This window comes from Paenibacillus sp. Y859 (assembly GCF_056786405.1).
In genome coordinates, this window is the sequence record NZ_JBXCIZ010000003.1 from 288358 (window position 1) to 403700 (window position 115343).

At 40.8% G+C, this 115343-nt stretch carries 112 protein-coding genes, 2 tRNA genes, 1 pseudogene, 2 riboswitches and 1 other annotated feature (2 of these 118 only partly in view); of the genes and pseudogenes, 79 read left to right on the forward strand and 36 right to left on the reverse strand.

Annotated elements, in window-relative coordinates; genetic code table 11:
* Positions 1–520 carry the 5' portion of a hypothetical protein gene (locus AC1TO8_RS10350; protein ID WP_482055524.1) on the reverse strand. It extends 410 nt beyond the left edge of the window, so only the first 520 of its 930 coding nucleotides appear in the window; it begins with the start codon at positions 518–520; the stop codon falls past the left edge of the window.
* 276 nt (positions 521–796) lie between these two features.
* Here AC1TO8_RS10350 and AC1TO8_RS10355 point away from each other — a divergent pair, with 276 nt between their 5' ends.
* Positions 797–2698, forward strand: coding sequence for an ATP-binding protein (locus AC1TO8_RS10355; protein WP_482055525.1), 1902 nt, complete (start codon positions 797–799; stop codon positions 2696–2698).
* A gap of 98 nt (positions 2699–2796) precedes the next feature.
* Here AC1TO8_RS10355 and queF read toward each other — a convergent pair whose 3' ends face one another.
* From queF to AC1TO8_RS10385, 6 genes are all read right to left on the reverse strand, one after another.
* Positions 2797–3294 (reverse strand): preQ(1) synthase, encoded by a 498-nt coding sequence (queF, locus tag AC1TO8_RS10360; RefSeq protein WP_482055526.1) that lies wholly within the window; start codon positions 3292–3294, stop codon positions 2797–2799.
* A 26-nt stretch (positions 3295–3320) separates the two neighbouring features.
* Positions 3321–4067 carry a 7-carboxy-7-deazaguanine synthase QueE gene (queE, locus tag AC1TO8_RS10365; protein WP_482055527.1) on the reverse strand — a complete coding sequence of 249 codons (747 nt, stop codon included), beginning with the start codon at positions 4065–4067 and terminating at the stop codon, positions 3321–3323.
* Complete coding sequence (gene queD / locus AC1TO8_RS10370) at positions 4064–4573, reverse strand: 6-carboxytetrahydropterin synthase QueD (RefSeq protein WP_482055528.1); 510 nt, start codon at positions 4571–4573, stop codon at positions 4064–4066. The genes queE and queD overlap by 4 nt, the downstream gene beginning before the upstream one ends.
* On the reverse strand, positions 4570–5253 hold the full coding sequence (queC, locus tag AC1TO8_RS10375) for a 7-cyano-7-deazaguanine synthase QueC (RefSeq protein WP_482055529.1): 684 nt from the start codon (positions 5251–5253) through the stop codon (positions 4570–4572). Before queC ends, queD begins: the two co-directional genes overlap by 4 nt.
* 94 nt (positions 5254–5347) lie before the next feature.
* Positions 5348–5391: riboswitch (PreQ1 riboswitch) on the reverse strand.
* 129 nt (positions 5392–5520) lie between these two features.
* Positions 5521–6225, reverse strand: a complete 705-nt coding sequence (locus AC1TO8_RS10380; RefSeq protein ID WP_482055530.1) for an AIM24 family protein — start codon at positions 6223–6225, stop codon at positions 5521–5523.
* A gap of 36 nt (positions 6226–6261) precedes the next feature.
* Positions 6262–6690, reverse strand: a complete 429-nt coding sequence (locus tag AC1TO8_RS10385) for a hypothetical protein (protein WP_482055531.1) — start codon at positions 6688–6690, stop codon at positions 6262–6264.
* Between the two features lie 255 nt (positions 6691–6945).
* Here AC1TO8_RS10385 and AC1TO8_RS10390 point away from each other — a divergent pair, with 255 nt between their 5' ends.
* From AC1TO8_RS10390 to AC1TO8_RS10405, 4 genes are read left to right on the forward strand one after another with little or no spacing between them, the layout of a single operon-like run.
* Positions 6946–9018 carry a peptidoglycan D,D-transpeptidase FtsI family protein gene (locus AC1TO8_RS10390; protein WP_482055532.1) on the forward strand — a complete coding sequence of 691 codons (2073 nt, stop codon included), beginning with the start codon at positions 6946–6948 and terminating at the stop codon, positions 9016–9018.
* 57 nt (positions 9019–9075) lie between these two features.
* Positions 9076–9834, forward strand: a complete 759-nt coding sequence (locus AC1TO8_RS10395; protein ID WP_482055533.1) for a Cof-type HAD-IIB family hydrolase — start codon at positions 9076–9078, stop codon at positions 9832–9834.
* Complete coding sequence (locus AC1TO8_RS10400) at positions 9831–10316, forward strand: DUF456 domain-containing protein (protein WP_482055534.1); 486 nt, start codon at positions 9831–9833, stop codon at positions 10314–10316. Before AC1TO8_RS10395 ends, AC1TO8_RS10400 begins: the two co-directional genes overlap by 4 nt.
* Before the next feature lie 60 nt (positions 10317–10376).
* On the forward strand, positions 10377–12008 hold the full coding sequence (locus AC1TO8_RS10405) for a putative polysaccharide biosynthesis protein (protein ID WP_482055535.1): 1632 nt from the start codon (positions 10377–10379) through the stop codon (positions 12006–12008).
* A gap of 16 nt (positions 12009–12024) precedes the next feature.
* On the opposite strand, the gene AC1TO8_RS10410 is transcribed toward AC1TO8_RS10405, so the two are convergent.
* A complete protein-coding gene (locus AC1TO8_RS10410; protein WP_482055536.1) occupies positions 12025–13353 on the reverse strand; it encodes a DUF2515 family protein in 1329 nt (442 codons plus the stop codon).
* 116 nt (positions 13354–13469) lie between these two features.
* Here AC1TO8_RS10410 and AC1TO8_RS10415 point away from each other — a divergent pair, with 116 nt between their 5' ends.
* The 7 genes from AC1TO8_RS10415 to AC1TO8_RS10445 all read left to right on the forward strand — a co-directional run bounded on the left by AC1TO8_RS10415 (position 13470) and on the right by AC1TO8_RS10445 (position 19499).
* Complete coding sequence (locus AC1TO8_RS10415) at positions 13470–13808, forward strand: thioredoxin family protein (RefSeq protein ID WP_482055537.1); 339 nt, start codon at positions 13470–13472, stop codon at positions 13806–13808.
* A 146-nt stretch (positions 13809–13954) separates the two neighbouring features.
* The gene (locus AC1TO8_RS10420) at positions 13955–14872 is read left to right on the forward strand and encodes a COX15/CtaA family protein (protein WP_482055538.1); all 918 of its coding nucleotides are present in this window, start codon (positions 13955–13957) and stop codon (positions 14870–14872) included.
* Between the two features lie 67 nt (positions 14873–14939).
* The gene (locus AC1TO8_RS10425; RefSeq protein ID WP_482055539.1) at positions 14940–15662 is read left to right on the forward strand and encodes a Cthe_2314 family HEPN domain-containing protein; all 723 of its coding nucleotides are present in this window, start codon (positions 14940–14942) and stop codon (positions 15660–15662) included.
* A gap of 87 nt (positions 15663–15749) precedes the next feature.
* A riboswitch (SAM riboswitch) is annotated at positions 15750–15894 on the forward strand.
* A gap of 109 nt (positions 15895–16003) precedes the next feature.
* The gene (locus AC1TO8_RS10430) at positions 16004–17026 is read left to right on the forward strand and encodes a methionine ABC transporter ATP-binding protein (protein WP_482055540.1); all 1023 of its coding nucleotides are present in this window, start codon (positions 16004–16006) and stop codon (positions 17024–17026) included.
* A complete protein-coding gene (locus AC1TO8_RS10435; protein ID WP_482055541.1) occupies positions 17026–17694 on the forward strand; it encodes a methionine ABC transporter permease in 669 nt (222 codons plus the stop codon). The genes AC1TO8_RS10430 and AC1TO8_RS10435 overlap by 1 nt, the downstream gene beginning before the upstream one ends.
* Before the next feature lie 86 nt (positions 17695–17780).
* Positions 17781–18572, forward strand: coding sequence for a MetQ/NlpA family ABC transporter substrate-binding protein (locus AC1TO8_RS10440; RefSeq protein ID WP_482055542.1), 792 nt, complete (start codon positions 17781–17783; stop codon positions 18570–18572).
* Positions 18573–18734: 162 nt separating this feature from the next.
* A complete protein-coding gene (locus AC1TO8_RS10445) occupies positions 18735–19499 on the forward strand; it encodes an SDR family oxidoreductase (protein WP_482055543.1) in 765 nt (254 codons plus the stop codon).
* A gap of 91 nt (positions 19500–19590) precedes the next feature.
* Here the strand turns inward: AC1TO8_RS10445 and AC1TO8_RS10450 are convergent, their stop codons facing one another.
* A complete protein-coding gene (locus AC1TO8_RS10450) occupies positions 19591–19836 on the reverse strand; it encodes a NifU family protein (RefSeq protein WP_438347211.1) in 246 nt (81 codons plus the stop codon).
* An 81-nt stretch (positions 19837–19917) separates the two neighbouring features.
* Here AC1TO8_RS10450 and AC1TO8_RS10455 point away from each other — a divergent pair, with 81 nt between their 5' ends.
* Complete coding sequence (locus AC1TO8_RS10455; RefSeq protein ID WP_482055544.1) at positions 19918–20184, forward strand: YuzB family protein; 267 nt, start codon at positions 19918–19920, stop codon at positions 20182–20184.
* Here the strand turns inward: AC1TO8_RS10455 and AC1TO8_RS10460 are convergent.
* Complete coding sequence (locus AC1TO8_RS10460; protein WP_482055545.1) at positions 20181–21242, reverse strand: NAD(P)/FAD-dependent oxidoreductase; 1062 nt, start codon at positions 21240–21242, stop codon at positions 20181–20183. The two genes, AC1TO8_RS10455 and AC1TO8_RS10460, sit on opposite strands and share 4 nt — an antisense overlap.
* 43 nt (positions 21243–21285) lie before the next feature.
* Positions 21286–22356, reverse strand: a complete 1071-nt coding sequence (gene mqnE, locus AC1TO8_RS10465; RefSeq protein WP_482055673.1) for an aminofutalosine synthase MqnE — start codon at positions 22354–22356, stop codon at positions 21286–21288.
* Positions 22357–22588: 232 nt separating this feature from the next.
* On the opposite strand from mqnE, the gene AC1TO8_RS10470 reads away from it, so the two are divergent.
* On the forward strand, positions 22589–22951 hold the full coding sequence (locus tag AC1TO8_RS10470) for a HesB/IscA family protein (RefSeq protein WP_482055546.1): 363 nt from the start codon (positions 22589–22591) through the stop codon (positions 22949–22951).
* Between the two features lie 152 nt (positions 22952–23103).
* Here AC1TO8_RS10470 and AC1TO8_RS10475 read toward each other — a convergent pair whose 3' ends face one another.
* On the reverse strand, positions 23104–23313 hold the full coding sequence (locus AC1TO8_RS10475; protein ID WP_482055547.1) for a hypothetical protein: 210 nt from the start codon (positions 23311–23313) through the stop codon (positions 23104–23106).
* Positions 23314–23451: 138 nt separating this feature from the next.
* Here AC1TO8_RS10475 and AC1TO8_RS10480 point away from each other — a divergent pair, with 138 nt between their 5' ends.
* Positions 23452–24114: a YheC/YheD family protein gene (locus AC1TO8_RS10480; protein ID WP_482055674.1), complete on the forward strand. Its 663-nt coding sequence runs from the start codon at positions 23452–23454 to the stop codon at positions 24112–24114.
* A 274-nt stretch (positions 24115–24388) separates the two neighbouring features.
* Positions 24389–24511 carry a sporulation histidine kinase inhibitor Sda gene (gene sda, locus AC1TO8_RS10485; protein ID WP_482055675.1) on the forward strand — a complete coding sequence of 41 codons (123 nt, stop codon included), beginning with the start codon at positions 24389–24391 and terminating at the stop codon, positions 24509–24511.
* Between the two features lie 156 nt (positions 24512–24667).
* Here sda and AC1TO8_RS10490 read toward each other — a convergent pair whose 3' ends face one another.
* Positions 24668–25669, reverse strand: a complete 1002-nt coding sequence (locus tag AC1TO8_RS10490; RefSeq protein WP_482055548.1) for an NAD(P)/FAD-dependent oxidoreductase — start codon at positions 25667–25669, stop codon at positions 24668–24670.
* A gap of 329 nt (positions 25670–25998) precedes the next feature.
* On the opposite strand from AC1TO8_RS10490, the gene AC1TO8_RS10495 reads away from it, so the two are divergent.
* Positions 25999–27192 (forward strand): NAD(P)/FAD-dependent oxidoreductase, encoded by a 1194-nt coding sequence (locus AC1TO8_RS10495; RefSeq protein ID WP_482055549.1) that lies wholly within the window; start codon positions 25999–26001, stop codon positions 27190–27192.
* A gap of 1 nt (position 27193) precedes the next feature.
* The gene (locus tag AC1TO8_RS10500) at positions 27194–27439 is read left to right on the forward strand and encodes a hypothetical protein (RefSeq protein ID WP_482055550.1); all 246 of its coding nucleotides are present in this window, start codon (positions 27194–27196) and stop codon (positions 27437–27439) included.
* A gap of 71 nt (positions 27440–27510) precedes the next feature.
* Here the strand turns inward: AC1TO8_RS10500 and hemQ are convergent, their stop codons facing one another.
* On the reverse strand, positions 27511–28260 hold the full coding sequence (gene hemQ / locus AC1TO8_RS10505; RefSeq protein ID WP_482055551.1) for a hydrogen peroxide-dependent heme synthase: 750 nt from the start codon (positions 28258–28260) through the stop codon (positions 27511–27513).
* A 208-nt stretch (positions 28261–28468) separates the two neighbouring features.
* Between hemQ and AC1TO8_RS10510 the strand changes: the two genes are divergently transcribed.
* The 3 genes from AC1TO8_RS10510 (at position 28469) to dnaI (ending at position 31424) form a co-directional block, all read left to right on the forward strand.
* Positions 28469–28762, forward strand: coding sequence for a YuiB family protein (locus AC1TO8_RS10510; RefSeq protein WP_482055552.1), 294 nt, complete (start codon positions 28469–28471; stop codon positions 28760–28762).
* Positions 28763–28918: 156 nt separating this feature from the next.
* Positions 28919–30427 (forward strand): DnaD domain protein, encoded by a 1509-nt coding sequence (locus AC1TO8_RS10515; protein WP_482055553.1) that lies wholly within the window; start codon positions 28919–28921, stop codon positions 30425–30427.
* Positions 30428–30470: 43 nt separating this feature from the next.
* Positions 30471–31424 (forward strand): primosomal protein DnaI, encoded by a 954-nt coding sequence (gene dnaI / locus AC1TO8_RS10520; RefSeq protein WP_482055554.1) that lies wholly within the window; start codon positions 30471–30473, stop codon positions 31422–31424.
* Between the two features lie 230 nt (positions 31425–31654).
* On the opposite strand, the gene AC1TO8_RS10525 is transcribed toward dnaI, so the two are convergent.
* Positions 31655–31813 carry a YqzM family protein gene (locus tag AC1TO8_RS10525; RefSeq protein ID WP_482055555.1) on the reverse strand — a complete coding sequence of 53 codons (159 nt, stop codon included), beginning with the start codon at positions 31811–31813 and terminating at the stop codon, positions 31655–31657.
* Positions 31814–32045: 232 nt separating this feature from the next.
* On the opposite strand from AC1TO8_RS10525, the gene trxA reads away from it, so the two are divergent.
* Positions 32046–32363 carry a thioredoxin gene (gene trxA, locus AC1TO8_RS10530; protein ID WP_482055556.1) on the forward strand — a complete coding sequence of 106 codons (318 nt, stop codon included), beginning with the start codon at positions 32046–32048 and terminating at the stop codon, positions 32361–32363.
* A 94-nt stretch (positions 32364–32457) separates the two neighbouring features.
* Positions 32458–34347, forward strand: coding sequence for an excinuclease ABC subunit UvrC (gene uvrC, locus AC1TO8_RS10535; protein WP_482055557.1), 1890 nt, complete (start codon positions 32458–32460; stop codon positions 34345–34347).
* On the opposite strand, the gene AC1TO8_RS10540 is transcribed toward uvrC, so the two are convergent.
* Positions 34319–35959, reverse strand: coding sequence for a CPBP family intramembrane glutamic endopeptidase (locus AC1TO8_RS10540; protein ID WP_482055558.1), 1641 nt, complete (start codon positions 35957–35959; stop codon positions 34319–34321). The genes uvrC and AC1TO8_RS10540 overlap by 29 nt on opposite strands.
* Positions 35960–36307: 348 nt before the next feature.
* Between AC1TO8_RS10540 and AC1TO8_RS10545 the strand changes: the two genes are divergently transcribed.
* Both AC1TO8_RS10545 and AC1TO8_RS10550 read left to right on the forward strand, forming a co-directional pair.
* Positions 36308–37648: a TrkH family potassium uptake protein gene (locus tag AC1TO8_RS10545; protein ID WP_482055559.1), complete on the forward strand. Its 1341-nt coding sequence runs from the start codon at positions 36308–36310 to the stop codon at positions 37646–37648.
* A 40-nt stretch (positions 37649–37688) separates the two neighbouring features.
* Positions 37689–38357: a potassium channel family protein gene (locus tag AC1TO8_RS10550; RefSeq protein WP_482055560.1), complete on the forward strand. Its 669-nt coding sequence runs from the start codon at positions 37689–37691 to the stop codon at positions 38355–38357.
* 230 nt (positions 38358–38587) lie between these two features.
* On the opposite strand, the gene AC1TO8_RS10555 is transcribed toward AC1TO8_RS10550, so the two are convergent.
* Positions 38588–39493 (reverse strand): LysR family transcriptional regulator, encoded by a 906-nt coding sequence (locus AC1TO8_RS10555; protein WP_482055561.1) that lies wholly within the window; start codon positions 39491–39493, stop codon positions 38588–38590.
* A 299-nt stretch (positions 39494–39792) separates the two neighbouring features.
* Between AC1TO8_RS10555 and AC1TO8_RS10560 the strand changes: the two genes are divergently transcribed.
* The 7 genes from AC1TO8_RS10560 (at position 39793) to AC1TO8_RS10590 (ending at position 46290) form a co-directional block, all read left to right on the forward strand.
* The gene (locus AC1TO8_RS10560; protein WP_482055562.1) at positions 39793–40461 is read left to right on the forward strand and encodes a succinate dehydrogenase cytochrome b558 subunit; all 669 of its coding nucleotides are present in this window, start codon (positions 39793–39795) and stop codon (positions 40459–40461) included.
* Between the two features lie 13 nt (positions 40462–40474).
* A complete protein-coding gene (gene sdhA / locus AC1TO8_RS10565) occupies positions 40475–42220 on the forward strand; it encodes a succinate dehydrogenase flavoprotein subunit (protein ID WP_482055563.1) in 1746 nt (581 codons plus the stop codon).
* Between the two features lie 78 nt (positions 42221–42298).
* The gene (sdhB, locus tag AC1TO8_RS10570; RefSeq protein WP_482055564.1) at positions 42299–43063 is read left to right on the forward strand and encodes a succinate dehydrogenase iron-sulfur subunit; all 765 of its coding nucleotides are present in this window, start codon (positions 42299–42301) and stop codon (positions 43061–43063) included.
* Between the two features lie 72 nt (positions 43064–43135).
* On the forward strand, positions 43136–43972 hold the full coding sequence (locus tag AC1TO8_RS10575) for an AAC(3) family N-acetyltransferase (protein WP_482055565.1): 837 nt from the start codon (positions 43136–43138) through the stop codon (positions 43970–43972).
* A 25-nt stretch (positions 43973–43997) separates the two neighbouring features.
* Positions 43998–44780, forward strand: coding sequence for a DUF3891 family protein (locus tag AC1TO8_RS10580; protein WP_482055566.1), 783 nt, complete (start codon positions 43998–44000; stop codon positions 44778–44780).
* Between the two features lie 31 nt (positions 44781–44811).
* A complete protein-coding gene (locus AC1TO8_RS10585; RefSeq protein WP_482055567.1) occupies positions 44812–45690 on the forward strand; it encodes a metallophosphoesterase in 879 nt (292 codons plus the stop codon).
* Positions 45691–45696: 6 nt separating this feature from the next.
* Positions 45697–46290, forward strand: a complete 594-nt coding sequence (locus tag AC1TO8_RS10590; RefSeq protein WP_482055568.1) for a GNAT family N-acetyltransferase — start codon at positions 45697–45699, stop codon at positions 46288–46290.
* A gap of 112 nt (positions 46291–46402) precedes the next feature.
* Here AC1TO8_RS10590 and AC1TO8_RS10595 read toward each other — a convergent pair whose 3' ends face one another.
* Both AC1TO8_RS10595 and AC1TO8_RS10600 read right to left on the reverse strand, forming a co-directional pair.
* The gene (locus AC1TO8_RS10595) at positions 46403–47215 is read right to left on the reverse strand and encodes a histidinol-phosphatase (RefSeq protein ID WP_482055569.1); all 813 of its coding nucleotides are present in this window, start codon (positions 47213–47215) and stop codon (positions 46403–46405) included.
* A 31-nt stretch (positions 47216–47246) separates the two neighbouring features.
* The gene (locus AC1TO8_RS10600) at positions 47247–48149 is read right to left on the reverse strand and encodes a LysR family transcriptional regulator (RefSeq protein WP_482055570.1); all 903 of its coding nucleotides are present in this window, start codon (positions 48147–48149) and stop codon (positions 47247–47249) included.
* 342 nt (positions 48150–48491) lie between these two features.
* On the opposite strand from AC1TO8_RS10600, the gene AC1TO8_RS10605 reads away from it, so the two are divergent.
* From AC1TO8_RS10605 to AC1TO8_RS10625, 5 genes are all read left to right on the forward strand, one after another.
* Complete coding sequence (locus AC1TO8_RS10605; protein WP_482055571.1) at positions 48492–48950, forward strand: chemotaxis protein CheX; 459 nt, start codon at positions 48492–48494, stop codon at positions 48948–48950.
* 40 nt (positions 48951–48990) lie between these two features.
* Positions 48991–49764: an SDR family NAD(P)-dependent oxidoreductase gene (locus AC1TO8_RS10610; RefSeq protein WP_482055572.1), complete on the forward strand. Its 774-nt coding sequence runs from the start codon at positions 48991–48993 to the stop codon at positions 49762–49764.
* Positions 49765–49910: 146 nt separating this feature from the next.
* A complete protein-coding gene (locus AC1TO8_RS10615; RefSeq protein ID WP_482055573.1) occupies positions 49911–51398 on the forward strand; it encodes a DEAD/DEAH box helicase in 1488 nt (495 codons plus the stop codon).
* A gap of 103 nt (positions 51399–51501) precedes the next feature.
* Positions 51502–52248 (forward strand): ABC transporter ATP-binding protein, encoded by a 747-nt coding sequence (locus AC1TO8_RS10620; RefSeq protein ID WP_482055574.1) that lies wholly within the window; start codon positions 51502–51504, stop codon positions 52246–52248.
* Positions 52249–52250: 2 nt separating this feature from the next.
* On the forward strand, positions 52251–53468 hold the full coding sequence (locus tag AC1TO8_RS10625) for an ABC transporter permease (protein ID WP_482055676.1): 1218 nt from the start codon (positions 52251–52253) through the stop codon (positions 53466–53468).
* Between the two features lie 64 nt (positions 53469–53532).
* Here the strand turns inward: AC1TO8_RS10625 and AC1TO8_RS10630 are convergent, their stop codons facing one another.
* From AC1TO8_RS10630 to AC1TO8_RS10640, 3 genes are all read right to left on the reverse strand, one after another.
* Positions 53533–53649, reverse strand: a complete 117-nt coding sequence (locus AC1TO8_RS10630; protein WP_482055575.1) for a YjcZ family sporulation protein — start codon at positions 53647–53649, stop codon at positions 53533–53535.
* Positions 53650–53777: 128 nt separating this feature from the next.
* On the reverse strand, positions 53778–55085 hold the full coding sequence (locus tag AC1TO8_RS10635) for an aminotransferase class I/II-fold pyridoxal phosphate-dependent enzyme (RefSeq protein ID WP_482055677.1): 1308 nt from the start codon (positions 55083–55085) through the stop codon (positions 53778–53780).
* Between the two features lie 100 nt (positions 55086–55185).
* Positions 55186–55800 (reverse strand): pyridoxamine 5'-phosphate oxidase family protein, encoded by a 615-nt coding sequence (locus AC1TO8_RS10640; protein WP_482055576.1) that lies wholly within the window; start codon positions 55798–55800, stop codon positions 55186–55188.
* 149 nt (positions 55801–55949) lie between these two features.
* On the opposite strand from AC1TO8_RS10640, the gene pdxR reads away from it, so the two are divergent.
* The 3 genes from pdxR to AC1TO8_RS10655 all read left to right on the forward strand — a co-directional run bounded on the left by pdxR (position 55950) and on the right by AC1TO8_RS10655 (position 59128).
* Positions 55950–57398 carry a MocR-like pyridoxine biosynthesis transcription factor PdxR gene (pdxR, locus tag AC1TO8_RS10645; RefSeq protein WP_482055577.1) on the forward strand — a complete coding sequence of 483 codons (1449 nt, stop codon included), beginning with the start codon at positions 55950–55952 and terminating at the stop codon, positions 57396–57398.
* 64 nt (positions 57399–57462) lie between these two features.
* Positions 57463–58248 (forward strand): helix-turn-helix domain-containing protein, encoded by a 786-nt coding sequence (locus tag AC1TO8_RS10650; RefSeq protein WP_482055578.1) that lies wholly within the window; start codon positions 57463–57465, stop codon positions 58246–58248.
* 25 nt (positions 58249–58273) lie between these two features.
* Positions 58274–59128: an SDR family oxidoreductase gene (locus AC1TO8_RS10655; RefSeq protein WP_482055579.1), complete on the forward strand. Its 855-nt coding sequence runs from the start codon at positions 58274–58276 to the stop codon at positions 59126–59128.
* Here the strand turns inward: AC1TO8_RS10655 and asd are convergent.
* On the reverse strand, positions 59125–59931 hold the full coding sequence (gene asd / locus AC1TO8_RS10660) for an archaetidylserine decarboxylase (protein WP_482055580.1): 807 nt from the start codon (positions 59929–59931) through the stop codon (positions 59125–59127). The genes AC1TO8_RS10655 and asd overlap by 4 nt on opposite strands.
* Before the next feature lie 440 nt (positions 59932–60371).
* Here asd and AC1TO8_RS10665 point away from each other — a divergent pair, with 440 nt between their 5' ends.
* The 4 genes from AC1TO8_RS10665 to AC1TO8_RS10680 all read left to right on the forward strand — a co-directional run bounded on the left by AC1TO8_RS10665 (position 60372) and on the right by AC1TO8_RS10680 (position 64247).
* Positions 60372–62981, forward strand: a complete 2610-nt coding sequence (locus AC1TO8_RS10665; RefSeq protein ID WP_482055581.1) for a WIAG-tail domain — start codon at positions 60372–60374, stop codon at positions 62979–62981.
* 304 nt (positions 62982–63285) lie between these two features.
* Positions 63286–63573 (forward strand): nucleoside-diphosphate sugar epimerase, encoded by a 288-nt coding sequence (locus AC1TO8_RS10670; RefSeq protein ID WP_482055582.1) that lies wholly within the window; start codon positions 63286–63288, stop codon positions 63571–63573.
* Between the two features lie 27 nt (positions 63574–63600).
* On the forward strand, positions 63601–63945 hold the full coding sequence (locus AC1TO8_RS10675) for an alpha-helical endospore appendage domain-containing protein (RefSeq protein WP_482055583.1): 345 nt from the start codon (positions 63601–63603) through the stop codon (positions 63943–63945).
* Positions 63942–64247: a hypothetical protein gene (locus AC1TO8_RS10680; RefSeq protein ID WP_482055584.1), complete on the forward strand. Its 306-nt coding sequence runs from the start codon at positions 63942–63944 to the stop codon at positions 64245–64247. The genes AC1TO8_RS10675 and AC1TO8_RS10680 overlap by 4 nt, the downstream gene beginning before the upstream one ends.
* A gap of 97 nt (positions 64248–64344) precedes the next feature.
* On the opposite strand, the gene AC1TO8_RS10685 is transcribed toward AC1TO8_RS10680, so the two are convergent.
* The 9 genes and pseudogenes from AC1TO8_RS10685 to AC1TO8_RS10725 all read right to left on the reverse strand — a co-directional run bounded on the left by AC1TO8_RS10685 (position 64345) and on the right by AC1TO8_RS10725 (position 71651).
* Positions 64345–65538, reverse strand: coding sequence for a YheC/YheD family endospore coat-associated protein (locus AC1TO8_RS10685; RefSeq protein WP_482055585.1), 1194 nt, complete (start codon positions 65536–65538; stop codon positions 64345–64347).
* Positions 65539–65617: 79 nt separating this feature from the next.
* Entirely contained in the window at positions 65618–66571 is a 954-nt protein-coding gene (locus AC1TO8_RS10690) for an NAD-dependent epimerase/dehydratase family protein (protein ID WP_482055586.1), read from the reverse strand.
* Positions 66568–67896, reverse strand: a complete 1329-nt coding sequence (locus AC1TO8_RS10695) for a UDP-glucose dehydrogenase family protein (protein ID WP_482055587.1) — start codon at positions 67894–67896, stop codon at positions 66568–66570. The genes AC1TO8_RS10690 and AC1TO8_RS10695 overlap by 4 nt, the downstream gene beginning before the upstream one ends.
* Before the next feature lie 17 nt (positions 67897–67913).
* On the reverse strand, positions 67914–68684 hold the full coding sequence (locus AC1TO8_RS10700; protein WP_482055588.1) for a GT-D fold domain-containing protein: 771 nt from the start codon (positions 68682–68684) through the stop codon (positions 67914–67916).
* A 20-nt stretch (positions 68685–68704) separates the two neighbouring features.
* The gene (locus AC1TO8_RS10705; protein ID WP_482055589.1) at positions 68705–69550 is read right to left on the reverse strand and encodes a glycosyltransferase family 2 protein; all 846 of its coding nucleotides are present in this window, start codon (positions 69548–69550) and stop codon (positions 68705–68707) included.
* Between the two features lie 4 nt (positions 69551–69554).
* Complete coding sequence (locus AC1TO8_RS10710; protein WP_482055590.1) at positions 69555–70628, reverse strand: glycosyltransferase; 1074 nt, start codon at positions 70626–70628, stop codon at positions 69555–69557.
* Positions 70621–70857 carry a hypothetical protein gene (locus AC1TO8_RS10715; RefSeq protein WP_482055681.1) on the reverse strand — a complete coding sequence of 79 codons (237 nt, stop codon included), beginning with the start codon at positions 70855–70857 and terminating at the stop codon, positions 70621–70623. The genes AC1TO8_RS10710 and AC1TO8_RS10715 overlap by 8 nt, the downstream gene beginning before the upstream one ends.
* 96 nt (positions 70858–70953) lie before the next feature.
* Positions 70954–71019 (reverse strand): annotated as a pseudogene (locus AC1TO8_RS10720) (hypothetical protein); the annotation flags it as partial.
* A complete protein-coding gene (locus tag AC1TO8_RS10725) occupies positions 70989–71651 on the reverse strand; it encodes a hypothetical protein (RefSeq protein WP_482055591.1) in 663 nt (220 codons plus the stop codon). The gene AC1TO8_RS10725 and the pseudogene AC1TO8_RS10720, both read right to left, overlap by 31 nt.
* A gap of 174 nt (positions 71652–71825) precedes the next feature.
* Here AC1TO8_RS10725 and AC1TO8_RS10730 point away from each other — a divergent pair, with 174 nt between their 5' ends.
* Together AC1TO8_RS10730 and AC1TO8_RS10735 are read left to right on the forward strand one after the other, a co-directional pair.
* Positions 71826–73634, forward strand: a complete 1809-nt coding sequence (locus AC1TO8_RS10730) for a glycosyltransferase (RefSeq protein WP_482055592.1) — start codon at positions 71826–71828, stop codon at positions 73632–73634.
* Between the two features lie 32 nt (positions 73635–73666).
* Entirely contained in the window at positions 73667–74746 is a 1080-nt protein-coding gene (locus AC1TO8_RS10735; protein ID WP_482055593.1) for a glycosyltransferase, read from the forward strand.
* A 119-nt stretch (positions 74747–74865) separates the two neighbouring features.
* Here the strand turns inward: AC1TO8_RS10735 and AC1TO8_RS10740 are convergent, their stop codons facing one another.
* Positions 74866–75939 (reverse strand): glucose-1-phosphate thymidylyltransferase, encoded by a 1074-nt coding sequence (locus AC1TO8_RS10740; RefSeq protein WP_482055594.1) that lies wholly within the window; start codon positions 75937–75939, stop codon positions 74866–74868.
* Between the two features lie 253 nt (positions 75940–76192).
* Between AC1TO8_RS10740 and AC1TO8_RS10745 the strand changes: the two genes are divergently transcribed.
* The 5 genes from AC1TO8_RS10745 to AC1TO8_RS10765 all read left to right on the forward strand — a co-directional run bounded on the left by AC1TO8_RS10745 (position 76193) and on the right by AC1TO8_RS10765 (position 80340).
* The gene (locus AC1TO8_RS10745) at positions 76193–77092 is read left to right on the forward strand and encodes a YhcN/YlaJ family sporulation lipoprotein (RefSeq protein WP_482055595.1); all 900 of its coding nucleotides are present in this window, start codon (positions 76193–76195) and stop codon (positions 77090–77092) included.
* A 200-nt stretch (positions 77093–77292) separates the two neighbouring features.
* Positions 77293–77517 (forward strand): helix-turn-helix domain-containing protein, encoded by a 225-nt coding sequence (locus AC1TO8_RS10750; protein WP_438347154.1) that lies wholly within the window; start codon positions 77293–77295, stop codon positions 77515–77517.
* 342 nt (positions 77518–77859) lie between these two features.
* Positions 77860–78840 (forward strand): ABC transporter substrate-binding protein, encoded by a 981-nt coding sequence (locus AC1TO8_RS10755; protein WP_482055596.1) that lies wholly within the window; start codon positions 77860–77862, stop codon positions 78838–78840.
* Positions 78821–79594, forward strand: a complete 774-nt coding sequence (locus tag AC1TO8_RS10760) for an ABC transporter ATP-binding protein (protein WP_482055597.1) — start codon at positions 78821–78823, stop codon at positions 79592–79594. The genes AC1TO8_RS10755 and AC1TO8_RS10760 overlap by 20 nt, the downstream gene beginning before the upstream one ends.
* The gene (locus AC1TO8_RS10765) at positions 79588–80340 is read left to right on the forward strand and encodes an ABC transporter permease (RefSeq protein WP_482055598.1); all 753 of its coding nucleotides are present in this window, start codon (positions 79588–79590) and stop codon (positions 80338–80340) included. Before AC1TO8_RS10760 ends, AC1TO8_RS10765 begins: the two co-directional genes overlap by 7 nt.
* A 253-nt stretch (positions 80341–80593) precedes the next feature.
* Here the strand turns inward: AC1TO8_RS10765 and AC1TO8_RS10770 are convergent, their stop codons facing one another.
* On the reverse strand, positions 80594–81403 hold the full coding sequence (locus AC1TO8_RS10770; protein WP_482055599.1) for a TerC family protein: 810 nt from the start codon (positions 81401–81403) through the stop codon (positions 80594–80596).
* A 443-nt stretch (positions 81404–81846) separates the two neighbouring features.
* On the opposite strand from AC1TO8_RS10770, the gene AC1TO8_RS10775 reads away from it, so the two are divergent.
* Positions 81847–82854, forward strand: coding sequence for an MBL fold metallo-hydrolase (locus tag AC1TO8_RS10775; protein WP_482055600.1), 1008 nt, complete (start codon positions 81847–81849; stop codon positions 82852–82854).
* 82 nt (positions 82855–82936) lie between these two features.
* Here AC1TO8_RS10775 and AC1TO8_RS10780 read toward each other — a convergent pair whose 3' ends face one another.
* Positions 82937–83515 (reverse strand): phosphatidylglycerophosphatase A family protein, encoded by a 579-nt coding sequence (locus tag AC1TO8_RS10780; protein WP_482055601.1) that lies wholly within the window; start codon positions 83513–83515, stop codon positions 82937–82939.
* A gap of 139 nt (positions 83516–83654) precedes the next feature.
* Here AC1TO8_RS10780 and AC1TO8_RS10785 point away from each other — a divergent pair, with 139 nt between their 5' ends.
* The 7 genes from AC1TO8_RS10785 to AC1TO8_RS10815 all read left to right on the forward strand — a co-directional run bounded on the left by AC1TO8_RS10785 (position 83655) and on the right by AC1TO8_RS10815 (position 87999).
* Positions 83655–84722 (forward strand): GerMN domain-containing protein, encoded by a 1068-nt coding sequence (locus AC1TO8_RS10785; RefSeq protein ID WP_482055602.1) that lies wholly within the window; start codon positions 83655–83657, stop codon positions 84720–84722.
* Between the two features lie 93 nt (positions 84723–84815).
* On the forward strand, positions 84816–85577 hold the full coding sequence (gene rph / locus AC1TO8_RS10790; protein WP_482055678.1) for a ribonuclease PH: 762 nt from the start codon (positions 84816–84818) through the stop codon (positions 85575–85577).
* A gap of 1 nt (position 85578) precedes the next feature.
* Positions 85579–86202, forward strand: a complete 624-nt coding sequence (locus AC1TO8_RS10795; RefSeq protein WP_482055603.1) for an XTP/dITP diphosphatase — start codon at positions 85579–85581, stop codon at positions 86200–86202.
* Positions 86203–86545: 343 nt separating this feature from the next.
* Positions 86546–86677 (forward strand): hypothetical protein, encoded by a 132-nt coding sequence (locus tag AC1TO8_RS10800; RefSeq protein ID WP_482055604.1) that lies wholly within the window; start codon positions 86546–86548, stop codon positions 86675–86677.
* An 85-nt stretch (positions 86678–86762) separates the two neighbouring features.
* A tRNA-Arg gene (locus tag AC1TO8_RS10805) sits at positions 86763–86836 on the forward strand.
* 465 nt (positions 86837–87301) lie between these two features.
* Positions 87302–87751 (forward strand): GreA/GreB family elongation factor, encoded by a 450-nt coding sequence (locus tag AC1TO8_RS10810; RefSeq protein ID WP_482055605.1) that lies wholly within the window; start codon positions 87302–87304, stop codon positions 87749–87751.
* Positions 87752–87810: 59 nt separating this feature from the next.
* Positions 87811–87999 (forward strand): sporulation protein Cse60, encoded by a 189-nt coding sequence (locus AC1TO8_RS10815; RefSeq protein WP_482055606.1) that lies wholly within the window; start codon positions 87811–87813, stop codon positions 87997–87999.
* Between the two features lie 156 nt (positions 88000–88155).
* Here the strand turns inward: AC1TO8_RS10815 and AC1TO8_RS10820 are convergent.
* Positions 88156–88229, reverse strand: a tRNA-Arg gene (locus AC1TO8_RS10820).
* Between the two features lie 234 nt (positions 88230–88463).
* Between AC1TO8_RS10820 and AC1TO8_RS10825 the strand changes: the two genes are divergently transcribed.
* The 20 genes from AC1TO8_RS10825 to AC1TO8_RS10920 form a co-directional block, all read left to right on the forward strand.
* Positions 88464–89333 carry a hypothetical protein gene (locus tag AC1TO8_RS10825; RefSeq protein ID WP_482055607.1) on the forward strand — a complete coding sequence of 290 codons (870 nt, stop codon included), beginning with the start codon at positions 88464–88466 and terminating at the stop codon, positions 89331–89333.
* A gap of 216 nt (positions 89334–89549) precedes the next feature.
* On the forward strand, positions 89550–90881 hold the full coding sequence (gene tig / locus AC1TO8_RS10830; RefSeq protein ID WP_482055608.1) for a trigger factor: 1332 nt from the start codon (positions 89550–89552) through the stop codon (positions 90879–90881).
* Positions 90882–91149: 268 nt separating this feature from the next.
* On the forward strand, positions 91150–91740 hold the full coding sequence (gene clpP, locus AC1TO8_RS10835) for an ATP-dependent Clp endopeptidase proteolytic subunit ClpP (protein ID WP_482055679.1): 591 nt from the start codon (positions 91150–91152) through the stop codon (positions 91738–91740).
* Between the two features lie 11 nt (positions 91741–91751).
* A complete protein-coding gene (gene clpX / locus AC1TO8_RS10840) occupies positions 91752–93014 on the forward strand; it encodes an ATP-dependent protease ATP-binding subunit ClpX (protein WP_482055609.1) in 1263 nt (420 codons plus the stop codon).
* 124 nt (positions 93015–93138) lie between these two features.
* Entirely contained in the window at positions 93139–94248 is a 1110-nt protein-coding gene (gene ispG, locus AC1TO8_RS10845) for a flavodoxin-dependent (E)-4-hydroxy-3-methylbut-2-enyl-diphosphate synthase (protein WP_482055610.1), read from the forward strand.
* 260 nt (positions 94249–94508) lie between these two features.
* Entirely contained in the window at positions 94509–96245 is a 1737-nt protein-coding gene (lonB, locus tag AC1TO8_RS10850) for an ATP-dependent protease LonB (protein WP_482055611.1), read from the forward strand.
* A gap of 89 nt (positions 96246–96334) precedes the next feature.
* Positions 96335–98671: an endopeptidase La gene (gene lon, locus AC1TO8_RS10855; RefSeq protein WP_482055612.1), complete on the forward strand. Its 2337-nt coding sequence runs from the start codon at positions 96335–96337 to the stop codon at positions 98669–98671.
* Positions 98672–98686: 15 nt separating this feature from the next.
* Positions 98687–99313, forward strand: a complete 627-nt coding sequence (gene yihA, locus AC1TO8_RS10860) for a ribosome biogenesis GTP-binding protein YihA/YsxC (protein ID WP_482055613.1) — start codon at positions 98687–98689, stop codon at positions 99311–99313.
* Positions 99314–99510: 197 nt separating this feature from the next.
* Positions 99511–100032: a hypothetical protein gene (locus AC1TO8_RS10865; RefSeq protein ID WP_482055614.1), complete on the forward strand. Its 522-nt coding sequence runs from the start codon at positions 99511–99513 to the stop codon at positions 100030–100032.
* Positions 100033–100216: 184 nt separating this feature from the next.
* The gene (gene hemA / locus AC1TO8_RS10870) at positions 100217–101611 is read left to right on the forward strand and encodes a glutamyl-tRNA reductase (protein WP_482055615.1); all 1395 of its coding nucleotides are present in this window, start codon (positions 100217–100219) and stop codon (positions 101609–101611) included.
* Between the two features lie 16 nt (positions 101612–101627).
* The gene (gene ccsA / locus AC1TO8_RS10875) at positions 101628–102455 is read left to right on the forward strand and encodes a cytochrome c biogenesis protein CcsA (RefSeq protein ID WP_482055616.1); all 828 of its coding nucleotides are present in this window, start codon (positions 101628–101630) and stop codon (positions 102453–102455) included.
* Positions 102452–103111 (forward strand): precorrin-2 dehydrogenase/sirohydrochlorin ferrochelatase family protein, encoded by a 660-nt coding sequence (locus tag AC1TO8_RS10880; protein WP_482055617.1) that lies wholly within the window; start codon positions 102452–102454, stop codon positions 103109–103111. Before ccsA ends, AC1TO8_RS10880 begins: the two co-directional genes overlap by 4 nt.
* Before the next feature lie 3 nt (positions 103112–103114).
* Complete coding sequence (gene hemC, locus AC1TO8_RS10885; protein WP_482055618.1) at positions 103115–104059, forward strand: hydroxymethylbilane synthase; 945 nt, start codon at positions 103115–103117, stop codon at positions 104057–104059.
* 4 nt (positions 104060–104063) lie between these two features.
* Complete coding sequence (gene cobA, locus AC1TO8_RS10890; protein ID WP_482055619.1) at positions 104064–105614, forward strand: uroporphyrinogen-III C-methyltransferase; 1551 nt, start codon at positions 104064–104066, stop codon at positions 105612–105614.
* 291 nt (positions 105615–105905) lie between these two features.
* Positions 105906–106907, forward strand: a complete 1002-nt coding sequence (hemB, locus tag AC1TO8_RS10895; RefSeq protein WP_482055620.1) for a porphobilinogen synthase — start codon at positions 105906–105908, stop codon at positions 106905–106907.
* Between the two features lie 19 nt (positions 106908–106926).
* The gene (gene hemL / locus AC1TO8_RS10900) at positions 106927–108228 is read left to right on the forward strand and encodes a glutamate-1-semialdehyde 2,1-aminomutase (RefSeq protein WP_482055621.1); all 1302 of its coding nucleotides are present in this window, start codon (positions 106927–106929) and stop codon (positions 108226–108228) included.
* Complete coding sequence (locus tag AC1TO8_RS10905; protein WP_482055622.1) at positions 108225–109136, forward strand: RluA family pseudouridine synthase; 912 nt, start codon at positions 108225–108227, stop codon at positions 109134–109136. The genes hemL and AC1TO8_RS10905 overlap by 4 nt, the downstream gene beginning before the upstream one ends.
* 321 nt (positions 109137–109457) lie before the next feature.
* Positions 109458–110642 (forward strand): LysM peptidoglycan-binding domain-containing protein, encoded by a 1185-nt coding sequence (locus AC1TO8_RS10910; protein WP_482055623.1) that lies wholly within the window; start codon positions 109458–109460, stop codon positions 110640–110642.
* 352 nt (positions 110643–110994) lie between these two features.
* Positions 110995–111271 (forward strand) — a binding site (T-box leader).
* Between the two features lie 222 nt (positions 111272–111493).
* Positions 111494–114160 carry a valine--tRNA ligase gene (locus tag AC1TO8_RS10915; RefSeq protein ID WP_482055624.1) on the forward strand — a complete coding sequence of 889 codons (2667 nt, stop codon included), beginning with the start codon at positions 111494–111496 and terminating at the stop codon, positions 114158–114160.
* Between the two features lie 40 nt (positions 114161–114200).
* A protein-coding gene (locus AC1TO8_RS10920; RefSeq protein ID WP_482055625.1) for a bifunctional folylpolyglutamate synthase/dihydrofolate synthase crosses the window boundary here: on the forward strand, positions 114201–115343 show its 5' portion. 234 nt of this gene lie beyond the right edge of the window; 1143 of the gene's 1377 nt are visible here — the first part of the coding sequence; the start codon lies at positions 114201–114203; its stop codon lies off the right edge, out of view.

The window sequence follows — 115343 nt, forward strand, 5'->3', positions numbered from 1 at the left end:
ATAAGGTACCTGTACTAGACAGCTTCAGGGGAGCGGCTTTACTGGCCATCATAGCTAAATTTGTGTGAAAGTAATCCTGTTGCTTCTCATTGGAGACACCGTCTGCCCATTCGATTATGTATTGGTGAAAGTATATCCAGAATGGGGAAGTGGAAGGAAAATAATTTCTGTAGATTTGTTGGAAATGCATAAGAAGTAAATTTGCGAGTGGTATTTGATCTCGATCTAAGTCGTCTTTACTATCCATGATATCATCTTGAATGAAGAAGTAGAGCATGGCAAATACATTGCCAACAGATAATGCGACATAATCCTCATTCTTAAGATGACTCAAATCCTTTAACCAAAAGGGCAATAGATAGCAAATATAGTTCTTTGCGCTATCCTCTCGTCGAGCATCAAATTTACTTAGATAAGTTAAGCCTTTGTGATTTAGTGGCGGTGGAAAATTCTCTACTACGCGTTGTGAAGCGACAAAGACATGGGCTATTTCATTTTCGAAGTCTGTATACCAATTCATAGAATCACCTGAATAATTAGAATTTTTGATGCCTTGCTTCAGATTCTACAGATGAATGTATTAGATTGGATAATAAAAGTGACACCTCCCTTTTCAATATTTTACTACAGTTATTTTAGTAATCCTATGTGAAAATCGTTTATATTGAGAAAATAAATTTTTATTTTCAATAATTTGGATTTTTTTAGAGGGAAGTAACGAAGTTTGTCGAATTTTGAATAATACTGAAAAATAAACGAAGAGAGAGTACTATTTATTTTATGTTGAGGTGTATTCATGAAGTGGGTTCTAAGAAGTGTGTTTGTTGTTATGTTTATGATGATTGTCGGTACATCTTTTAATACGATCTATGCATCTCCTCAAGAGGAGCCAAGGCATGATTCCACTACAATTACGAAATGGCAATATTATTGGGATCAGAGTTATAGGGAATCTATACAAAATATAAATACTGTTCATCCCTCAAATTCCTGGACTTGGCGTGACTCAAATCTGAGTATTTCAAATCGTGAGCATTTAAGTGATCATTTATGGATCAAATTTAGACTGCCGGCATTTGGAATAAAGACTCCAGCATTATTCATGAATAAGCTTTATGCGAATAAGGTCCATATATATTTAGATAATGAGATCCTTTATAAGGACGATAGAACCTATATGTATGATTTGAACACGATCCTTTTGCCGTTAAATCCTCAGGATGCAGGTAAAGAAATAGTTATGGTCTTACATGCACAGAATAATCGTATAGGTATGGTTGAGGAGATTATTGTCGGAGATTACCAGACACTACTCCAACGTTTCATCGTGACAAACTTGATGGATATCATTTTAGGAAGTTCTATTATTTTTATAGCGATAGTAATGCTTATTTGTACCATATTCTTAAGAAAGGCCCAAATAGCTGAATGGGTCCCACTAAATGTCGTGTTATTTTCGATAGGTATATTAATCATTACATATTCGCCTTTTTTATATAGCCATTACGGAGAATATGGTAACTTGTATATCGCCCTATTTGATATAGCTCTATTTACCTTTTTACCAGGTCTGACCTACATATTTGAATCCATGATTGGTAAGGGATATGGTGGATCTATTCGTAAATTGCGCAAATTCCAGGTGATCTACTCCCTGTTTTGTTTGGTTTTTATGTTGATCAACAGTCTTTATGATAATGAACTGTACGAAGCTTATTATGTGGTCTCCGTGCTGCTATTAGGTATTCTAATTATAATTCAAGGTATGATACTGATGATTCATGCCATATACTACGCCATTAAGGGGAATAAAGACGCTGGAATTATTTTTTTGGGATTTATTATATTCTCATTAGTAGTGATAGCGGAGTTTATATGGTTTTATATGCAAGAGAGAAATTATGAATTGTTTCTATGGAAATGGGGATTAATAGGGTTTCTGATCTCACTCATTGTAGTGCTTGGAAGGAAATTAGCGTTAAATCATCGTCGAGTTATTGAGTATTCTAAGGAACTCGAACGGTTTAATAATGAACTACAGCGCTCTGAGAAGATGGATATTATTAGTGAACTAGCAGCTTCTGTAGCGCATGAAGTAAGAAATCCACTGCAAGTCACAAGGGGGTTTCTTCAATTGTTGGAGGAGAAATCTAAGGATAAAGAGAGAGATTATTTAAAGCTTGCTATTGAGGAATTAGATAGAGCATCCAGCATTATTACAGACTTTTTAACATTTGCTAAGCCTGAAATTGAACAGGTTACTCTGCTAGATATTTTTGTTGAGTTTAAACATATAGAAAGCATACTTTTACCTTTGGCCAACTACCAAGGTGGGCGTATTCAGATTGATATTCCATCTGGATTGATGATTCGCGGAAATGTATCTAAATTCAAGCAAGCGTTCATTAATATGATTAAGAATAGTATTGAGGCTTTGGGTGAAGACGGAGTTGTTAGAATATGGGCATATCAAGATACAGGACAAGTTGTTATCCATATCTATGATAATGGAGAAGGAATGGAAGCTGATGAAATTAAGCGTTTGGGAGAACCTTACTACTCTAATAAGACTAGAGGAACTGGCCTTGGTCTAATGGTGACGTTCAGGATCATTGAAGCAATGGAGGGAAATATTATGTTTACAAGTGAAAAAGGGATCGGAACAGAGGTCGTCATTGGTTTCCCAGTGGGCTCATAAGGGGGATAACGCATAGCGTGGAAATTATGATATACGAAGGGGCTATCTCATAAGCCATTAAAGGTCACTTATGAGATAGCCCCTTTTTTTCTGGAGGATTATCTATTATCTATTTTCTCTGGATACATGTCGTGATTCATGAGACGATGTTGTGCCATTTCCTCATATTTCGTTCCTGGACGTCCGTAATTACAGTAGGGATCAATGGATATTCCACCGCGTGGCGTGAATTTCCCCCATACTTCAATATACTTGGGATCCATCAATGCAATAAGATCATTCATAATAATATTCATGCAGTCTTCATGGAAATCTCCATGATTACGGAAGCTGAATAGGTATAGCTTAAGAGATTTACTTTCTACCATTTTAATATGAGGGATATAACTAATATAGATTGTAGCGAAATCTGGTTGCCCGGTAATAGGACATAAGCTTGTAAATTCCGGACAGTTAAATTTAACGAAGTAATCTCGGTAAGGATGCTTGTTATCAAAGCTTTCGAGAATGGAGGGATCATACTCTGTAACATATTTCGTCCCTTGATTTCCGAGTAACGTAATGTCTTCCATTTCATTAGGTTGTCTTCCTGACATAATATATGATACCCCTTTATTGTTTATTAAACGCCGCGTTTGTTCCCCCATACTAACGTATGAAGCTGAGGCAATACCCGCACATCATTAAGAATGGAGGAATCCATTACTTTATCAATAAGCCATTCATATCGCTGTAATAGAGTAGTCGTGAGTTGAGCAGAGTCCATTGTGTGGACATCTTCGTTCCCCACTTGTAGATACATAGTAGCATCCGGATAGCGAAGATGAACCTTAACAGCATATTCCAGATCATCCTCGTTAAAAACAACCACTTTTAGACTATGGGAATAAGCTGAAGGTCGAGAATTCAAGTTATCTATAATAACATCTAATGCTTCCCATTCTGTACTCATGCCAGAACTTGGAGGCTTAGGGGACAATGTTACTTCATCAACGGTAGTGAGCCAATCTTGCCATTTGGAGCCTTGTGTTTCGACTGCAATTGTTATGTTCCGCTGGTGTAACAACTCAATTAATCTGCCAAGTTGCGGAAGTAAGGCGGGATTACCACCGGAGAGAGTCACATGTGAGAAGCGGTCTCCACCAACTTGGGTGAGTTCATCCCAGATCAGTTCAGGCGTAAGAAGCCTGATGTGTTCCTTTCCACTACCGTCCCAAGTAAAGCTTGAGTCACACCATGAGCAACGATAGTCACAGCCAGCCATACGAATGAACATCGTTTTTCTCCCGATGACCATCCCTTCGCCCTGGACGGTAGGTCCGAATATTTCAAGAACGGGAATGGGGCGATTTATCGTAGCGTTACTCACCCAATCATCCACTCCCGTCTTGCTTCGGCAAAGCTTGTAGGAGTTTCATAAAGTCGTACAAATTCTGTACGGATCTTTCTAGAGTGATTTATATCGTTCGGTTTATTGAAATGATCGGAGTTGTGCAAGGCATCTTCCATTTGCTCGAACAACCAGACGACCATATTCTCAGCGGTAGTATTCATTTTTGGTAAAGTTTCATTCAGATAACGATGGTCAAGAAAGGGCTCGATACGATCTTTCCAAATTTCTTTGATTTCTCCGAAATCAATCGTTAATCCTATATCATTAGGTATACCACTAATTCCATAGACGGCTTTGTACGTATGACCGTGTAGATTTTTACATTTCCCTTCATAGGCATGTAGGTGATGAGAGGCGTCGAAAGTGAATTCCTTACTGACGAGTACTCTTTTGCTGTGGTATCTGAGTTCATCACGTTGAATATCCCTTTCGAAGTGCTGAAGAGCATCTACGATGCGGAATTCCCCTGGTGTACGAGTCATCCTTCAGCACCACCCTTGAGTGATGCAGAATCGTTGCGTGCAACTAAATACTGATCAAGGCCTGCCTTTCGAAGCATGCATGCTGGACATTCTCCGCAGCCATCACCAATGATACCGTTATAACAAGTTAATGTACGATTCCGAATATAGTCGAATGCACCTAATTCATCAGACATTTGCCATGTTTCTGCTTTGTTCAACCACATGAGTGGAGTATGAACTACGAAATTATAATCCATAGATAGATTAAGAGTGACATTGAGAGATTTGATGAACACGTCTCTGCAGTCAGGATACCCACTGAAATCTGTTTCGCACACACCTGTAATTAAATGTCTTGCACCAATCTGCTTTGCAACGATCGCTGCGAAACTTAGAAATAGCAAGTTACGTCCATCCACGGTGGTGTTAGGAAGCTGGCCATCTTCGTGAGTGATATCAATATCGTGACGAGTTAGTGCGTTCGGAGCAAGTTGACTCAGCAGACTCATATCAAGTACGGTCTGTTTGACACCCAGATCAGCTGCAATGCTTGCTGCGCACTCAATCTCTAATTTATGACGTTGACCATAGTCGAAGGTAATGGTTTCTACCTCACTATAATTTTTCTTGGCCCAAAATAAGCATGTAGTACTGTCTTGGCCGCCGCTGAATACGACGACCGCTTTGTCGTTAATCATCACAAAAAACCTCGCAATCTTCTTTAAATTTCATAGAAGAATAGGAGATTCATGAACTGTATCCAACTCGAAAAAAGCCTCATTACATCGAATAAGGTAAATAGTTTTTTATAGAGGGAGTTCGCGAACCTCTTCCATACGGATTAGCATGGATTATCTTCAGTTATTCTAACTTATAGAGCGGTGAACTTAGAACGGCATCATTATAACATGGAAGCAGTAAATAATCACGTTATTAACTTATCCCAATGTTTATCTGACGATCTACTATTTAATGAAAATCCCTCCAAATGGGATGACTTCTCTAAGTACACGCTTGATGAAACCATCATTAGCCCACTCTTTTTCCAAGCGATGGTTTTGACGACCAGCCTGGAAAAGAACGGACCCTAGTCCAGTCATCTTCCAGTGATAGCTCATGTGCTGGCTGGCGAGTGTGTTTCCATATACGGTTAACTCAAGCTTGGCATTCTCAGGATAGGCGACCAGACTTCCAGCATCGATATAGACAGGTTCTGTAGGGTGTAGCTCAGTTTGGCACACAGGTCCTTGAGTAAGTAGGCCGAGGGTTCCTGTTCCAGAGAACTTCACTTTTATGACATCACGAGTGACGAGCATATTCTTGATTTGCAACAGCCGTGTCTGCATAGTAATGCCATCACTATAGAAGAACAGATTGCGAAAATCATAAAGGAGATCACTACCATTATGGATTTCCACTGATTTCATTGCAAAGCCAGGAGGTAGCGCTGCCACAAATTGAGAAGGACCGCTCATGTCTGATTGGATCAACTTCCCCTTGCGGTACATACGTTTCACATTCATGAAACGATCGCTGCGCCCGTTAGATGGTCCTCGATAGGAAACGATCTGTTCGGGATGAAGTATATGAATGAGATCTCCTTCTGCAAGAGAAAAGGTGACTGCTTGTCCAATGGGGGCATTACTGGGATTATCTATTCGTATATCCATGGGGTGAACCTCCTATGCAGAAGTTAAATAGACCTATCACTTATTTGAGCGCCTCATCACGAAGCGAGTCGTACGTGTAAGAATGAAATATCCTGCCGCTAGAGCTATTGCCCAAATAACGATATTTTTTATTTGAGAGTAGCGATTCTGACGTGCTATCTCTGAATCATTCAATAGTTGAACCGTCTCTGTGAGTTGTCGATTCTGTTCTATCAGTTGTGCTGTTTGTTGTTCATAGGCTTTAATATTTGCTCGGGCATCGTTTAGATCACTATAAGTCTGCTCATAGTTTTTCTTTAGCTCATTCATTTGGGCTGGAAGCCCGGAGAATATTTCTAATCCTTCATAAAAATCTGTGAAGTAATTCGCATATGTCTTTTGTGGTAGAAGAGTGATCGAAATACATAGGACAAGGATAATAACTGTAGTTATACTGAATTTACCAAGGAGAATTCGTAACTTCATATTAATCACCACCTGATGTAATGTATACGAACTATGAACTATAATAGCCAATGTTCGACAATAATCTACTTCATCTACATCTATATTAATATAAGTTAGAAGAAAATACATTATGTTTGATTCGGCATATATATAACCTGAGATGAAGAACGTGGTAAAGGTGAAGGTGGCTTTGATTTATGTTAGAATAAGAAAGACATTTTTCGTAAAATTGAACAACTTTTAAGTAGGCTAAAGTTAAAGGAGGGTGAGCCGGTGAGTGATTACGTGCCGGATCGGGTACAGGAAGAATCGCCCAAACATAAGAATAGTTTTAACTTGAGGATTAATTTGTTTTTCTTCAGCACATTTCTTATATTTTGCGTCATTATTATACGGCTAGCTATATTACAATTTGTGGAAGGACCTACGTTAAAAGGGGAAGAAACAAGTAGAGATGTGAAGAATGTGCCTATCGCCCCGGCACGCGGAAGTATTCGAGATGCCACGGGTATAAAGTTGGCGTATTCTAAACCGGTTCAATCTTTATATATTACTTTACAGAGTAATTATAGTGATAAACCAGATGGGGAGAAACGAGATAATTATCCGGAAATAGAGAAGCTGGCTGAGGGGATTGCAGCAGCATTCGCGGAGTTTAAAGATGCTGATGGTGGGAACTTAACGAAAGAAGACGTTCTAACAGCGATGGATTTGAATAATAAATTGTATTTCGGATTTATTCCTAGACGTATTAAGATGGGACTTAATGATAAAGAGATCGCTTATTTCATGGAACATAAGACGGAATTCCCAGGAATAAGCGTTATTGAGGAGAACGTTCGACAATATGATCTGGACACCGTCGCTGTTCAAACGATTGGCTACATCAAAGATTTCAAAAGATCTAAAACGTTAGACAAATATCAAAATATTAATGAAGAGATGAGAAACGGTACACAGACTGACCCGGGACTCATGTATGGAGAATCCGAGTTCGTTGGGTTTGATGGCTTAGAATTGATGTATCAAGATGAACTTCGAGGTAAGAACGGTTATCTGAAGATACCGGTTGATCCACGTAATATGCCTGAAGGTATCGACGAGATAGTACCTCCGGAAAAAGGACATGATGTATGGTCAACGATTAATAAGGAGATTCAAGTGAAGACTGAGCAAGCGATTATGGACCAATTAGATTGGTTACATAAGAATCCTGTATCTGGGAAACTTCATAAGGATGCGACCACTGGCTTCGCGGTAGCTATGGAAGTGAAGACGGGTAATGTCGTAGCTATGGCAAGTATGCCGGACTATGATACAAATGTGTGGAGTTCGGGTAACATTTCATCAGAAGATTGGTCTGGCAAGGTAGAATATATTTATCAGAATGGAACAATTCGTTCTTTTAATCCTGGTAAAAAAGGAACTCATCCTGAATCTGTTGTCCTTTTGGGCTCCACGATTAAACCTCTTTCTGTGTTAATTGGATTAAATGAAGGTTTCTTCTCAAGAAACTATACGTATTATGATAAAGGTGCAGCCTATTTCGGTAAAGTAGGGCATCAGGCAAGAGTTCAAAACTCAGGTGGAACTGTCTATGGTGCTATGGATCCAGCGAGAGCGATAGAGAAATCCTCGAATGCCTTTATGGTCGATATGGTGGGTAAACCTCTCACTAATAAGTATGGAGCGGACGCCATCGATGAATGGGATAGATACATGAAGGAGTTCGGACTTGGCGTTGTGACGGGCAGTGGTCTGCCTGGTGAATACAGAGGGTGGCGTGAGTATGTTGATGTGAAGGCGGCGGGAAGTACCCAGTCTGCTATGGCATATGCATCATTCGGTCAAGGTGGGAAGTATACAACGCTACAGCTTGCCCAATTTACAGCAACACTCGCTAATGAAGGTCAACGAATAAAGCCACAGCTCGTTAGTAAAATAACCGATAGTGATGGAAATATTGTTCAAGAATTCGGTCCTGAAGTATTAAATGTTGTTAATAATGGTGTTAATTTCGATAAATCATATTGGAATGTAGTTAAGAAAGGTATGAATAGTAGCGTGTCCGCTTTCAATAACTTTCCATACGACTTTGCTAGGAAGACGGGTACATCAACGCAGACAGTTGGTCCTAAGTCAGTGGATAACGGCGTATTTATCGCTTATGCGCCACGAGAAAATCCGGTATTAGCTGTCGCTGTGATGATTCCTGAGGGCGGATTTGGATCGAATAGTGCGGCTCCAATCGCACGGAAAATATTTGATGCGTATGATGAGGTTTATGGATTAGATGGAATACCTAAACCAAAGAAAGATATTACAGTTGATGATAATCCACAATAATGAACATCCTATAGCACAAGGTAGATGTTGGGATATTATGACAGGAGTGAGCGCGCCATGAACACAAAGTATAAATTGCTGGCATTGGATATGGACGGTACACTTTTGAATGACGAAGAGAAGATTTCATTAGAAACGATGAAATGGATTAGACAGGCGACTGAACATGGGGTGCATGTATGCCTATCAACTGGGAGGTCCTTCACAAGTGCCCTTCCTTATGCGGAACAATTAGGCCTTGATACCCCGATGGTTACAGTTAACGGGGGTGAGGTCTGGAGTGCTCCACATAAGCTTCATCGACGTTCTTTACTTGACGTTCCAAGGCTCAAGGAGCTACATGAGATCGCCATGGAGATGGATACTTGGTTCTGGGCATACGCAGTTGATACCGTATATAACAAAGAACATTGGATTAAGCAGCCACTAGAAGATAGTGAATGGCTGAAATTCGGTTACTATACGGAGGATAATGATGTTAGACATCGTATTCTTATGAAGCTACAAGACATGGATGGTCTTGAGATAACGAACTCATCCCCTTTCAACCTTGAAATTAATCCTAAAGGAGTCAATAAGGCTACTGGTATTGCTGAAGTATGTAGGTTACTACATATAGATATGTCTGAAGTAATCGCTGTTGGTGATAGTTTGAACGATTTGGCCGCTATTCAGCAATGTGGCTTAGGAGTAGCGATGGGGAATGCGCAGCAACATGTGCAGGATGAAGCAGATGTTGTCGTAGCAAGCAACAATGATGATGGTATCGTGGAAGTAATCAAAAATATTATTTTTGAGGGGCTAAACGGTAAATGACGATACTCGGGTGGAGTTTGATTATTGTTTTGTTTATTGTGGGACTTGCTGGAGCGATATATCCTATTCTACCGGGTGCACTCGCCATTTATTTAGCGTTCTTTGTCTATGGTTGGTTCTTTCATTTTGATTCTTTTGGAGTATGGTTCTGGATCATCCAGACGTTAATTGTGGTCGTATTATTTGTTGCTGATTATGTTGTAGGAGCGTGGGGGACTAAAAAGTTTGGGGGCTCACGTAAATCAGTCATTCTCAGCACCATTGGAGTCATTGTTGGTCCATTCGTGATTCCAGCTTTCGGTCTCATTATTGGCCCGTTTCTAGGGGCATTTATCGGTGAACTTCTGTCCGGTTCAAATGTATCGAAGTCTGCAAAAGTGGGCGTTGGCTCATTAGTAGGGCTATTTAGCAGTATGGTCATGAAGATCATCCTGCAAATTGCCATGGTTATCATCTTCTTCATTTGGATCATCGTGTATTAATGAACGGATGTAATGCTCGCAATTGGAGCTGTCTTGTCGTGAGAAAGTAGGGGAACGAGTTTGGTAAAGAAAGAATCTTTTGTTAAAGGAACACTTATTCTAGCAGCGGCAGCCTTGATCGCACGTGTTCTCGGTTTGGCACAGCGAGTACCACTGGAACATATGCTTGGTGATATTGGTAATGCTTCATTTACGATTTCCAATAGCATTTATTTGATGTTATTGACAGTAGCAACTGCTGGAATCCCGAGTACACTAAGCAAGATGGTATCCGAGCGCTATGCATTGGAGAAACCACATGAGGCACAGAGAATTTATCATGCGGCCTTAATCTTCTCTGCGGTCATGGGGGTTCTCATGACGGTTCTCCTGTACGTGGGTGCACCGTATTACGCTGCCAGCACGCACACACCTGAAGCAACCCTTGCTATTCGTACTTTGGCACCTGCACTCTTGTTGTTTCCTACCATTGCTATGATGCGTGGCTATTTCCAAGGTCGTAACAATATGATGGCTGGTGGTCTCTCGCAAATTGTGGAGCAAATTGCAAGAGTAGGAACGGCACTCATACTGGCATATGTGTTGCTACGAATGGATTACGATGATAGCTTGATTGCTGCCGGGGCATCGTTCGGAGGAGTGTTCGGTAGTATTGGTGCATTTGGGGTTATGTTATATTTCACAATCAAAATACGTAAACAGGATCGCACACTTCATCTTCAAGAGGGTCAAGGTTCGTCGATTCCTCTGATGCGTATTTATAAAGATATATTTACATTATCGATACCTATTGTATTGACCTCGTTAGCTGTTCCGGCTGTGAACTTTATTGATACTTCTATTATTAAAGATTTGCTAATAGGGCAGTCAGGAGATGCTTACGCAACTCAAGCTCTAGCTATTCTCGGAAGTCGGGCACAGCCAGTAGCAGGTATTCCTCCAATTCTAGCTATCGCCCTTAGTACATCACTGATACCAATCATATCAGCTGCATTTGCTCGCAGGGATCAGCCTTATCTCAAACAACAAATTACATTAGCTATGAGAATTGCCATTCTAACAGGAATGCCAATGGTTATCGCACTATGTGTGGCATCATATTCTGTCAATGGTCTGTTGTTTAGTAACTTAGATGGTAGTGGGATTATTATGTTGCTTACATTCGGAACGATATTCCAGATCACGATGATGACTTCTAATTCAATATTACTCGGCGTGAGTAAAGCGAGAGTGTCGATGGTCAACGTTATGATTGGTGTCGTTGTGAAGCTTGCAGCCAGTTATGCTCTAGCTCCATTCTTTGGAATCTATGGTATTATCGCAGCAACGGGACTTTGTTTCTTAGTAATTACGCTTCTCAACCTTAGACTCCTTAAGGTGATCGTGCCTTTCACGATCCTTGGGAAACGCTGGGTTAGCTTCATGATAACGATTATTGTGTCAGCTGGAGCGGGGTATGGACTGAATCAAGCTGGAATCCAACTTGTACATATCATGCCAGATAGATTAGCTTATCTAATCACCTGTTTAGTTGTAGGAGTCGCTGTCGTTATTATTTACTTGGTTCTGCTTATTGTACTTGGGGTACTGCGTCAAGATGAATTAACCAGCTACCCTCGCATGTTACAGAAGGTATTCTCACCACTTATGACTCTGCAACCGAAGCGTATTCGCAATCGTGCGAATAGTTGACACTGAAAGATTTACATTAATTAAAGTTTCTTATGATATCGTGTGCTAATGCTGCCTTTTGCAATGCGGCTCGGTGATCGTGACTCATCTCAATTAGAATAGGTCTCGAAGGTTTGGAGATATAATGGGTAATATTCTTGTCTTTAAGCCAATCGTATCGGGGAATGGGATCATAGGGCATATCGAACCACACGTCATTTAGAACGGGACTGTAAATACGTTGTCCTGACGATAGCCATTCATGATCTAACAGCTGTGAGCTCTCTAAGGGGGAGTTCACAGCTGTCTCTTTATCTGTAGTAAATAAATGTGGCCAATACTCGCTTCTTGAGCCCTGATGAATCATACTGTTTGCATATGAGGTAACTCGATCTAGGACGTCACTGTATCCGAAAAGAAGACCATATAATGATTTGCCAAGATTGATTCGTTCTTCGATATCTTTGAAACTTTCTAATACCAGACCTACGAGTCCTGGAGACGGGCTAGGATCAGCACACTCCTTGCTATTAGAAGGATTAATCTCGGCTAGAGGGAAGAGAATTTGATTCACATGGGCTAGATGATTGATCTTATATGCTGAACTCTGGAAGATCCTTTTCTGGAAAAAGGGTTGTTGAATGACTCGATCCTCAATATAATGTTGCTCGTTAATAATTAAACCTACAGCGAGCAACGCACCGTTCCGATCAAGCCAGAAATGATTCCAAAAGGAATCCATGAACGTAGATACATGGAAATGTGGTAGGAGATGGAAGAAGCTGCAACCATGTTGCCTACTGTGCAGGTAGAGTTGAAGTTGAGGATAGGCATCTTGAAAAATAAGAGCATTGCAGCGTTCTAACATTCGGTAGATGTCATCTCTGAGAGATGAATCTGTCAGATCGGCCATTAAGCCACCTTTCAGGTCGCTCATGTTCCAACCTGCATTGCGAGATACCATGTGGGCTAATAAGGCCCAATGTAGTTCAGGATAGGCCTCATAGCAATGAAGATAGGCTTGAGTACGTGTGATGTTACTCTGGTTGGCGGTAGTTGTAGCGATTTGTATTTCATGTATGATGTGATGTTCTAAATCCGTTAAGGATCGATGAAGTTCTTTGTCCAAGTGAATATGATTATCTCGGTAGCGATTCAAGTCGTCTAGTGCTCTGTCTACTTGATCTCTTATTATTTGTGCAGTTGCCTCGTTCCATCCTAAGGTCCTACGATGTTTGTGAAATGGGCGTGATAATTTCCAGCAGGCATATCTACCCTTTAACATCTCAGTAGCTTGCTGTGGAAGAGTTCTTACAAGGCTCAACGTATTGATGAATGAGTGGGTATTCGAATGCTTGTTCGACATATTTGAACATCCTTTCTAAGGATCTGTCTTTATGGTCAGTATGGCTCAAAAGTTTGACTTCCACTCCCCATTTTGGTTCACTTATATAAAAAGAAGAGTAGAAAGGGTTGAATTGGATGGAAAAGGTAAATTCGAAAGAACAATTTGACGCATCTATACAATCTCCAAATTTAACGGTTGCCATATTCAAAGCAGATTGGTGCTCTGATTGTAAGTATATTGAGCCGTTTATTGGTGAGGTTGAGGAGAAGTTCTCACAACAATTAACGCTCATAGAAGTCGATATAGAACAAGTTGGAACGGTGAGCGAGGAACAGAATATTATGGGTATACCAAGTTTTGTTGCGTACGCAGACGGAAGGGAACTCGTTCGCTTTGTAAATAAAATTCGCAAATCACGTGAAGAAATTGAACAGTTTCTGCAAACAGCCATAAACGTGTATAACACGATATAGTAAACAAAAGATTTACATCACTTCTATAAAAGATAGGGGTGGTGTTTTTCTATTTATGAATGGGATTTCCGCAAAGGAACTATGGTAGGATACATTTATAGGTTATAATAAAAAAGCAAAAATAATTAGATCAGCAGGTGAACATATTGAATACGAAACAATTAAAATGGCTTAGTTATGTAACGTTTTTCGTGATGTTTTTTGCCACCTTTGGTGGTACGGTTGTATCGAGAACAGGATCAGGGTTGGGATGCGGCCAAGAATTTCCGCTATGCCACGGTAAGTTTGTCCCGGCACATACGGTTGAATCATTCATTGAGTATTCACACCGATTGGTGAGTGGACTAGCTGGTTTATTAGCATTGGCGGTCGTTATTGCTTTTTGGTTATATAACAGACGTCGTGATTTAAGGGCGTATGCTGTGATGACACTAATATTCGTATTGGTTCAAGCTGTTATGGGGGCTCTTACAGTCATTTATGATCAATCCTCTGCCGTAAAAGCGTTACACTTTGGCTTCTCATTGATCGCCTTTGCAAGTGCGCTAATGCTCGCGCTAGGAATACGTAGAGTACATAAATCGAAGGGTGACCTAGATTTTGTTAGAATGCAGCGGGTAAGTTCAACTTTCAAAAATATGACCTGGATTACGACCGGATATTGTTACGTTGTTGTATATATTGGTGCTTATGTCAGTCATTCTGATTCGTCTGGGGGATGCTCAGGCTGGCCACTCTGTAATGGAGAATGGATACCGGAACTGTCGGGTGGGGTTGGGATCGCCTTTATTCATCGATTAGCTGCGTTACTTTTATTTATTATGGTCGCGACGCTGGCGCATTTGGCATATCATGGGAATCACGGGAATCGGGAATTGCAAATGTTGGGTATTTCGGCTGTCATTCTATGTCTTATGCAAGTATTAAGTGGTGCAGGGCTTATCTACACTTTGGGCAATGCTGAGCTCTATATATTTGCAGCTTTACTTCATAATCTGCTCGTGTCCTCTTTATTTGGTGTACTGTGTTATCTTAGTGTTAGAGTCTGGCAATTAAGAAAGTAGAGACGAACTGTGATTCGTAAATCTTCAATCCGATGGACAGACTATACCGTATATAGGGGGTATTACTATGCTGAGAGAATTACTTGGAGACACGTCAATGGAAGAAAGTAATCCCTTATTGGAGAATGCTTATGTTGCGATGAAGAAGGCGACTCACTTGCTACAGCAAGAAATGAATCGTTATAAGGACCCAACCCATAACCTACGTAAAATAGAGGTGTGGACTCGTGGTCTTATATCGTCCTTGACTGAGTTGGAACAAAGCTACTCTGTATCATTCTATTTCAGGAAATCTGTAACAGCTGGATATATGGATGATATGACCTCAGATGAGCAACTCGCGTACTCTCGGTATGTTTATTTCTATAAGAACGGGTTTATCCGTGTATTTGCTCTTCTAGATAAACTAGGTACCGTGTTAAATGAAATTTATGATTTACGAACAGCAAAGGTTAAGTCTCAGTATTCTTTCTTTACGGTGTTACGACAATTTCCACGTAATAAGAAGCATAGTTCACTAGGGGTGATGCTGACTTCTATCAAGGAAGAATACCGTGAGCCGCTTAGAATTCTTAGAAAACGAAGAAATTCAGAAATTCATTATATGAATATGGAAATGCAAGATGATCTATGGCAACGACATCATGGACTTCATGATAAGCTTACACTAGAAGATCTGGACATGCATTTGCTAGAACTAAAGCAAGGTCTAGATATGATCTGTAGAACGCTCTCCACTGTTTATCTTTATACAAACAAACAATGGATAGATAAGTCCATCAGGACTTGATTGTTTATTTGATATTATGGAATAAAAATACTTTTGACAAACTTTCAGAAAGATCATATAATAACAACAATTAATTTCATACGTTTTTTCTTATCAAGAGTGGCGGAGGGATAGGCCCGATGAAGCCCGGCAACCGGTTTGTATGAACAGGGATAAATGTCCCTCAATATCTGCAAATGTCATGGTGCTAAATCCTTCAGAACCGTGTTATATCGGCGCTGACAGATGAGAAGGCTTCGTCTTTACATAAAGAGCGCCCTTTTTCATTCTGAAAAATGGGCTTTTTATATTGTTTGATATTTATACTATTGTCACATCGAACGTGAAAGGAGGGCTTGAGCTTGATTGAATTAAAGCAATTAACAAAGGAGTACGGCAAAGGTAATCGTGTAACGACGGCATTAGCTGGACTTGATCTTTCGGTTGAAAAGGGAGAAATATTCGGGGTTATCGGTCATTCCGGTGCTGGAAAAAGTACGCTTATACGATGTATTAACTTGCTTGAACGACCAACATCAGGTGAAGTATGGGTGAATGGCGTTAATCTGACCTCTTTGAGAACGAAGCAATTGCAGGCTGAGCGTCGTAAAATAGGTATGATTTATCAACATTTCAATCTGCTCTCTTCGGCGACCGTCTATGATAATATTGCATTTCCATTGCGCCTTGTTCACACATCTAACAGTAATATTGAGACGAAAGTGAATGAATTACTTACTCTTGTTGGTCTAGAAGATCATCGTGATAAATATCCGGCACAGCTATCTGGTGGGCAGAAGCAGCGTGTAGGTATAGCACGTGCATTGGCAAGTGATCCAGAAGTGTTGTTATGTGATGAGGCAACATCCGCATTGGACCCGCAAACAACGAACTCTATTTTGAAACTATTGCTGGATATAAATAAGAGATTCAACTTAACGATCGTACTTATTACGCATGAAATGCATGTCATTCAGAGTATTTGTGATCGCGTAGCTGTTATTCATCAAGGCGGTATTGTAGAGCAGGGCACAGTGTCAGATGTATTTCTTAACCCACAACATCACATCACACGTGACTTTACACGGGGAGATCTGGATCATAGCGACTTACTTAAACAAGCAGTAAATATGAGTTCTATATACCCTCTAGTTTCTCAAGTTGCTAAGATTACTTTTCTAGGTGGGAAAACCTACGAATCTATTCTTTCAAGAACAGTGAGAGAGACAGGAGTAGATTTTGCCATCCTACAAGGGACGATATCTACTCTGAAAGATACCCCTTATGGTCAACTTATTGTTCGACTTGAAGGTGAGTCGGCTGATATTTCTAAAACAATGGATAAGCTAGTAAGTCAAGGGCTTGACGTGGAGGTGATAGGCTGATGTGGGGATTAGATTTCTCTAAGGTAGAATGGAACGAGATTGCAATTGCTATTGTCGATACATTGAAGATGTTAGGAGCGTCTGCTGTATTTACATTTATTATTGGACTTCCATTAGGTATTTTTCTCTATCTTGCCGGACGATCTTCTGATCGTAAAGTCTATTTCGTATATTCAATCCTTTCGGTCATTGTGAATATATTACGCTCGGTACCTTTTATCATTCTAATCGTTGCTATGATTCCCATTACAAGACAGATTGTTGGGGTGTCGATGGGGGTATTAGGGACGATCCCTCCACTCGTTGTTGGGGCGGCTCCATTCTTTGCGAGACTCGTTGAGACGTCTCTTGGTGAAGTGGATCGTGGTGTGATTGAGGCTGCAGAGGGAATGGGTGCTTCGATAGAGCAGATTATTATGCGTGTACTGTTACCGGAAGCTAGACCAGGTCTATTGGCAGCGATGACGATTACAATCGTTACTCTCGTCTCCTACACGGCGATGTCGGGTATGGTGGGTGGAGGGGGTCTTGGAGACCTGGCCATTCGATATGGCTATTACCGTTATGAAATGGAAGTTATGATTATATCTGTGTTGTTAATGGTTATACTTGTTCAGTGTCTACAAATGGCAGGCGATCGTCTTGTGCGTCATTTTACACGAAAGTAAGAATTTCATTCATATGGCATCAACCGAATATCTATTCGGACGCATATATATCACATTATTCATATCAAAGAAAAGGGGAATTACAAATGAAAAAATGGTCACTTGCTTTTCTTAGTTTGTCACTAGTTGTTGTATTGGCTGCTTGTGGTAACAAATCATCAGATACATTGAAAGTTGGGGCAAGCTCTGTACCTCATGCCGAAATTCTAAAGCATATTCAAACAGAATTAGAAAAAGATGGCGTAAAGTTAGAGATCATCGAATTCACAGATTATGTTCAACCTAATACTCAATTGTTCGAGAAGCAATTGGATGCGAACTTCTTCCAACACCAACCGTATCTTGATAGTGAGAATGGGAAACGCTCAATGGATCTAGTATCCATCGTAGCTGTACACATTGAGCCTCTAGGTGGATATTCTAGTACAATTAAATCAATCAATGATCTGCCAGACGGTGCTAAGGTTGCAATTCCGAATGATGCTACCAATGGAGGGCGCGCTCTTAGTTTGTTAGCTAATAACGGTCTAATCACGCTAAGTGATCCGGATAAAGTGGAAGCGAAGATAAGTGATATTACTGATAACCCGAAGAATCTTAAAATTACTGAACATGATGCTGCTATTCTACCACGTCAATTGGAAGAAGTGGATCTTGCAATCATTAATACGAACTTCGTACTAGATGCTGGATTAGATCCTGTGAATGATGCATTGATTATCGAAGGTAAAGATAATCCATATGCGAACATATTGGTTGCTCGTCCAGATAATAAAGACTCAGAAGCAATCCAGAAGCTAGCGAAAGCACTAACTTCCGACGATGTGAAGAAATTTATTGAGGATGAGTATAAAGGAGCCGTGCTTCCAGCATTCTAATTGATACTTTTATGTGCTAAAAACCAGACCTTTTGAACTCGAATTTATAGTGATTTTCTTATAATCCCACAGAACGATTTTTAGTTCTGTGGGATTATATTTGTAGAGGGCTATTAAATCTTCTATAATTAATGGATGACCACTCTTTGAGGAGGGAAAGCTTTGAATGGAAGAGTAGCCCTGATTACCGGAAGTGCGAAGGGACTAGGTAAGAGAACAGCACTAACCTTGGCGGACCAAGGCTGCAATATCGTCCTTAATTATGTTCATAGTGCGAATGAAGCAGAGGAATTACGTAGCATTATTGAGCGCAAGGGGGTACAGTGTATCGCTATTGCGGCTGACATTTCTGAGCCCAAACAAATCGAGAGATTGGTAGATCAAGTGAACACGCAATTCGGTGGTACAGATATCATCGTGAATAATGCGGGTCCTTTTATAAGGGAAAGGCGTTCATTTCTAGAGTATACCCAAGCGGAGATCATAGCTCTTATTCATGGTAATTTACTTGGTGCGATGTTGCTTGATCATATGGTTATTCCTTCTATGCGGAAGAAGAAGTGGGGAAGAATTATCCACTTTGGCTTCGGACATGCAGGTGAAGCGAGAGCTTGGCCTCATCGTGCGGTGTATGCAGCAGCCAAGACAGGGTTGGTCTCGTTCACGAAGACATTAGCTGTAGAAGAGGCGCCTTATGGAATTACGGTTAATATGGTGTGTCCTGGAGATATTAGAGGAATGAATAAAGAGAAGTCCATTGCAGAAGTTGAAGACATAGTGGATCTAGAGACTCCTAATGGAAGACCTGGTAGTGGTGAGGATATTGCCCGAGTTATTCAATATTTGTGTCAGGAAGATTCCGACTTCATAACGGGTAATATTATGGATATTACGGGTGGGCTTGATCCCATTAGACCATGGGTATAAATTGCATAAAAAAAAGTCTTGGTCTCTTCTATAAATGAAGACCAAGACTTTCTCTAAATATGATGAAGATTTCTTACTTTAGAAATTTGGTTTAGAATACTTGGATTACATCCTGAATGTCATCAACCTCTTCAAGGAGAGCACGTTCTATACCAGCTTTCAAAGTAATAGTGGAGCTCGGACAACTGCCGCATGCCCCCACCAATCTTAGTTTTACGATACCATCTTCTACGTCGACCAATTCTACGTCACCGCCATCACGTTGAAGAAACGGACGAAGTTTATCTAATACATCCAATACTTCATCATACATGGTGCTTTGTGCGTTTTCACTCATAGTGTTCAACTCCTTCCTATATACTCATTATAGTACAAATGCAGACAAAAACAAAACAGAAAGTAAAGCAGGTGGAACCAATTGAGACCGATTATTGAATTTTGTACGAATAATTTACATTTTGGTACGGATAAAATCATGGCAGAGCTAGAGCTTAACCTTGATTATGACGTTGTTGAATATGGATGTCTAACGAATTGCGGCCAATGTTATATGATGCCATATGCTATGGTAGATGGTGAAATTGTGTCAGCGGAGACTGCGGAAGAACTCCGTACTGCTATTATGGCAAAAATTAAAGAAGCTGAAGCATGGGAAGAGCTGGATCTGGATCTGGATCTAGATTAACCAAAGTGCCGTTTAGACATCCAAAGAACGCCACTCTTTAATATACGGGGAACACGCCCCATAACAGAGGATTTACCCATGAGTCCGAAACCAGCCTTTTTACCGAGAGCGCCGAGAGTGCCCTTTAAGCGAATGGGTTGTAATTTAGGAGTTTCTCCACGCCATAACGAATGAATAACCTCGGCGACTTGCTCGGCTTGAGCACCAGCGGCCTGTGCGCTTGGTGCGAATGGCAGGCTTGCACAGTCTCCAATAACATAAACTTCAGGGTGTTGAGCGATTTGGGAATAACTATTTAGAATAATACGCCCACCGCGGTCTTTGACCACTTGAAGATCTTGTACGATTTGGACAGGTTGAATACCCGCAGTCCATATCGTTACATCACTATGAATGATTTCAGAACCATTATAGATGACACCATCTTCCACTCGCTCGACTGAAATAAGGGAACGAATATCTACGTGGTGGACTTTGAACCAGTGTTCTACATAAATAGACAACTTAGAGGGAAAAGTAGAGAGAATACGACTTGGGCGGTCAAGAATAGAAATATTCAGATCGGGTCTACTTTCTCTTAATTCGGCTGCTAACTCAACTCCGCTAAGACCGCCTCCCACAATGTTCACACGACCGTAAGGTGAGAGATCATTAAGTTGTCGATAAGTTTTACGGGTATTGGAGAACGATTGGATACTATTTGTATATTGCTCGGCACCTTCAATTCCGTGGTAACTATCTGTGCTACCAAGAGCTATGACAAGATATTCATATGAAATGTCCTCGGCGTGTGCTATATGGATAGTTTTGTTGTCTAAATCAATGGAAGTAACTTCGCCATATTGGATTCTGAGTTGCGGATGCTTGGGAAAAGGGACCCGAAGATCAATATCTGCAGCGGTACCTGCAGCCAAGGCATAATATTCTGTTTTAAGTCCTTGAAAGGGCATTCGATCTATTAATATGACTTCAACATCATCAGGTAGGTGGTGATTGATAAGACCTTGTATAATTGCTTGACCACCATATCCACCACCAAGAATAACTAGTTTCCTCATGAATGCCTCGTCCCCTTTATCTACTCAGATTATGGGTGAATAATTATTCGTACACTTGGATTTCGTTATAGAAAGTATCGCGTTCAACGGGAATTCGTCCAGCACCTTTAATAAGCCAGATTAATTCTTTGCGTGTCAATCCTTCTGGGGTTAAAGCACCAGCTGCATGACTAATACGTTCATTTATGATTGTACCGTGAACGTCAGAAGCGCCAAAGCTTAAGGCCATTTGAGTCAATTGGGCCCCTATATTAATGAAGTATGCTTTGATATGGTCAATGTTATCCAACATTAATCGGCTAATGGCAATGGTCTTGAGATCCTCATAGGCAGAATTACGTCGCATAATACCAGCGTTTCTATTCTTGGGTTGCATGGACAGTGGAATGAATACCATAAATCCGTTCGTTTCATCCTGAAGTTCACGTATTTGAACCATATGTTTAATGCGATCTTCATGACTTTCAATAGAGCCATATAACATCGTCGTGTGTGTCTTCATTCCCAATCGATGAGCTGAACGATGGACGTCTAAATACTGCTCAACATTGGCTTTATCGACCTTCATCTTTTGACGATATTGATCGGAAAGAATTTCAGCTCCGCCACCTGTTAGAGACTTCAGACCCGCTTGCTGAAGCTTCTGAAGTACCTCAGTAGTACTAAGACCGCTTATACGTGTAAAGAACTCGATCTCGGCTGCGGTATATGCCTTTAAGGTGACGTCAGGATAATGATCAGTTAAGGTTTGTAAAGAGTCCACATAGTATTGGAAAGGGACATGGGTATTATGACCTCCAACAATATGAAACTCGCGGATACCAGGATGAATATGCTGATTCACGTGTTGAACCATTTCTTCGCCTGAGAGGGTATAAGATCCTTCTTCTCCTTGATCTTTACGGAAGTTACAGAAGGCACAATAGGACTCACATACATTAGTAAAGTAAAGACTCATATTCTCAATAAAATATACCTTTTTTCCATTCTTACGAAGATTGACTTGGTTCGCAAGTTGTCCAAGGGTCAATATATCATCTGTTTGATAGAGATAAATACCATCTTCAATCGTTAAACGTTGTCCTAATTGTACCTTTTCTATAATGGCAGCCATGTGTTGATCTGTATTAGGTGTAGTAAGTGTAGTAAGTGTAGTAAGTGTAGACACAATAATTCCCCCTGTTCAATCGAATTCATACTATCTTATTATAGACCTACCTTTAAGTAGTCGCAATATGAATAGAAATGAATAGGTAGACGGAGAAGAACTATTTAGTCTGTACTCACTTGAGGGTAAATGCGTTGTGCAGTATAATTGATGTATGACTCAAAAGGAGGCTGAAATAATGATTAATATAAGTGATCTAGCTACAGATAGACTGAAAGTGATGTTATCAGAACAAGAAACACCGAATATGTTCCTAAGACTTGGCGTGCAAGCTGGTGGTTGCAGTGGTTTCTCATATGCAATGGGATTTGATGATGACGAGGCTGAGAATGACATATATATGAATGTTAATGATATGAAGATCGTCGTTGACAAGGAAAGCTTGATCTATCTTGATGGACTCGAAATCGACTTCGAGGAATCCGGCATGACAGGTGGTTTCACCATCAATAACCCGAATGCATCCGCTACGTGTGGGTGTGGCTCAAGCTTCCGTACGGCGTTGGATGCAGGCAAGCCTGCTCCTGAGGGCGAGTGTTAATAAGGGGATAGAGCGTTTTGAGGAGAGAGTAAGGGATGTATTCATGCGTGAATTTTGATCTGAACGGTATACAATAAAAGCCACTTGATTCGGAAGGTAAATCTTCTCAATCAAGTGGCTTTTAGCTGTTTACTGCGCAGGTAACGGTCTTATCATATGTTCAAGAGAAATGTGTGATTGACCATCAATACGATCATAGTAGCGGCTACGATGGAAAAGGCGATGCAGCTCATTCCTAGTATACTTCGTTTGCTTTTAATGAACTTAAACCCAATGGCAAAAATCATTAAAGTAACTAATGCCAGGACTGCTGACATCCCAACAATTGCGATCCAATATAAAATTTCGAAAAACTGTGCCACAGTTTCATCTTCCTTCCCGTATCTTCATATCCATTTACACTTGATTATATCCGATTTAATAGTGTAAGCCAATCATCCAAGAATTATTGGCAACGTGGGAGTATGTTACTATATACCAGCCAGAAGGGATGGATGAAGATGGAAATAAGACAGTTGGCAAGCAAGTGGTTAAAGACGAAGGCACTATTGAGTAATCCTAGTGTCATAAAGTTTATTCCACTGACAAGGCACTTAACTGATTCTAACATGCGAAAGATGCTTCGTAGATTTGGAATGGTTGTTGTGAAGCCAGTTGTTGGTGGGGGTGGATATGGGGTCATACGAATAAGTGTTAGTGCGAAAGGGTATAAGCTAACACATCATTCACAAACTTTGAGTTTTTCGAGTTTTGACAATATGATGATAGCATTTCGCAAAATAAAAGCATCTAGACCCTACTTAATACAACAAGGAATCCGTCTGGCAACCATTAATGGGCGACCTATTGACTATCGGGTAAAGGTAGTTAAGTCAGGGGGGGAATGGATATTCCGTTCTATGGTAGGGCGTCTTGCAAAGCCAGGTCTGTTTGTTACGAATCTGAGTAAGGGAGGGACACTGCTTAGTTGCCACGAGGGATTACGTCGGTCCATGCCTAATAAATCGACCAAAGCTAAGCGTCAAGAAATGCGTCAACTGACAAGAGTGTGCACAACCATTATGGAGCGACATTTCCCGGGAATTGGTGAGCTCGGATTTGATTACGGGGTGGATATAAATGGCCGGATTTGGATTTTTGAAGTAAACACTCGTCCACAATAAGAACTATCGAAAAGTTGAGTCACGGACTTAATAGAGGGTAATTTAATAGAGTAGATAAAGAATAAAAAAATATTTTTCTTGGAAGTGAAAGGATTCTGCCCTGTGCATAACAATTGTCCACATTATCCACTGCTATTTGACAGTCTATTTGACTATTATCAACAAAATATACACAGGTTCTCCACAGTGCCCTGTGGATAAATAGAACGCTTGTTCTGCTATTGATTGTTTGATATGATAGTTTTAGGAAGAAATAGGAAAGGATATGGTTGTCATAGCTATATTAACGGATGAGATGTTGCTAGATTCCTATGAGCTGGCAGTTCAGTTAAAGCTAGAGCGTGATTTCATAAAGCTACTATTAGCTGAAATAAACAAACGTAATTTAGGTATTTAGGTAGTGATCGGTACTTATAAAGTTGGAGTTTCGGAGGTGTGCGTGCATTATTAACATACATGATTATGACAGACTAATAGAGGGTATCCACTTAACGATAAAGCATGTCCGTTAAGAAGGGATACCCTTAAAGCTGTTTATTTATAATAATGGAAGTTATAGCTTCATGTTACTGCTATGGCCTGGAGAGAGACGTGCTTCAGGATCAATATATACTTTGGCATTATTTACAGCTGTAGGAGCCTCGCCAAATCCTACGGCAATGAGTTTTAACTTCCCTAAATAAGTAGTAATATCTCCTGCTGCAAATATACCTGGGATATTAGTCTCCATTCGTGAATCTACAACAATTGAATTACTTTCGATGGTGATGCCCCATTCAGATATAGGTCCTAGAGAGGATATGAATCCGAAGTTAACAATAACCTCGTCTACTTCGATCTCTTGCGTTTCTTTTGTTTTAACATGTGAGAGGGTGACTCTTTCTATTGTGTTCTCTCCGTGAAGATCAGTGATTTCTGAAGGTGTAACTACATTTACTTTGGAAGACATTAAGTTCTCAACACTGTGTTCATGTGCACGGAACTTATCACGACGATGGACAAGAGTAACTTGTTCAGCAATAGGTTCTAGCATAAGTGCCCAGTCAACTGCGGAGTCACCGCCACCATTGATCAGTACCTTTTTACCTTTGAAAGCTTGAAGGTCATTCACAAAGTAATGAAGATTCGCCTTCTCGAAACGTTCTGCCCCCGGAACTTCTAGTCTGCGAGGTTCAAATGCGCCCACACCTGCTGTTATGATGACTGCCTTAGAATGATATTCACCTTGGTCAGTTGCAACAATGAAATGGCGTTCATCTACTTTAACGACAGAGATGACCTTTTCTTCAAGACGTAGAGTAGGCTTAAAGAGATCCAATTGCTGTTGTAGGTTATCTACAAGTTCTTGAGCTGTCACTTTAGGGAATCCAGCAACATCATAAATGTATTTCTCTGGATAAAGAGCAGCAAGTTGCCCACCAAGCTGAGGCATACTTTCGATAAGAGTTACGGACGCTTGACGCATACCACAATAAAATGCAGCAAACATACCAGCAGGTCCGCCCCCGATGATAATTATATCGGTCATTTCTTCGTTAATTGGTTCGGATGTCATTCGGTAAAGCACCTCCAAATAAATAGTTATTGTTTCATAATTGATCTTATTCATTATAATCTGATCGACAAGATAAGAAAAGTGTCGTCCTTTACAAATAAATCTTGATATTTACTTGCAAAATGGCTAGTATTTCTATGTATATGTGATGAGCTAGATCAATAATGAAACATACCTTTGATTATATCTTATAAAAGGTTTAGTATATATGTGATAAATATCTCATTTCTAGAATTGAAGTGTTTTATTATTGATATGTAAATTTTCACAACATAAGGTTTGAAAAGCTTGAAACTATATAAAGAGGAAAACTTGGAAGGAGTAGGATCATGAGCAACATTCCCAAAATTGTAATTCTAGGTGCTGGATACGGAGGAATCTTAACAGCGCAAAGACTACAAAAAGAATTAAAGTATAACGAGGCTGATGTTACGCTGGTAAATCGACATGACTATCACTACATCACAACACATCTGCATATGCCAGCTGCAGGGACAGATAGTATAGAGAATACACGCGTTTCAATTTCGAATTTAATTGATGAATTTAAGATTGATTTGGTGAAATCATCTGTACAAGAGATTCGTCCGCAAGAAAGAAAGATTATTCTTGAAGATGGTACGCTTTCTTATGATTATCTTATCATCGCATTGGGAGGAGAGCCTGAAAGTTTCGGTATTCCTGGGCTTGCTGAACATGCGATGTCCATTCGAAGCATCAACTCGGTCCGCCTGATACGCAAACATATTGAATATCAATTTGCACAATATAAGAATGAGAAGAACGCACAAGAACGCATTAATTTCGTAGTTGGGGGAGCTGGATTCAGTGGTATTGAATTCGTAGCTGAGCTAGCTGATCGTATTCCGAAGCTTTGTAAAGAATATGATGTGGAACCTAATCTTGTGAATATTTATAATGTTGAAGCAGCTCCAACTGCATTGCCAGGGTTTGCTCCCGAATTAGTGGAGTACGCTATGGAAGTACTTAGAAGTAAAGGTGTAACGTTCAAAATGGGCGTAGCCATCAAGGAATGTACAACCGAAGGAGTTCTTCTTGCAACAGGTGAAGAGATCAAAGCTTCTACTGTTGTATGGACGGGTGGAATTCGTGGGAATCATATGATCGAAGCTGCAGGCTTCGAGACGATGAGGGGTCGGGTCAAAGTTGATGAGCAATTACGCGTCCCAGGTAGTGAAAATGTATTTATCATTGGAGACAACTCACTTGTGTTCAATCCAGAAGGTCGCCCATATCCACCAACTGCACAAATAGCGATGCAACAAGGTGTGTGTTGTGCACAGAACGTGGTAGCTACGATACGTAAGCAACCGCTGAAGAAATTCAATTATAGTAATAAGGGTACAGTCGCTTCTCTAGGTAAAGGTGAGGGGATTGCAATTGTAGGTAACAAGACTTATAAGGGCTGGATCGCAGCTCAACTGAAGAAAATTGTAGACATGAGATATCTATTAACTATCGGCGGCATTGGACTTGCGCTGAAAAAGGGAAGATTCTTATAGGATGAGACATTGCAGCGTTCAAGTTCGTGGGTTACTTACGAGGGATGAATTGGATCGTTATAATGCACTGATGGAAGTTGGATCTTACTTAGAATCACAAGATGCTTACGATATGGCTTATACGGTTCAGAAGGAAGTTGATATTCTGATTCTACCAGCTATTGAAAGGCTCAAGGAGAAAGGTCGTGCTCGTGATGCAGCTACGGCGGAATATCTGAATTCTAGGAAAGAAACAACGCAAGAATAACAAGAAGAAAAGGATTTGTCACCCGTTCATTGGTGTGACAAATCCTTTTTTTATAATGAAGTAATTAAAGCTTATAATTTAAGCATATCTTGGAAAGATTGCTCGTTCTGCAGACTACCTACATAGAATGCTCCAAATTCGCCATAGCGAGCACTAACTTCATCGAAACGCATTTCGTAGACAAGTTTCTTGAATTGGAGAGCGTCATCGGCGAACAAAGTGACTCCCCACTCCCAGTCATCAAGTCCAACGGATCCAGTGATGATCTGTTTCACTTTACCAGCGTAGCTGCGACCGATCAAACCATGGCTACGCATTAATGTGCGACGTTCCTCCATGCTGAGCATGTACCAGTTATCTCCGAGATCGCGTTTCTTGTTCATTGGATAGAAACAGATATATTTATTTTTTGGAAGAATAGGTTTAAGTCGTGCGACGACTTCCGGACTATCCATAGGGTTACCGCCATTTGCACTAGCCATATAATTGCTGAGTTCAACAACACTGACGTAGGAATAAGCTTTGGTCGTGTATTTAGCAAACATTGTTTTATTAAATGCCGTTTCGACAGCATTTAAATCTTCTAGTGTTTCGCGTAGGTGCATAAAAATAAAATCAGCCTTCTGACCGACAATGGAGTACACAGTACTACTCCCTTTTTGAGCAGATTCTACATGAGTCCACTCTTGCAGAAATGCATGAAGTTCATCTAGTGCCATGGCACGGTCTTCGTCATCAGCAGATTTCCAGGCAGCCCAATCTATGGAACGTAAATCATGAAGAGAATACCATCCTTCAAGGGTTTGTGCGACTTCACTCATATGATCAATCACTCCTAATTTTGGTAACATCCTATTACAATAATTATATTGTATCTCAAGTGGAAGCCATTGAGCAAACGATGTCACAATCAATTCACGCAATGTTCATTGCTTCGTGACAATTTATTTAGTAAACTAGCTACTAGCTAGTCTTTTGGTGATGTTTTTAATTGAATAGTTGATATGAAGAAGAGGTGAGCTAAACCAAGTGGGATTTATACCTATGATCGTATTGATGGTGTTGTTCTTTGTAATGATGTTCGGCATTGGCTTTATTCTTAATATGTTAATGAAGACAACGTGGTTTCCTTGTTATTTATTCATTATCGTGATCTTGCCCGTTGTTCTATATTCTATGTGGGATCACAGTATGTCCTTTTGGACTCATCTTAGTTCGTTTCATATAGGAGACTATCTTACGGGGATTGCTGGTTTAGTAGGGGCCTATGTTAGTGGTTGGGCGATCAAGAAGTTGCGTCAAGGTGGATATACCATGTTTTGAATATGTGTCCTTATAAGCGGTCCTTCCTTGCGGAGGGGCTGTTTTTCTATATATGGAAAATGATGTAATTTAAATAATAAACATGGAATACGTCGAATGCACTATTGAAATTATGATAGAATAGAAGAAGTGTACGTAATGAGTGGGAGGTAAACAATGCGCATAAAGAGTCTTCTACATTATACTGAGAACCATCTATACTATGTGTATCGTAATTTTAGTTTAAGCAGCTTGGATGAAAGAATGCTAAGTTGTATCTATCAACCGATGGTTGGTGCATTCGCTATTAGTTTCTATCGTCTGCTGTTTCAACAAATACCTGTAGAGAAGATAGGTTATTCCAATATAGATCAACAACGCCACCTGTTTTTAACACTGGGGATGGATCCTAGTGAGGCGGGGCGCAAAGTTCTTATAGAACAAGCTTCGAAGCTTGAAGCGGTAGGTCTTTTACAAACAAGTCGTATTTATATACCAGATAATGATGATTATATGTACGAGTATGAATTGGCAGCCCCATTATCACCGTCTGATTTTTTTAATACGCAGCACTTAACACTTTTATTACGCGATAAGATTGGTAAGTTTGCGGTTCTTTCTTTACGTGAGGAACTGTGGGCCAAAGAACCTGAAGAATGGTCAGGAGCTACGCACAATAAAGAGAATATTTCGGTGCCCTTTTATGAAATCTTTGAATTAAACACACATGTGATAGATTATGAATTGGAGCAAGCACTATCTGAAGTTTCTACCACAAGACAATCGGTTCTACAGGCAGGCGATGAAAGTAACGGTCTGAACTATGCTGATATCATTCTTCGTTTTCCGAAAGAATCTGACAATCGCCAGTATGTCGAGAAGCTTCGTTTCAACTTTGAACAAATGGGCATTGTGAATTACGTTGTCAATAAATATGATCTGAGTGTTCAGGATTTATGTCGTCTTCTTGATGAAGATGGAATATTTACTGTACAGGGGGATATCAAACTGGATGAATTACAACATCAGGCTAATTTACATTTTCGCCAAGGAAAGAAAAGACAAGAACAACGAGAAGTTCAAGCAGGTAAAATAATATCTATTCGTCAAGCGCAAGAAACATCTACAGCGTCCCTTCAAATGGAACATGCTGTGCAGATGGAGTATTATGTTGAAGTTCCGATGCAATTTAAGTCTAAATGTGATATACATCAGTATAATATGATGCTTCGAAATGAACCATATACTAAATTACTAAAGACGCTATTTCCTGGTTCTGTGCCGGATAACTTCGTAGATATATTTGAAAAGATTGATCTGAGTTATAAGCTTCCTGGAGAAGTTATTAATATACTCATTCACTATTTGATCTCACTATTGGCTTCAGGTGGTGATCAGCGTATTAATCGTAATTTTGTAGAGGCTATCGCATCGAATATGTTGTTGAAGCAGATTGATACCTATGAGAAGGCAGTGCAGTACATTAAAGATCAGTCCAAGGTGAAAGGTAAGCAGGCGCAAGCCTCAGGTAACACACGAAGTCGGACATATGGCAAAACTACGAAGGTGAAGCCGGAAATTCCTGTAGCTCTGGATAACAGTCCGGCTGAAGAAGTGTCAGAAGCACAGTTTGAAGAAATGATGAAGATGGCTGCCGAAATTCAAGCGAATAAGAAACAAGGCTAAATCCGAATAGAGTATTAAATAATCATTTTAAGGGGGATAAGGGATGGAGTCTTTAGGTGAACTTCTCAAGCAGATGAAGAACCCTTCTTTCCGTCGTCAGCAACAGGAGCTAGAAGAAGAACTGTTTAATCATCCGCGGATTAAGGAGTTACGTATACTTCATCCTGAATTAGATGATGCTAAGCTACGTCTCAATATGAGTCGTTTATATCAGTATGTTGGTGATAAGCGTAACTGTGATAAATGTCCCGGACTTGCTAAATGTCCCAATGACTTTCAAGGCCATTTCACTAAACTTGAGGTGCAAACAATCAATGGAGTGGCAGAGTTAAATGAACGGAAGGCCCCCTGCGCACTCTATGTCACTAAACAACATGAGGATCAAGTGAAGAAACGTATTCAGAGTTTTTATGTGGATGAGCGGGCATTGAATGAGGGGTATAAAGAAGTAGAGATTATGGGCAAGGATCGTTTGCGTGCACCTGCAGTACAACAGGTGTTTCAATATATTAGCGAGACTAAGGAGAATGGATTATCCATACGTGGATTGTATCTCTATGGTTCATTTGGAACTGGGAAGACATTTCTTATGAGCTACATGCTGCACGAATTAGCGATTGCGGGCTTCACTGGTGTTATAGTCTATATGCCGGAGTTCGTGGAGGATTTGAAATCGTTAATGATGGATAATGTAAAGCTTAAGGAAACAACTGAAATGATGAAGAATTGTGATTTGCTTATTTTTGATGATATTGGTGCGGAGAATTTGAATCCATGGGCTCGCGACCATATCATGGGATCTATTCTAAATTATCGAATGAATCGCAAACCAACATTTTATACTTCGAATTACAACCTCGAGAGTCTAGAGAAGCATCTCAGCTTTACGAATAAGGATGGGGAAGAAGGATATAAAGGGCAACGTTTAATGGATCGAATTGCGCCTTTCGTTGATGTAGTGAACTTACATGGAGAGAACCATCGTGGCAATCGATAAATGAAACAAGCTGAAACGGCTGCGCCGTCCTTTTGAAGGGGTTCATGCTTCCGATGCTAGCGATACTTCGTATCGCTTTAAGGTTTCCGTCTCTGCCGAAATATAAGAAATGGAGTATGAAGTGAAACTTATACTTTCTTATATTTTTACAAAAAGGGGCTGACTCGCTAGGTCAGAGTTAAGACCTTTCGGGACAGCCCCTTCCTGTATTGTCCTAACATGAGCTACGATTAGCCAACGACAATGAACTTGATAATAACCATACCGAAGAATAGAACGGTCATGAGTAGGAACATACCACCAAAGCCAGCCATTAAATCGCCCAAATCATCACGTGGCTCTTCATTGATATGTTCACGTGGATCTTTGAAATGCACATTTGCTTCCATGATCAAATCCTCCTCATAAAGATCACTTTTTTTGCACATGATAATAATCATAGACAAATAGACCTAACTTACTTCAAGTATACTCAATACTAAAAGAACTTGTAAAGAATATCTAGAAAAAGTGAGTGTGGGCATTTCGCATTGCTAATTAAAATGTGCTATACTTAGAACTGTCCTCAAAGACATATCAGTTTAAATTCATGGAACTTTCCTAAATTAAGGAGGAAATATAATGGCTATTGTTAATGTATCTGATCAATCCTTTTCCGGAGAAGTAGAAGGTCAAGGAATAGTATTAGTAGATTTCTGGGCACCTTGGTGTGGTCCTTGTAAGATGATCGCTCCTATTCTGGATGAACTATCCACTGATTTAGGTGATAGTGTCAAGATCGCTAAAGTGAATGTGGATGAGAATCCAGAAACAGCATCTCGTTTCGGTGTCATGAGTATCCCAACTTTGATTGTCTTCAAAGATGGTCAACCGGTAGATAAAGTGGTTGGATTGAACTCGAAGGAAGCATTAAAGAACATGATCACCAAACACCAATAAGAATGATGTTATATTCTAAGCGTCTCCGGATTCCGGGGGCGCTTTATTACAATGCGATGATGATAAGAGGTCTGAAGGGAGGAAATGAGAGTAAATGGAGCACCAGATCCATTCTGAACAAGAGAAAGAGAAAGCTCAAATTCATATCAGAAATAAATTAGCCTTGTTACCGGATCTTCCTGGATGCTATTTGATGAAGAATAGCGAAGGAACTATTATCTACGTGGGTAAAGCTAAAGTGCTTAAGAATCGGGTTCGCTCTTATTTTACAGGGAGTCATAATGCAAAAACCCAACTGTTAGTATCTGATATTCGAGATTTCGAATATATCGTTACAAGGAGTAATATAGAGGCGCTTATTTTGGAGTGCAATCTGATTAAGGAACATCAACCCCGATATAATGTTTTGCTAAAAGATGATAAGACATTCCCCTATATAAAGATTACAAATGAGTTACACCCTCGCTTGGAAGTGACACGTCGTGTACTGAAGGATAAAGGAAAGTATTTCGGACCTTATCCGAATGCCTATGCGGCGCAGCAGACAAAGAGGCTTCTTGATCGTATGTATCCCCTTCGTAAATGTAGCTCGAAGCAGAAGGAACCATGTCTCTATTATCATATGGGACAGTGCTTAGCGTGTGGCACAGATGAGGTGCTTCAAGCGACATATGATGAGATTATACAAGAAATTAGCTCTTTTCTAAATGGTGGGCATGAAGTCATAAGGAAGGAACTGCAGCGTAAGATGCTTGAAGCTTCCGAGGAACTATATTTCGAACGTGCGCAAGAGTTTCGTGATCAGATTATTAGTATAGATACGATTATGGAGAAACAGAAAATTACAACTTCGGACGCAAGAGATCGAGATGTACTCGCATTTGCTGTAGATAAGGGCTGGATGTGTGTTCAGATTCTTTATATGCGCCAAGGGAAGATGATTCACCGCCATGCTTCGGTCTTTCCGTTCTATGGGGAAGCCTACAGTGACTTTATGACTTATGTTACGCAATATTACTTGGACAATCCGGCATTACCACAAGAGATTCTACTCCCTGACATACAGCGGGAGGAACTTGACATAGAGGCTACAAGTGAGGTTATTGCCCCTTTATTAGCAGGGAGTTTGGATGCTAGCAACGTTGTTTCATCCCTTCAGGAGTGGTTAGGAATTAAAGTATATGTACCACAGCGTGGGATGAAGAAGCACTTAATAGACATGGCGATTGAGAATGCGAAGGTTGCTTTAGATGAGAAATTCAGACTTATTGAACGTGACGAAGAGAGAACATCTATAGCGGCTGCTAATTTAGGTCAAGCGATAGGAATTGATTCACTACACCGAATAGAAGCTTTCGATAATTCTAATATTCAAGGAACGAATCCTGTATCTGCCATGATTGTATTTATTGATGGTAAGCCTGAGAAGAAAGAATATAGAAAGTACAAAATTCGTACGGTTGCGGGTCCAGATGATTACAATACGATGCGTGAGGTCATTCGTCGTCGCTATGAGCGTGTGTTGAAGGAGAACTTGGAAATGCCAGACCTCATCGTAGTAGATGGCGGAAAAGGGCAAATCTCGGTCGCTGTGGATGTGTTACAGAATGAATTAGGATTATTTATACCTGTGTGTGGGCTAGTGAAGGACGTGAAGCACAGAACTTCTCAGCTAATGATTGGTGACCCGGCTGAGACGATTCAGCTTCCACGCGATAGCCAGGAATTCTATCTTTTACAGAGGATTCAAGATGAGGTCCATCGCTTTGCCATTACCTTTCATCGTGAACAAAGAGGTAAATCGATGGTTACTTCACAACTCGATGCTATTCCCGGAGTGGGGGATAAGCGTCGTAAGCTTCTGCTGAAGCATTTCGGTTCACTCAAAAAAATAAGAGAGGCCAGTGTCGAAGACTTCCGGTCTCTCTCGATAGGCGAGAAGCTCGCCTCACAAATTATTGCAGCACTTCAGGAGGAGTCATAACATAAGGCTTCTCTTTTTTTCTGGAACGAAACATGTAAATGAGATAAGCGACGATGAATGGCATGATCATAGAAACAATTCCAGCTATGATATTGGTAGTGTCCCCTAGCATGAGTAGGCTCAATCCCATAAGGATGCTATTGAATACAACATGACTGAACATGACAGCGATATAGCCATAGCGTAAAAAGACGAAACTGAACAGTAATCCGATGATAATAAGCTCTATTGGCCGTGAAATAACGGGATAAATAGGATAAAGTGTATGACCGAATGCCCAGATGATGGATGGAATCAGGCAGGCTACAAAGGTATTTTTAACAAGCTTCTTCATCATCTTTATGCCGAATAAACGATAAACAGCTTCCTCAGAAATTCCAGCCACCCATGCTAATAATGGCAACATCCAAGGGTAGATCATGTTAATGGGAGACTGTGTTGCGTCTGTCGTGGACCAACTATGGATCGTTAGATCTAAAGTGAAATAAATAATGGATTGTATTCCTAACAATATTAATGCCCATAAGTATCCAACGAACATGCTATGAAGTACATAATGTCCATAACCTGTTTCTTTCCAGCGTGGCCAAGGATTCAGATTGGCTTCCTTTCTCCATAAGCCATCTCCGCCGACAAGTGAGAAGTACAATAAGGCAGCCATAACTAAAGTGAGAGCCCCTTGCACGATCAATCCGATGATCAGAGCAATACCTGTAACCCCTTGCGCTTCCAATGCGGGTAACATATTTAGTGTGCTCAACATCGATACAATGAAGTAGAAGGAACTCAGGAATATACCTCTTACAAAAGAAGTATGCCTTCTAGTTAATGCACTATAAACGATAGCGAGTACACCTAGTACCAGAGTCAGAAACCCATATCCAAGGAAAGTCATCCAGAGTGCTTTCGTGCGTTCGTTGTTCACATAGGAAGAATGCTCTTCTGGAACTGAAAATGAAGGTTGGAAGGATTGTATTACTTCAGAGCCGAAGGTGAAGTTAAACTGTAGTTCAGCCTCACCAATCATCGTGGAAGAATCAGCATACGTGAGGTGAGAATCTTCATTCGGAACGATGTGGAAATCACTTGGATTATAGCCTGATTTACTCAACCATTGTACAGCAAGAGCCTCTTGATCTCTTGGGTTCATGGGAACTTCCATAGATGGTGCAGTAAGAGATTTCACCTGAGCAAAGGCTACGATTTCACCTGTGTTCATATGTATATCAATATTGAAAAATGTATTTGAATCGACTTCCTTTAGACGGACGCGATATACGTCGTATGGATATTTACTTGCAAAAGTCTCATCATATTTCTTTACGAGTTTCTCTTTAGCAAGATAACCATATAATTCTGAATGAGATTGATATGTGACGAGACTTTCTTGAGAAGATGCTACTTCAAGTTGAAGTTGTGACTCAGCATATTGTGTTGCAACTACTCTTGCTTGTTCCTTACTAATTAAATCCCTGCTCTGCTGCTCCAATGTATCTGAAGCTGTACTAGGAAAAACTTGCACAATCATGAATAGAAGCAGACCGATAGCTGCGCAGATACTCAAAATCTTATAATTAGCTTTCAGTTTCAAAGGTTGCCCTAACGAATTCATTTATTTCCCTCCCAAATTTTTATGTAGCCATTAGAATAACGTAAACATAGCATAGGTTCAAGTTGTTAATCCAGTAACTGTAAAATGAAAATGCGAAAACATGTTAAAAGCGAAGATAATAACATATAAACAGAGAGAATAACCCTTGGAGGACGCCCCTTATCCTCTTTTAACGTTATATTCAATCATTTATACGAAAAGGAACTTTGTACAGTTTCTAAATAAGGATTATAATCGTGATGCAAATAAATAATGCGCCGAATTTTCATATGAAATACGGTGGAACCAACCCGAGAGGCATCGGATTTCCAGTGTCTTTTTTTGTTGGTCTTTTAAGGGGTGAACGTGTTGAAGTTAAAGTTGAGTTGGATTAAATTAGCCCCTCCGCAAATTCTAGTATTGGGTTTCGCCAGTATTATTATGTTAGGAGCTTTGTTACTCACGTTACCTATCTCTAATACAACAGGAAAGCCGCTAGCTTTTATTGATGCATTATTTACGGCTACATCGGCTACATGTGTAACTGGTTTGGTAGTTAAGGATACAGGAATATTTTTTAGTACATTTGGTCAAATTGTCATTGTTGCACTCATTCAAGTGGGTGGTCTTGGCTTTATGACGATGGCGACGATGTTCTCATTAGCTCTAAAAAGGAAGATTTCGCTTCGGGATCGATTACTACTGCAAGAAGCGATGAATCAGAATACAATGGAAGGTATAGTACGTTTGATTCGAAAAGTATTATTGTTTTCCTTCGTGATAGAAGGAACTGCAGCAATTGTGTTGACTAGTCGTTGGGCATTTGACATGCCTTTTGGAAAAGCTTTATACTTTGGTATTTTTCATGCGATCTCGATGTTTAACAATGCTGGTTTCGATCTATTTGGTCATTTCCACAGCCTCACAGGTTCTGTATATGACCCTATAGTTAATTTTGTAGTTATGTTCCTGATTGTGTCAGGTGGGATTGGATTTATTGTATTATCTGATATAGTAGATTTTCGAAGAACACGCAGATTATCACTGCACTCTAAAGTTGTGCTGTCCATGACAACATTCTTGATCTTATTCGGAGCGATCATTATATATGTTTTCGAATTTACAAATACCAAAACGTTGGGATCGCTGCATGGAGGAGGAAAGATCCTCAGTTCCTTTTTTCAATCAGTCTCGACACGTACAGCTGGAGCGAACACGATTGCTATTGGGGATATGCGACAGGCCTCTCAATTTTTCATGGTTATACTTATGTTCATTGGTGCTTCACCAGGATCCACTGGAGGTGGGATCAAGACGACGACGTTTACAATTATTATTGGAGCCGTTATCGCAATGTTACGTGGTCGAGATGATATTGTGATGTTCCGTTACCGTCTTGCGCAAGAACGGATATTCAAAGCTCTGACGATTACAATACTTTCACTTTTGCTTGTCATAGCTGTAGTCATGGTACTCTCTACGACAGAAGACAGTAGCTTTTTGATGATATTATTTGAGACTACATCTGCCTTCGGTACGGTAGGGCTCTCCATGGGGTTAACGACGGACTTAAGTTTTACGGGCAAAATCCTCATTATCTTTACGATGTTTGCTGGTCGTCTAGGACTGATTACACTTGCTTATGCACTAGGACCGAAGAAAGGAAAAGAATTATACCGTCATCCTGAGGGTAAAGTGATCATTGGATAAATGAGAAATTGAAGTATGAAAAAGGGGCATTGGGATAAAAATGAAAAAGAAGCAGTTTGTTGTTATTGGGTTAGGCCGGTTTGGATCGGCAGTAGCACTTGAACTTATTGCACTAAATTATGAAGTGCTAGGTATTGATAGAAATGAAGAAATTGTAAGTAATATGAGTGAATTACTCACTTACGCTGTTGTAGCCGATGCATCAGATGAAGAAGTACTGAAATCGTTAGGTGTTCGTAATTTTGATTGTGGGATTGTAGCCATTGGAGACGATATTCAAATGAGTATTCTTGCGACCATCATCTTAAAAGACTTAGGGGTGACCACTGTCATAGCTAAAGCGATATCTGTTCTGCATGGGAGAGCACTTGAGAAGCTTGGCGTAGATCGAATTATTTATCCCGAGCGGGATATGGGCATCCGGGTGGCACACCAATTGGTCACTCCCAATCTGTTGGATTATATTGAGCTTTCGAAAGATTATAGCATTGTCGAGATTAAAGTACCGGTTCGGCTTGATGGAAAGACATTGGCAGAAATAAATACGCGTGTGAGATTTAGCTGCAGTATCGTAGCCTTGCATAGAGCAAATGGAATTATTATAGCTCCTACCGCTATGGATCAGCTTCGGACTGATGATATTATGGTCATTATTGGATCTAACGAGAACATAGCACAATTGGAGAATGAACTAATGATCGACAATTAAATGGATTGGGATGAACCCAGAATCTGATGTAATGGATTCTGGGTTTATTTAGAGGAAGTTCAAAAAGTCATCTTTTGATCACGAAGTATAACAGGAGGCGTATTCGACGTCGAAGATTGAATTCAGCCGGTCCTTCCGGTGCTCACGTAGGTACTGCCTACGCTCCGCTCCTCACTCCCTTGCTTCATCCAATCTTCTTGGTGCTGAAAATCTGACTTTTTGAACTCGCACTATTGATATAGGATAGATGAGTTGAATAATGATGTCGTTTCTTCGGTCCATTGTTGGGCGGCTTTACTTAGCTCCGAATAATCCCCGTAAATTAAGGAAGTAGTCCGTCGAGTCTCTTTGAGATCGGGGATATGGATAAGTATTAGTTCATTGTCATCAAGTAATCTTTGATGTAAATAAGATTTGGGAAGTAGTGTTACAGCCTTACAAGTCGGTAGTAAGCGAACAATGGCTTCGAAAGAATCGATCTCCATCCGAATATCCGGAATGATTCCCGTACTTTGAAATAGCTCGTCTGTTAATTTGCGATACCATGTTCCGCTGGAGAAGATAATCATCGGTATTCCTTGCAAATGATTCATGTTGACCTCAGTCAGTTCAGCTAGAGGATGGTTTCTCGGAAGAACTAATTCCAAATGGTCATCAAATAATGGGATGCAGGTTAGACCTGGTTCATATATAGAAGAAGCAACAATCCCTACGTCAATCTTCTTCTCGCGAAGTGCGGAGACGATCTCGTGAGTTCTCCCTGTAACCACTTTGATTTCAGCTGTCGGATACTTTACCATAAATGTATTTATTAATGGCGGAAGAGTAGTTTGGAGAGTCGTTAGACTGGCTCCGAGAGTGACAGAGATTTGGCTTCCATCTTGATGTTGGGAAATAGTTCTCAGAAATTTCCTTTGTTGCTTACCTTGTTCCTGGGCAAAGACATAGGTTAAATGTCCGATGGAGGTTAACTCTAATCGTTTGCCGCGTCGATGGAAAAGCTTGACCCCAAGATCGCTCTCCAATTTTGCGATTTTGCGTGATAAAGCAGGTTGAGAGATATTAAGTAGTTTGGAAGCCTTATTAAGGCTGGATTGTTCCACGACAATTGCAAATACATCTAATGATTCAAACATAGTACACCTCCCTGATTAAAATATAAGAAAGCATAAGCTTTTTTGAAAAAAGACGGCATAGCTGTTTCTACTTGTTTATATATTAGCATATGCGTTTTAGTTATAACTAATAATACTTATATTGCAATTCCATTATAAGATGAAATGGAGTAACATGAAAAGTGCCACAAGATGTTCACAAAATAGGGAGATGAATAGAGGTTTTATAGCAATCTCTGTGGATTATGTCATGTTTTAATGTGGTTTTATAATAAACTATGAATTGAAAACGCTGTTATGGAAAGGGGAATACTCGTCATATGAAAGGGTATTATGCCAGAAAGATTCACTCGTTACTCGGGGTTATTCCATTAAGTTTCTTTTTACTGGAGCATCTAGTGACGAACTTCGGTGCATTTGAAGGAGGACTTGAACAATTTAATGAGGGAGTTGCCTTCCTAAATGGCTTGCCATTTGTATTCTTCATGGAGATGTTTCTCATTTGGTTACCACTACTCTATCATGGGGTGTTTGGCTTATATATTGCTTATCAGTCCACACCTAACGTAGGTTCATACAAGTATGAGCGTAACTGGAGATACACGTTACAACGAATTACAGGCGTACTTACATTCATGTTCGTTATTTGGCATGTATATGAAACTCGGGTGCAAGTAGCTCTTGGAAATGTTACACATGAAGAACTGGGAGGCATCATTCATGCCGTTGTAATGAACCCTATTACCTTCACATTATATCTAATCGGTGTTCTATCTACAGCTTTTCACTTCTCCAATGGCATTTGGTCTTTCCTTGTAAGTTGGGGAATTACTGTGGGTCCACGTTCTCAACGTGTATCATCAATGATGTGTATGGGGCTATTTGCTATCGTATCAGTACTGTTCGTATTGTCACTTATTGCCTTCCGTAATGTTGAATTTGCGAGTGCAATAGATGTTATTGGATCATTAAAGACAGTCTTAAGTTAAGGGGTGCTCAATTATGGCAACAACAAATATTATTATTGTGGGCGGTGGATTAGCTGGGTTGATGGCAACCATTAAAGCAGCTGAATCAGGGACTCACGTACACTTATTCTCATTAGTTCCAGTTAAGAGATCACACTCTGTATGTGCGCAAGGCGGAATTAATGGAGCGGTTAATACGAAAGGGGAAGGCGATTCTCCTTGGGAGCATTTCGATGACACTGTTTATGGTGGAGATTTTCTAGCGAATCAACCTCCTGTCAAGGCGATGTGTGATGCAGCACCGGGTATTATTCATCTCATGGACCGGATGGGTGTAATGTTCAATCGTACTCCAGAGGGATTACTTGATTTCCGTCGCTTTGGGGGTACCAAATATCACCGGACAGCGTTTGCAGGAGCAACAACGGGTCAGCAGTTGTTATACGCATTGGATGAGCAGGTACGTCGGTATGAGGCAGACGGATTAGTTACTAAGCATGAGAATTGGGAATTTCTATCTGCAGTTATTGATGATGAAGGTATATGTCGGGGAATATGTGCACAAGACCTGAAGAACATGGAAGTTCATACTTTCGTTGCTGATGCGGTGATATTGGCAAGTGGTGGTCCAGGTATCATATTCGGTAAAACAACGAACTCTGTCATTAATACGGGTACAGCGGCAAGTGCTGTTTATCAGCAAGGTGCCTATTACGCTAATGGTGAGTTCATTCAGATTCACCCGACAGCTATCCCAGGGGATGACAAGTTACGTTTAATGTCAGAATCTGCACGTGGGGAAGGCGGACGAATCTGGACATATAAGGATGGAAAGCCTTGGTATTTCTTAGAAGAGAAGTATCCTGCTTATGGGAATTTGGTTCCACGCGATATTGCGACACGGGAAATATTCGATGTGTGTGTCAATCAGGGTCTTGGGGTAAATGGAGAGAATATGGTATATCTTGACCTTTCTCACAAGGATCCAAAGGAATTAGATGTGAAATTAGGCGGTATTATTGAGATATATGAGAAATTCATGGGGGATGATCCTCGGAAAATTCCTATGAAAATATTCCCTGCGGTCCATTATTCTATGGGTGGAATATGGGTTGATTACAATCAAATGACGAATATTCCAGGACTGTTTGCTGCTGGAGAATGTGAATATCAGTATCACGGTGCGAACCGCTTAGGAGCTAATTCACTCGTATCTGCAATATATGGTGGTATGATTTCTGGACCGAAGGCAGTCGAATATATTAAGGGCTTGAAGAAGAAAGCGGAAGATGTTCCTTCCTCTTTATTTGAGCGTTATAAGAAAGAACAGACGGATATATATGAGAATCTGCTCGCGATGGATGGAACAGAGAATCCTTACGTCATCCATAAAGAGCTAGGCGAATGGATGACGAATAACATGACTGTTGTTCGCTATAATGACAAGCTTGAGGCTACTATTGAGAAGATTAAAGAATTGAAGCTACGCTATAAGAATATCAATATGAGTGATAAATCTCGTTGGAACAATCCAAGTGTGGCGTTTACCCGTCAACTATGGAATATGCTTGAGCTTGCTCAGGCAATGACACTAGGTGCACTAATGCGTGATGAAAGTCGTGGTGCTCACTATAAGCCGGATTACCCGGAGCGTAATGACGAGCGGTTCCTGAAGACAACCAAAGCGAAATGGACGCCTGAAGGTCCGCAGATCTCATACGATGAGATCGATGTATCTTTAATCCCACCGCGAATTCGCGACTATTCGAAAGAAAAGTAGAGCTTATGCCTTCGATGTATGTTTGTACGAACGACGTACATCAAGTAGAAACGCTCAAAACATTGGGGAGGAATTGATATGGCGGAAACAGCTGTAGCTAAGAAAAATGTTAAGTTTATTATTACTCGTCAGGATTCACCGGATTCCAAACCTTATACGGAGGAATTTGAAGTTCCATACCGTCCGAATATGAACGTCATTAGTTCACTCATGGAAATTCAGCGGAATCCAGTGAATAGCTTAGGTGAGAATATTGCTCCTGTATGCTGGGATTCCAATTGCTTGGAAGAAGTGTGTGGTGCTTGTTCAATGGTTATTAACGGTAAGCCACGGCAGGCCTGCGCAGCACTTATCGATAATTTGGAACAACCAGTACGCTTACAACCGATGAGTACATTTCCTGTCGTTCGTGACCTTGTGATCGACCGTAATCGAATGTTTAAGGCACTCAAGCAAGTGAAAGCATGGATTCCAATCGATGGAACATACGATCTGGGACCTGGACCGCGTATGCCAGAAAAGAAACGTCAATGGGCCTATGAATTGTCTAAATGTATGACATGTGGCGTATGCCTTGAAGCCTGTCCCAACGTGAATGAGAAGACGGACTTCATTGGACCTGCAGCTATATCACAGGTGAGGCTCTTTAATGCTCATCCTACGGGTGAAATGAATTCTGAGGAGCGGTTGGATGCTTTAATGGAGGACGGCGGTATAGATGGCTGTGGTAACTCACAGAACTGTGTGCGTTCCTGTCCCAAAGGTATTCCACTTACAACTTCCATTGCTGAAATGAATAAAGACACAACAAAACATATGTTTAAGCGTTGGTTGGGAGTATAATAAAAGCTTGAAATAATAACACCTCTACGATTCGCAACTTCTGCGATACTATAGAGGTGTTATTTGTGGAGAATGGACAGCTCACAAAATTTAGGAATGGAGGAGAATATATTGATTATTGATCGACCGATAACGAGCGCCGATATGATGAGAGATTGCAAAAAACTCGGAATACGTCCTGGTATGTCTTTATTAGTTCATTCTTCCTTGAAAAGCATCGGTGGTTGGATCGTAGGAGGAGCAGAAGCCGTGATTCTGGCATTAGAGAATGTACTAGGAGACGAGGGTACACTTATTATGCCTACACAATCGTCTAATCTTACAGATCCAGAGACTTGGATGAATCCGCCAGCAGACCCTCAGTGGTGGCACCTTATCCGCGAGAGTATGCCTCCGTATGATCCGGATTTCACGGTGACCACAGGAATGGGGATGATTCCAGAAACATTTCGCAAACAGTCTGAAGTTTGGCGTAGCGCTCATCCTCACACATCTTTCGCTGCTAGGGGGAGACTTGCTAAATACTTCATGGAGTCTCACCCGTTAGATTATAGTTTAGGAGAGAGTTCACCACTCGCAAAAATGTTTGAGATGGATACCTATGTGTTATTGTTAGGAACGACTCATGATAGTAATACGTCTTTTCATCTGGCAGAATATCGAGCCTCATACCGCGGGAAGAAGGAAATTGAGTCCAAAGCACCCATAAAGGGTAAACAAAATACAGAGTGGAGATCATATCAAGACATTAATTTTCATTCGGATGATTTTCAAATCATAGGATCGGATTTCGAACGGTATCGTTCTGAACAATGTATACGTGGGAACATTGGTAAATCGCCTTGTATGCTTGCCAAACAAAGAGATTTGGTGAATTATGCGGTGTCTTGGTTAGAGAATAATCGATAATCACACTTCCTAAGGAGGAATCGATATGATATGCAGAGAACGTAAAGAGGAATGGGTCATGATTACGCAACATGACCACGGAGTGCTCGCAGGTCAATTTGCTAAGGCATTTAATTCAGTAAGCTTCCGAAGTAGTAAACGTTGGGAAGAAGCTATATTCGCGGTGACTGAGCATGATCGGGGATGGATTGATTTGGATGACATGCCTTTTTGGAATGATGCACAGAACGCACCTTATACGTTTATTGATTTACCCCTCGCAACGAAGCTTGCATTCTACAGAAGAGGATTAGATGAAATCGAATCGACAAGCCTATACGCAGCATTAATATGTAGTTTGCATTTCGAGAACCTTCTGAACCAAGCAGACCTTGAACATCCAACACTTACGAAGTATATGCAACATGAACAGAAGCGTAGAGATCATATACAGTTATTGCTGGGTGGAACCGAATTAGTTGTAGAAGGCGAACTTACTTACGATCTTCAAGTATTGAAATTCTGTGATGATTTATCTTTATACCTATGTTTGAATGAACCGGGAATTGCTAAGGAACATGAGCATCCTTGGTTTCGTGATGGATTCGCTGTTTCGAAACAATTTGATTGTACTCATGGGGGAATGATTCAGGGATTCTGGAAGGACCAATCGACAGTGGAATTAACCAATTATCCATTTGACTCTGCCTTTTCAATTAAGTTACCTTGTAGATATGTATCCAAGATGGATATTCAAAAGATGGGTATAGTCGAAGCTTTCTTGAATAGTGAAGAAATAAATTACTCTATTCAAATTCAGAGTAGGTAATCAATATTTAATATATTGGAGACGATGTATCATGATGAATAATGAGAAAGCTCAATATTCCTCGAAGAAGATGTCACGAAGACAGTTTCTACAGATAAGTATATCAACGGTTATGGGTGCAGGGTTGCTTACAAGTGGATATGCATGGCTATGGGAACCGAGGCAGCTCTCTGTTGAACGGGTACAATTATATTTCAAAACGCTTCCGTCAGCCTTTGATGGATTGAAAGTGGTTCAGTTTAGTGATGTACATCTAGGTTTTCACTTCGATAGTAAGAGGGTGAAGAATCTAGTTAAAGCGATCTCAAGTCAATCGGCAGATATTATTTGCTTCACGGGAGATATGGTTGATCGCGATTCAGAATCATTAATCGAAGCCATTCCAGACTTATCTTCACTTCAGGCTCCGTTAGGGAAATATGCTGTATTAGGTAACCATGATCATTGGGGGCAACCCGCTGAAGTTAAGCGTATGCTACAACAGTCTGGGTTCACTGTTCTTGAGAATACTCATGTGATTGTGAGGAAACAAGATAGCATGTTTGCTATTGTAGGATTAGAAGATCAACTACACGGTAATCCTGACCCCAAGAGAGCACTGGAGGGTATAACGGAAGGTACCTTTTCACTATTACTCATGCATGAACCTGATTATGCTGATACTGCGGCGCTATATCCATTTAATATTCAACTATCAGGACATAGCCATGGTGGGCAGGTGAGGTTACCCTTCCTCGGAGCAGTAATTACCCCTCTGGGTTCAAGGCGATATATACAGGGGCTCTACAAGCTGGAATCCAGTGGAATGCAGTTATATGTGAATCGTGGGGTGGGAGTTACGCAATTGCCAATAAGATTTCTATGTAGACCTGAACTAACTGTATTTACTTTGAATAAGTCTGGAGAGTGAACAGGTATGTTGGGGAACGTTGGGCCTATGGATTTGTCTGATCTACATAGCGAAAGGATACAGCTAAGACGGATTGAGCGATCGGATAAGGAACAATTATGGTCAATTCTTTCTGATCATCAAGCGATCCATTCTGTAGCAATATATAAGGATCATACTTATTATCAATCTAGAAAGATACTTGACCAAATTTTAAGTCGTGACGTGGAGCATAATCTTCATTTCGGAATCTGTCTGGGTAAAGAGGATCATCTCCTAGGGTTCATCTCCCTCCAAAGTTGGAGTAAGATTCAATCTATGGCGACGTTAGGTTACATGCTTGATCGATCATTCTGGGGACAGGGATTGGCTACAGAGTCGGTGGGGATTCTGATGAACTTCGGTTTCATGGAGCTTGGATTGAAAAGAGTTGAGGGAAGATGTCGTGAAGATAATATCGCTTCGGAAAAGGTACTGATAAAGAATGGATTCATTTGGGATCGAATACATCCGAAGAGGTATGGAGAACAGGATCTAACGAGTAAGATCAACATATTCAGTCTGAACGCAACATGTTTTAGAGAATATAGAGAAAGTAATTGTTACACAAATGAAATATAACAGTTACGTAACTCTAACAGAGAGTGGTTATACTGATTACATAACCCCCTTTTGAAATATAAATACATTTAGGACCCGTTGATAACGGGTCCCCTTTTTTTTATCCTTATTTTCAAATGAAAGGGACAACATGCTTCTGCTTCTGTTTATAGTATACCCATTCTTTGAAACCGATCTCCTTGAGTGTTGAGCGTACTTCTAGTAATTCATCTCCAACACGTTCAGGAATATGTGCATCAGATCCGAATGTGACATCCACGCCATAATAGAGTGCTCTTTCTAATAGGGCATTTGAAGGATACCATCCCCCGCATTTCTTTGTCTTACCTGATGTGTTAATCTCTATAGCCACACCACATTCAGCTATGGTCTTCATAGTTTCATCGATGACTTCATTAGCTGGAATGTCGGAAAATGCAGGATAATAACCTTTCATGGCATCGATATGTCCGAGTATTTGGAAGATACCACTTTTTGCAGATTGCTGTATCAATCCATAATATTCCTTTTTAACGTCAACCTGCTGTTTAGTATTTAAGCTAGACCAACGATTCTTGTTGAAAATGCTAACATCATCTACTTGATGAACAGATCCAATAATATAATCAAAGGGATATTCTGAGAGCGTTTGTCGATAAAGATCAGCTTGTTCCTGGAAAAAGTCAGATTCAATACCGAGCAAAACATCAATTTTACCTGCGTATTCTTCCTTAAGCTGAAGGACTTCTTGTACATAATTCGCCAATTCAGATTTTGCCATAGTGATTAACGGAAACGCCCGGTCTTCTTCTCTATGGAAGTAAGGAGTATGGTCAGAAATACCGATCACCTGAAGTCCAGAGGAAATAGCTGATTCGATATAATCTCGGATATCGCCATCGGCATGCCCACAACGATAATGATGTGTATGAATATCAAATTTCAAGGGTTGCACACTCCTCTTAATTATATATAAATTATTCAGAACTGATAAATTCTGTCTCAGGCATTCCTTTTAGATCGCTTAGAAATTGCTGCATGGCAGAGTTAAGATATCTTCCTGACTTATAAATGACACCAACAGGATGAGTGACCTCAAGTTCGAAGAACGGGATGATCTTTAGTGTGCCCAAACGTAGTTCTCTAGAGACAGATAATTTGGAAATAATACCTGCACCGAGGTTAAGCTCCACCATACGTTTTATTTCTTCACTGCTAGAAAGCTCCATGATTACATTAGGAGTAATATTATGCTTTTTGAAAATTTCATCAACAAATTTACGTCCAACCGTATCGCCAGTAAGTAAAATAAGTGGTAAACCATGTAGCTCTTCGATCGATGCTACAGGTTTTTGAGATAGAGGGTGCTTGGGAGTGACGACAAGTTCAAAAGTGTCATAGTAAAGTACTGAAGTAATTAAATTAGGATTACGTTCAATAAGATATCCAATTCCAACATCAATTTGTCCATTCACTACGCTATTGTACACTTGGGACGATGCCATAGATTGAATTCTGGTTTTGATGAGTGGGAACTGGTCTTGGTAATAAGATAGGACTCGGGGAAGTATCTGTATAGCAATGGAAGTGGTTGTTCCAAGAACGATATGCCCTTGAGGTGTGTCATTCAAATCAGAGAGACGTTGTTTTAATTCCTCAACAATGGACAGAATACGCTCGGTATGATCTAAGAATACTTCACCTCGATCTGTTAACGTGACAGGCTGACTTCGATCCACAAGTACCGTGTTAAACTCATCTTCGAGACTTTTAATTTGAGCGGATACGGCTGGTTGTGTTAGATTAAGTAATTCTCCTGCTTTTCGAAAACTCATCGTTTTTGAAATGGTTACAAGTGTCTCCAGCTGACTGATATTCACGTTATTCCTCCTCTTTATACGCACTTAATTCATATTATCGTTACAATACGTTATATAAAATTATAGATGATACTCTAATTCAGAGCAATGGAAGTCTGGATATATTATTAATTTAATGTTTGAGTACCATTCAGAAACTGGTATTAAAGTCCGATAGATATAGATATGTACTTTTTCGAAGAGTGTATAGAGTACGGATTATTTAGGTATAAGGGATCAAAAACATTAAATATTATATAAATGGTGTCATAATCTTGGGATTAAAGTATAATTATTTTGATGAAATATAGGGACTTTTGGCTCCATAACCATAAGTTCAATGGAAAGAGGCGCAATTAAACGATGAAAGCTGAGATTATTAATCCATTTCTAGAATCTGCTAGGGTTGTTATCGAGCAAGTTATTCAAGTATCTCCTTCTACTGGAATGCTAGGTATTAAGACAATTGAATTTACTAAAGGTGATATATGGATTCAAGTGGGTATGACAGGGCAGCTCTCTGGTAATATAGTATTCGGATTGAAGGAGACGGTTGCATTAAAGATTGTATCGGTTATGATGGGCGGCTTTATTCTAACGGAAATGGACGAAATGGGACAGAGTGCAATATCTGAACTTGGAAATATGATTAGTGGTAATGCTAGCACCATTCTTTCCAATCAGGGTGTAACGGTTGATATTACACCACCTAGAATTGTTACACCGGAGAATAATTCCCTGATTCTAACTAAAAAGGCACTAAGTATTCCACTCAAGATGGATGGAATTGGAGAGATGGATATTCAAGTGATGATATCTTAGAATAGAGAAACAAGGTAGTTCTAGGGGAAAGGAAAAGATCATGTTGAAAGATAAAGTAGTTGTTATTACGGGAGCCTCTAGTGGGATTGGTGCATTGGCTGCGAAGTATCTTTCAGAGCAGGGTGCTATTCCAGTGTTACTTGCCCGCTCGAAGGAGAAGCTAGAGTTCGTAGGAGCGCAGTTAACGGGGAAATACGAGCTCATTGTGATGGATGTAACACAACAGGAACAAGTACAACAGGTGATCAACGGAGTGATACAACGATACGGAAGAATTGATGTTCTTTTGAATAATGCGGGGTATGGTAAATTTGATTCTATTCTAGAGATGAATGTAGACGAATTCAGTGAAATGATGGATGTAAATTATATGGGAACAGTGAGATGTACGAAGGCGGTTCTGCCTGATATGTTGATGAGGGGAGATGGGCATATCGTGAATGTAGCCTCCATGGCAGCTAAGATTGGAACAGCGAGGTCTACTTCATATACGGCGACTAAACATGCTGTTTATGGATTTAGTAATAGTCTGCGCCAAGAGCTGCGGGGGACTGGGATTACGGTATCTACGGTCAATCCGGGACCGATCGATACGCCATTCTTTGAATTGGCAGATCCTTCAGGGAAGTACTTATCTAATATAGGTTGGTTTGTTATGAAGCCTACGCATGTTGCTCGTAAGATGGTTAGACTTATTGATCGTAAACAGGAGGAGATTAACCTTCCCTGGTTGGCTGCTGTTGGGATGCGTATATATCAACTATTCCCTCGTTTGGCGGACAGATTAACATATAGAATGATGAATAAGAAATAAGAGAACCGGCTCATATGGGACGGTTTTTTCTAATTATTTGGAGGGATTTCTATTTTAGCATATAATGTATAGATGCGAGTTCAAAAAGCCATATTTTTTGAACAACCTCTAATTAGGAATGATTTGAACATAAAGGATGGACTTACATGAATATAACTACTTTTAGTGAATTAGGTATTCGAATGGATTTAGTGAATAAACTATCTGAATTTGAAATACACGAACCCTCACCTGTACAAGCTGAGGTTATACCAGCAGTATTGCAAGGAAAGGATGTGCTCGCTCATTCGCAGACGGGAACAGGAAAGACGCTTGCTTATTTGCTTCCTATTCTCGAAAAGATTGATCCTGAACTTAAATTCGTTCAAAAGCTGATTATTGCGCCTACGCAAGAACTGGCTATGCAAATTGTGCGTGAAAGTGAACGGTATGGAGAGGATAGAGGTGTTCGTGTTCTGGCACTCATTGGTGGAGCGTCAACGAAACGTCAATTGGAGAAGTTGCGGCTTAATCCCCAATTAATCGTTGGAACTCCCGGAAGAGTAAGAGAATTGATCGAAACGCGCAAGCTCAGAATGCATCAAGTTAACATGATTGTTGTAGATGAAGTTGACCAAGTGTTCCAATTGGGTGCAGCGGGTGACGTAAGTCGTATTATTCGCAGTACTATGCGTGATCGACAACTGGTGTTTCTGTCTGCAACGATTAGTAAAGAGTCGGCAGCGCTGGTAAGTAGAGAAATGAAGGAACCCGTAGTAGTTGGGATAGCTCCTGAGCAAATGACAGCTTCCGGGCTAGAGCATTTCTATTTTATTGCAGAAGAACGGGATAAGCCAGACACGCTACGTCGTCTAATCCGTCATTACAATCCTAAAAAGGCGCTCGTCTTCGTGAACACGACAGAGGATATAGCGGAAGTAGAGGCGAAGATGAACCATTTAGGGATTACGACGCAGGCACTTTATGGGGATGCTGACAAAATGGCCCGTAGTGGGGTGTTGGATCGATTTCGTAAAGGTAAATTTAAATTGCTTGTAGCTAGTGATTTAGCAGCGCGTGGATTGGATATTGAAGGGTTAACGATGGTTATTAACTATGATCCACCAACAAATTCGGAGCATTACGTGCATCGTGCAGGTCGAACAGGAAGAATGGGACGTAGTGGAACGGTACTCTCCATCATTACGGATCGTCAGACATTTATTATAAAGAAGTTTATCAAAGAGCTTAAGACCCCGATTGGACTTCGAACGATGTCATTGGGCAAGGTGATTGAACCTGGCAAAGAGAACTTAAAGGTTAGAGAAGTTCCAGGTTCATTTAAGGAAGCGAAAACAGCCAATCGTTCAGGTGAAGAAAGTAGTAAACGTAGGGATGAAGCTCAGAAAAGACAAGGAAATCTTACAACAAATGAGCGGAAGCCATCCATCGATAATAAGCCAGTACAGATTGAGGCCATAGAATATACACAGCAAAGTGCTAGCAGTGAGTCTTTCACACCACCAGTTCAGATGACGGAGGCCCCACGTAAGTCAGCTCGGAACTCTACTGGAGCTAGTAAAAGTGAGCGGGAGCGTATACGTAAAAACAAAGGTGCACCGAAATGGTTGAAAAATAAGCCGCCGCGCACATAAAATACGAGTTTGAAAAGTTGAATTTTGAACAGCCTGCTAAAATGTATCTCTGCTCCCATGAGCCTGCAAATGGATTGTATTTATCAAAATTGAGGTGATAATAATGAGTGAAACACCAGTATTAGATATTCAAGGATTAACTGGAGGTTACAGTCTGAATCGTCCTGTATTGCATGATGTTCAGCTTCAGGTGGGGACAGGGGAAATGATCGGTTTAATCGGGCTGAACGGGGCCGGTAAAAGTACAACGATGAAGCATATTCTTGGTCTCATGACACCTCAAAAAGGGGATATTCGCGTTAAAGGAAAGAAGCGGGAAGAAGATTCTGAAGCATATCATAATGCTCTTGCATTCGTACCGGAATCTCCGTTACTTTACGAGGAAATGACCGTTAGGGAGCATTTGGAATTTACCGCAAGAGCTTACGGGGTGTCCAAGGATGACTTCGAGGAACGCTCCCAGAAGCTAATGGCATTATTTCATATGGAAGATAAGATGGATAGTTTATCGATTCATTTGTCTAAAGGGATGAAACAAAAGGTGATGATCATGTGTGCGTTTGTGGCACGACCATCCCTTTATATTATTGATGAGCCTTTCCTCGGTCTTGATCCACTTGGGATTCGATCGTTGCTGGATTTCATGGTGGAGTTAAAAGCAGGTGGTTCCTCGATTCTACTAAGTTCACATATTCTATCGACTATTGAGAATTACTGTGATCGATTTATCGTCTTGCATCAAGGAAGCATTATTGCGCAAGGCACACTTGAACAAATTGCTGAACAAGTAGGCAAGCCAGGTGTCCCGTTGGAGGAACTTTTCTACACGCTTGTACAAGGTAGGGTTTGATGATGGATCTGAAGAGTCTCCGTATTCAACGACGTCGTCAATTTTGGGGAGAGATCATTCCCTATTTAGGGTATGTCATGCAAAGTGGCGTGGCCGTCATGTTCCTATTTATGTTTATTGCTTTCTCTGCATGGTATACATCATTAGTACAACATATTCCAGCAGAATTACCTATTCGCTGGATCATGTTGGTTGTATTACTTCCGCTAACTGCTCAGAGTAATTTCCGTACATATCTACAATTTCCTGATGTTGTATTCCTTCTCCCGCAAGAATCGAAGATGAAGAGTTATTTATCAGGCAGTTGGATTAGCAGTGTGATGTACAAGCTAGTTGGACTGACACTGGTATTTCTGACAGCATGGCCACTGTACTTTCGAAGTGATATTACACCGAAGCCATTTTGGATTTTTCTGATTCTCCTTTTTATATTGAAGATCATATCAAGCTATGGTGGCTGGAAAGAGCTCTCAATGGTGTCTATTCGAGCTTCTAAAGGATATCGCTTACTGCGGTGGGTAGTGATGGCATTGGGCCTGTCCGCATGGCTATGGCAGCCCGTGGGGAAGAGTCTTATTTATGTTCTTCTACTTCTAGTAACCTATGTCATATCATTGTCATTCCCAGTGAAGCATTTAGTTGCATGGGAGCGATTGATTGCGAAAGAACAATCTCAAATTGGCCGAGTGATGATGGTGTTAGGATGGTTTGTTAATGTTCCAGAGCGGCAACAACGTGTGTATCCTCGTCGTTTACTCTCTAAAGTGGGAAGCCAACTCTCATGGGTACGAAGTTCCGCGTATAGATATCTTATTACGAAGAGTTTCGTGCGTAGCGATATATTTGGAATTGTTATGCGTGCTAGCTTACTAGGTATATTACTAGCATGGTGGACACGTGGTAGCTTGCTGGGAAGTGGCATTTACTTATTCTTTCTGTTCTTGGTTGGCGTACAGTTATCTTCGCTACAAGGTTATCATCGAGATTCCTTTTGGCTGAATATTTATCCGATTCCGAGTAATAGCAGACAACGTAATGTAACGATATTTGTATTTCAAGTTCATTTGTTATTGGCGATTATTCTTTGGTTACCCTTATGGGGGGATGGATGGGCGCATGTAAGCTTGACGATGAGTACGCTTGCTGCTGGAATCGTTATGTCATTTCTCATTCGAGGTGTACTCTCTCGTAAGATTAATAAGGAAATTGATGAAGATTAGTTAATATATGAACAAACAGGCCGGGGAGTGATCTCTCCGGCCTGTTATTAATTACGATGTTAAATTAGATCCAGAAGGATTTAGTGATAATAACCAACAAAATGAACAGGACTAAGATCGCGCCAGTATTAGTAAACATTCCCCCACCATATCCGCCTCTAACTTCTTCTACTCCGCTCATATTAATTCCCCTCTCATACATGATGTGTTTCGGTACTACACCGTATTGTATGAAAGTAAGGAATTGAGTGCTTGGGTATTACCCCATACTTGTTAAAAATGAAGTCATGATAGAGGTTGTTCAAAAACTCATTCGTTAGAGCTAGATTGTAAATCCTGAATACCTTTATAAATCAATTCGTATAAATCCTCAAGGTATTCTTCGTCAATACAGGAGAAAGCAATTCTCAAATCATGCTCCCCTAAAGCGATAGTTCCCACACCGTATTCTTGAATCAAATGGATACGTAAAGCTTCAGCCTTTACTGTCTTCAATTTCAAGCACATGAAATATCCGGAGTTGAAAGGGTAGTACTCCCATACCTCATTGTATGCGTCATTATCGAGCAAGGCCTTTACACGATTGGCGCGCCCCTTCATAATTTGGAATTTTTCTTCCTTTTGGGCTGCAAATTCAGGAGCCTTCAGAGCTTCGAGTATAAAGGTTTGAGAAGGGTGTGGCCCGCTTGAGATCGTCGCACGGATAATGCCTAATGTCTTTTGTTCAAGAGCAACTAGCACATCTGTATTATCAGAGGCATAGGTGATGAATCCAACACGGAAACCCCATACGAATTCTTCCTTGGTAGCTCCGTCTATTTTGATTGGAAGCACGCGAGGATGGATTCCTGCTAGCTTACCAAATAATGATTCTTTCATGGAATCTTCAAAGAAGAGGGCAAAGTAGGCATCGTCTGTTACGACAACAACATTGATTCCAGCTTCTGCAGCTTCTTTAATGACGGCAACAATTTCTTCGCCTTCTTTGAGACCTGGCGTATAACCTGTTGGATTGTTAGGGAAATTGAGCAAAACAATAGCTTTACCCTTGCTCTGTTGAGCTAATAAGGTTTCCCGAAGTCCAGCACTATTGAAAGACATGTCATCCGTAAATAGTGGGTAGTTAATGGTCTCACCATGGCGACGAACACCAAAGGTTAGTTCATAATTCTCCCAATTTTTATCAGGATAGATGACAGCATCGCCTTCATCAACAAATAAATCGGCGATGATACTAAGTCCGTGTGTCAGTGCATTAGTGACAACGGGATTACCAAAAGACTTATCATGTAGAGAAGGATTCTCTTGTAGCATCTTGCTCCGCCATACGCTCCGAAGTTCCGGCTTTCCTGCCGGAGGAGCATAACTATATAGATCTTTAGGTTGGAATGCGGATAGTTTGTCTTGAATGACTTTCAGATGCATGGGAACTCCGCCTTCAGTGGCAATGCCTATCGTTGCATTATATTTCTTCGCATGGGCTGTTGCTTCAGCGGATTGGCTAAGAATCCCCTCTTTAGGAAAATAAATCTCTTTTCCAAGGGTTGATAACATGTCATACACATGCGTATTTCCAGCTTTAATATTCTCATTTAACTGTTCAGCAAGTTGGTTCATAATGTCCATCCTTCCAAGTTTGTATAATGTGAGGATTTTTCCGTTTTCGCTGGACATATTATACCACCTAGTAAGTAAACAGTCACTGATAATTACTGAATCACTGCATATGAGGACAGTATTTCTTCATATGTTTAATTGTCTCTTGATCACGCTCTCGTCCTCTATGTTCGAGTCCAGTGATCACTTTATCCATGGCAGTCTCAGATAAATTCTGTCCGAATTTAAATTTAGCCGATAAGTGGGTCGTTATTATTTTCATGATGGCCACTCCGCGAAGTCGTGAGGCATATCGAGGATCCACAGGATCAATAGGATCGAATCCTCCCTCTGGTTGTAGTTTTTTCATGAATAAAGTAAATATCCTTCCTTTTTCTTCTAGTCCATCAACGACTTCAGCCTTTCCGCTGACCGTTACACTCTTGAAGTAAGCTGTAGCAGGACAAGCTAATGTGGGATCACTGAAATAGGAAGGTATCAATGCGTATTCATCAGCAACTGTAAAGCTGACTTGATCATTGGAACGCATATGATTCATTTTTTCTCCGACACGACTTCCATGGAAATAAAAGCAACCTTGATCATATATGAAATTGAGCGGAGTCACTCGTGGGCTACCGAATTCATTGACAGTTCCTAGAAATCCGAAGCTCATTCCTGATAAGAATTCGATTACTTCCCCCTCTTCTTGTACACTAAACTCTTGTCTTCTCATGGCAACGATCTCCTAATCTGTAATTGGGTTGGTTGAATCACTATGATTCATAACAATATCGTATAATAATAATTGACAAGTAATAAGATCCAATTTGGGTTATATTTTATAGGCCACTCAATTTACTAAGGATAGAAGAAGGTGATGGAATGGAGTTGTCTTTGCCATTAGACTCCTATTTGGAGAAGTATCGATATAAATATGTAGCGATCTATTATGCATTACGTGACGCTATTCTCGAAGGGAGATTGTCTTCAGGCTCCAAGCTTCCTTCTACTCGTTATTTAGCGAATCTGTATAATATCTCGCGCGGATCTGTTGCCCAGAGTTACGATATGTTACTTGCTGAGGGGTACGTTCAAATGATTGTAGGAAAGGGAACCTTTGTTACTCATGCGGGTCCCACTCCGGCAACTGAAGAACAGGACTTTAGTGCAGATATCACGCTCTCTTCTTGGGGGAAAAGATTGCTAAGTCAGCATCGAACCCATTACGATAAACCGAAACTTGAAGGAGGAATTAGCTTTCTGCTTGAAGGGATGCCCATGGAATACTTCCCTTATGATGAATGGCGAAGTGCGCTAGCTTACGCAGGTGGTAAAGGTGGCGGAGATTTAGCAGTTATTGCTCGTCCTGAAGGAGATGCTGAGCTACGCGAAGCTATTGCAGGGCATCTACGGATTACCCGTGGTATTGCAGTAGAAGCTTCTAACGTCGTTCTATTTAGTGGCTCTATGCAAGGGATTGCCATTCTATCACAGCTTCTGGTGAATGAGGGGGAATCGGTTGTGGTGGAAGATCCAGGTTACCATGGTATTCGTAATGCGATTCAAGCGTGTGGAGGCAAGATTGTAAGAGGAGATGTAGATGAGGAAGGATTAATACCGAAAGAGTGGAATGCACGGGTACTCTTCGTGACCCCTAGTCGTCAATTTCCTACGGGTGCTGTACTCTCATTAGACCGACGTAGGCAGATATTGAAATGGGTACAGAAGCAAGAGGGTGTCATTGTTGAAGATGATTATGATAGTGAATTTCGCTGGGGAGGTCGTCCAATTGAGCCGCTCAAGGCATTGGATTCGGATGGTAGAGTCATCTATGTAGGCTCCTTTTCAAAAACGATGTTCGCTGGATTACGCTTAGGTTACGCAATATTACCGAATGCACTTGTTGAGCCTGTCGTGCAAGCTAAAGCGTTATACGATCCCATTTCTCCAGGGCTATTGGAGCAGAGGGCACTTGCACATTTCATGATCCATGGACATTATAACCGGCATCTCCGGCGAATGAGACGGATATATAGAGTGCGGTATGACCGACTTTATTCTCTAATGTCAGATCATCTGAGTGATATATTCTGTCTTATTAAAGGAGATGCAGGATTGCATATTTATGCGAATTGGCAGCGTTCAGCAGAGGAATATGAAGCTTTTAAAGTGGCAGCGAAGTTGAGAAATGTGGACTTTAGGGATGCTTCAACATATAGAATCATACCTGGGCCTTTAGGAGCTTGCTTTGGGTTTGTTCACCTCGATGATGATCAGGTGGTAGAAGGGGTGCACCGGCTTGCGACAGCATGGATGGATGTGCAACAATGATTTGAAATAGCATGAGATGAACTGCTAGTAGAGTTAAATATTTTAGATAGGAGAGGATTAGGACATGCTACATGCTTCGCCGTCTTCCTTTGAGATCAAGCCCTCTGTAGCCAAAATTGTATGTGAGCCTACATGGAAATGGCAAAAAAGAGAGAAAGCATTGCCCAATTACGATCTCTTCTACGTCTGGGGTGGCGAAGGGACACTAATAAGGAATGATAAATCATATGAAATAGCTAAAGGAAGTTGTTTTCTATTTCGACCTGGGGATCATACGAGCGCTATACATAATCCAAAGAAGCCATTGATCCTGAGTTATATTCACTTTGACGTGTTGGAACCCATAACGGGTGTTCCTCTTCCCTATCGAATCATTCGTGAGACAGTTGACTTTGAATATATGTTAGCTCGTTACGTGCGTTTGTTTCTAGTGGCAACCTATGCTGCTAAGGAGGAAGGTCAGCTTATTCTTAAGCAGCTTATGATCCATTTAATGCGTGAAGATCAGGAGCAACCTGTTCAGAGAATGGTAAGTAATCATTTATCAGAAGCTATACACGAAATTGCTAACTACATATTACAACACCCCGGAACTCAACATCGTGTGGCAAATTTAGCAGCTCGTGCAGGATTGTCACCACGCTATTTCTCTATTAAATTTAAAGAAATCATAGGTTCGTCTGTTCAGTCCTATAGTATTAAGATGCGAATCGAAAGAGCACAGCATCTACTGCTGTATGCAGGTATGAATGTGACAGAAGTGGCAGAGACTCTCGGGTATCGTGATATCTTCTTTTTTAGCAGACAATTTAAACAATATACAGGTCATAATCCATCAGAAATCCGTTAGAATAGGAAGGGAATGGTCATGAGTTATGAACAATAAGACAGATCGGATTGCACTTGTGACCGGATGCTCGAGTGGCTTCGGTCTACTTACCAGTGTAGAGCTTGCGCGGAAGGGGTTTACCGTTGTATCAGGTATGCGTCGACCAGAGGACAAAGATTCGTTGATGCGAGCGGCCCAGATGGCAGGCGTGGAATCTTTAATCGAAGTAGTTGAAATGGATATTCAGAATGAAGAACAGGTACATCAAGTAGTCAAACAGATTAAAGAACGGTACGGGCGACTAGACGTATTAGTAAATAATGCTGGTGCAGCTTACGGAGGGATGATTGAAGAGGTACCTCTTTCCGTATGGAAGGAGCAGTTTGAGGTCAATTTTATAGGGATGGTCTGTGTTACTCAAGCCGTACTCCCTTTAATGAGGGAGGGAAATGGAGGACGCATTATTCAGATGAGCAGCATAAGTGGGGAGGTTGGGTTTCCTGGATTTGGACCCTATGCATCCTCTAAATTCGCATTAGAAGGATTCAGCGAATGCCTCGCCATGGAAGTGAAGCAGTTCGGTATTCATGTTGTATTGGTGGAGCCTGGAGCTTATGGGACACCGATCTGGGGGAAGAGCTTCTCTCAATTAAGAACAGCATCCCATTCTCCTTATAAAGGTTTACTGGATCGTATTCTACAATATTCGCAACGGAGTGAGACAGGCGGTGGTGACCCTGTGGATGTGGCTCTACTCATCACAAAAATTGCCACCGTACACTCTCCAGCATTTCGTTATCGTATTCCTCGGGGGACAGCTTTAACGGTGATTGCCAAACATGTATTACCAGATCGTTGGTTCCAATTCATGATCCTGTATATCCTAAATAAGAAGAACTAGCGATGCCCACTTTGTGGACAAGGATGAAGCTCACCTAATCGTTGTCCCATTCGTACGGCATCTCCAGGTTTTAGATCATCACGGGGAGTAAAAGTACCGTTCTCCATCAATAGAACTACAGTGGATCCGAATTCGAAATAGGCAAGATCATCGCCTTTACTCCATTGGCTCACAGACTTGTCGGTGTATTGGATACTGCTGACATTCATCGCGCCCACTTTGATGACAGCCACTTCCCCAAAAGAATGTGCTATGTACGTGATGAGTCTTTCGTTACGACTTAGTACTGAGGGCATATGTGTCATTCCGAAATCATTCACGGGATAAACACGCCCACGAATATGTTCACTCTCCGTCTTCACGCCCGTTACTGGTGAGTGGATGCGATGATAATCGGTTGGACTCAAGTAAAGAACGAATACATAACCGTTCTTGTACAGCTCTAAATGTGGGGAGTGATGAAGAATGTCCTCTACAGAATAATTTTGTCCTTTTACATTTAGAATAGTCCCTGATGAAATGTCACCCATTGCCGTGATTCGGGCATCCACGGGACTAGTTAAGGAATGCTCACCCGTATCAATGGGTCTCATTCCAGGTTTTAGCTTGCGAGTAAAGAATGCATTAAGAGAATGGTATTCACTTATATCTTTTTCCGCTTCAGATGCGGGTATTTGATAGTTTCGTATAAACGTTGGGATGACGTAGCGACTTACACCACTATGAGAAAAGCGACCCATGATTCGGGATAGCGATTTTCTTGAGGAGAGTTCCGTCATCAGTCGAAGTATTTTTTTTGCCATCGTTATTCTCCCTTCAGAGGTTACCTAATCGTTCTGTAATATACTGGCATAGATTAGATGTTAAATCAATAAAAATGGTTAATATTATTAGAGGTTGTTCAAAAAGTCATCTTTTGATCACGAAGTATAGCGGGAGGCTAATTCGACATCGAATATTGAATTCAGCTGGTCCTTCCGGTGCTCACGTAGGTACTGCCTACGCTCCGCTCCTCACTCCCTATCTTCATTCAATCTTCTCGGTGCTGAAAAGCTGACTTTTTGAACACGCACTATTACATAAGAAATAATCCGAACCCTGATGTGTTGGATAGAACTCGTGTATTCAGCAGAATAGCGAACTATGGAATGGCAAGATTACTATTTTCATTCAAAATTGTGACATCAGCCTAAGTGCCTGCATAGGATGCCAAAGATCGTTATGTCAGGAAGGAGAGAATGCTTTGAAAAAAAGGATGAAGAACTATTCAGCGAAAGCTAATAAGCGGCTCTATTATGTAGATAATCCAGATATACAAGAGCTGAATTTGATGAGTAAATCCAAACGATTGGAAAAAACTAGAAAAGTAGCTAATATTAATTCCATAGCAACGGAGGTCCCAATAGAGGAAGATCCCTCACTTGCTGTCCTCTCAAATATGGCTGGACCAAATTCCGAAACAGTAGATTCATGGCAAGAATACTTAAATGAAACAGAAGTTACAGAAACGGAAATTACAGCATATGAAGAAGGGAATCATTTGGAATCGATTTTAGCAGAGAAAAAGATGCCGGGTTCCCCGCAAGCGTTCATTTATGCAGACGACCTCAGTTACGCATCTGTGACAGGTGATAAAATAGCGATTGGGGCAATTGATAGCTCCAAACTACAACCAGGGATTATCGGGAGTGAGGCTATTGCAGATCATGCGGTGACTCACATTCAACTTGCGGACGATTCAGTTATTTCTTCCAAAATTGCTCTAGGGTCAATTACAGAGGAGCATATTGCGGATAGCGCTGTTACAGGAAGTAAGATCCGTGATCGTTCCATCGATGAGGATAAGATTAAGGATGGTAGTATCACCTCATCCAAATTAGCCGATCAGATCATCGATGCGAGCAAAATTGCGGATGGTTCAATAAGACTACGCCATCTTAGTCATGTATTTATTTCCAGTGATATGCTGCAGGATCAGTCCGTGACAACTAACAAAATTGCCGGATCTAGTATTCAGGATCACCACTTGATGAATGAGTCTATTACGACTTCTAAGCTAAGTGAAGGAGCAGTTACAACTTCTAAGATTCGGAGTGGTGAAATAACGGGTGATAAGCTGCAGGATAATACGGTTGAAGGACGTCATTTAAGTAAACGATCCGTAACTGCAGAGCATGTGGCGTTTGAAGCCATTGGCAGGGAACAACTGGCTCTCGAGAGTGTCAGTTCAGAGCATATCGCTGCTGGTTCTATCGAGAGTATTCATTTACAACAAGGGGCCGTAACTTCGGAAATCTTAGCGCATGATGCAATCACAGAACGACATTTAGCAGAAGTAATCTTGAGTGGGAATCAAATCGGGCAAGGTGAAGTGAGTAACAGACACCTTGCTGACCAAAGCGTTGGCTCTACCAAGCTCGCAGATCAATCGGTGAGTACGAATCATATCGTAGAGCAGACGATAACAGCATCCAAAATTGCGGATCAGAGCATTCTTCCGAACAAGATTGTAAATGAGGCGATCATGGCAAGGCATATCGCGAAATCAGCAATACAAGACATCCATATTGCGAAGGATACTATAAATACTAGTCACATTCGTTCAGGAGCGATTAGAGGCGAACATATTGATGTAGCCAGTATTGCAAAGTTACATCTAGAAGATCATGCAGTCACCTCTGATAAAATAGACCTTTATTCAATTGAGGGTAAACATATTACAGATAGCTCAATTGAAACGCGTCATATCAAAGAAGGTGGAATTACGACTGAGAAACTTGCCGATAGGAGCGTGACGTTCGGCAAAATAAGTACGGGAGCAGTCGGAAGTAAGGCCATTGAAGAACAGGCTGTGACTTCCAAGCATATTGCTTTGGAAGCTGTTACTAATGAGCATATTGCAGTCAATAGTATTGGTTCAACAGAGTTGCAAAAAGATGCTATTCATTCCCTTCATATCGCGCACAATACTATATATAATCAACATTTACAGGCTGGAAGTGTGGATACCGCAAACTTGAAGGATGCGTCTGTAACCGGAGAGAAATTATCCTTGGGTAGTGTTAAGACAGAGCAGTTAGGACATGGGATTGTGTTTTCACAGAATCTCGCCGACTATGCGGTTACCTCGCTTAAGTTATCACCTGAAAGTGTCTCAACTGACAAAATTCAGGATTTATCTGTGACTTCGTCTAAATTTGCGGATGGGAGTATCGGTTCGTCAAAGATTGCCCTTGCCTCTATCTTAAGTGAGCATATCTCGAGAGCAGCTGTAGGGGGAGATGCCTTGGCAGAAGGGGCAGTGACAGGGGAGAAACTCGGAGCGTCAGCTGTAGGCAGTGCTGCGCTGCAAGATGGGGCGGTAACGGTAGCGAAGCTTGGTGCAGAATCCGTAGGAAGCGCGGCGCTACAGTCAGGCGCGGTAGCGGGAGAGCACCTGCAAGCGGAAAGCGTGCAGGAGTGGCACTTGGGGCCTAGTGTAGTGGGTATGGGACACTTGCAGGAGGATGCTGTTAAAGGTATACATCTAAGTTCGAAATCTGTAAATTTCGAACATCTCACGTTTACGCCTGTGTATAGCAGTTCCGAGAAGCCCACGCTGCAACAGTATGGTATGACACCCTTTATGTTCAAGGTGGGAGAAAGTAGTGTAGAAGTCCCTATCTCTATTGAAGAGCCATTCATGAATATTCACTATGTGATAGTTGCCATGTGTAATCATCCTGATTTCTACGCCTCACTACAATCTCAGGATGTAGATCATGCAATTATAGAAGTTATTCGGCGTCCTGGGGGTTCGCAGTTATTGGGGTATTTATCTTGGATAGCAGTTGGAACAGCACCCCATGCATAGAATATGATTGAGGAAGCGTACACTCCTTTACTTCAACATAGTAAGGGAGTTTTTTTGGGGATAAGTTAAAAAGATTGGGAATTATCGTGACTGTCCTCTTGCAGAAGGCATATGATACTGTAGGCGGAAGCGGATGGGGTAGGGAACCAAACCATCTATTTCGAAGGGGTGTACATTTTTTTAAAATATAAGGAAGTATAAGTTTCACTTAATACTCTATTCCTTATATTTCCGCTGAAACGGGTACCGTCTTTGAAAAAGACGGCACAGCCGTTTCTACTTGATGAATTAGGGGGCCTTTTTTGTGCAATCCAAAATCGACGAAATGCTAACTCATATGTCAAATTCCCATCAACAAATGGCAAGCATCTTGGATGCTGAGCGTCAGATGGCTACCCATATGGCTCAGATCATTCATGAATTGCCAGATTCTAATCTGGAATTCGACGACATCAGCGCTTTAATTAATCATTCGGGGGGAATCAATAAAAGCATCATCGCATACCTGTTTAGTCTTGCAGACTTGGAGGAAGCCTTAGCAGAAACCTTGGGTCATGTTATTAGTGAATTGGGAAATCATGAAGAAGAATAAATTAATCCATACTGAGGGAGGACTTAAATGAGCAGAGAACGTACCTTTTTAAGGATGCTTGATGCAACCTCCAAAATACAATTTGATATTTCTATGATTCTAGAAGCTAAAGCTATTGAAGCCGAAAAGATTCGCAATTGGACTTTGAATCATTTTAATTCGGATGCGTTTAAGAGCCATGATAAACAGCTTCATGAGTCGCTACTAATAAGTGGACAGATTGTAGAACTTATTAAAGGGCTAACGAAGCTAGAGAATGGAATATGTAATAATCTGAAGGTTGTATTAGGGGGGGGAGAAGTGGGTGAAGACAGTGGTGATATGAATGGCTTCTTTGGTAGTCATTATGATCAAGGAGATCAGGAGAGATGAGTTATCTAGACAAACAACTCGAAGCTAAGATTGCACTTGTAAATGCAATTGCTCTCAGCCAACATGCGCTAGCCCGTATACTAAGCAGCATAGCGGATGTATCTTCCCATTCGGAAATCACAGCGCGCAGCTTACAAGAAAATATTAGATTGCTGACGGAGTATCAAAGTACGATGAGCCTTATGATAACAAGAATACCACTTCGGCGCAACAAATATGGAACTCCTTCATCACCCTGGATAAATGCATTTCATATCACTGCATTAAATAACTCCCGTGGAGTGCGGAAGAAAAGCGAATGAATACCCATAGGAAACCATGAATAAATAAAAACCCGCTCGGGATATACCAGCGGGTTTATTACTTACAAGTCTTATTTTTCTATTACAAAGGAAAGCGTTACTCTGCTATTATTTCCGTAGGGATATCAATCTCGACTCGAGAGCTGTCATGATCATCAGGTAAATAACTCGTTATTAATTCATCAGTCAAATGGTTTGCTAAGGCCATTGATTCGTCATGTTCCGATTTCCGTGTTTCTTGTTCGCTCAACTGACGGATTAGATAAGCTGCATAGTAAATGGGTGTTGCAAATGTTGCTCGCCATGTCTCCTTATCTCCAGCATCCCGGAACGTAATCCGTAAATCACGGAAGTTAACTTCTATAAGCCATGGGTGTTGCCACTCATCTAGGGCAATGTCCAATCCCAGGTCAGCAATATAAGGGAGTTCTTTTTCAAGTGTTTTTGCAATAAGCAACCCAAGCTTTGCGATAGATTTTTCAATTCGGGGTCCATTCCAACCCCAATGTTGAAAAAGTTCGGTTGCCTTCAGCGATTGTCCGCCGCAGTGAATATTGGTAACAATCGAACCTTTCTTTGCTACTCTCCCGACCATTCCAGTATACTGCCAGTGGCCCTTACCGTTCTTTTGCATGGATACCCGAAAATCAACAGGATTTCCATTATACGTCTTGAGAGAGACACCGCTCTGTACCAAGTAGTCTCGTTTCTTTCTTTTGATGAATCTAACAATTTGATGGATACCAACTTTATACATTTTAGTCCGCCCAAGTGCGTTGATTTCGGCTACTGTGTTGTTATTTATTTTACGGATGCGAATGATTCCGTTTCCGACAGATGATGTACTTGGTTTCAGAAACAGACATGTGTTTTGTTCCAATAGATCTTTGACCGAATGATGCGATACTGAATCTGTTGGTGGAAGATAGGGTAGAAGTTTATTATTCTTAGTTAAAATATGATGAACTTCCAACTTAGAAATGACGTTATGTTCGTTGAAGATGATCTTTCCCATCTTCTTCAAACGCTGAATCAACATTTTTGTGTTAGGATGATTCGTTCTCGTTCGGTTTATGATCACAGGAGGAAGTATACTTTTCACTCGAACAGATTCTATTCCGTCCCAACCCTGAACTGTACCCGTTCTCCAATTGATATCAAACAACGAAAAAAAAATAATTTTTTCCTCTATTTTTCTGGCGGTTTCCATATAGAAAGCCGGCTTTTCAAAGCTACGTTTACCTTTCATTAATTGGCTTAGCATTGCTTTTGAATACAGTATTCCGATCAAGCGTTTCACCTCCGATCACAAGTAAGAAAGATTTGTAATAGTGTATGTCCCGCAATCTGTTCGGAAACCCGATAAATGACTATTTTTCCTTTCTATAAAGATTAGATATATATAGCCATTGCTCAGTCATTCCTTCGATCAATGAAACGATTGGATCATACCCAAGTTCCTTACGGGCAAGTGAAATATCGCCGCGTGTTGTAAACGGGTCGCCTGGTTGCTCGGGTAAATAACTTAACCGCAATTTTTTTCCAGAGAGGCGTTCGATAGCTGTAATCACACCATTGACTGATGCTGTCTCGACTCCACCGATATTAAAAACAGTCCCGTGCTTTGTATAGTTCATCGCTTTAATATTTCCTTCAACTAAGTCGCTTATATAGGTGAAATCACGTGTTTGCTCACCATTTCCATAAATGGTTAATGGTTGGTCGAGCACAGCGGCCTTCATGAAACGGTGAAATCCCATATCAGGGCGCTGTCTTGGCCCATATACGGTGAAATATCTTAAAGCCGTATAGGGAAGTCCGTACTGTTTATGATAAAGAGAGCAGAGATGCTCTCCTGCTAATTTCGTTAATCCGTAGGGGGAAATCGGGCTAGTAGGTGAATCCTCAGAACTGAACGGTCCGACTCCGCCACCATAGACGGAGGATGAGGAAGCGTACACTAGCTTTTTTAACCTTGAATCTTTTTTGCATGCCTCAAGAATTTTTTGTGTCAGCAGAACATTTGCCTGTAAATAATCATTGAAAGATAGACCCCAACTATTTCTTACACCCGCTATACCTGCTAAATGAAATACAACATCGGCATCGTTAACGAGATGCTCCAAATCTGATTTCAATAAATCAACAGCATGCCATTGGAATTGAGGGTGTCCTAAAATATTCTTCAGATTGTCTTCTTTGATCTCCCGATTAACAGTGTGTTCCATATCGTCAATTCCTATGACAATATGTCCCCTCTTAAGTAGTTCTTCACTTAAATGAGAACCGATAAATCCCGCAGCTCCGGTAACAATAATGTTCATTTTACACCTCTTGCAATTCCGACATAATGCCAACCAAATCGACGCATTTCTTGTGGATTGAGAAAATTACGTCCATCGAATAAATAGGGGGACTCCGTTAGACCAACCCATTGTTGCCAAGGATATGTGGAGAATTGTGGCCAAGTGGTTGTCAACATGACTGCATGAACTCCGGTTGCCGCTTCATCTTCGTTCGTGAAAATGTTCACTCTTTTCTTTTCATGATCAAGGAGATCTTTTGACCAATGAATTTGCTCCACGGAAGTGACAGTAGGATCAATGACCCTTATTTCATCAACCCCTCTATCAAGCAAATGCTCAATGAGCCGAATGCCGGGAGATTCTCGTTGATCATCGGTATCTTCTTTGAAAGTGACACCCAGTACGAGCACTCGTTTGCCCTTTAAGGGAAGCGAAGATTCGATTTTTTGAACAAACCAAGCAATTTGTGAATCATTAATACGTTTGCCTTGCTTAAGCAGATGAAGATTTATTTTTTTTTGCGTTGCGAGATATAGAAGCTCATCAACATCTTTTGGAAAACAGGATCCACCGTAACCGATACCGGCGTGCAAATGATGCGGGGAAATACGCGGATCCATTCCCATGCCTATAGCAACTCCATCGATATCCGCTCCCACCACATCAGCTAACCGAGCAATTTCATTGATGTAAGAGATTTTAACCGCTAGAAAACCATTGGAAGCATATTTGATCATTTCAGCCGTTTCGTAGTTACAGATGAAATAAGACGTTTGTAGGGAACTATATAGCTGTTTCACTTTCTCAATCGCCGAATTTACTTCTCCGCCGATCACCGTTCGGGAAGGATGATATGAATCATGAAGAGCCGATCCCTCACGTAAAAATTCAGGGTTCGAGACCACTTCAATGTGATACTTATTCGTGTCGATTCTCGCTTCTAACTGCTGCTGCATCCAACGGTTAGTTCCAATGGGTACTGTACTTTTGGTAACGACAACTTTAGGTTCATTGATGTGTGTGGCAATGACCTCGATGACTTGTTGTATATAAGTTAAGTCTGCATTTCCGCTTAAGGTGGAAGGCGTACCAACCGAAATCATTAAGATCTCGCTTTGAGTGATAGCGAATCGACTATCTGAGGTGAAAATGATTCTTCCGCTTTTCAGTTTTTCTTGAAGCAATTGGTCCAAGCCAGGCTCACGGAAAGGAAGAATTCCATTGTTTAACATTTCAACTTTGAGTGTATCGACATCGTAGCCGATAACTTCATGACCCAGATCGGATAATACAAGCGCTGTCGTTGTACCGACATATCCGGAACCAATGACGGTAATCTTCAAATCGCAATGCCCCTTTCTTATGAGTACTCGCGTTTATCTAAATATTTGGGCTTCCATGGATTAACTTTTCGATTGCTTGTGACCATGAATACCGCTGACTTTCCAAAATCAATCGCGATTCGTCCCTGTTCCTCTGCCAATTTCTGCGCTAATATAACCGCATTAACTCCCGCAGAAATAAATACAATGTCACAATCTACAGATTTCATTTTGAGCAGAACTTTTGGAATTTGTTCATAACGATTAATAGAAATCGTTTTGATTATATCGATGTCGAAATCATCGTATGCTCGGCCGACCAAACTTTTGAAATCGTCAGCCCAACGGGAAATGACGACTGCTTTTTTTCCTTTCAGAATCTCCCAAAATTGCTGGTGTTCGACCATGTGACGATTGACGAACGTGTGGCAACATTTTTTTGGATGAATATTGAATCTTCTAAAGCAAGCATTCGTCAAAGGGCGTAAAAATTGTTGTTCAGCTAATATTTCATTGTCCTTATAGTAAGGAATACCTACAATGTCCGCTTTTTGGATCGACTTAATCAATTGATCGCGAAGTCTGACATTCGGTAATGTAACTCCTTTCCAGTTGGTACTTCGTGACAACCTCGCCCAGCGGGTGGACAGTGTTTTGCGAATCGGCCATACTTTGTATTGGGACAGTGTAATATTTTCACCATCCCCGACACGGACTACAGAAAGGGGCTCCTTTTTATCCAATGCCTTCCCGATTTCATCAATGACATCTAACGTCGTCAACCATTTTCTATCTTTCGGCCTGTTCACATATTTCCCTCACTTTAAATCTATTTTTTTATTAGCCTACCTACTTTAAGGCGGCCACGAACCCATATAAATTTAGGTTTATACTTATTTCCCCATCTTTTTAATGCTTTTGTATACAGGTATCTTGTAACATGGGCGTATTTATCACGGTTTTCTATTCTTGAATTATTTTTTTTATGCTTTAATCGGTTATATAATGGTTTGTTCACCCATTTAAATGCATAGCGTCCTGCTAGCTTGAGAAGAATTTGTCTATCCTCAGCAAAACGGCCGTTTTCCGGTACATTTCTCGACCAACCTCCAACCTGTTTTAGAGCTTTCGTTCGGTAAAATCGAGGATAAAACATCGAATGGAAAGTAATGAAGTCATATTTACCGTTGATTTGGCGTTTTCTTTTCGTGCCTTGATACTTGATCCTATCTCTTCTTTGGGCCTTCCAAACTTTGTCATTCCCATAGATAATTGCAACTTTACTGTTACATTTTTCTATTTTTTTCAGACAAGTTGCGAGTGTGTTCGGCTCATACCAATCATCTGCATCGAGCTGTGAGAAATATTTGGTATCCACTAAAGACAACGCATGATTCAACGTAAAACAAACGCCTCTGTTCTTCTTTAATTTCACATAAGTAATTCTTGGATCTTTTAAAAAAGGTGTAACCACTGCACTTGTATGGTCATTAGAACCATCATCAACAATTAATAGTTTCCAATTTTCGGTGGTTTGCCCTAATACACTATTAATTCCTCGGGCTATAAATTTTGCACGGTTATACGTTGGAATAACTACAGTAATAAGAGGTGAATAGCTGTCCGAGTGCTTATTCGTTAGCTGGACCTGTCTTACCTCTTGGATGTCATTCATGATATTACCCCTTTCTGATTAAATTCGAATAAATAGACTCTAATTTTCTTACCTGTTTCGAAGAATCGAAGTTACTTTCCACCTTTTTACGACCTTTTCTCCCCATTTCTTGTCGTATACTCGGATTTTCTATTAAATATTTGAATTGTTCCACTAATCCATTGATGGCTTTTTCAGGTACTAAGAGTCCTTCCTGTCCATCGGTAACCAACTCAGGAATACCTCCATGGCGTGTGGAAACGATGGGCAAGCCCGTCGCCATTGCTTCTTTTATTGCGTTAGGGATTCCTTCATGGTTTCCATCCTTGGTCGTGATGCTGGGCAGGCAAAATATATCTGCTCGGTACAACAACTCGGTGAGTTGGCTATGTGCAACGAGGCCTTTCAGTTGTACATATTTGTTTAGCTTTAATGATGAAATAAGATGTTTTATTTTTCTTTTTTCACTTCCTTCACCTACGATGACAAGCCGAATGGAAGGATATTGATCATGTATCTTTTTGAAGGCATGCAATAGATAGCGGTGCCCCTTTTTTTTATGCAGACGTCCGACAGAAATGATTGTTAGTTGTGCGGTTTTGTGATCGCGCTGTTTGTATGAGAATTTCTTAAGATCAATTCCGCTATACATAATTTCAATTTTGTACCTAGGACATCCCCATCTAATCAACTGTTGTTTCATATGGCGAGAAGGAACCGTGAACTTGTTGCCAACTCGGAACAATACAGGTAGCTTTCGATGATAAGATTTTCGTCTATTTCTTTTTGTAGGTAGATCAAACCCATGGAACGAGGTGATCATGGGAATACGAAGCTGTTGTTTCACACCGATTAGTCGGACACCAGCATTTCCAAAACGTGCATGAATGAGTTTAATTTTATTCTTCTTAAATACCATGGCAGTTTTTCTAGAGTTTTTGGGTAATTGTTTAATTCTAGAAAAAGGGAAAAGTTTTAAATTCATTTGTTTTCGTGCGAACACGATAGGTTTGAACGTTTCAATATTTTTTAACTCTTCATAAATAAATGTTTCCGAGGGTGGAAGATAACGATGACGAACAAAGGCAATTTTAGTCAAGACTGTTCCCTCTTTCTTGATACCGTTGTTTTCTAAAATAATGATTGTGAACAAATAACGATTTTTTCTTTTCCTGTTGAATCGTGAAATGAAGTTGATCAATGCTCATTCGGGAATACTTTTTCTTGCGTAGCATTCGTTCAAAAATATGAGGAAATAACAAGTCGATAGTTACAATATTTTTTACTTCAGGGGATAGTGGATTGTTGTCGTTGTAGATGTTCATCATTCTTAGGAATGTCTTTTTTTTAAATGGCTTTTTTTTTGTATACATGCTGTAAATACGAAGTAAATCTTTGGAAGGAAGATCATAGCGAACATCTTCAAAATCGATCAGTGTTAGTACATTCTCCTTATTAATTAGGTTTTTATGATGAAGGTCTCCATGCACCGCACCAAACCTTTGGCCGAAACAAGATCTTTCATGTAGTCTTGATAGCGACTTCTTTGCAGTTCTTTCAGTGCTTTTTTACCAAACTTATAAAAGAAAGAAAGGTTACTGTTGATGATTACATCTTTCTCTGACTTTGATTCTTTGTGTTTGCTGAACCAAACTTCTAATGACTTTAAACGCTGCTTATATTCCTTCTTCCAATGGAGATGATCATAGATTTTTACATCTGGAGGATAATCCAGTTCGCGGGAAGCATAGTGTAATTGGCTCATAATCTGAACAATGGATTCAAGGTCATTCCGATCCTTTAATCGACTTCCTTTACCTTCAATCCATTGGTATAGAACGTAAGGAACTACATTAAAGATCATGTACAGGTCACCATTTAAAGTCGGAATAGGAAGAGCCAGCCTTACTCCTCTTTGGGATAACAAATATTCTGATGTAGCGATGAAAAGTTGCCGCTCAGGTTTGATATAAAGGCTTTTGAGAGCATATTGTATACCCTCATTTGTGACAACTCGAGCGACGAAACTGGAGTTTTTTATGTGTTTGATCACATCCCAGGTTTGGATTTTAAATCCGAAGACTTTCTCCAATTCTTGTTTTAGTTGGTCTATTGCACCCACGATCCTCTCTTCCTCATCCGCTCTTTATACCACACTATGCACAACCCCTAAAAAAGAGTGGGCAAACCTATTCTAATTTATAAAAAACGATGTATCCAAAAGCGTATACACATTCTGTTTCAAGCACTCATAAATTAAAGATAAACAAGATATAATCTTGAGGGAGGAATACGTTTGCAACACATCGCAGTGGTACGTTCCGTTTATTTGCCGATTAGTGAAACTTTTATTTACGGCGAGATTCAACAAATGAAAGTCTATAAACCATTCGTTTTTTGTGAAAAAAAGAAGAATATAAGTTTATTTCCATTTAAAAATGTAACGATTGACCCCAAATATCATCAATTGAATCGGATGTTGCAGAAGGGATTTTTTCAACTGATTCATGCTAGGTTTGGGCCCTCTGGCATTAGAATGATGCCGTTAAAAGAAAAGTGGAGGGTACCACTAATCACATCTTTCCATGGCTGTGATTCGCCTGGTAGCAAAAGGATGAAACTACAGAAAAAATCATTAATGCGACTATTTACTGTCGGCGATTGCTTTACAGCCCCCTGTCAAGCAATGAAAGAAGATTTAATTAAACATGGCTGTCCGGAAGATAAAATTACTGTCCAATACAGCGGAATTGACCTTGAACAATTTGCCTATAAAGAGCGGACTATACCAACAGAAGGCCCGGTTCGGATACTATATGTCGGTAGGATGGTCGAAAAAAAGGGTGCTGAAATGCTGATAAAAGCTTTTAAGCGCGTCCAGCAGGTCTATCCAAATACTAAACTCTGCCTGATCGGCGACGGTGAGTTAAAAAATAAATTGCAACAGTTGAGCAAAAAGATGCAGCTTGAACAGTATATTGAATTTAAAGGTGCTCTAACGCATTCTCAGGTTGTGGAGCAATTGGAACAGGCACATATTTTTTGTCTACCTAGCATGAAGGACCGATCCGGAAATCAGGAAGGAATTCCGAACGCTATTAAAGAGGCGATGGCTTGCGGAATTCCAGTTGTATCCACATATCATTCAGGAATCCCAGAACTTATTGAAGATGGTAAGAATGGATATCTGGTTTCTGAACAAGATGTCGATGGACTAGCAGAGAAATTAATGTATTTAATGGGGCATCCAGAATTATGGAAAGAGTTAGGGAAGAACGCTCGAATTAAAATCGAGACAGACTTCAATCGTCAAGTACAAACGGTGAAATTAGAACAACTCTTTGAACAAGTGATCCAGACTCATGCAATCAAGATGCGGGAAAGACCTCTTTTCAGTGTCATTATTCCGACATATAATCGCGAAAGGTTTATCGGCAGAGCCATTAAAAGTGTTCTGCAACAGACCTGCACAGATTATGAATTAATCGTGGTCGATGATGGTTCAACGGATCAGACTTCAAAGATAGTGAAGTCGTTTGGGGAACAAGTCCGATATGTGTACAAAAAAAATGGTGGTCCTTCTGCAGGAAGAAATAAGGGGATTACTCTGGCAAAAGGAAGATACATCGCATTTTTGGATTCTGATGACCTCTTTCTTCCGGATAAATTACAAAAGAACAAAGAGTTTTTGGAAACCCATCCAGAGTGCCGTTTTCTATACAGTTGGTATTACAGTGTTAGACGAGGGAGGAGAAAACAGCTTATTAGTAATGCCAAAGGAATTCCTAATTTGAATAAGTTTCGACTTCAATTGTATGAGAGAAAGTTTACCATCCGAACCTCGACGGCAGTCATTCACCATAGTTGTTTTGATAAAGTCGGACTTTTTAATTCTAAATATCGTTATTCACAAGATTGGGATATGTGGCTTCGGTTAGCCTGTCATTATCAGGGGTACTGCCAAAAAAGACCATTAGTTTTGTACCGCAGACATAATCGAATACCTATCCCAATGGGGAATCGACACCGGCTAATTAGGAAAAATGCCTATAAATTATATCGTTGGGATAGGGAGGCCTTGTTAAGTCTGAAAAAAAAGTATTAAAACTAATATGAACATAAAAGGGGAAATTGTGCGTGGGAAAAAATGATCCTACTATTCTGCATCATAAATATTCATTGGCAGACGGGCATGTAGCAGCGCAAATCACGGGTATTAAAGGTTATAACGGAGTTATGGTAATGAGCAACTCGAAACAAAGTCGTACACATTCACCGTTTTCTTCCGTTCTTTCTTTAGAAACTATCAAACAAGATCAGAAGCTATTGAAAAAACATAATGTCGTTGGAGTTCATATTCACCATGGTACATTAGCATCTAAATTTCAATTCCTTAAAGAAGAACATGGAATCCCCTTATTTATCGGTTTTCGCGGGAAGGATGCTACCGCGTACCCTAAGGATGAAAAAAATCTAAAAAAATTAAAAAAGTTATTTCGATTGGGTGATCGGTTTTTCCCGGTATGTGAACATCTTAAAAAGGAGATTATCAAATTAGGGTGCCCAGAAAATAAAATTCGTGTTCTATACGGTGGCGTTGACTTAGACCGATTTGAATTCAAGTCCCGTAAATTAGATAGTAACAACAAAGTTCAGTTTTTGGCTATAGGACGTTTCGTAGAGAAAAAGGGGTTTTCGGATCTGATTCGTGCATTTTCACAAGTGAAAAAGAAAAATAAAGAGGTCAAACTAATTTTAATTGGCGAAGGACCTTGTGAAGCGAAATACCGTGAATTAATCAAAAAATTGCAACTTGGCACCAGTGTTGACATTATTCGATGGATTGATTACCGCAAAATTCAGAGGAAATATTACCAATCCCATATCTTTTGTGCTCCGAGTTGTACGGATCGGGAAGGGAATCAGGAAGGAATTCCGAATACGTTAAAAGAGGCAATGGCTACCGGGATGCCTGTTATATCAACGAAACATGCTGGTATTCCTGAACTGGTTGAGAACAAGGTATCGGGACTTTTGGTGTCGGAAAGATCGGTTAACGATCTAGCAAGAGCAATGTTCTGGTTAGCTGAACATCCTGAAAGATGGGATGTTATGGGACGGAAAGCACGAAAAAAGGTGGAAAAGGACTTTAATTTGACACATCAATTGGAAAAACAAAAAAAGTATTATGATGAAGTCCTCTTGAAATCGAAATGAATAGTAGCAAAAGGGACATGGTATGATTATAACGAAGAAGGCGGTGACTCTCTATACCAGTAGAGAGTCACCGCCTTCTTATTCTATTATTAGACTTATTATGAGCGCTATGAAGAGTTTTAGCAGGGGAAATTGAGATGCGACTTATCGCCTATCCATAACTGAATACATTGAGGCTTTTTCGGTTGTCCGATCACTTTCACTTCTCGGCCGATTAAACTTTCATCCACGCGATAAGGAATACTGTCGAGAACTGTATTCTCCATCACAATGCTATTCTCTATCTCACAGTTATAGATGGATACATTGTCAGAAATAGAAGAGAAGGGACCAATATAGGAGTTTTCAATAACCGTGTTTTGTCCAATAATGACCGGCCCGCGAATGACACTATTAATAATTTGGGCGTTCTTTCCGATCGAGACTGGTGAGGAGATGTTTGAATTTAGGTCGATCAATCCATTGATATCAATACTGGTCATTTTTTTTAATAAGTATTGGTTACATATGATCAAATCGATTGGATGACCTGTATCTTTCCACCAATATGGGGAACGATAAACCCCTAGTTGATATTTGTCGTCAATCAATTGTTGTATGGCATCGGTTAGTTCATATTCTCCACGCGGTGAAGGAGTGATTTTTTCAATCGCATCAAAAAGGGAATGCCGAAACAGATAAACTCCGTTGATGGCAAGATTACTTGGAGGATGTTTAGGTTTTTCGACTACTCTTTTTATTGTCTCACCTTCTAACTGAACAACACCGAATTGTTCCGGAAAATCTACGTGGCTTACGGACACCAAACCATCAAGATTCTCTGCTTGGAATTTGTCAATAAGGGGTTGTAACGGTCCGTCGATCACATTATCACCCAAATATAAAAGAAAGTCGTCATGCTGAATAAAGTGCTTTGCAACTCGAATGGCATCAGCCAATCCCCTCGGTTGAGGCTGATCTATTAAAGAAATGTCGATATTCCAAGGCTTCCCTGCTTGCAACTCTTCATCAAATATTTTTCGATATATAGGAGAAACAACGACGGCAATTTCCGTAATACCTGCTTGAATCAATGATTCAATTCCGTAGAATAGAACTGGCTTGTTCATCAATGGCAAGAGATGTTTTGGGCTAGAGAAGGTTAAAGGACGCAAGCGAGAACCTTTTCCGGCACATAAAATCAAGCCTTTCAATAAGAAAACCTCCCCCTATAAAAAAGTACTTTCCGTTCATCTGAACAAGTGATACCAATGTGGATATAGAACCTATTATGATGCTTCTTACTACTGTATGGGAGCTGGCTTTCTTTTGGCACGGTACTTATCATGGGAAGCGTAACAAGTTTTTAATGACTCACATTCCAAATTGTTTCAAGCATAGCTCTTTGTTAGAATGGTCATCCTATTTTATGTGAACGAACAAATTGTAGAGATGGAGGATGAATTCATGATACGATCCAAAACGATAACGATGTCCTTATCCGCTGCTCTCATCGTAGGTATGATTGGGGTAACGGGATGTGGAACCAAAAACACGGATAATCAGAATTTACGTACTAAAAGTGTGAAGTATAATACGAATTCAATCAATCAAAGCAACCTCAGTCGATATGGTAAAAATTCTGTGAATAATGATAGAGGTCTCGCTACACGCAGTGATAATCGGATGACGAATTTAAGGCACAGTGAAGAGCTTTCGAGTAAGATTGCTAAGATGAAACAAGTCGATATGGCAAACGTCATGTTAACTGGTGATAATGCTTATGTTGCTGTATCTATAAAGGACAATAACAATTTAAATGGCACGTCAATGAATCAAAATAGGACGAGTAGAGCTGGAAATGGTAACGGAACTGGATTCGGAACTACAAATGGAACTAATGCGTTGGGTATGGGTGGAAATAATGGCGTTGGGGCACCTGCTAGAACTGATTCAGGCACTAATGATCAAAATCAAATGACTGGTAATAACACAACAAATAACGATCAAGGCTATGGTGGAAAAATATCGTCAGGCGTTGACGATTTAATGCGTGGTTTAACAACTTCCCCAAATACAGGTAATGGAAATATGAATGGGGATGATCAATATATCACTACAGAAATTAAGGATATGATAGCGGATGTCATTAAGAAAAGTGATACTAACATTAAAAATGTTTACGTATCAGCAAACCCAGATTTTGTTGATCGAGTAGGAAACTTCGTGACTGATGTATCTAATGGCCATCCGATAAGTGGTATTGTGGATGAATTTCAGACGCTAGTTAATCGAATATTTCCAACACCATCAGAGAATGTGAACACTACAAATGATCTTAAACCAATGAACAATTTGGGGCGTTAATGAACTAATGGAAATATAGACTAAATAATGCTAAGAAACCTGTGAGAATCAGGGTTCTTGGCATTGTTTGCGTGTAAGGATAGCTGGCGCCTATTTTCAAGCAACAAAGCACCATTAATCACAATATTTCATAGAATGAGTTGACTGTATCCCTTTACCTTGTTATACCACAAAAACCCGAGCAAGGAGGGGTGACACCATTGAAGGGAAATGAGCACAACAGCAAATTTTTATTGACTCATCGTGAACGGGAAGTTTTTGAATTACTTGTTCAGGATAAAACGACACGCGACATCGCCGGTCTATTATTTATAAGTGAAAAGACAGTGCGTAACCACATTTCCAATGTCATGCAAAAGCTGAATGTGAAAGGCCGTTCTCAAGCGGTTGTTGAGCTGATCAAGCTTGGGGAACTCATAATCTAGCGGGCTTGTATAGCTAGCTCTGACTAACCTTCTTTACCTGAATCCCTTCTAGGGAGTGCGGTGAAGAAGGTTCTTTGATTTAAATTTAAAATATACAAATAATAAGGAGTGGTGTAAAATCGGAATATAGAATGCTTCATGGTAAAAGTAGAGAGACTCTTTAACAGGAATGATTGTGAATAAATTCGCAATGTATATGATGTCGTATATTACGCAATGAAGGGAGAAGGCATTCATTCCATATCCAAGTCATACTCGATTATTACATTCAAAACCCGAAGCAGTAAAGATTCTACACTTATAGAAATGACAATGAAAAAGACATGGAGGCTTGTAAGGATTATGGAGAGCAGAGAAATAAAGAAAGTAATTATACTTATGATGTTGGTTGTTCTAATTAGTGCCCTTGGAATTGGTTGTAGTTCAGCTGAAAATACGAATTCGGATGGTGCGAGAAAAGTGGAGAAGGAAATACGATCACTATCTCTTGGATTGATGCCCTCGATTGATGCTATCCCATTCATAATTGCTCATGAACAGGGCTTTGATCAGAAGCATGGCGTTAATCTGGATATCCAAACGTTTAAAAGTGCAAAAGATCGTGATGCGGCTTTCCAAGCTGGAAGGCTGCAAGGAATTAGCACTGATCTGGTCGCTATTGCTATTTATAATGAAGCAGGGATGGATGTTAAAATTGCTAGTACGACCTTTGGAGAATTTGATTTACTAACAGGAACTGACGGTATAAAAGAGGTCAAAGATTTAAAAGGGAAGTCCGTTATTCTTTCCAAGAACACGTCAACGGAATATACAGTTGCGATGATGCTCAAACAGGCGGGGCTGTCGGAGCAAGATATAACGATAAAAGAGGTACCGCAAATACCAACAAGATTAGAATTGTTGAAGAATAATAAGGCAGATGCCGCTATTGTGCCTGAGCCATTTGTTACGATGGGGAGATCTGCAGGTCTACATGTGTTGAGCTCGACGGTGGAAGCGGGGATTAATCCGTTTGTTTTAGCGTTTCAACAGAAGGTTATCGTTTCACATGAACAAGAAATTCTAGCGATGTACGCGGCATATGATGATGCGGTTTCTTATCTTAAATCCCATGAACAATCAGAATACATCGATTTGATTATTAAAGAAGTAGGCTTTCCGGAGAGCTTAAAGGATGAGATTAAGGTGCCTGACTATATATTATCAAATCAAGTGGATATACAAGAAGTGGAATCAGCTTTCGCATGGGCGAGGGAAAAAGGACTGCTTAGTAAAAATATAACTCCTGAAGAAGTGATCTCTGATGTCAGATTTAAGCAATAGCGGCCTTAGAGTCACGGATCTAAGGGTTGAATATACCGGAGGACAATTGGCGCTTGGACGTGTTAATTTAACGATACCTGAGCATGGGATGTACACGATTATTGGGCCGTCTGGTTGCGGAAAGTCCACGTTATTACGTGCCATTGCTGGACTTATCAAGACCTATCAAGGAGAAATTCTCTTTAATGAGAAATCCGTGCATAGCCAAGAAACACTGATTGGACTCGTCCCCCAAAGTTACGGTCTCCTTCCATGGAAAACGGTTCATTCTAATATACTTATGGCGATGAAAATTAGTCAGCCAGATACAGCACGAAGACAGGCTCAAGAACAGCAAATTGAATTTTGGCTTAAATCAATGGGTATTTCCGATCTAGCGGATCGTTATCCTTTATCACTCAGCGGGGGACAGCAACAACGAGTGGCGATTGCCAGAGCGTTTGCTATTTTACCGACGATGATGTTGCTGGATGAGCCGTTCTCTGCATTAGATGCGTTTACGCGTGAAACGATACAGCAAATCTTTTTGGACAATTGGTTAACTCACCCGACCACGACATTATTTGTTACGCATGATGTGGAAGAGGCAATTCTGCTTGGAGAGAAAATCATCGTTATGCCGTCCAATCAAGATGAGTCGCTCGAAGTGGTCGACAACCCTATCTTTCATATGAAGCATGAAGACAAGCGTAACAGTGACGAATTTTTTCAACAGATGAAGAACATTAGAAAGGTAATGCAGAAGAAATGGTGAAAAGACGTAAACTCCGTTATGGATTAACATTGTTATTCGTATTTTTATGTATGAATATAGCATGGTATATTGCATTTTTTCTCATAAATCATCCGATTCTGCCAAGTCCGGGCGCTGTTTACAACGCTTTAGGTCATTTGGGGATGCGAACGATAGGGCTTCATGTTTACTACAGTATGGGACGAATTTTTGTAGGTGTGTTACTGGGGTTAATTGTTGGACTGCTCATTGGTTTGCTCATGGGTCGGTCGCAGTTTTGGAATAAGCTTTTGGATCCTGTTGTCTATTTGACATATCCCGTACCTAAGATTGCGTTACTACCTGTAGTAATGCTGTTTTTTGGACTTGGTGAAGGATCTAAAATTTTGATGATTATGTTGATATTACTCTTTCAAGTCATTATATCTGTTCGCGATGGCGTGAAGGCTATTCCAGAGCATACCTATGATGTATTAACGAGTATTGGTGCAAGCACAGCGCAGAAATTTTGGCATGTCACGTTACCGGGTGCATTGTCCGTTATTCTTAGTACGATTCGTATTTCATTGGGAACAGCTATTTCCGTACTTTTTTTCACAGAGATCTATGGAACAGAACATGGTATGGGCTATTTCATTATGGATGCATGGTTAAGAATGAATTATTCGGAGATGTATGCTGGTATTCTACTATTCAGTTTGGTAGGCTTCGGGTTGTTCTTGTTCGTGGATTATTTAGATTATAAATTTATGAAGTGGCGGCATTGATTAGACCAAGGGTATATTGAATGTATAATTAGAATACGGGTATCATCCTTTTTCAAGGACGATACCCGTATTTATTTAAATATAAGAAAGTATAAGTTTCACTTGAATCAATTTCATAATCGCCGATACAGCTAAATCGGGTTGCGTAATTATGAAATTGATTCTTGATACCCTATTCCTTATATTTCCGCTGAAACGGGTGCTGTCTTTGAAAAAGACGGCACAGCCGTTTCTACTTGGTTGAATAAGTTCATTATTTCTCCACTTCAGTGGCAACCTTCGGATCTGTTTCTTCCTCATTCTTACTACTCATAAACCAGCCTAACACGGCAATCAATACGAGAACGATATAGAATGTAGTCTTCCATGCTGTGCTATGAGCAAATGATTCAGATAGAACACCTAAGGATGGATGAGCGAGTGTAATGACAGATAGCTTGACACCAACCCAGCCCACAATGACGAATGCAGCAACTTCCAGACCAGGGCGGGAATGTAGCAGTTTTACAAAGTAGGAGGCAGCAAATCTCATAATGATTAGTCCCATGAATCCACCGGCAAAGATGACAAGGAATTGCCCAGCATCTAAGCCACCGATGTGACCCAGCCCGCTCGCAGGTAGTGCTACGGCAAGTGCTACGGCAGCCAAGATGGAGTCAACTGCAAAGGCAATATCAGCGACTTCCACCTTAAGCACAGTTAGCCAAAAGTTTGCTTTCGTTGCTGGTTTATTGTTGGAAGTAGCATCCGTTGTATTGTCCGATTGACGCTTTTTTACAAATAATCTACGTATGATGTTATTCCCACAAATAAATAGCAAGTATAGTGCGCCAATGGCTTGAACTTGCCAAATATCAACTAGATAAGAGATGATAAACAGTGAACCGAAGCGGAAGACAAATGCTCCAGCAAGACCATAGAATAGCGCTCTTTTTCTTGATTCATCAGGAAGGTGCTTTACCATAATTGCTAATACTAGTGCATTATCAGCGGCAAGAAGACCTTCCAATCCAACGAGTACGAGAAGTACCCAGCTATACTCCAATATTAATCCCAAATCCATTACTTCTCCCCCTCATGTCTTTAGTATGCTTCAAACATCTATAAGAAAAACGTCTTTTGACGTACTTCTGATGATAAAAATCAAAAAAGACCTTTACCAAATAGGTGGCTCCTTTCAAAAATCAAAGGTGCCCTAATTGGTAAAGGTCTCGCTAACAATTGTTTAGTATCAATTGCCAATATAGCCGGAGAATAATCTCGTCTTGACGACTGTATTGTATGTAGCTACTCCCCTTTACGGGTTTGGATTTTAGAGTGAAAGTAAGTTGTTGAATTAACATTGAAATCATATATTTATTTCGGGTGAATGTCAATAGTAGGGTGAGATTTAGCGGAAGAGATAATAGGATCAACATATACTTCGTGTTCAAAAGATGACTTTTTGAACAACCTCTTATATGGTAGAAAGGGGTAGAGGAGGAGAAGGTTATAGAAATCGTAAATATGCCAGAAATTCATTTATGGGATCATGGCATCATTCAAGTGAAGATATCAATGTCGTATCCATTACGCTGGGTGAACAGTTATGTGCTGCCGAGTTCAACAGGGGTAGCAATTATCGATCCTGGACCACGCAATAGTATAACGGAGGAAGAGTGGAAGAAAGCTCTTGAACATTTAGGATATACGTTTGAAGATGTGAACCAGATATTTGTGACACACCATCATCCCGATCACTTTGGTCTAGCTGGTTGGTTTCAATCTCAGGGGGATTGCAAAGTGTATATGTCGCAAAGAGCATATGCTGAGTCTTTACATATGTGGGGAAGTAACTCCAATATGAATACTGAACTAACGAGTTGGTTGCGACAACATGGATCACCTGTTACGTTGGCTGCTCAGATTGAAGTGCACTTACTTGAATTCTTACCACAGGTTTCTCCGATGCCAGAAATAACAATAGTAGATGGTGGAAGCTATATTACATTGGGAGGTCGTTCTTGGCTGGCTATTGAGAGTGGAGGTCATGCACCAGGACATCTATCTTTATACGATCAAGAATTAGGAATAATGATGTGTGGGGACGCTATATTACCTCAGATCTCACCCAATATTAGTCTGATTCCAGGTAGTGATCCTGAGCCGCTGTATACCTTCATGAACAGCTTACAACGACTGAAGGAGTATGAGGTGAATAAAGCATTTCCGGGGCATAGAGATCCATTCCATACTGTTCAGCAACGAATAGAAGAGCTACTGAACCATCATGAAGAGCGATTAATCAAGATTGAGCAGCTACTAGCCGACTCCCCGCAGAGTGGGTATGGGATTTGTTGTGCTCTATTTGGAGATAATCTTTCAACACATCAAATGAGGTTTGCCATATGTGAAGCGCTCGCACATTTACAGGAGTTAGTTCGCCGTAGTAAAGCAGGAACTATAGTATCATCATTAGACGGGAGCATTACGTTTACCACGCGTTTAGAGGAAGGTCGAAATATCATCTTTTGAACTTGAATTTATAGAATAGATTAATCGACAAAAACCTCCGAAATCACTATAAATAGTGGTTTCGGAGGTTTTACGTTGTCGCTTACTCTGGGGAACTCCCGTCGTTTAGAGGATCTGACTCTGCATTCGGGTTGGAAGGGTCGACTTCCCTCTCTGCTTGCTTACGATGAGCAATACGGCTACTTGCCGCAGCAGCTACCGCACCTACGATATCATCTAGGAAAGTGTGCACCTGTCCACTGGATTTATCATTAAGCCTTTCTAATATTCCAGGTTTTAGTTTGTCTACATATCCATAATTCGTAAATCCAATACTCCCATATACGTTAACAATGGAAAAGGCCAATATTTCATCTACGCCATAAAGTCCTTCATCATTGACCAGCATCTCCTGCAATGGGGAGAGGAGTTTGCCTTCCTCAGCCAATATATCCAGTTGTATTCCGGTTAAGACGGCATTCTGAACTTCGCGCTTACTGAGAACCATTTCAACATTGTGAACACATTCCTCCATAGTTAGGGCAGGATAGTATTTTTTTTGCAGAAACAGGACGAGTTCAGCGATTTCGGGAATGGTAACTCCTCTTTGGTGAAGTAACTCATGGGTTGTATCCGATACGACCTTGCTATTTAAGCTATAAGAATTCTTTTCGTTTGCCATAACTGTTCACATCATCCTTTGTAATAGAATAAACTTCTCACTTAGGTCCCAAAAACGTAAAAAGTAGTTATTTTTTTGAAAAGGGCTCGTATATATACTAGTACAAACTGTATAAAATGGTTAAGGAGGCGCGATAATAATGTTGAAGAAAATGAAAATCCGAAATATCTCCGTTGCTGGGTTAATAGTCGTTCCCATCATATTGTCTGGGTGCAGTGGTTTCAGTAGTCAATCAATGGAAATTGATCCACCCCCTGCTCAAATTGAAGCTGATATGCTTCAGTCCATGAATGGCAGCGCTCCAGAAGCAACGAAAGAGCAAATGACACCAACATCGACTGTTTATTTGGCAGACCAACATGGTTTACTGGCTCCAGTATCTTTAGGAATTCCTCCAAAGGATAATAAAGATAATATGCTCCTTCGTCAATCTCTTGAGGCGCTGGTTAAAGATGGACCTTATGCAACCTATCTACCACAAGGCTTCTCAGGTGTATTGCCTAAAGGAACAGAAGTAAAGATGGTCTCTATTGAGAAGGAAAAAAAGTTAGCTGTTGTAGAATTCAGTAAGACCTTTACTGAATATGATGCCTCAAATGAAAGGAAAATGCTAGAGGCTGTAACTTGGACACTCACAAGTGATCCTAGTATTGAGCAAGTTCAATTCTGGGTAGAAGGTAAAAAGATAACCGAAATGCCCCTTAATCATACACCACTTGATCAGAATCTTGGACGAAGTATGGGTATCAATTTAGAAAAAGGGGATGGAGCGAGTTATACGAGTTCTAGCTCGGCAACGATGTACTTCTCTTCAGAATCACCTGCGGGCATACAATATTATGTGCCGATCACCCGGCTTGTAGTACCTGGACAGGATACACTTCACGCAGCTCTTAGCGAGCTCATTCGTGGCCCCCAGCCAAGAGGTGGGTTAGAAAGTGTTATGACGACAGGAACTTCCTTGCAGTCAGTGAAGACGGCTAAAGATGGAACAGTAACCGTATCACTTAAGGAAGATATGTTTATTAAAGGTGAGAAGGTTCCTTCACAACTACTACAGTCCGTCGTACTGACCGTTACGGAGAATGTTGGAAATAACAAGGTCGTGATCCAAATGAATGGCGAGTCCAATGTAATAGGTGATGACGACCAAAATTACAGTGAGCCAGTATCAAGGCCTCAGTATATTAACGAAATACCGCTATAATTAGGAAATCCTACTTCAAAAGATGCTTTTATTGCTACACTTTGATAAAATAAGGTTTGCAAAATAGGACGCTAATGATGTAGGAGGCAGATAATATTGAGATCGAACGGACGGAATAACGATCAATTACGGGATATGAAAATAACTACAAATGTGAATAAATATGCGGAAGGCTCTGTGTATATAGAAATGGGAGATACCAAAATACTCTGCACAGCAACTGTGGATGAGAAAGTACCTCCATTCTTAAAAGGGCAAGGAAAGGGCTGGGTAACGGCAGAGTATTCTATGTTACCACGAGCGACGCATACCCGAAATCATCGTGAAGCGAATCGTGGCAAGCTAACGGGCCGGACGATGGAAATTCAACGGTTAATCGGTAGAGCACTTCGTTCTGTAGTGAATTTACATGCTTTGGGTGAACGTACAATCACATTGGATTGCGATGTGATTCAAGCTGATGGAGGGACAAGAACAACCTCAATTACAGGCTCATTTGTAGCTCTTTGTATAGCAGTAAATAAGATATCTCAACAGCATCGACTGCCTGTATTCCCGATTACCGATTATTTAGCTTCTGTTAGTGTAGGCGTTGTAGGAGATCAAACACTATTGGATCTAAATTATGAAGAAGATTCCAAGGCTAAAGTAGATATGAATTTGGTCATGACGGGAAAGGGGCAGTTTGTGGAACTACAAGGAACGGGTGAAGAAAGCCCCTTCTCACGTCAAGAGTTGGATGAAATGCTTCAGCTTGGTGAACAGGGAATCAAAGATATTATTACGCGTCAGCAGGAAACATTAGGTCCAATTGCTCTTATGATCGGAACTGGATTAACTGGAAAAGGTGTCTAACATGAAGCTAGATCAAGACATTGTCATTGTTGCCACTAAGAATAAAGGGAAAGTTAGAGAATTTGAGCATGCTTTTGCGCTACTAGGTAAACAAGTGAAAAGCATGTTTGACTATCCTAACCTTCCGGAAGTGATTGAAGACGGACATACTTTTGTAGAGAATGCTCTCAAAAAGGCTAAAATGGTTGGGGACGCGCTTGGTTTGCCTGTTCTTGCTGATGATTCAGGATTATGCGTAGAGGCATTGGATGGACGTCCAGGCGTATATTCTGCACGTTATGCGGGTAAGAATGCAACGGATCAGGAGAACAACGAGAAGCTATTGCAAGAGCTTGAGCAATTGAAACAAGGTGAAGATACAGAACAGACATTGTTAAGTCCAGCAAGCTTTAACTGTTCATTGGTGTTATATAACCCCTCTTCAGAAGAACATATGGAGACTTTTGGATCTGTGGCAGGCTGGATCACTTCAGATGTAGCGGGTACCGGTGGATTCGGTTATGATCCGCTCTTTTATGTTCCTCAGTATGAGAAGACGATGGCTGAGCTCTCATTAGAGGAGAAACAATCCATAAGTCATCGTGGGATTGCTTTGCGAGAGTTAATCGATCGCTTGCAGAAATGAATGTTATTACAGGAGAATAATCAAGCTGAGGAATACGATATGGCTTGATTATTCGTTAATTGATAAGAAGGCTGCCCTTGGGCGGCCTTCTTTTTTCAAAGTCATACAGATATATGCCGAAAGAGAGCATAATACGCCAGAACGAGTAGTAAATTTAGCCTATCAGAATGCATTAGACGATGTCTATAGAATGATATATGAGCTTTGCTCAGAGGAGACCGGTATGCAGATGAGGGAGTCTGGGGTAAGCGCGTTTCTTCATTCATACGATGGATAATAACCAAATAATAATACTTATATCCGCTCACTAGTGTAACCATACTAATACCAGGAGGTGATCGTAGTGGCGGATAAATATAAGAAAAATAAAGGCAACAAGTATGCCCATAATAATGAATTTGCTGAGGATGTCATGTCCAAGAATCATGCACAACACGTTCAAGATAAAGTAAACTGGCGTCGTGGAAATAAGTAATTTAAAATTAGCTATTGATTAATTGTGAGGGTGCGGTATAATAAACAACGCACCCTTTTCATCAGGAGCAATGTTATATGATCATGTCTTAGTAGCTCAGCTGGATAGAGCAACGCCCTTCTAAGGCGTCGGTCGGGGGTTCGAATCCCTCCTGGGACGTATACAGAAAACTCTCCATTATGGAGAGTTTTTTTGCGTTCTAGGGAGTGAGAGCCCTATCTTTTGATTCAAAATGGGCATCTGTACAATCAGAATATCTCCGTTAACTATAGAATGCTCTTATCAAACAATAGGAGGTATGTTATTTTATGGTTAGAGTGAGCCCGTGGTTTCAAAGACTATGCAACCAATTTTCATCCATTTATAGGTGGAGAACATGAAATAGATCCGGGTCCTGTTTGTTTAGTCATTCTTCTTCCGATTCTTTGATCAGTGCGCGACGAGAATTACCTTTAAGTTTATCCACAATTATTATTATTTCTCATTGGAAAAATAGTGAATATTTGATAAGATAGCATAAAGGCCTCCTACACGAGGTCTATATTTTTATGGAGGGATAAATAATGGTACTATTTTACGTCGAATTTGAAAGGAAGAATCTTCAAACAGGAGGTGAAATCTACTATGAACCATAGTACGATCCTCCAAAACTCCAATACACAGTTGGTAAACCAGCTGGTTTTCTTTGATGAAGAGAAGAAGTTCTTCTTGATGCAATATATACCAGATGATTCTAAAGAGCAGAAAAGGATCGATCAAATTCTTTCTATATATACGACATCACTTGAAAAGATCATTTCTGAACGAAAAGAAGGCTCATTAAATTCTATGGTTCTTATTGGTAGCGAGGTGACCCTTCGTTATGAGGATGATGGTTATGAGGAGAAGTACATCATTGTGTTCCCTCATCAAGTAGATCCAAGTAAGAACTGGATTTCATTTCTATCTCCGATGGGATTGCAACTATTAATGACTGAAATAAATAAAACGTATGAAATTATCGTACCTTCAGGTCATATTGGAGTGAAGATACAAGAAGTTAAATATATGAATTACGGTAATATAGACAAATAATAAGGAATGTTGCATGATGAATGAGTAGTAAAGTAATTGATGAATTTAGGAGGGCTTATATGATACAGGTTAAAGAGTTCGTAGATTCAGATAATTCCTATGCGGAGAATAAGGCGAATCAGTTTTTAGCTGGATTAAAAGAGGAACAAGTGATTAATATACGTTATGGATCGGTAGTGAAATCCAGTGTATCCAAAACGGAACGTCAAAGAAGCACGATCTTAGTCGTCTATAAGACAGCAGAATAGCGTAAAAGCAAATAGTATTGTATACGTTTTCTTAAGGATTCTTTATACATTTACTCTAAAGTGGTATCCCACATTTCGATTGTTGCAATTACCATAGCTAGTATCTGTCTGTAACACAAAAAAAAGCCCTCCAAAAAGGAGGGCTTTTTTATAATATGTCCCAGGAGGGATTCGAACCCCCGACCGACGCCTTAGAAGGGCGTTGCTCTATCCAGCTGAGCTACTGAGACTCGAAAAATCAACAATGAATAATATATCATGGATGCGATAGAATATCAAGCACTAATTGTGTTAAATATTTTTTGATTTTAAAGAGGGTATGATATAATCTACAAATGTGAGTTTAAAAGATGACTTTTTGAACAACCTTTACAATTAACAGAGTTTAAGCAAAGAGAGGAGGGGCACTTATTAACGACATCATTTCCTCTGCGAAAGATAATCTGATTCTTTTTCCAAAAACATTGGATTATTACCAAATACAACTTACGGTTATGTTGGAAAGTGAACGCTATGGTGAGGCGATGGATTTACTTCGCTTTCTACTTCAATGCCAGGGGCAAGAAGAGAGATATGTTGATGAATGGCAGGCTTTACTTGAATGGTTAGAGACTGCTTTTCCTCAATATATTTCTGGAGTAGATAATGAACAAGCAACTATAGATGGTGAAATTGAATTAGATGAGGAAGATCTAGCTCGGCGTAATGCGGAGTGGAAGTTTGCTGAAGATGCTGATTACGCTAATAAATTGCTAAGCATTGTGAAGAATGAAGTCTTGTCTGAACAGACGATGCTCGCATTGGAACAACTCTCCTACTTGAATGGCGACGCCATTAATCAGGAGTTGGTTAATTGGTTGCAGAGCCATGACATTCATCCACTGCTTCAATATCGAGTTCTACAGACATTACATCAGCGTGGTATGCAAGGAAGTATTACTTTTATGAGGGGACAAGAACAGGTTGAAGTTGATATTGAGAGTATTCCGACAAAAGATAGCGAATTTCCGCTAGTTGTTCAGCAAATTGTAGATCGGGTTGCTCAGTACACTGAAGTTCAAGAGCCGACCTTGTTTTATTTCGCTCAAGAGTTATGGTCACAATTTATTAAGGCGGTATATGGAACAAATGCTTATCTATCCATGTTAACAGAAGAAGATTTGGTAATGGATATATGGGCGGCAGCGCTCCATCAGACGGTATCTGAAAGTCTAACAGGAAACCGCAATGAAGAGGAGACTCGGGCAATATACGGGATTACAGAGAACTTCCGTTTTCGATTCGAACAAGCCTACCGAGTGATGAAACAGTTTGTTACAGAAGGTGAAGCATAATAAACTGTTATGACGCCTTTTTGAACATTTACTTTTAATATAATAATTAATTTAGGATTCTAGGTTGAACCTACCCTTGAAAAAAGGTACAATGTTGTTTATACTATAATGGTTGTTCTGTGCGTGAAATATAAGGATTAAGTATAGAGTGGAACTTATACTTTCTTATTTTCTATAAATAAACCATGAGAATTATTTTGGAGGGGAAGGCATAAAATGAAAGCAACTTGGGAAAAAATAGAGAAGAACCTTGGGGTTCTTGAAGTTGAAGTAGAAACAGAGCGTGTAACTGAGGCGCTTGATAAAGCTTTTATGAAAGTATCTAAGAAAGCTAATGTACCTGGATTCCGTAAAGGAAAAGTACCGCGTTCTGTCTTTGAAGCACGTTATGGAGTAGAAAGCTTGTATCAAGATGCTATTGATATTTTGCTTCCAGAAGTGTACACACAAGCGGTAGACGAAACGGATATCTTCCCGGTAGATCGCCCAGAAATTGATATTGATCAATTTGCTAAAGGTGAAGTATTTAAGTTCAAAGCTAAAGTTACTGTTAAACCAGAAGTAACTTTAGGTCAATACAAAGGCGTAGAAGTACCAACACAAAAAGTTGAAGTTACTGAAGATGAACTGAACGAAGAATTAGTTCGCTTACAAGGACGTCATGCAGAGCTAGTTATTATTGAAGAGGGTACTGCTGAGAATGGTGACATCACAATCATTGATTTTGATGGTTCCGTTGACGGTGTTCCTTTTGAAGGTGGACAAGCTGAGCGTCATTCTTTGGAACTGGGAAGCGGTTCGTTCATTCCAGGCTTTGAAGAACAAGTTATAGGATTGGCTACTGGCGATCAGAAAGACGTTGAAGTAACATTCCCTGAAACTTACCAAGTAGAAGAATTGGCTGGTAAGCTAGCTGTCTTCAAAGTGAAAGTTCACGAAATCAAGCGCAAACAACTTCCTGAATTGGACGATGAATTCGCTAAAGATGTAAGTGAATTCGAAACATTGGATGAGTACAAGGTAGACTTGAAGACACAACTAGAATCACGTAAAGACCAAGAAGCGAAAGGTGTTCGTGAAGGTCTTGTAGTGGATAAAGTTGCTGAATTAGCAGAAGTTGATATTCCACAATCGATGATTTCAAGTGAAGTTCAGAATATGATGACTGATTTCGATAATCGTCTTCGTTCACAAGGTATGGATCTTGAGATGTTCTTAAGCTTCTCAGGTCAGACTAAGTCTGATCTTCAAGAGCAAATGAAAGTTGATGCAGAGAAACGTGTTCGTAACAATCTCGTACTTGAGCAAGTTGCTAAGGATGAGAAGATTGAAGTTACCGAAGAAGACGTTACGAGTGAATTGGCTACATTGTCTGAATCATACAAGCGCTCTCCTGAAGAACTACGTAGTGTTCTAGAAGCTAATGGATCATTGAACAGTCTACGTGAAGAGATTTCTCTACGCAAAACAGTTGATTTCCTACTGTCTAACAGTAAGGAAGTTGCTCCTGTAGAAGTTGAAGATGAAACTCCAGAAGAAGACAAATAAGAAAATTATTATAGTGGTTGATGAGGTGCGTTTTTTTGACGCGCCTCATTTTTACCTAAACTGACCAAAAAATGGATAATACATGTGAAAATTGGGTTTGTTTTAAAAAAAAGGACGGTATAGCCGTGTTTGCTTGATACATACTTATTTAAAGGGATTATGTTGCATACTTATTGCGTATGTTGAAAAAATGACATCGCGCTTCTAACATGTTAAAATATTGATGAGATATGAAATTGTATTTTTAAAAGGAAAAGAGGTTGGTCAAATGAGTCTCGTACCTATGGTTGTTGAACAAACCAGTCGTGGAGAACGTTCTTCTGATATTTACTCCAGATTGCTTAAGGATCGCATTATTTTTCTGAGTACTGCCATTGACGATGATGTTGCCAATCTTGTCATAGCACAGCTGTTATTTCTAACTGCTGAGGACCCAGAGAAGGATATTAGTCTATATATTAACTCACCAGGTGGTTCTGTCACAGCGGGAATGGGGATATATGATACAATGCAATTCATAAAGCCAGATGTATCTACGATTTGCGTGGGTATGGCGGCAAGTATGGGATCTTTGCTATTGACCGCGGGAGCGAAAGGTAAGAGATTTGCGCTGAGTAATAGCGAAGTGATGATTCATCAGCCTTTGGGAGGTATTTCAGGGCAGGCATCAGATATACGGATTCATGCGGATTGGATCTTGAAGACAAGAGAAAAGCTTAATCAAATATATGTAGAACGAACCGGTCAACCTCTTGACAAAATCGAGATGGATACGGATCGTGATTTCTTCATGAGCGCTGAAGAAGCAGTGTCTTATGGACTTATTGACAAAGTACTATCTTCACCGAACAAATCTTAAGGGGTGGTAATATGTTTAAGTTTAATGATGAGAAAGGGCAACTTAAATGTTCTTTCTGTGGTAAAACTCAGGAACAGGTGCGTAAATTAGTTGCAGGTCCTGGCGTTTATATATGTGATGAGTGCATCGAGTTGTGTACTGAGATTGTAGAGGAAGAGCTAGGGCATGAGGAAGAAGTGGATTTGAAAGATATCCCGAAGCCTAAAGATATTTGCGATATTCTCGATCAATATATTATTGGGCAGAATCAAGCTAAGAAATCATTGTCTGTTGCGGTCTATAACCATTACAAACGAATTAATACACAAAGTAAGATTGATGACGTAGAGTTATCTAAGAGTAATATCCTCTTGTTGGGTCCTACTGGATCAGGTAAGACATTGCTAGCTCAAACGATGGCCAAAATTCTTAACGTACCTTTTGCAATTGCAGATGCGACATCATTAACTGAGGCTGGCTATGTGGGTGAGGATGTTGAGAATATTCTATTGAAGCTTATACAAGCAGCTGATTATGACGTGGAGAAAGCGGAACGTGGCATCATCTATATTGATGAGATCGATAAAGTGGCTCGCAAGTCGGAGAATCCATCGATTACACGCGATGTATCGGGTGAAGGGGTGCAGCAAGCCCTTCTTAAAATTCTTGAGGGAACTGTTGCATCTGTTCCGCCTCAAGGGGGACGTAAACATCCTCATCAAGAATTCATTCAGATTGATACTACAAATGTATTGTTTATCTGCGGTGGTGCTTTCGACGGGTTGGAGCAATTAATCAAACGTCGTATCGGTAAGAAGGTAATCGGATTTAACGGCGGTGGAGAAGCTCAGAAAGATCTGAATCCTGGTGAGTATCTATCTATGGTTCTACCAGAGGATCTGTTGAAATTTGGTCTAATACCTGAATTTGTAGGGCGCCTACCTATCATTTCAAGTTTGGAGCCTCTAGATGAGAACACATTAGTTCGGATTCTTACTGAACCGAAGAATGCATTGACTAAACAGTATCAAAAACTGTTGGAAATGGATAATGTGAATCTGGAATTCGAACCTGCAGCGTTGGTGGCTATTGCCAAGGAAGCCATTAAACGTAATACGGGTGCTCGTGGTTTAAGAGCAATCATTGAAGGCATTATGCTTGATGTGATGTTCGAGGTTCCGTCTCGCGACGACATCGAAGATTGCGTTATCACCGAGCAGGTAGTTCAAGAGAAAGTAGTTCCTGAATTAAGTGCCAGCACTAAGGTTAGCAAGAATCAAGAAGAGAGTGCCTAAAGGGTTGTGAATACCATAGGGCTTATGTAGATAGATTGCCGAAGTTCCACTTCCAGCCCTGTACGTGCAGCTATTGACGTCGGGGCAAGGGGTGGAGTTTTAGCGTTAAAGGGAGAGGCTAACTATGTTTTCAAGAAAAGACACACGTTCTGTTAAAGTTGGAGACCTGATCATAGGTGGAAATAACGATGTGATCATTCAAAGCATGTGTACGACGAAGACGGCAGATGTGGAAGCAACAGTGGCTGAAATATTACGTTTAGAAGAAGCGGGTTGCCAAATGGTGCGGGTTACCGTTAATAATGAGGAGGCCGCTGCTGCAATCAAAGAAATAAAGAAACAGATTCATATCCCATTAGTTGCGGATATTCATTTCGATTATAGATTAGCTTTAGCTGCTATTGAGAACGGCATTGATAAAGTGCGCATTAATCCTGGTAATATCGGACGTCGCTCCAAGGTAGAAGAAGTCGTAAAAGCCTGTAAAGCGAAGGGAATACCTATACGAATTGGGGTTAATGCTGGTTCACTTGAGAATCATTTGCTTGAGAAATATGGTTATCCGACACCTGATGCTATGGTTGAGAGTGCACTTTTTCATATAGGAATACTGGAAGAGTTGGACTTTCATGATATTATCGTTTCTTTAAAAGCATCGGATGTACCTATGGCTCTCGAGGCTTATCGCAAGGCCGCTGAAGTTATCCCATATCCATTGCATCTAGGGATCACGGAAGCAGGAACGTTGTTCTCGGGTACAATTAAGAGTTCGGCAGGTATTGGTGCTCTACTCTCTATGGGGATCGGTAACACCCTACGGATTTCGCTTAGTGCGGACCCTGTCGAAGAGGTGAAAGTAGCACGTGAGATTCTAAAGGCATTTGGTCTGATCTCGAATGCTCCAACATTGATCTCTTGTCCAACTTGTGGAAGATTGGATATTGACTTATTCTCTATTGCTAATGAAGTAGAGGAGTATATATCTAATTTAAAAGTACCTATTAAGGTATCCGTACTTGGTTGTGCTGTGAATGGCCCAGGCGAAGCGCGTGAAGCGGATATTGGTATTGCTGGTGCACGTGGAGAAGGGATGCTTTTCCGCTACGGAGAGATGATCCGTAAGGTACCTGAAGCTGAGCTAGTTAATGAATTGAAGAAAGAAATTGATCATATCGTTGAAGTGTATGAAGCTACTGGAGAAATACCAGGTCGCAATCATCAGCATCAATCCTAATTATAGTGTAAGTACAAAAGCTACAGGCCGTAAGTTATCGGCCTGTAGCTTTTTTGACAGATAAGAGCGGATGTAGCCTATAGACATTACTTCCTAACCATGACAGTAACGATACATTCAAGTCATCTAAATCTAACCATGTGAAAGTCCTTTAGACATATTTCCAGCCGAAAATCACAATAAGTGCGTTTATTGAATGAGGAAAAGGCTATACTACCAAGTATTAGCCTAATGGGAGTTATAGAAATGGGAGGGAAACTATGAATTTAAGTATGATATTTATGGTGATTCAATTGTTCTTTGGTGTCATTATCGGGATTTACTTCTGGACTTTGCTACGGGGTCAGAAGACAAACCGAACAGCAATCGATAGGGAGTCGAGGAAAGAATTAGATAAGTTACGGAAACTACGTTCTATATCACTTACCAAACCTCTTTCAGAGAAAACCCGACCACAATCGATTGATGATATTGTAGGACAAAAGGAAGGATTACGTGCTTTAAAAGCAGCGCTATGTAGTGATAATCCTCAGCATGTCATTATTTATGGGCCTCCAGGAGTGGGGAAGACAGCGGCAGCCAGGGTTGTATTGCAGGAAGCTAAAAAAAATCCGACTTCACCTTTTAAAAGTGAAGCGAAATTTACGGAAATTGATGCAACCACTGCTCGATTTGATGAGAGAGGAATAGCAGACCCTCTCATTGGATCTGTTCACGATCCGATATATCAAGGGGCCGGCTCAATGGGAGTTGCGGGTATTCCGCAACCTAAACCCGGAGCTGTGACGAAAGCGCATGGTGGAATTCTATTTATTGATGAGATTGGTGAATTACATTCGATCCAATTAAATAAACTATTAAAGGTACTTGAAGATCGCAAGGTTCTCTTGGAAAGTGCATATTATAACTCTGAAGATAATAATACGCCTGCTTATATCCATGATATTTTTCAGAATGGCTTACCTGCTGATTTCCGTCTCGTTGGTGCGACGACTCGTTCCTCGGAAGAAATTCCACCTGCGCTCCGGTCCCGCTGTATGGAAATATACTTTCGACCGCTACTGCCCGATGAAATCGGCATGATTGCAGAAGATGCTATTGCAAAAATAGGTCTTAAACCATGTCCTTCGGCTGTAGAAGTGGTGAAGAAGTATGCTACCAATGGAAGAGAAGCTGTCAATATCATTCAGCTCGCAGCTGGTTTAGCATGGACTGAAAAGAGAGACTCATTAGAGGCAACAGATGTGGAGTGGGTAGCTAATAGCAGCCAACTCCAACCTCGGCCTGAACGTAAAATACCAACGCATTCACAGGTTGGAGTAGTTAATGGACTTGCTGTGTATGGATCAAATCTAGGAACATTACTTGAAATTGAAGTATCTGCTTCTATAAGTTCAAAGGGTCAAGGGAAAATCAATATAACAGGTGTGGTGGAAGAGGAAGAGATTGGCGGTGGAGCTCGGACGATTCGCAGGAAAAGCATGGCGAAAGGCTCAATAGAGAATGTCCTCACAGTTCTTCGTTTAATGGGGCTTAACGCCAGTGATTACGATTTGCATATTAACTTTCCTGGTGGAACTCCGATTGATGGTCCATCTGCTGGTATTGCGATGGCAACGGCAATCGTGTCAGCAGTAAAGAATATACCGATTGATCACAAGATAGCGATGACTGGAGAGATTAGCATTCACGGTAAGGTGAAGCCTGTTGGTGGTGTTATTGCCAAGGTTGAGGCAGCATTTCAAGCTGGAGCAACAACAGTCATCATACCTAAAGACAACTGGCAGGCTCTGTTTGCAGATCTTAATGGGTTACAAGTTATCCCAGTTGATCACATTCAGGAAGTATTCCATCATGTGTTTGGTAAGGAACTGGTGAATCATCTACAAGAAACGACACTGTCTGAGTTCCCGGATGTATACACTGGAATATCATCATCTCTCCTTCAGGCGAAATCTGTTACACAAGGTCAAGTGACAGATTCGAGTAGCATTTAGAAACCGCGTTATATTGGTGTTTCAGCCATTCTTTTGTTAAAATATAAAAATGCATATGCGTAAAAAGAGCAACTGGAGGTGTGAAAGCGATGGGGTCTATTAAATCGAAAGGTCGTCGTTTTCCTTTGCTGCCTTTGAGAGGACTTCTTGTATACCCAAGTATGGTGCTTCATCTTGACGTGGGTCGTGAGAAATCGGTCAAAGCATTGGAGAAAGCGATGATAGAAGATAATTTAATTCTCCTTTGTTCTCAGTCTGAAGTGAACATTGAAGAACCGGAGCAAGAGGATATATTTAGAATCGGTACAGTAGCGAAAGTGAGACAAATGTTGAAACTTCCAAACGGAACCATTCGTGTGCTAGTTGAAGGTGTGGAGCGAGCGGAGGTTCTTCAGTATACAGATAATGAAGAGTATTACGAGGTTATTGCCCGTGTACTTCCAGAATTAGAGATTGATGATCCAGAGATTGATGCTTTAATGCGTACAGTTCTTAGTCAATTTGAATATTATATTAATTTGTCAAAGAAGGTTACTCCAGAGACGTTAGCCGCTGTTTCGGACATTGAGGAACCAGGCCGACTATCAGATGTGATTACCAGTCATTTGACTTTGAAGATTAAGGATAAACAAGAGATATTAGAGACTGTTGATATTCGAGAACGGCTTGAGAAGCTTCTAGATATTCTTAATAACGAGCGTGAAGTGCTTGAATTGGAGCGAAAGATTGGTCAGCGAGTTAAGAAACAAATGGAGAAAACGCAAAAAGAATATTACCTCCGTGAACAGATGAAGGCTATTCAAAAGGAATTAGGCGAGAAGGAAGGTCGGGCGAACGAAGTGGATGAGCTTCGTGAGCAGATGGATGGAAAGGAACTTCCCGAACAAGTAAAAGAAAAAATTGAGAAAGAGATCGATCGGCTTGAAAAGATGCCTTCAAGTTCAGCAGAAGGTGGAGTCATCCGTAATTATGTTGATTGGTTACTCGCCCTGCCTTGGTCTAATGAAACGGAATATGATCTAGATCTCCAGAAAGCAGAAGATATTCTGAATGAGGATCATTATGGTCTTGATAAACCGAAAGAACGCGTTCTGGAGTACTTGGCAGTACAAAAGCTTGTTAAGCAAATGAAGGGGCCGATACTGTGTCTTGTTGGACCTCCAGGTGTTGGTAAAACATCACTTGCACGTTCAATAGCCCGATCACTTGAACGGAAATTCGTACGCATATCGCTCGGAGGTGTACGAGATGAAGCCGAAATTCGTGGACACCGTCGCACGTATGTAGGAGCCATGCCAGGTCGTATCATTCAGGGGATGAAATCTGCGGGCTCGATGAATCCGGTGTTTCTATTAGATGAAATAGATAAAATGGCATCTGATTTCAGAGGTGATCCTTCGTCGGCTTTACTTGAAGTGCTTGATCCAGAACAGAACAATACATTTAGTGATCATTTCATCGAGGTACCATTTGACTTATCTAAGGTGATGTTTGTTACGACAGCCAACGCTATTCATAACATTCCAAGACCTCTTTTGGATCGGATGGAAATACTCCATATTCCGGGTTATACAGAACTTGAGAAGCTTCAGATTGCCAATCGTTATCTGTTGCCGAAGCAAAAGCGTGAACATGGCTTGGAACCTGATCAACTACAGGTCGATGAGGATGCCTTATTGAAAGTGATTCGTGAGTATACGCGTGAATCAGGCGTTCGGAATTTAGAGCAACAGATTGCTTCTTTGTGTCGTAAGGCTGCTAGAAAGATTGTTTCACAACAGGATTTGACCATTATCATTACCCCTGTAGATATTAAGGAGAACCTTGGAATTGCTAAATTCCGTTATGGTGTAGCTGATCTTGAGGATCAGATTGGAACGGTAACGGGACTTGCATGGACCGAAGTAGGCGGAGAGACGTTAATGATTGAAGTGACAGTCGTGCCAGGTTCAGGTAAACTAATATTAACAGGTCAATTGGGTGACGTGATGAAGGAGTCTGCACAGGCCGCCTTTAGTTATACTCGTTCCCAATCCGAAGTGCTAGGAATCGATTCTGACTTCCATGAGAAGAATGATATTCATATCCATATTCCTGAAGGTGCCATTCCTAAAGATGGACCATCGGCAGGGATTACGATTGCTACTGCATTGGTTTCGGCTTTGAGTAAGAGATTTGTCTCCAAGGATGTGGCTATGACAGGTGAGATCACGCTGCGTGGACGTGTACTACCAATTGGAGGACTGAAAGAGAAATCACTAGCTGCCCATCGTGCAGGCTATAAGAAAATTTTGCTCCCTAAAGATAATGAACGGGATTTAAGTGAGATTCCGGACAGCATAAAGAATGAAGTGGAATTTATTCCTGTGTCTCATATGGATCAGGTTCTGCAACATGCGCTTGTGGAACGTAAGGGAGTGCACTAGAGAGGGATTATAACTATGAAAGTAACCAAATCCGAGTTCGTGATTGGTGCCGTTGGGCCTGATCAATACCCGGGCGATGGCTTGCCAGAGATTGCTCTGGCAGGTCGCTCGAATGTGGGTAAGTCATCATTAATTAACCGCATGATTAATCGTAAGAATTTAGCTAGAACGAGCTCAACTCCTGGTAAGACTCAGCAATTAAACTATTATGTCGTTAATGATGAATTGTATTTGGTTGACTTTCCTGGATATGGATTTGCCAAAGTATCTAAGTCGCAGCGACTTGCATGGGGAAACATGATCGAGAAGTATTTACTGGAAAGAGTGACATTGAAGTTGTTGCTACTTGTAGTAGATCTGCGGCATCCGCCTTCCAAGGATGATATGATTATGTATGATTGGGTGTCACATTATGATATTCCTGTCTGTGTTGTAGCAACGAAGGCTGACAAGATTCCTCGTAGCCGATGGGCCAAGCAGATTAAACAGATGAAGGAAAGTTTGGGTTTACGGATCGATCATCCGCTAGTCTTATTTTCATCTGATACAGGCTTAGGCAAAGATGAACTGTGGAGTATTATTAAAGCTAATATGAGTGCTACTGAAGAAGATGATGAGGATGAAGCACTAACTGAAGTGTAATAATTTTATATTTTCGCTGAAATGGGTGCCTTAAAGTGATACGGTAGCATCGCTAGCATCGGAAGCGTGATCTCCTTGAATAAGGAGATCATAGTCGTTTTTATTTGACAAATAACCATGGAGGTCCGTGGTTATTTGTTTTTTCACACTCCCATACAATGTTACATAGCTATAAATGTGATAAGGGGGCGGTATAGTTGCGTCGAAGAAAGTACAAAGACATTATATTCACTTGTGTATTACTACTGTTAGTTGGGAGTTTGTTGTATCAGGGCTATCAATTATTAAAGCCCAATGAGGTGAAAGTGGATGCATCCCAGATGCTTTATGAAGTTGTTTATTTTCAAATGGAAATATTGAATTCCTCCTTGATGGAGGCTACTCATATGAATAATACGAAAGAGCTAGATCGAGTGAAATTGGCAGCTTATTCAGCTAACTTCGGACATGAACGGATGGTTAGGGCTTTTGGTAAGAAAGAGATAGAATATTTGCCAGCCATTGATGAATTGGTTAATATGATAACAGGCTGGCAGATTGCTGGAGATCGTTCGATTAATCAGCAGGAACGTGAGTTATTAGTTGATTTCAGTTCTAAATTTACTGACTTAATACCGATTTATAGCATTATTGTTAATAGTAACCATCAGGTGAATTCAGTACAAGCTGAGCAATTGAGCAAACTAAGTAAGCAGTTAGATGATCTTATTTCAAAGTGAAAGTTCAATCATTACGATACAGGTTCATAAACATGTCAATAAATCGTCATGGAGATTTTAATTAATGTGATATAATTAACATAAATGAATTATGATATAACTGCGAGTTCCAAAAGCTTATTTTTTGAACAAACTCTATATAGTTCGGAGATATTTAAATTATTTGGGGTAGGTGACTTTATATATGCATATCGTCGTTGTAGGATTAAATTATCGGACAGCGCCTGTGGAAGTGAGAGAAAAGTTCACATTCGCAGATAAGGATTTACCGGAAGCTCTAGACCAATTAAAGCATACCAAAACGGTTTTGGAAGGTGTCATTGTTGCAACTTGTAATCGGACAGAAATTTATGTAGTCGTGGATCGTCTACATATGTGCGGTTATTTCATACGAGGTTTCATGGAACAGTGGTTCGGTATTTCTCGTGAGGAATTCACGAAGCACATATATATATATGAAGATGAACAAGCAATATCTCATTTGCTACGCGTGACATGTAGCCTGGATTCTATGGTGCTAGGAGAGACGCAAATTTTAGGTCAAGTTCGTAGTGCATTCCTAGAGTCACAAAGGAATAATGCAACTGGAACTTGGTTCAATATGCTATTTAAGCAGGCAGTTACCCTAGGCAAAAGAGTGCACACTGAGACGACTATTGGAGAGAGCGCGGTATCCATTAGTTATGCCGCAGTTGAACTAGGTAAACGGATTTTCGGATTGTTTACAGATAAGAAAGTATTGATCCTCGGCGCGGGTAAGATGAGTGAATTAACTGTGAAGCATTTGTATGGAAATGGAGCGGCCGAAGTTATTGTTGCCAACCGCACGTTGTCACGTGCTGAAGAATTAGCTAAGAAGTTTAATGGCACACCATGTACTTTAGATATGGCAATTGCGCGCTTAGATGAAGTGGATATTCTAATTAGCTCCACAGGTGCCGAAGAATATGTATTAACTTCTGCGCAAGTGAAGGAGAGTATGAAGCGTCGTCAATCACGGCCATTGTTTATTATTGATATTGCTGTGCCAAGGGATATAGATCCTATTATTGGTGATATTCATAATGTATTCCTGTATGATATCGATGATTTAGAAGGGATAGTACAGAGTAATCTTGAAATGCGTCGAACGGAAGCAACTAAGATTGAGATCATGATTGAGGAAGAGATCATTGTGTTTAATCAGTGGTTGAAGACGCTTGGAGTGAGACCTGTTATTCGAGCTTTACAAGAAAAGTCCAATGTAATTCACGAAGAAACGATGGAAAGTTTATTCAATAAACTACCTGAACTGGATGAACATCAACGGAAAGTGATCCGTCGTTTAACTAAAAGTATCGTGAACCAGATGTTGCATGATCCGATTAATCGAATTAAGGAATTGACTGGTGAGAAGAATGGTGAGGACTCCCTGGATGTCTTTACACAGATATTCGCTTTAGAGAATCAGCTGAATGACACTAGAGATGATGGTATGATGGTTGGAACACAGCATGTATTGGTGGGTACAAGCAGTAAATCTTCTACGGAGATCAAATCATCTCTTTCTAAGGCATCTTTGATGCCGGCCAGCCTGTAGAGGTGGGTGAGATAAGATGTTATTATTAAGTAGAATTTATGATGCAGGCATTTATATTTATGCCCTGAGCCTTTTGTTCTTTTTCTCTGATTGCATTCGACGCAATTTGAGAGCGAAGTGGACAGGCACAGGGCTTCTTGTTGTTGTATTTGTATCTCAATTAACGATCCTTGGAATTCGGATGTGGGAGGATCGTATTGCTCCAATTTTCACCCTATATGATTTCTTATTCATGTTTGCATTCATTCTTGTCATAGCATCATTAGTGATGTGCTTTTTGAAAAAGTCTGAATTTGCTGTTCTTTTGTTAAGTGTGATTGGCTTTTGTGTTTTTGTGCTTAATCACTTGTGGTTCGATTTCAGTAATGATCCTATGAGTAATTGGCAAGGTGTACATGGGTTGTTAGTATTTCATATTATTTTGGCAAATCTAAGTGTAGTATCGTTTACAGTTGCTGCTGTATTTGCAGTGATGTATCTATTTTTGCATAAGAAATTAAAAGACAAGAAATGGAATGACACAGTTAGACGACTACCGAGTCTTGAAATGATGGACAAATACTCTTACTATGGCATGGTAACGGGCCTACCACTTCTATCTGTATCACTAATCGTGGCTGTGCTGTCCATTGTTGCCGAAGGGCGTTTAGAATTGCTGTTGGATTCTAAGGTAGTGACCACTTTCATGGGATTGAGTATTTTTATATTGTATTTTGTTAAAAGAAGGGCTAAGAAAAATTCCGGTGTAGTGATATCAAAGTGGGCATTAATCGGATATGCCGTTATTATTATAAATCTTCTTCTGAATTCGTGGTCTAAATTTCATTGGTGGACAGGAGTGTGAGTGGATCAATGGCGGGATATATCCCCATCATGCTAGAGTGTGAAGATCGGCGCTGTCTTGTTGTGGGTGGGGGAATGATCGCGGAGAGAAAGATTAAGGCACTCCTTGAAGCACGAGCGAATGTAACCGTGATTAGTCCAGAGCTTACGCATGAATTATTTGTATTATATAAAGAGGGTCGTATTCAATGGAAACAAAGAGGTTTCTCTGATGGTGATACTGCGGGACATTGGATTGTTCATGCTACAACAAATCAAGAAGATCTGAATAGAACAATAGCGGAGGAAGCCAAAGAAATGGCGATTCCAGTTAATGTAGCGAGCAATGCAGAGTTAGGTACATTTATCACTCCAGCTGTCATGAAGCGCGGACGACTAACCATTGCTGTATCAACTTTAGGTGCGGGTCCCACAATAGCCAGGAGTATAAGCAATACTTTAGCCGAGCAGTATGGTGAAGAGTACGAGCTATATCTTGATTTCCTGTACCATATGCGTTCAGAAATAAAAAAAGGAGTTGCATCACTTGAGCAACGTGGTAAGTTATTTAGAAAATTAGCGCAATGCTCTATTCTGGGGGATATTCGACAGGGTACCTATAAGGAGTGGAGTCAAGCAGAAATACAAATGTGGATTATGGAAAATAAGGGGGAATAAGAAATGCGAACGATTATAGTAGGTAGTAGACAAAGTGCACTTGCTTTAACGCAAACGGGACAAGTTATTCAGGCGTTGCAGAAAATTAGTGATGAGCATGGGTTTGATTTTAAATTTGAGGTTAAAAAGATTGTTACAAAAGGGGATCGAATTCTCGATGTGACTCTTTCAAAGGTTGGTGGTAAAGGGTTGTTCGTTAAGGAGATTGAGCAGGCGATGCTTGACGGAGAGATCGATATGGCCGTACATAGTATGAAGGATATGCCCTCAGAGTTACCGGAAGGTCTAATGAATGCCGCTGTGCCAGTTCGGGCTGATGCACGCGATTGTCTTATCTCCTTGGATGGATTGGATTTAGATCAACTACCACATGGCGCTAAGGTTGGGACGAGTAGTTTACGGCGTTCAAGTCAACTGAAGGCATATCGTCCAGATCTGCAGTTAGAGCCTATTCGCGGTAATATTGACTCGCGACTCCGGAAGCTTGAGGAAGGTGAATTCCAGGCCATTCTACTAGCAGTAGCGGGTTTGAAACGTATGGGCTGGGAAGATAGAATTACATCTTATATTTCGGTAGATGTCTGTCTGCCTGCTGTTGGGCAAGGTGCACTAGGTATTGAATGTCGTGTAGATGATGAGGGAGTTCGTAAACTTCTTGCTCTGTATAATGATAAAGACACTTCGATGACAGTAGCAGCAGAGCGTAAATTTCTAGGTGTATTAAATGGTGGCTGCCAGGTTCCGATTGGGGCTCATGCGATATGGGTGGATGATACTCAAACAGGTTCTAAAGTTATACAATTAACAGGTATGGTTGGTTCTCCAGAGGGGGATGTCATTTTGAAAGAAATGGTGACGGGTACTGACCCCGAGAAGCTTGGTCTTGAAGTAGCAAACAAGTTAATTGCTCAGGGAGCGGAGAATATATTGGCGCAAGTAAGGGGATGAAGGGATGTCGTTAACATCTGGTAAAGTATATTTGGTGGGGGCAGGACCAGGAGATGCTGGTTTAATTACTGTCAAAGGCTTGGAATGTATCAAAAAAGCAGACGTAGTTGTGTATGATCGTTTGGCAAATCCACGTTTGCTACAATCGATGAAACCTGGGGCCGAGAAGGTATACGTTGGCAAACTTCCAGACAGACATACGATGAAACAGGAAGATATTAATCAGCTGTTAGTGGACTTGGCTTTGGAAGGTAAGACAGTGACTAGGTTAAAAGGTGGAGACCCAACTATCTTTGGTCGTGTTAGCGAGGAAGCAGAACTACTGTGGAAGCATGGTATCCGTTATGAGATCGTTCCGGGAATAACTTCCGCGATAAGTGTTCCGGCTTATGCAGGTATTCCGGTGACTCATCGTGATTTGTCTTCTTCACTTTCGATTATTACGGGTCATGAAAGTCCGGACAAGCTTGATGTAAAGATACAATGGGATAAGTTAGCGAATGCTACGGGAACCCTTATCTTTATGATGGGTGTTGCTAAGATAGGGTACATAAGTGAGCAATTGATCACACACGGTCGTCTTGCTAGCACTCCTGTAGCGCTCGTACGTTGGGGAACTCGTGCGGAACAGGAAACATTGACTGGGACGCTTGCAGATATTGAGGATAAAGTAAAAGCTGCTGACTTTCAGCCTCCCGCTGTAATTGTTGTAGGTGATGTGGTACTACAGCGTGAGAAATTAATGTGGGCAGAATATATGCCACTTTTCGGCAAACGTATTCTTGTAACCCGTGCTCGTTCCCAAGCGAGCGGGTTGGCTAACAGAATTGAGGAGCTTGGTGGCGAACCATATGAGTTTCCAGTTATTGATATAGTGAGACCGACAGACTCGAAGGAAATACTAGATATACAATCGTCATTTGCTAAATTAGAGGAGTATGATTGGATCTTCTTCACCAGCGTGAATGGAGTAGAATTCTTCTTTATGCATTTACAGGAACATGGACGAGATGTCCGTTCATTATATCGTGCAAAAGTGGTAGCTGTTGGACCGGCTACTGCAGAAGCCTTGATGTCACATGGTATCATCCCTGAGCAACTTCCAGAAGTATTCCAAGCAGAGGGAATGGTGGAGATGTTGGGGGCACAGTTGAAGGCAGGACAGAAGGTTCTGCTACCACGAGGAGATAAAGGTAGAAAGTGGCTTCCTGAGAAGCTTATGGAGATGGGGCTTGAAGTGACCGATACGGTTACATATCATACGGTTATAACGGGCGAAGATGATAGCGAACTGTTAAGAATGTTTGATGAGGGCAGTATTCATGCCATTACGTTCACTAGTTCCTCAACCGTGACGAATCTCCTAACCATCATGAAGCGGATGGGGATTCAAGATCCTGTCAAGCAATTGGAAGGTGTTGAAACCTTCTGTATTGGGGAAATTACAGCTATGACCGCAAAGGAAGCGGGATTAACTGTAGGGATGATTGCGGAAGAAGCGACGATTGAGAGCGTGGTTCAATCTTTATGCCGTTGGAACGCAGTGCAGAACTGAAAAAAAAGATCGTGAAGAACCTTGCGGAGGGGACGGAATTGTTCTGAAGAAGCGATAGCGCTCGCCTACAAGCTTTCCATAGGAAAGCTACTTCGAAAGCATATGCTTATGAATCGGATTTCTACCACATATAGGTGGTATACAATCAAGAAATCCGAGGGCAACTGCGATCGTAAGAATAATCCGTCACCGTAGCGGTCATGCAACAGAAATAAGTTTACGCTTCCGATGCGAGTTTTTTCGAAGTAAATCTTGAAGTGTATGCTTAAAAACTTATAGGAGGTTACAACCATGAATTTTCCATTAGTGCGGCATCGCCGCTTACGACAGTCTGCTGCTATTCGGAGTATGGTACGGGAGACTGTTCTAAATGTGCAGGATTTGGTGCAGCCTATCTTCGTTGCATATGGTACAAATGTGAAGAAGGAGATTTCCTCCATGCCAGGCGTGTACCATTTCTCGCTCGACATGTTGAAGAGTGAAGTGGACGATATTGTAGCTTTGGGCATTCCAGCAGTGTTATTGTTTGGGATACCGGAAACGAAGGATAGCATTGGATCATCAGGATTTGCAGATGATGGCATCGTACAAGAGGCAACGCGTCTTATTAAAGGTTGGTATCCTGAATTGTTAGTTATTGCGGATACTTGTTTATGCGAATTTACGGATCATGGGCATTGTGGGATGGTACATACGTTTGAACATGAAGGTCATATTTGTGGAGATGTGCTTAATGACGAGTCACTCGTATTGCTTGTCAAGACCGCAGTATCTCAAGCGAAAGCAGGAGCGGATATCATCGCACCATCTAATATGATGGATGGATTTGTACGAGCAATTCGTGAAGGACTTGATGAAGAGGGATATCAGAACATTCCCATTATGTCCTATTCGGTGAAATATGCTTCTGCATTCTATGGACCTTTCCGTGAAGCAGCAGACTCTGCACCTCAATTTGGTGACCGTAAGACTTATCAAATGGACCCTGCCAATGCCAGAGAAGCGCTTAGAGAAGCAGAATCTGATGTGCTTGAAGGTGCTGATATGCTTATGGTGAAGCCAGCCCTGGCATATTTGGATATTATGCGAATGATTAAGGATCAATTCGATCTTCCACTGGTTGCATATAATGTTAGCGGAGAATATTCCATGGTTAAAGCTGCTGCACAGCAAGGTTGGATTAATGAGAAAGCCATTGTTCAGGAAATGCTTACGGGTATGAAACGAGCTGGTGCAGATATCATTATTACTTATTTCGCAAAAGATGTAGCTGGTTGGATCGCAGGAAAATAGAAGGATAGGAGTGTCGAGAATGACTCAATTGTCTGGCAAGCGCAAAGAAGAGGCTTCTAGAGCGGCATTTGAAGAAGCTAAGCAGGTTATTCCAGGGGGAGTTAATAGCCCTGTTCGTGCATTTAAAGGAGTCGGATTGACTCCAATATACGTCGAACGTGGGGAAGGTTCCCGTATTTTTGATATCGACGGAAATACATTTATTGATTATATCTGCTCTTGGGGACCGCTGATTATGGGACATGCTCATCCAGAGGTTATTTCAGCTATTCGAGAAACAGCTTTGCGGGGGACAAGCTTCGGGGCTCCGACTTTAATTGAGACGGAGATGGCGAAGCTTGTCTGTGAACGTGTTCCATCTATTGAAATTGTGCGGATGGTCAATTCGGGAACAGAAGCTACGATGAGTGCTATTCGTCTAGCGCGTGGTATTACGGGCAGAAGTAAAATTTTGAAATTTGAAGGTTCGTATCATGGACATGCAGATAGCCTTCTGATCAAAGCGGGATCAGGAGTAGCTACATTAGGCTTACCTGATAGCCCAGGAGTACCAGAAAGTGTTGCAGTGAACACGATTACGGTTCCTTATAATGATCTTGAATCTGTCAAAATAGCTTTTGAGCGCTTCGGTGAAGAACTTGCTTGTATCATTGTCGAACCTATAGCTGGGAATATGGGTGTTGTACCGCCACTTCCAGGGTTTCTACAAGGTTTACGTGATCTAACGACCCAATATGGAAGTTTACTTATTTTTGATGAGGTCATGACTGGATTCCGAGTGGACTTAAATTGTGCACAAGGATTATATGGTATAACACCAGATTTAACTTGCCTCGGGAAAGTGATTGGTGGTGGACTTCCAGTAGGTGCGTACGGTGGCAAACGTGAATTTATGGAGCAGATATCTCCTTCTGGACCGATCTATCAAGCAGGCACCCTTAGTGGGAATCCGTTGGCGATGGCAGCCGGATACACGACACTTAAGTTACTCACGCCGGAAGTCTACAAGCAATTAGAGGAGCGCGCTGCACGTCTACAAGCTGGATTTGAGCGGAATGCTCAAGAACTCGGTGTTCCTGTTACGATCAATCGCGTGGGATCTATGGTATGTCCATTTTTTACTGATGCACCGGTCATTAACTTTGATACAGCAAAGAATAGTAATTCAGACACATTCCGACGTTATTTTGCAGGTTTACTTAACCATGGTGTGAGCGTTGCTCCATCACAGTTCGAGGGAATGTTCGTTTCGGCAGCACATAGTATCGAGGATATTGATCATAGTATTGAAGCTAACTATAAAGCCCTTAAGAATCTATGAGCTATCTAGGCAGTTGGAGTCGCCGTGGAGAATGGCTAGAACTTATTCCTGGCAAAGCTATCCGTGATTCAGATAACCGTGAGGCGGAGGCGCTTGCATGGTTGTTGAATTCTGTCGGAATGCCTGAGAAGTTGTTGCGTCGCCTTAAGCATGAGAAAGGGATTCAATGGAATGGAGATAAGCTTAGGTTGGCTCTTTTTCCATCACGTTCCCATGGTATTGGTTCGCTATGGCAGGAACTTGATATTCTCTATGAGGATGATTTCTGTTTAGTTGTTCATAAACCAGCAGGAATGACGATACATCCGGACGGGCGGGAGGGCGAGGTAACACTGGATCACATTGTTGCTGCGCACTATGAAGGAATGGGTGAGCAGGTTGCCGTTAGACATATTCATAGACTTGATCAGCACACGTCAGGACCTGTGCTCTATGCTAAGAATGAATGGGCTCAATTGAAATTAGATGAAGACATGCGTGGAAAACAAATTGAGCGAAAATATATCGCTTTCGTTGAAGGCACTGTCGCTTCCAATCTATCGGTGATTGATCTGCCCATTGGGAAGGATCGTCACCATGCTCAGCGCCGTCGTGTCTCCCCTACAGGGCAATCTGCACGCACACATGTACGTGTGGAAGAGGTGTATAGAGGCGCGAGTCTCATTTATCTTGAATTAGATACAGGTCGCACGCATCAAATACGTGTTCATTTAAGCCATTTAGGATATCCATTGCTAGGGGATACACTTTATGGTGGAAGTGATGCCTTGATTCATCGACAAGCACTGCATGGGGAGAAGTTATGTTTCACCCATCCGTTTACGGGTGAATTTATAGAAATAGTGGATCCGTGGCCGGAGGATTTGCTTAATCTTCGGATTAATTTGCAAGCTATGACCAAAGGATAATCTTAAAAAAATGCATGTGTTCCTTTTTCTAAATATAAGGGAGTAGAAGTTTCACTTGAATCAATTTCATAATCGCCGATGCAGCTAAATCGGGTTGCGTAATTATGAAATTGATTCTTGATACTCCATTTCTTATATTTCGGCAGAGACGGATGCCTTAAAGTGATACGAAGTATCGCTAGCATCGGAAGCGTAAACTCTTTGAAAAAGGACGGCATAGCCGTTTCTGCTTGAGCATATAAATATAGTGAGTTAAGAATAATGGGCTCATGCCATGAGTCGACTCATGGTTAGAATATGCTGAAAAGGAGGACGTTACCTGTGTTTGACCAGTCCTATGGTTTGCGCTTTGATATTTATGAACGCATTCAATTATCAGAAGAAGTGGCTGGAATTGCGGAACTTGAAGAGGTTGAATTGTTACCGCATATTCAGGTGATTAATCAGGATGAGGAAGCTACACTCCGGGGGCACTTATTACTAACAGGTTTATACAGGGGAGAGGGTGAAGAGGAGGGTACACAACGGCTTGAGCACTATATTCCCGTTGAAATTACTGTGCCTCTTAACCGTGTATCATCCTTGAACGAGATTGCTGTGGAGATTGAGAACTTCGACATCGATTTGTTATCCAAGAGAAGCCTTAACATTACAGGAGTGCTGTCATTGCAGGGGGTTGAATCACCGGGAGAAGACATATCAGCCTGGAATGCCGAAGAATTCACGGTTGTACATGCTCCGGATTGGGATGTGTTTCAAGGGTCTTCATCTAGACCATTGGATAAAGATATAGCCTATGAGGATCAAGTGCAGAATGAATTGCTAGAGTTAAGTGAATCCGTTGATTTGGAGGGTTCTCAAGCTAACATATCGGCGCTACATATAGATGAGGAAGATCTTGCTCGTCTTAAAGATCACTCAAATGTGTGGCAAATTAAATCTGAGGATGACCAGGAACTCTCATCACCTACGCAAAACAGTCTTCCTGATGAGCATGTTATGAACGACAACAATGGAGAACGAGAGCCGTCATTGGATTCAATAGAAGGTGGATTGTTAGAAGAGGATTCAATTCTAGTGACTGGAATACCGGAAGCTGATCAGCTTAAAGAAACTGATGAGAAAGTGGAAATGAAAATTGCTTTAGGAAGCAAAAAAGAACCCACAACTTCTAAGCAAGACCATGTTGGATTATCGTCAATATTGAGTTCTAGTCGTGCGAGAACACTAAGAGATTTGGAGCAACAGGTTCAGGAAGAGCAGCAGCAAGCTCGTGAAGTGAATAATGATCATGCAGTAAATGAAGAGGTCGAGTGGAAAAGTCTTTTTCTCGGCGGAACATCTGAGAAAACGCCATTCAGTAAAGTTCGACTTTGTATCGTACAAAGGGAAGAGACGATTGATTTGATTGCAGATCGCTATCAAATGAGTCCGAGAGAACTGCTATTGCATAATCGTTTATCTGAGCAGACGATTGAAGAAGGGCAGATTCTTTATATCCCGTAACATGTAACGATAATTTTATTAACACAAAGGGCTATCACCTTAGTAGATTTTCATTACTAAGATGATAGCCCTTTGTGTATATAAGAGGTTGTTCAAAAAGTCATCTTTTGATCACGAAGTATGCCAAGAAGCTTATTCGACATCGAACATTGAATTCAGCCGGTCCTTCCGGTGCTCACGTAGGTACTGCCTACGCTCCGCTCCTCACTCCCTTGCTTCATCCAATCTTCTTGGTGCTGAAAATTTGACTTTTTGAACACGCACTATAAGATGTTGCATATAGTCAACGTCCTTAATGTACACGATGTTGACTATATGCAACATGCACGCTATTATTAATACAGAATATTGACAATCAACTGTGAATGGGAAGAGTAGTTGGCATACCCTTCAGAGAGCGGAATTGCAACGCTGGAAGATTCCGTAGGATGTAAGCCAAGCGAAAGTCGCCCTGGAGTTGCCTGTTTGAGTCCATGTGTTATACAAGGGATTAGAATATGGCCGGTTGCAGCCGTTATCTGTATGAGTGTCGTGAGAAGTATCATTGTAAGCCTATGTCATATTGGCTTATTATTTTACTTATCATGAAACAAAGGTGGTACCGCGAAAGATAACCTTTCGTCCTTTGAGGGCGTGAGGTTTTTTTGTGTTCAAATATAAGAAGTATACGTTTTACTTGAATCAATTTCATAATCGCCGATGCAGCTAAATCGGGTTGCGTAATTATGAAATTGATTCTCGATACTCTAATCCTTATATTTCCACAGAGACGGGTACCGTCCACGAAAAAGGACGGCATAACCGTTTCTGCTTGTTAGATATTTTGAAGATGTACTGGAGGTTTAATAATAATGACAGATAAAGAAATGAAAACAACGACGGAAATGCCAACAACGTATGATCCTAAATCCGCTGAACAGAAATGGTATAAATATTGGTTAGAGGGTGAATTCTTCAAAGCAGGTCAAAGACCGGATGCGAAGCCATATACCATCGTTATCCCACCACCAAATGTGACAGGGATGCTTCATATTGGTCACGCGATGGATTTCACATTACAAGATATTCTAATACGAACCAAGAGAATGCAGGGGTACGATGCGCTTTGGTTGCCTGGAACTGATCATGCAGGAATTGCTACACAGACGAGAGTAGAGCAGAAGTTACGTGCGCAAGGAATAACTCGCTATGATCTGGGAAGAGAGAAATTTCTAGATCAAGTATGGGAGTGGAAAGATCAGTATGCGAATACGATCCGTGATCAGTGGGCTAAGATGGGGTTGTCTCTTGATTATTCTAAAGAACGGTTCACATTGGATGAAGGTCTCTCCAAAGCTGTAAAAGAAGTGTTCGTGAAGCTCTATAAGAAGGGGCTAATCTACCGTGGTAAATATATTATCAACTGGGATCCAGTTGCACGAACAGCCTTATCTGATATTGAAGTGGAGCATAAAGAGGTACAGGGACATCTTTATCACCTGAAGTATCCTCTACAAGATGGTAGCGGTCATATTGTTGTGGCGACGACGCGCCCTGAGACGATGCTAGGAGATTCTGCTATTGCTGTTCATCCAAAAGATGAGCGATATACAGATATGATTGGCAAAACGGTCTTACTACCTATCGTGAATCGTGAAATACCGATTATTGCTGATGAATATGTCGATCGAGAATTTGGGAGTGGTGCAGTTAAGATTACCCCTGCTCATGATCCGAACGATTTCGAAGTAGGCCTCCGTCATCAATTGGAACAAATTATAGTTATGGATGATACGGGAACGATGAATGATCTTGCTGGTCCATATGAAGGTCTAGATCGTAGTGAATGCCGCAAACAGATTGTAAAGGATTTACAAGAACAAGGTGTGTTAATCCTTATCGAGGATCATGTTCATCAAGTTGGACATAGTGAGCGTACGGGAGCTGTAGTGGAACCTTACCTTTCTACACAGTGGTTCGTTAAGATGAAGCCATTAGCAGAACGAGCGATTGAAGTACAGAAGTCTGGTAAGGGTGTAAACTTCGTTCCAGATCGATTTGAGAAAGTTTATTTGAATTGGATTGAAAATGTACGTGACTGGTGTATATCAAGACAACTTTGGTGGGGGCATCGCATCCCTGCTTGGTATTGTGAATCATGTGGTGAGATCCACGTTTCCCAAGATGATGTGAATGTATGTTCTAAATGTGGAAGCACTGAACTAAGACAGGACGATGATGTACTTGATACTTGGTTCAGCTCAGCACTATGGCCTTTCTCAACACTTGGATGGCCTGATGATACGGAAGATCTGAAACGATACTACTCAACGAATGTACTTGTTACGGGATATGACATCATTTACTTCTGGGTGGCGCGAATGATATTCACTGCACTTGAATTCACGGACCAGATTCCTTTCCAGGATGTATTGATGCATGGCTTGGTTAGAGATTCGGATGGACTCAAAATGTCCAAGTCACTCGGCAATGGCGTGGATCCACTAGAAGTTATTGAGAAGTATGGCGCGGATGCCATGCGTTATATGATTTCAACGGGCAGTACGCCTGGTCAAGATCTTCGTTTCCGTTGGGAGCGTGTAGAGCAAGCGCGTAATTTCGCCAATAAAATATGGAATGCATCTCGATTTGCTCTGATGAATTTAGAAGGCTTCACATTTGAGGATATTGATATAAGCGGCGACTTACAAACGTCAGATCGTTGGATTCTACATCGTTTAAACGAAACTTCACGTGATATTACGCGTCTAATAGATGTTTATGATTTTGGAGAGACGGGCCGAGTTCTTTATAACTTTATATGGGATGACCTTTGCGACTGGTATATCGAATTCGCTAAACTGTCATTATATGGAGAAGATGAAGAGGCTAAGAAGAGCACGAAATCTGTCCTTGCTTATGTTCTTGACCGTACGCTACGCTTGATTCATCCGTTCATGCCGTTCATAACGGAGGAGATATGGCAGCATCTTCCGCATGAAGGAGATACGATTACACTAGCTCCATGGCCAGAGTATAATGCTTCCTTTGAGCATCCAGAAGCAGTGAATGAAATGAATATGTTGATGGGAATTATCCGGACGGTACGTAATATTCGTTCAGAGGTTAACGTACCTATGAGTAAGAAGGTTGAACTGATTATCAAGGCAGGCGATGTGGAGATGCTCGGAATCGTGAGTCGTAATGAGAAATACGTGAAACGTTTCTGTAATACATCGAGCTTTGAAGTAGGCGTGGATATTCAAGCTCCAGATAAGTCGATGACAGCTGTTGTGACAGGTGCTGAGTTGTATTTGCCTTTGGCTGGATTGATTGATATTGCTCAAGAGATTGAACGTCTTGAAAAAGAGGTAAAAACGTTAGATGCTGAGGTTGAGCGAGTTGAGAAGAAGCTAAGTAATCAAGGATTCGTTGCTAAAGCTCCTGCGAAAGTTATAGAAGAAGAGACTGCGAAGATGGCAGACTACTCTAATAAACGCAGCAAAGTATTGGCTAGAATAGAAGAACTCAGAGGATAAGCCGAACATCAAATATTTTATAGAGCTGAGGGTGGAAAGCATGGGAAATGATAATGTAGCTGAAGTTCCAGCTCCCTTTACGACATATCATGAAGCAGTTAATTGGATTAATGGCTTGATACCTTTTGGAATCCGACCAGGATTATCTCGCATGGAGATGATGATGGAACAACTTGGGCAACCTCAGAACCGTCTAAAATTTATTCATGTAGCGGGAACCAATGGTAAAGGATCCACTTGTGCTTTTTTAACAAAGGTATTGTTACAAGCAGGCTATTCAGTAGGGACGTTCACATCACCGTATATCACTAAATTTACTAACCGATTTCAATATAATGGGGAAGATATTCCAGAAGAAACGCTGCTCGATCTGACGAATATATTACGTCCAGTGGTAGAGAGCATCGCATTAACTGACCAAGGATCACCAACGATGTTTGAAGTGTCAACGGCCATTGCGATTGTATACTACGCTAAGGTTTGTGTTCCTGATATTGTCGTATGGGAGACGGGTCTTGGGGGTAGACTGGATGTAACAAATATTGTAACTCCAGTCGTTTCTATCATTACGAATGTTGGTTTAGATCATACGGATATTCTGGGAGATACCTTATCCCTTATTGCTACGGAAAAGGCAGGTATTATTAAGCGTGGCGTTCCTGTCGTTAGTTGTGCTGATCAGCCTGAAGTAGTAGAAATACTGAAAGCAGCAGCAGATAGAAGTAACTCGACCTTATACCTTGCGGGGGAGAATTTTACGTATGAACGTGTGAAATTTGAAGTAGATGTTCAGTCATTCCACTTCAAGGGTCCTTTTCGCTCAATGGATATTGAAGTTGGGATGAAGGGTGAGCATCAGATTGCGAACGCTGCAGGTGCGATGATGGTGCTAGAGGTGCTACGTCAATATATGGCCTATGTCATGGAAGATGAAGATATCCTCAAAGGATTCCGAGATACTGTATGGGCTGGAAGATTAGAAGAAGTAGTGAATCATCCTAGAATTATTGTGGATGGAGCGCATAATCCAGAGGGTGCTGAGAGCTTGGCTAACAGTATTCCTCAGTATTATAAATACCGATCATTAAATTTAATGATGGGGATGTTGGGGAATAAGCATCATGAATCCTACTTGAAGCATATACTTCCTTTAGTGGATACACTTATTCTAACTGAACCAGAT

Excerpts from the sequence above, each read along its gene's own strand:
- AC1TO8_RS10415 (WP_482055537.1), top strand. The coding sequence starts at position 13,470 with ATGGAAAAGGTAAATTCGAAAGAACAATTTGACGCATCTATACAATCT.
- dnaI (WP_482055554.1), top strand. The coding sequence starts at position 30,471 with ATGGAGTCTTTAGGTGAACTTCTCAAGCAGATGAAGAACCCTTCTTTC.
- AC1TO8_RS10525 (WP_482055555.1), bottom strand. The coding sequence starts at position 31,813 with ATGGAAGCAAATGTGCATTTCAAAGATCCACGTGAACATATCAATGAA.
- uvrC (WP_482055557.1), top strand. The coding sequence starts at position 32,458 with ATGGAGCACCAGATCCATTCTGAACAAGAGAAAGAGAAAGCTCAAATT.
- AC1TO8_RS10650 (WP_482055578.1), top strand. The coding sequence starts at position 57,463 with ATGCTACATGCTTCGCCGTCTTCCTTTGAGATCAAGCCCTCTGTAGCC.
- AC1TO8_RS10585 (WP_482055567.1), top strand. The coding sequence starts at position 44,812 with ATGATGAATAATGAGAAAGCTCAATATTCCTCGAAGAAGATGTCACGA.
- queC (WP_482055529.1), bottom strand. The coding sequence starts at position 5,253 with ATGATTAACGACAAAGCGGTCGTCGTATTCAGCGGCGGCCAAGACAGT.
- AC1TO8_RS10810 (WP_482055605.1), top strand. The coding sequence starts at position 87,302 with ATGAACCATAGTACGATCCTCCAAAACTCCAATACACAGTTGGTAAAC.
- AC1TO8_RS10630 (WP_482055575.1), bottom strand. The coding sequence starts at position 53,649 with ATGAGCGGAGTAGAAGAAGTTAGAGGCGGATATGGTGGGGGAATGTTT.
- AC1TO8_RS10770 (WP_482055599.1), bottom strand. The coding sequence starts at position 81,403 with ATGGATTTGGGATTAATATTGGAGTATAGCTGGGTACTTCTCGTACTC.
- hemQ (WP_482055551.1), bottom strand. The coding sequence starts at position 28,260 with ATGAGTGAAGTCGCACAAACCCTTGAAGGATGGTATTCTCTTCATGAT.
- ccsA (WP_482055616.1), top strand. The coding sequence starts at position 101,628 with ATGTTATTATTAAGTAGAATTTATGATGCAGGCATTTATATTTATGCC.
- AC1TO8_RS10555 (WP_482055561.1), bottom strand. The coding sequence starts at position 39,493 with ATGTTTGAATCATTAGATGTATTTGCAATTGTCGTGGAACAATCCAGC.
- AC1TO8_RS10775 (WP_482055600.1), top strand. The coding sequence starts at position 81,847 with ATGCCAGAAATTCATTTATGGGATCATGGCATCATTCAAGTGAAGATA.
- ispG (WP_482055610.1), top strand. The coding sequence starts at position 93,139 with ATGTTTTCAAGAAAAGACACACGTTCTGTTAAAGTTGGAGACCTGATC.
- AC1TO8_RS10615 (WP_482055573.1), top strand. The coding sequence starts at position 49,911 with ATGAATATAACTACTTTTAGTGAATTAGGTATTCGAATGGATTTAGTG.
- AC1TO8_RS10625 (WP_482055676.1), top strand. The coding sequence starts at position 52,251 with ATGGATCTGAAGAGTCTCCGTATTCAACGACGTCGTCAATTTTGGGGA.
- AC1TO8_RS10440 (WP_482055542.1), top strand. The coding sequence starts at position 17,781 with ATGAAAAAATGGTCACTTGCTTTTCTTAGTTTGTCACTAGTTGTTGTA.
- AC1TO8_RS10620 (WP_482055574.1), top strand. The coding sequence starts at position 51,502 with ATGAGTGAAACACCAGTATTAGATATTCAAGGATTAACTGGAGGTTAC.
- AC1TO8_RS10680 (WP_482055584.1), top strand. The coding sequence starts at position 63,942 with ATGAGTTATCTAGACAAACAACTCGAAGCTAAGATTGCACTTGTAAAT.
- AC1TO8_RS10560 (WP_482055562.1), top strand. The coding sequence starts at position 39,793 with ATGAAAGGGTATTATGCCAGAAAGATTCACTCGTTACTCGGGGTTATT.
- AC1TO8_RS10760 (WP_482055597.1), top strand. The coding sequence starts at position 78,821 with ATGTCAGATTTAAGCAATAGCGGCCTTAGAGTCACGGATCTAAGGGTT.
- AC1TO8_RS10380 (WP_482055530.1), bottom strand. The coding sequence starts at position 6,225 with ATGGATATACGAATAGATAATCCCAGTAATGCCCCCATTGGACAAGCA.
- AC1TO8_RS10640 (WP_482055576.1), bottom strand. The coding sequence starts at position 55,800 with ATGAGAAGACAAGAGTTTAGTGTACAAGAAGAGGGGGAAGTAATCGAA.
- AC1TO8_RS10755 (WP_482055596.1), top strand. The coding sequence starts at position 77,860 with ATGGAGAGCAGAGAAATAAAGAAAGTAATTATACTTATGATGTTGGTT.
- AC1TO8_RS10540 (WP_482055558.1), bottom strand. The coding sequence starts at position 35,959 with ATGAATTCGTTAGGGCAACCTTTGAAACTGAAAGCTAATTATAAGATT.
- hemC (WP_482055618.1), top strand. The coding sequence starts at position 103,115 with ATGCGAACGATTATAGTAGGTAGTAGACAAAGTGCACTTGCTTTAACG.
- clpX (WP_482055609.1), top strand. The coding sequence starts at position 91,752 with ATGTTTAAGTTTAATGATGAGAAAGGGCAACTTAAATGTTCTTTCTGT.
- AC1TO8_RS10705 (WP_482055589.1), bottom strand. The coding sequence starts at position 69,550 with ATGAATGACATCCAAGAGGTAAGACAGGTCCAGCTAACGAATAAGCAC.
- AC1TO8_RS10460 (WP_482055545.1), bottom strand. The coding sequence starts at position 21,242 with ATGAGGAAACTAGTTATTCTTGGTGGTGGATATGGTGGTCAAGCAATT.
- AC1TO8_RS10425 (WP_482055539.1), top strand. The coding sequence starts at position 14,940 with ATGCTGAGAGAATTACTTGGAGACACGTCAATGGAAGAAAGTAATCCC.
- AC1TO8_RS10400 (WP_482055534.1), top strand. The coding sequence starts at position 9,831 with ATGACGATACTCGGGTGGAGTTTGATTATTGTTTTGTTTATTGTGGGA.
- AC1TO8_RS10550 (WP_482055560.1), top strand. The coding sequence starts at position 37,689 with ATGAAAAAGAAGCAGTTTGTTGTTATTGGGTTAGGCCGGTTTGGATCG.
- sdhA (WP_482055563.1), top strand. The coding sequence starts at position 40,475 with ATGGCAACAACAAATATTATTATTGTGGGCGGTGGATTAGCTGGGTTG.
- AC1TO8_RS10635 (WP_482055677.1), bottom strand. The coding sequence starts at position 55,085 with ATGAACCAACTTGCTGAACAGTTAAATGAGAATATTAAAGCTGGAAAT.
- AC1TO8_RS10590 (WP_482055568.1), top strand. The coding sequence starts at position 45,697 with ATGTTGGGGAACGTTGGGCCTATGGATTTGTCTGATCTACATAGCGAA.
- AC1TO8_RS10355 (WP_482055525.1), top strand. The coding sequence starts at position 797 with ATGAAGTGGGTTCTAAGAAGTGTGTTTGTTGTTATGTTTATGATGATT.
- AC1TO8_RS10435 (WP_482055541.1), top strand. The coding sequence starts at position 17,026 with ATGTGGGGATTAGATTTCTCTAAGGTAGAATGGAACGAGATTGCAATT.
- AC1TO8_RS10785 (WP_482055602.1), top strand. The coding sequence starts at position 83,655 with ATGTTGAAGAAAATGAAAATCCGAAATATCTCCGTTGCTGGGTTAATA.
- cobA (WP_482055619.1), top strand. The coding sequence starts at position 104,064 with ATGTCGTTAACATCTGGTAAAGTATATTTGGTGGGGGCAGGACCAGGA.
- AC1TO8_RS10780 (WP_482055601.1), bottom strand. The coding sequence starts at position 83,515 with ATGGCAAACGAAAAGAATTCTTATAGCTTAAATAGCAAGGTCGTATCG.
- AC1TO8_RS10605 (WP_482055571.1), top strand. The coding sequence starts at position 48,492 with ATGAAAGCTGAGATTATTAATCCATTTCTAGAATCTGCTAGGGTTGTT.
- lon (WP_482055612.1), top strand. The coding sequence starts at position 96,335 with ATGGGGTCTATTAAATCGAAAGGTCGTCGTTTTCCTTTGCTGCCTTTG.
- AC1TO8_RS10580 (WP_482055566.1), top strand. The coding sequence starts at position 43,998 with ATGATATGCAGAGAACGTAAAGAGGAATGGGTCATGATTACGCAACAT.
- AC1TO8_RS10745 (WP_482055595.1), top strand. The coding sequence starts at position 76,193 with ATGATACGATCCAAAACGATAACGATGTCCTTATCCGCTGCTCTCATC.
- hemL (WP_482055621.1), top strand. The coding sequence starts at position 106,927 with ATGACTCAATTGTCTGGCAAGCGCAAAGAAGAGGCTTCTAGAGCGGCA.
- AC1TO8_RS10395 (WP_482055533.1), top strand. The coding sequence starts at position 9,076 with ATGAACACAAAGTATAAATTGCTGGCATTGGATATGGACGGTACACTT.
- trxA (WP_482055556.1), top strand. The coding sequence starts at position 32,046 with ATGGCTATTGTTAATGTATCTGATCAATCCTTTTCCGGAGAAGTAGAA.
- AC1TO8_RS10610 (WP_482055572.1), top strand. The coding sequence starts at position 48,991 with ATGTTGAAAGATAAAGTAGTTGTTATTACGGGAGCCTCTAGTGGGATT.
- AC1TO8_RS10575 (WP_482055565.1), top strand. The coding sequence starts at position 43,136 with ATGGACAGCTCACAAAATTTAGGAATGGAGGAGAATATATTGATTATT.
- hemA (WP_482055615.1), top strand. The coding sequence starts at position 100,217 with ATGCATATCGTCGTTGTAGGATTAAATTATCGGACAGCGCCTGTGGAA.
- AC1TO8_RS10385 (WP_482055531.1), bottom strand. The coding sequence starts at position 6,690 with ATGAAGTTACGAATTCTCCTTGGTAAATTCAGTATAACTACAGTTATT.
- AC1TO8_RS10495 (WP_482055549.1), top strand. The coding sequence starts at position 25,999 with ATGAGCAACATTCCCAAAATTGTAATTCTAGGTGCTGGATACGGAGGA.
- AC1TO8_RS10515 (WP_482055553.1), top strand. The coding sequence starts at position 28,919 with ATGCGCATAAAGAGTCTTCTACATTATACTGAGAACCATCTATACTAT.
- sdhB (WP_482055564.1), top strand. The coding sequence starts at position 42,299 with ATGGCGGAAACAGCTGTAGCTAAGAAAAATGTTAAGTTTATTATTACT.
- AC1TO8_RS10450 (WP_438347211.1), bottom strand. The coding sequence starts at position 19,836 with ATGAGTGAAAACGCACAAAGCACCATGTATGATGAAGTATTGGATGTA.
- AC1TO8_RS10915 (WP_482055624.1), top strand. The coding sequence starts at position 111,494 with ATGACAGATAAAGAAATGAAAACAACGACGGAAATGCCAACAACGTAT.
- AC1TO8_RS10470 (WP_482055546.1), top strand. The coding sequence starts at position 22,589 with ATGATTAATATAAGTGATCTAGCTACAGATAGACTGAAAGTGATGTTA.
- mqnE (WP_482055673.1), bottom strand. The coding sequence starts at position 22,356 with ATGGCTGCCATTATAGAAAAGGTACAATTAGGACAACGTTTAACGATT.
- yihA (WP_482055613.1), top strand. The coding sequence starts at position 98,687 with ATGAAAGTAACCAAATCCGAGTTCGTGATTGGTGCCGTTGGGCCTGAT.
- tig (WP_482055608.1), top strand. The coding sequence starts at position 89,550 with ATGAAAGCAACTTGGGAAAAAATAGAGAAGAACCTTGGGGTTCTTGAA.
- AC1TO8_RS10795 (WP_482055603.1), top strand. The coding sequence starts at position 85,579 with ATGAAGCTAGATCAAGACATTGTCATTGTTGCCACTAAGAATAAAGGG.
- AC1TO8_RS10690 (WP_482055586.1), bottom strand. The coding sequence starts at position 66,571 with ATGAACATTATTGTTACCGGAGCTGCGGGATTTATCGGTTCTCATTTA.
- lonB (WP_482055611.1), top strand. The coding sequence starts at position 94,509 with ATGAATTTAAGTATGATATTTATGGTGATTCAATTGTTCTTTGGTGTC.
- AC1TO8_RS10655 (WP_482055579.1), top strand. The coding sequence starts at position 58,274 with ATGAACAATAAGACAGATCGGATTGCACTTGTGACCGGATGCTCGAGT.
- queF (WP_482055526.1), bottom strand. The coding sequence starts at position 3,294 with ATGTCAGGAAGACAACCTAATGAAATGGAAGACATTACGTTACTCGGA.
- AC1TO8_RS10905 (WP_482055622.1), top strand. The coding sequence starts at position 108,225 with ATGAGCTATCTAGGCAGTTGGAGTCGCCGTGGAGAATGGCTAGAACTT.
- AC1TO8_RS10500 (WP_482055550.1), top strand. The coding sequence starts at position 27,194 with ATGAGACATTGCAGCGTTCAAGTTCGTGGGTTACTTACGAGGGATGAA.
- pdxR (WP_482055577.1), top strand. The coding sequence starts at position 55,950 with ATGGAGTTGTCTTTGCCATTAGACTCCTATTTGGAGAAGTATCGATAT.
- AC1TO8_RS10410 (WP_482055536.1), bottom strand. The coding sequence starts at position 13,353 with ATGTCGAACAAGCATTCGAATACCCACTCATTCATCAATACGTTGAGC.
- queD (WP_482055528.1), bottom strand. The coding sequence starts at position 4,573 with ATGACTCGTACACCAGGGGAATTCCGCATCGTAGATGCTCTTCAGCAC.
- clpP (WP_482055679.1), top strand. The coding sequence starts at position 91,150 with ATGAGTCTCGTACCTATGGTTGTTGAACAAACCAGTCGTGGAGAACGT.
- AC1TO8_RS10815 (WP_482055606.1), top strand. The coding sequence starts at position 87,811 with ATGATACAGGTTAAAGAGTTCGTAGATTCAGATAATTCCTATGCGGAG.
- hemB (WP_482055620.1), top strand. The coding sequence starts at position 105,906 with ATGAATTTTCCATTAGTGCGGCATCGCCGCTTACGACAGTCTGCTGCT.
- AC1TO8_RS10675 (WP_482055583.1), top strand. The coding sequence starts at position 63,601 with ATGAGCAGAGAACGTACCTTTTTAAGGATGCTTGATGCAACCTCCAAA.
- asd (WP_482055580.1), bottom strand. The coding sequence starts at position 59,931 with ATGGCAAAAAAAATACTTCGACTGATGACGGAACTCTCCTCAAGAAAA.
- AC1TO8_RS10765 (WP_482055598.1), top strand. The coding sequence starts at position 79,588 with ATGGTGAAAAGACGTAAACTCCGTTATGGATTAACATTGTTATTCGTA.
- AC1TO8_RS10490 (WP_482055548.1), bottom strand. The coding sequence starts at position 25,669 with ATGACATCCGAACCAATTAACGAAGAAATGACCGATATAATTATCATC.
- AC1TO8_RS10715 (WP_482055681.1), bottom strand. The coding sequence starts at position 70,857 with ATGATGAACATCTACAACGACAACAATCCACTATCCCCTGAAGTAAAA.
- AC1TO8_RS10480 (WP_482055674.1), top strand. The coding sequence starts at position 23,452 with ATGGAAATAAGACAGTTGGCAAGCAAGTGGTTAAAGACGAAGGCACTA.